The 115,343-nt window shown below is 59.3% G+C and carries 73 protein-coding genes and 1 other RNA gene (1 of these 74 running past the window's edge); 32 read left to right on the plus strand and 42 right to left on the minus strand.

Annotation, left to right across the window (positions count from 1 at the left end):
- Both JNN07_11620 and JNN07_11625 read left to right on the plus strand, forming a co-directional pair.
- On the plus strand, positions 1 to 1,336 hold a 1,336-nt coding region (locus JNN07_11620), incomplete at its 5' end, for a delta-60 repeat domain-containing protein (protein ID MBL9168381.1).
- Positions 1,337 to 1,477: 141 nt separating this feature from the next.
- Positions 1,478 to 7,522 carry a hypothetical protein gene (locus tag JNN07_11625; protein MBL9168382.1) on the plus strand — a complete coding sequence of 2,015 codons (6,045 nt, stop codon included), beginning with the start codon at positions 1,478 to 1,480 and terminating at the stop codon, positions 7,520 to 7,522.
- 156 nt (positions 7,523 to 7,678) lie between these two features.
- Here JNN07_11625 and JNN07_11630 read toward each other — a convergent pair whose 3' ends face one another.
- The 3 genes from JNN07_11630 to JNN07_11640 all read right to left on the minus strand — a co-directional run bounded on the left by JNN07_11630 (position 7,679) and on the right by JNN07_11640 (position 18,081).
- Positions 7,679 to 13,753 (minus strand): hypothetical protein, encoded by a 6,075-nt coding sequence (locus tag JNN07_11630; GenBank protein MBL9168383.1) that lies wholly within the window; start codon positions 13,751 to 13,753, stop codon positions 7,679 to 7,681.
- Between the two features lie 403 nt (positions 13,754 to 14,156).
- Complete coding sequence (locus JNN07_11635) at positions 14,157 to 17,264, minus strand: protein kinase (protein ID MBL9168384.1); 3,108 nt, start codon at positions 17,262 to 17,264, stop codon at positions 14,157 to 14,159.
- 73 nt (positions 17,265 to 17,337) lie between these two features.
- A complete protein-coding gene (locus tag JNN07_11640; protein MBL9168385.1) occupies positions 17,338 to 18,081 on the minus strand; it encodes a sigma-70 family RNA polymerase sigma factor in 744 nt (247 codons plus the stop codon).
- A 509-nt stretch (positions 18,082 to 18,590) separates the two neighbouring features.
- On the opposite strand from JNN07_11640, the gene JNN07_11645 reads away from it, so the two are divergent.
- A complete protein-coding gene (locus JNN07_11645; GenBank protein MBL9168386.1) occupies positions 18,591 to 19,847 on the plus strand; it encodes a PQQ-binding-like beta-propeller repeat protein in 1,257 nt (418 codons plus the stop codon).
- Positions 19,848 to 19,973: 126 nt separating this feature from the next.
- The gene (locus tag JNN07_11650; GenBank protein MBL9168387.1) at positions 19,974 to 20,876 is read left to right on the plus strand and encodes a rhomboid family intramembrane serine protease; all 903 of its coding nucleotides are present in this window, start codon (positions 19,974 to 19,976) and stop codon (positions 20,874 to 20,876) included.
- Between the two features lie 20 nt (positions 20,877 to 20,896).
- Here JNN07_11650 and JNN07_11655 read toward each other — a convergent pair whose 3' ends face one another.
- Both JNN07_11655 and JNN07_11660 read right to left on the minus strand, forming a co-directional pair.
- Complete coding sequence (locus JNN07_11655) at positions 20,897 to 23,311, minus strand: serine hydrolase (GenBank protein MBL9168388.1); 2,415 nt, start codon at positions 23,309 to 23,311, stop codon at positions 20,897 to 20,899.
- Between the two features lie 192 nt (positions 23,312 to 23,503).
- Positions 23,504 to 26,635 (minus strand): Ig-like domain-containing protein, encoded by a 3,132-nt coding sequence (locus tag JNN07_11660; GenBank protein MBL9168389.1) that lies wholly within the window; start codon positions 26,633 to 26,635, stop codon positions 23,504 to 23,506.
- A gap of 244 nt (positions 26,636 to 26,879) precedes the next feature.
- Here JNN07_11660 and JNN07_11665 point away from each other — a divergent pair, with 244 nt between their 5' ends.
- Genes JNN07_11665 through JNN07_11680 form a run of 4 tightly spaced genes read left to right on the plus strand, consistent with a single transcriptional unit; the run spans position 26,880 to position 31,804 of the window.
- Positions 26,880 to 27,896 carry a succinylglutamate desuccinylase/aspartoacylase family protein gene (locus tag JNN07_11665; GenBank protein ID MBL9168390.1) on the plus strand — a complete coding sequence of 339 codons (1,017 nt, stop codon included), beginning with the start codon at positions 26,880 to 26,882 and terminating at the stop codon, positions 27,894 to 27,896.
- Positions 27,897 to 27,900: 4 nt separating this feature from the next.
- Positions 27,901 to 29,142 carry an MFS transporter gene (locus tag JNN07_11670; protein MBL9168391.1) on the plus strand — a complete coding sequence of 414 codons (1,242 nt, stop codon included), beginning with the start codon at positions 27,901 to 27,903 and terminating at the stop codon, positions 29,140 to 29,142.
- 20 nt (positions 29,143 to 29,162) lie between these two features.
- On the plus strand, positions 29,163 to 30,671 hold the full coding sequence (locus JNN07_11675) for a M81 family metallopeptidase (protein MBL9168392.1): 1,509 nt from the start codon (positions 29,163 to 29,165) through the stop codon (positions 30,669 to 30,671).
- Complete coding sequence (locus JNN07_11680; protein ID MBL9168393.1) at positions 30,668 to 31,804, plus strand: mandelate racemase/muconate lactonizing enzyme family protein; 1,137 nt, start codon at positions 30,668 to 30,670, stop codon at positions 31,802 to 31,804. The genes JNN07_11675 and JNN07_11680 overlap by 4 nt, the downstream gene beginning before the upstream one ends.
- A 384-nt stretch (positions 31,805 to 32,188) precedes the next feature.
- Here the strand turns inward: JNN07_11680 and bla are convergent, their stop codons facing one another.
- The 4 genes from bla to JNN07_11700 all read right to left on the minus strand — a co-directional run bounded on the left by bla (position 32,189) and on the right by JNN07_11700 (position 44,213).
- Entirely contained in the window at positions 32,189 to 33,058 is an 870-nt protein-coding gene (gene bla / locus JNN07_11685; GenBank protein ID MBL9168394.1) for a subclass B3 metallo-beta-lactamase, read from the minus strand.
- 172 nt (positions 33,059 to 33,230) lie between these two features.
- The gene (locus JNN07_11690; protein ID MBL9168395.1) at positions 33,231 to 34,676 is read right to left on the minus strand and encodes a DUF1501 domain-containing protein; all 1,446 of its coding nucleotides are present in this window, start codon (positions 34,674 to 34,676) and stop codon (positions 33,231 to 33,233) included.
- Complete coding sequence (locus JNN07_11695; protein MBL9168396.1) at positions 34,666 to 36,909, minus strand: DUF1553 domain-containing protein; 2,244 nt, start codon at positions 36,907 to 36,909, stop codon at positions 34,666 to 34,668. Before JNN07_11695 ends, JNN07_11690 begins: the two co-directional genes overlap by 11 nt.
- 629 nt (positions 36,910 to 37,538) lie before the next feature.
- The gene (locus JNN07_11700) at positions 37,539 to 44,213 is read right to left on the minus strand and encodes a M36 family metallopeptidase (protein ID MBL9168397.1); all 6,675 of its coding nucleotides are present in this window, start codon (positions 44,211 to 44,213) and stop codon (positions 37,539 to 37,541) included.
- Positions 44,214 to 44,497: 284 nt separating this feature from the next.
- On the opposite strand from JNN07_11700, the gene JNN07_11705 reads away from it, so the two are divergent.
- From JNN07_11705 to JNN07_11725, 5 genes are all read left to right on the plus strand, one after another.
- Positions 44,498 to 45,325 carry an arylamine N-acetyltransferase gene (locus JNN07_11705; protein ID MBL9168398.1) on the plus strand — a complete coding sequence of 276 codons (828 nt, stop codon included), beginning with the start codon at positions 44,498 to 44,500 and terminating at the stop codon, positions 45,323 to 45,325.
- Positions 45,326 to 45,589: 264 nt separating this feature from the next.
- Positions 45,590 to 46,414 carry a Ku protein gene (locus JNN07_11710; GenBank protein ID MBL9168399.1) on the plus strand — a complete coding sequence of 275 codons (825 nt, stop codon included), beginning with the start codon at positions 45,590 to 45,592 and terminating at the stop codon, positions 46,412 to 46,414.
- 9 nt (positions 46,415 to 46,423) lie between these two features.
- The gene (ligD, locus tag JNN07_11715) at positions 46,424 to 48,016 is read left to right on the plus strand and encodes a non-homologous end-joining DNA ligase (protein MBL9168400.1); all 1,593 of its coding nucleotides are present in this window, start codon (positions 46,424 to 46,426) and stop codon (positions 48,014 to 48,016) included.
- Positions 48,013 to 48,927 (plus strand): non-homologous end-joining DNA ligase, encoded by a 915-nt coding sequence (gene ligD / locus JNN07_11720; GenBank protein ID MBL9168401.1) that lies wholly within the window; start codon positions 48,013 to 48,015, stop codon positions 48,925 to 48,927. The genes ligD (JNN07_11715) and ligD (JNN07_11720) overlap by 4 nt, the downstream gene beginning before the upstream one ends.
- A 268-nt stretch (positions 48,928 to 49,195) precedes the next feature.
- Positions 49,196 to 50,671: a hypothetical protein gene (locus JNN07_11725; protein ID MBL9168402.1), complete on the plus strand. Its 1,476-nt coding sequence runs from the start codon at positions 49,196 to 49,198 to the stop codon at positions 50,669 to 50,671.
- 102 nt (positions 50,672 to 50,773) lie between these two features.
- On the opposite strand, the gene JNN07_11730 is transcribed toward JNN07_11725, so the two are convergent.
- The 4 genes from JNN07_11730 to JNN07_11745 all read right to left on the minus strand — a co-directional run bounded on the left by JNN07_11730 (position 50,774) and on the right by JNN07_11745 (position 59,873).
- On the minus strand, positions 50,774 to 51,547 hold the full coding sequence (locus JNN07_11730; GenBank protein MBL9168403.1) for a methyltransferase domain-containing protein: 774 nt from the start codon (positions 51,545 to 51,547) through the stop codon (positions 50,774 to 50,776).
- A 2-nt stretch (positions 51,548 to 51,549) separates the two neighbouring features.
- A complete protein-coding gene (locus JNN07_11735) occupies positions 51,550 to 54,126 on the minus strand; it encodes a hypothetical protein (protein MBL9168404.1) in 2,577 nt (858 codons plus the stop codon).
- A gap of 433 nt (positions 54,127 to 54,559) precedes the next feature.
- The gene (locus JNN07_11740) at positions 54,560 to 55,156 is read right to left on the minus strand and encodes a class I SAM-dependent methyltransferase (GenBank protein ID MBL9168405.1); all 597 of its coding nucleotides are present in this window, start codon (positions 55,154 to 55,156) and stop codon (positions 54,560 to 54,562) included.
- Between the two features lie 199 nt (positions 55,157 to 55,355).
- A complete protein-coding gene (locus JNN07_11745) occupies positions 55,356 to 59,873 on the minus strand; it encodes an immunoglobulin domain-containing protein (GenBank protein MBL9168406.1) in 4,518 nt (1,505 codons plus the stop codon).
- A gap of 996 nt (positions 59,874 to 60,869) precedes the next feature.
- Here JNN07_11745 and JNN07_11750 point away from each other — a divergent pair.
- Positions 60,870 to 61,622, plus strand: coding sequence for a hypothetical protein (locus tag JNN07_11750; GenBank protein ID MBL9168407.1), 753 nt, complete (start codon positions 60,870 to 60,872; stop codon positions 61,620 to 61,622).
- 57 nt (positions 61,623 to 61,679) lie between these two features.
- On the opposite strand, the gene JNN07_11755 is transcribed toward JNN07_11750, so the two are convergent.
- Positions 61,680 to 62,378: a class I SAM-dependent methyltransferase gene (locus JNN07_11755; protein MBL9168408.1), complete on the minus strand. Its 699-nt coding sequence runs from the start codon at positions 62,376 to 62,378 to the stop codon at positions 61,680 to 61,682.
- 234 nt (positions 62,379 to 62,612) lie between these two features.
- Here JNN07_11755 and JNN07_11760 point away from each other — a divergent pair, with 234 nt between their 5' ends.
- The gene (locus tag JNN07_11760; protein MBL9168409.1) at positions 62,613 to 63,944 is read left to right on the plus strand and encodes a hypothetical protein; all 1,332 of its coding nucleotides are present in this window, start codon (positions 62,613 to 62,615) and stop codon (positions 63,942 to 63,944) included.
- A gap of 152 nt (positions 63,945 to 64,096) precedes the next feature.
- On the opposite strand, the gene JNN07_11765 is transcribed toward JNN07_11760, so the two are convergent.
- On the minus strand, positions 64,097 to 65,320 hold the full coding sequence (locus JNN07_11765; protein ID MBL9168410.1) for an ATP-binding protein: 1,224 nt from the start codon (positions 65,318 to 65,320) through the stop codon (positions 64,097 to 64,099).
- Between the two features lie 748 nt (positions 65,321 to 66,068).
- Between JNN07_11765 and JNN07_11770 the strand changes: the two genes are divergently transcribed.
- On the plus strand, positions 66,069 to 66,500 hold the full coding sequence (locus tag JNN07_11770; GenBank protein MBL9168411.1) for a gamma-glutamylcyclotransferase: 432 nt from the start codon (positions 66,069 to 66,071) through the stop codon (positions 66,498 to 66,500).
- Here the strand turns inward: JNN07_11770 and mfd are convergent.
- Positions 66,475 to 70,107, minus strand: a complete 3,633-nt coding sequence (gene mfd, locus JNN07_11775; protein MBL9168412.1) for a transcription-repair coupling factor — start codon at positions 70,105 to 70,107, stop codon at positions 66,475 to 66,477. The two genes, JNN07_11770 and mfd, sit on opposite strands and share 26 nt — an antisense overlap.
- A 510-nt stretch (positions 70,108 to 70,617) precedes the next feature.
- On the opposite strand from mfd, the gene JNN07_11780 reads away from it, so the two are divergent.
- From JNN07_11780 to JNN07_11790, 3 genes are all read left to right on the plus strand, one after another.
- Positions 70,618 to 71,073, plus strand: coding sequence for a DUF393 domain-containing protein (locus tag JNN07_11780; GenBank protein ID MBL9168413.1), 456 nt, complete (start codon positions 70,618 to 70,620; stop codon positions 71,071 to 71,073).
- A complete protein-coding gene (locus tag JNN07_11785; protein MBL9168414.1) occupies positions 71,070 to 72,050 on the plus strand; it encodes a glycosyltransferase family 9 protein in 981 nt (326 codons plus the stop codon). Before JNN07_11780 ends, JNN07_11785 begins: the two co-directional genes overlap by 4 nt.
- 72 nt (positions 72,051 to 72,122) lie before the next feature.
- Positions 72,123 to 72,848: a DUF554 family protein gene (locus JNN07_11790; GenBank protein ID MBL9168415.1), complete on the plus strand. Its 726-nt coding sequence runs from the start codon at positions 72,123 to 72,125 to the stop codon at positions 72,846 to 72,848.
- Here the strand turns inward: JNN07_11790 and JNN07_11795 are convergent.
- The 11 genes from JNN07_11795 to JNN07_11845 form a co-directional block, all read right to left on the minus strand.
- Positions 72,810 to 73,820, minus strand: a complete 1,011-nt coding sequence (locus JNN07_11795) for a metal ABC transporter permease (protein MBL9168416.1) — start codon at positions 73,818 to 73,820, stop codon at positions 72,810 to 72,812. The two genes, JNN07_11790 and JNN07_11795, sit on opposite strands and share 39 nt — an antisense overlap.
- Positions 73,820 to 75,298 carry a metal ABC transporter permease gene (locus JNN07_11800; GenBank protein MBL9168417.1) on the minus strand — a complete coding sequence of 493 codons (1,479 nt, stop codon included), beginning with the start codon at positions 75,296 to 75,298 and terminating at the stop codon, positions 73,820 to 73,822. Before JNN07_11800 ends, JNN07_11795 begins: the two co-directional genes overlap by 1 nt.
- Complete coding sequence (locus tag JNN07_11805; GenBank protein ID MBL9168418.1) at positions 75,295 to 76,110, minus strand: metal ABC transporter ATP-binding protein; 816 nt, start codon at positions 76,108 to 76,110, stop codon at positions 75,295 to 75,297. Before JNN07_11805 ends, JNN07_11800 begins: the two co-directional genes overlap by 4 nt.
- 396 nt (positions 76,111 to 76,506) lie before the next feature.
- Positions 76,507 to 77,454, minus strand: a complete 948-nt coding sequence (gene hprK / locus JNN07_11810) for an HPr(Ser) kinase/phosphatase (GenBank protein ID MBL9168419.1) — start codon at positions 77,452 to 77,454, stop codon at positions 76,507 to 76,509.
- Between the two features lie 13 nt (positions 77,455 to 77,467).
- Entirely contained in the window at positions 77,468 to 78,226 is a 759-nt protein-coding gene (gene lptB / locus JNN07_11815) for an LPS export ABC transporter ATP-binding protein (protein ID MBL9168420.1), read from the minus strand.
- 23 nt (positions 78,227 to 78,249) lie between these two features.
- Positions 78,250 to 79,026, minus strand: coding sequence for a hypothetical protein (locus JNN07_11820; protein MBL9168421.1), 777 nt, complete (start codon positions 79,024 to 79,026; stop codon positions 78,250 to 78,252).
- A complete protein-coding gene (locus tag JNN07_11825; protein MBL9168422.1) occupies positions 79,023 to 79,526 on the minus strand; it encodes a hypothetical protein in 504 nt (167 codons plus the stop codon). Before JNN07_11825 ends, JNN07_11820 begins: the two co-directional genes overlap by 4 nt.
- A gap of 51 nt (positions 79,527 to 79,577) precedes the next feature.
- Positions 79,578 to 80,402, minus strand: a complete 825-nt coding sequence (kdsA, locus tag JNN07_11830; protein MBL9168423.1) for a 3-deoxy-8-phosphooctulonate synthase — start codon at positions 80,400 to 80,402, stop codon at positions 79,578 to 79,580.
- Between the two features lie 111 nt (positions 80,403 to 80,513).
- Positions 80,514 to 80,696, minus strand: a non-coding RNA gene (gene ssrS / locus JNN07_11835) — 6S RNA.
- Between the two features lie 111 nt (positions 80,697 to 80,807).
- On the minus strand, positions 80,808 to 81,335 hold the full coding sequence (locus JNN07_11840) for a hypothetical protein (GenBank protein ID MBL9168424.1): 528 nt from the start codon (positions 81,333 to 81,335) through the stop codon (positions 80,808 to 80,810).
- Positions 81,336 to 81,634: 299 nt separating this feature from the next.
- Entirely contained in the window at positions 81,635 to 82,039 is a 405-nt protein-coding gene (locus JNN07_11845; GenBank protein ID MBL9168425.1) for a thioesterase family protein, read from the minus strand.
- 133 nt (positions 82,040 to 82,172) lie between these two features.
- Between JNN07_11845 and JNN07_11850 the strand changes: the two genes are divergently transcribed.
- From JNN07_11850 to JNN07_11890, 9 genes are all read left to right on the plus strand, one after another.
- The gene (locus JNN07_11850) at positions 82,173 to 82,421 is read left to right on the plus strand and encodes a type II toxin-antitoxin system prevent-host-death family antitoxin (protein MBL9168426.1); all 249 of its coding nucleotides are present in this window, start codon (positions 82,173 to 82,175) and stop codon (positions 82,419 to 82,421) included.
- Positions 82,422 to 82,436: 15 nt separating this feature from the next.
- Entirely contained in the window at positions 82,437 to 82,871 is a 435-nt protein-coding gene (locus JNN07_11855) for a type II toxin-antitoxin system VapC family toxin (protein ID MBL9168427.1), read from the plus strand.
- 91 nt (positions 82,872 to 82,962) lie between these two features.
- Positions 82,963 to 84,585 (plus strand): ABC transporter permease subunit, encoded by a 1,623-nt coding sequence (locus tag JNN07_11860; protein MBL9168428.1) that lies wholly within the window; start codon positions 82,963 to 82,965, stop codon positions 84,583 to 84,585.
- A gap of 304 nt (positions 84,586 to 84,889) precedes the next feature.
- Positions 84,890 to 86,179: a PQQ-binding-like beta-propeller repeat protein gene (locus JNN07_11865; GenBank protein MBL9168429.1), complete on the plus strand. Its 1,290-nt coding sequence runs from the start codon at positions 84,890 to 84,892 to the stop codon at positions 86,177 to 86,179.
- A gap of 512 nt (positions 86,180 to 86,691) precedes the next feature.
- A complete protein-coding gene (gene dps, locus JNN07_11870; protein ID MBL9168430.1) occupies positions 86,692 to 87,213 on the plus strand; it encodes a DNA starvation/stationary phase protection protein Dps in 522 nt (173 codons plus the stop codon).
- Positions 87,214 to 87,382: 169 nt separating this feature from the next.
- The gene (locus JNN07_11875; protein ID MBL9168431.1) at positions 87,383 to 87,841 is read left to right on the plus strand and encodes a hypothetical protein; all 459 of its coding nucleotides are present in this window, start codon (positions 87,383 to 87,385) and stop codon (positions 87,839 to 87,841) included.
- A 54-nt stretch (positions 87,842 to 87,895) separates the two neighbouring features.
- Complete coding sequence (locus JNN07_11880; protein ID MBL9168432.1) at positions 87,896 to 90,274, plus strand: phosphoketolase family protein; 2,379 nt, start codon at positions 87,896 to 87,898, stop codon at positions 90,272 to 90,274.
- Positions 90,275 to 90,410: 136 nt separating this feature from the next.
- On the plus strand, positions 90,411 to 93,149 hold the full coding sequence (locus JNN07_11885; GenBank protein ID MBL9168433.1) for a cation-translocating P-type ATPase: 2,739 nt from the start codon (positions 90,411 to 90,413) through the stop codon (positions 93,147 to 93,149).
- A gap of 159 nt (positions 93,150 to 93,308) precedes the next feature.
- Positions 93,309 to 93,467 (plus strand): DUF3309 domain-containing protein, encoded by a 159-nt coding sequence (locus JNN07_11890; GenBank protein ID MBL9168434.1) that lies wholly within the window; start codon positions 93,309 to 93,311, stop codon positions 93,465 to 93,467.
- Here the strand turns inward: JNN07_11890 and JNN07_11895 are convergent.
- From JNN07_11895 to JNN07_11950, 12 genes are all read right to left on the minus strand, one after another.
- A complete protein-coding gene (locus tag JNN07_11895) occupies positions 93,464 to 94,297 on the minus strand; it encodes a hypothetical protein (protein MBL9168435.1) in 834 nt (277 codons plus the stop codon). The genes JNN07_11890 and JNN07_11895 overlap by 4 nt on opposite strands.
- 60 nt (positions 94,298 to 94,357) lie before the next feature.
- The gene (locus tag JNN07_11900) at positions 94,358 to 94,585 is read right to left on the minus strand and encodes an NIL domain-containing protein (protein MBL9168436.1); all 228 of its coding nucleotides are present in this window, start codon (positions 94,583 to 94,585) and stop codon (positions 94,358 to 94,360) included.
- A 175-nt stretch (positions 94,586 to 94,760) separates the two neighbouring features.
- Entirely contained in the window at positions 94,761 to 95,849 is a 1,089-nt protein-coding gene (locus tag JNN07_11905) for a hypothetical protein (protein MBL9168437.1), read from the minus strand.
- Between the two features lie 463 nt (positions 95,850 to 96,312).
- On the minus strand, positions 96,313 to 98,160 hold the full coding sequence (locus JNN07_11910) for a hypothetical protein (GenBank protein MBL9168438.1): 1,848 nt from the start codon (positions 98,158 to 98,160) through the stop codon (positions 96,313 to 96,315).
- A 34-nt stretch (positions 98,161 to 98,194) separates the two neighbouring features.
- Positions 98,195 to 99,298: a sulfate ABC transporter ATP-binding protein gene (locus tag JNN07_11915; GenBank protein MBL9168439.1), complete on the minus strand. Its 1,104-nt coding sequence runs from the start codon at positions 99,296 to 99,298 to the stop codon at positions 98,195 to 98,197.
- Complete coding sequence (gene cysW / locus JNN07_11920; protein ID MBL9168440.1) at positions 99,295 to 100,200, minus strand: sulfate ABC transporter permease subunit CysW; 906 nt, start codon at positions 100,198 to 100,200, stop codon at positions 99,295 to 99,297. The genes JNN07_11915 and cysW overlap by 4 nt, the downstream gene beginning before the upstream one ends.
- Before the next feature lie 14 nt (positions 100,201 to 100,214).
- On the minus strand, positions 100,215 to 101,048 hold the full coding sequence (gene cysT / locus JNN07_11925; GenBank protein ID MBL9168441.1) for a sulfate ABC transporter permease subunit CysT: 834 nt from the start codon (positions 101,046 to 101,048) through the stop codon (positions 100,215 to 100,217).
- A 4-nt stretch (positions 101,049 to 101,052) separates the two neighbouring features.
- Positions 101,053 to 101,883, minus strand: coding sequence for a succinylglutamate desuccinylase/aspartoacylase family protein (locus JNN07_11930; GenBank protein ID MBL9168442.1), 831 nt, complete (start codon positions 101,881 to 101,883; stop codon positions 101,053 to 101,055).
- A 37-nt stretch (positions 101,884 to 101,920) separates the two neighbouring features.
- The gene (locus tag JNN07_11935; protein MBL9168443.1) at positions 101,921 to 102,937 is read right to left on the minus strand and encodes a sulfate ABC transporter substrate-binding protein; all 1,017 of its coding nucleotides are present in this window, start codon (positions 102,935 to 102,937) and stop codon (positions 101,921 to 101,923) included.
- A gap of 16 nt (positions 102,938 to 102,953) precedes the next feature.
- Positions 102,954 to 103,085 carry a YezD family protein gene (locus JNN07_11940; protein MBL9168444.1) on the minus strand — a complete coding sequence of 44 codons (132 nt, stop codon included), beginning with the start codon at positions 103,083 to 103,085 and terminating at the stop codon, positions 102,954 to 102,956.
- Positions 103,086 to 103,712: 627 nt separating this feature from the next.
- A complete protein-coding gene (locus JNN07_11945; protein ID MBL9168445.1) occupies positions 103,713 to 105,164 on the minus strand; it encodes a PQQ-binding-like beta-propeller repeat protein in 1,452 nt (483 codons plus the stop codon).
- A gap of 20 nt (positions 105,165 to 105,184) precedes the next feature.
- Positions 105,185 to 105,766 carry a rhodanese-like domain-containing protein gene (locus JNN07_11950; GenBank protein ID MBL9168446.1) on the minus strand — a complete coding sequence of 194 codons (582 nt, stop codon included), beginning with the start codon at positions 105,764 to 105,766 and terminating at the stop codon, positions 105,185 to 105,187.
- A 130-nt stretch (positions 105,767 to 105,896) separates the two neighbouring features.
- Between JNN07_11950 and JNN07_11955 the strand changes: the two genes are divergently transcribed.
- On the plus strand, positions 105,897 to 106,163 hold the full coding sequence (locus JNN07_11955; GenBank protein MBL9168447.1) for a DUF2132 domain-containing protein: 267 nt from the start codon (positions 105,897 to 105,899) through the stop codon (positions 106,161 to 106,163).
- 42 nt (positions 106,164 to 106,205) lie between these two features.
- On the opposite strand, the gene JNN07_11960 is transcribed toward JNN07_11955, so the two are convergent.
- Positions 106,206 to 110,291 (minus strand): amino acid adenylation domain-containing protein, encoded by a 4,086-nt coding sequence (locus JNN07_11960; protein ID MBL9168448.1) that lies wholly within the window; start codon positions 110,289 to 110,291, stop codon positions 106,206 to 106,208.
- A 541-nt stretch (positions 110,292 to 110,832) separates the two neighbouring features.
- Between JNN07_11960 and JNN07_11965 the strand changes: the two genes are divergently transcribed.
- From JNN07_11965 to lpxD, 3 genes are all read left to right on the plus strand, one after another.
- On the plus strand, positions 110,833 to 112,443 hold the full coding sequence (locus JNN07_11965; protein MBL9168449.1) for an ABC-F family ATP-binding cassette domain-containing protein: 1,611 nt from the start codon (positions 110,833 to 110,835) through the stop codon (positions 112,441 to 112,443).
- A gap of 214 nt (positions 112,444 to 112,657) precedes the next feature.
- A complete protein-coding gene (locus JNN07_11970) occupies positions 112,658 to 113,713 on the plus strand; it encodes a fatty acid desaturase (protein ID MBL9168450.1) in 1,056 nt (351 codons plus the stop codon).
- A gap of 31 nt (positions 113,714 to 113,744) precedes the next feature.
- Positions 113,745 to 114,764, plus strand: coding sequence for a UDP-3-O-(3-hydroxymyristoyl)glucosamine N-acyltransferase (gene lpxD, locus JNN07_11975; GenBank protein MBL9168451.1), 1,020 nt, complete (start codon positions 113,745 to 113,747; stop codon positions 114,762 to 114,764).
- On the opposite strand, the gene infA is transcribed toward lpxD, so the two are convergent.
- Both infA and JNN07_11985 read right to left on the minus strand, forming a co-directional pair.
- A complete protein-coding gene (gene infA, locus JNN07_11980; GenBank protein ID MBL9168452.1) occupies positions 114,745 to 115,017 on the minus strand; it encodes a translation initiation factor IF-1 in 273 nt (90 codons plus the stop codon). The genes lpxD and infA overlap by 20 nt on opposite strands.
- Positions 114,971 to 115,343, minus strand: partial view of a translation initiation factor IF-3 gene (locus JNN07_11985; GenBank protein MBL9168453.1) — the final stretch only. It continues 488 nt past the right edge of the window; only the last 373 of its 861 coding nucleotides appear in the window; the start codon falls outside the window, past its right edge; it ends in the stop codon at positions 114,971 to 114,973. The genes infA and JNN07_11985 overlap by 47 nt, the downstream gene beginning before the upstream one ends.

Consider the following 115,343-nt stretch of genomic DNA (forward strand, 5'->3'; position numbering starts at 1 on the left):
AACCGTAGTCACCATTCGGAATCATCCGGCAGGCTCCCTCGACTCAACCTTCGTGGCAGACCCGATCCTGCGTGGCCAAGTGGGCCGTATCGGTTTCGCTCCCGGTGGAAAAGTCTTCATCGATCATTCCCTGCCCTACAATCAATTGGGAACACCGAGCATCCTCAGACGGCTCAACGAGGATGGTTCGATGGATGGTCTCTTCAAAAGCTCGATCCATCAGAACCTGGTCCACTGGGTCGCTCGCAACGACGGCGGGGTCTACGTGATCACGACCGACTTCTCACGGTTGCAAGTAGCCAGCGTCGCGCCCGATGGAACCCAAGACGGATCCTTCCCTCGCGGCATCGGTTTCGCGAATGCATCGATTCTCGCCGGACCGGACGGTCGGCTCATCGGATGTCGTGACCTATACGACCAGGGTGAGGGGCCGCGGTGGAAACTCGTTCGCCTGAACCACGACGGCTCGGAGGACTCGAGCTTCCCAAGCCCGACGTTCGGTTCACCTCCTAGGCTGATCGGCTTTTCTCCCGATCAAGGACTTCTGGTGCAAGGACTGCTCCTGGGGGGCTCGAGGTTAGGCTTTTGGAGGATCGATGAGCATGGAAACGCCCTCTCGACGGCTTTCCCTGAGGACGCTTCCATCTATGGCAGTCTCCAACTCCTGCCTCAAGGTGGGCTCCTGGGCTTCCTGCACAGCCCCGATACGGATGCAATCCCGTTCCGGTTCCGGCTCCGACGATTTCTCGCGGATGGGACTGAAGATCCGACGTTTCATTCGGACGTTACGACCGAGCAGGGTTTTCCGGGGGCTGCGGGCGTAGTCACGCAACCCGATGGCAAGCTACTCGTCTGGGGCTCACCGCTTCGCTACGGTTCCAACACTGCCGGGGATCCGCTCACCACATCCGTCCTTCGCCTTTGGCCGACGGGTGCCGTCGATGGCATTTTTGAGCTGGAGCCTGATGGCAATGCCTATATAGGCCAGCTGCTACCCGATCCGACCGGGGGAATTCTGGCAACGCCGCTACGAGAAAGCTTCACACAAAGGGGCGACCTGCCCCTCGTCCGATTACTCACCGCCAGCGACACTTCCTTCATCCTAGGTGCCGAGCCGCTCCCGAACGGAACGCTGCGACTGAAGCTCCATCTCGCCCTTGGTGAAGGGGTCGTAGTAGAGCGTTCGGAAGACCTGCAGGCCTGGCAGAGCGCTTCCGCGACCCTGACCCATCCCACGCACGAGTTCCTCGATCCGCTTGCCTCCGGCCAGGGACGTCAGTTCTACCGCATCCGCATCCACAAGACCGGGCCAGCCATTGGTGAGGCACTACACTAGCTCCTTCGAAGATTGGAGGGTCTCTTTAGACCTTCCCAAGACGACCGAATCTCTGATAGGGTTCAAGGTTGAGTATCCGTGAACGATGACTTTAGGGAGGCTCAAGAACGAAGGAACAGAACCTAGTTGAGAAGAGGTCGTATGACAATCGAGGCAAAGTACAAGGCGAAGAAGTGGCAGCATGTCGCATTTTGGTTACTGCTAGCCGTGTGCAGTGGAAGAGTTTGGGCATTCGACCAGCTGAACGTCGAGATCGTCGGCGACCAACTGCGCATTCACCACTCAGGGAACACGAATTTCTATCACGTGCTGCTGCGCGGCGATCAGCCCCAGGCTGTCCACACACCCGTGTCCATCCACGGACCCAAAGTCGGGGAGGAACTCTTTTCAGTGACGATCGAGCCCGGGCAACCAACCCGCTTCTTCCAAGTGCACCGCTACCCAGTGGAGGTGCCGGCTGACCAGGACCAGGACAGCATGAACGATGTCTATGAACTCCGATACCCGGTCACTCTCAATCCCTTGAATCCGGCCGACGCAACGGCCGATGCGGATGGAGATGGCCTCATCAATCGCGAAGAAGCGCGGCGGGGAAGCGACCCGTCGCTGATCAACCCCGGGACGGTGCTCGAAACGGCACCAGCAGCTCAGGAAGCGGGTGTCGCCGTCACCCGCGAAACGATCATTCGACTGACTCAACCCCTCGCGGCGAACGCCACCCTCACCACCGCGAGGCTCAACGCGACCGCAGCCGGGCGATCCATTCTATCCCGGCCGAATCTCTCCCTCGACCGACGCACCATCACCCTCTTTTATCTGGAGAATCTGCCGGCCAATGAATCCGTCACCGTCACCTTGAACGGCAATGGTCTGAAACTGTCCAGCGGACAAGATCTCGATGCCAATGGAGATGGCCAGCCCGGAGGAGTTCTGACTTTGGTGTTCCAAACCTTGGGCATCGCAGCGGATCTCAACACGGGAATCTCAGGCGTGGTGTACGATTCCGAACGCATCAATCAAACGAATCGTCCGCTAGCGGGGGTTACCATCACCGTCGACGGCGCGGAGGAGACCTTGCGCGCCATCACCGATGAACGCGGACGGTTTACCCTGTCGCCCTGTCCGACTGGACGGTTCTTTGTTCACATCGATGGACGCACCGCCGACCTCAGCTCCTGGCCCAACGGGGACTATTACCCGTTCATCGGCAAAGCCTGGACGGCCATTCAAGGTTCGCACGACAATCTCGCGACTCCCACTGGTGAGATCTTCCTTCCGCGCATTCGTCAGGGAAGCCTGAGGTCGGTATCGAGTGTTTCCGAAACCAAGGTTGGCTTCCCCTCCTCGGTGGTAGCGGCCAATCCCACCCTGGCAGGCGTTTCTATTACCATACCGCCCAACTCCCTGTTTGCCGACAACGGGCAACGCGGAGGCAGAGTCGGTATCGCTCCCGTTCCTCCCGATCGCCTGCCCGAACCCTTGCCAGGCGGACTCAAATTTCCCTTGGTCATCACTCTCCAAACCGACGGCCCATCCAACTTCGATCAGCCCGTCGCCGTTCAGTTCCCCAATCTTCCCGATCCCACCACCGGCAAACTACTGGAGCCCGGCGCAAAGTCGGCGCTCTGGAATTTCAATCATGATACCGGAAGATGGGAAATGCAGGGTACCATGACGGTCTCGGCCGATGGCCAGTTCGTCGTGTCCGACCCCGGAGTCGGGTTGCGACAACCCGGGTGGAACGGAGCCGCACCAGGCTCCTCACCCGTTCCCCCGCCCCCCCCTGGGCCGCCCCCGCCGCCCGATCCAACGCCCTGCCCTCCTGAATCCGGTGTCGGGCCGGTGGTTGATGTGGTGCTGGATGTTGCCAAATGCGCGGCCGATCTTCTGCGCCTCGGTGAAGTCGCCCAAGGGGGGATTGACATCCTGAGCGGCATCAGCCAAATGCTGCAATCAGCATTCAGCATGTACAGCGCCGCGAGCCAGGCGCAGACTGACCCCACGCTCCTGCTCCGGCCGATCATCACATCGCTCACCGGACAGAAGGAAGTCGTTTTGGGGATCGTGGAGCTTTTCAACACGGCGAATCCGGCCGCCGAGATTACGGATGCCCTCAGCTGCATCGCGAGTCTGGCCAGCAGCGGCGTTACCGCCCAGTGTGCGTTAACTTGCCGCTCTCAGGACCCGGACTGTGTCGATTTGATGAATCTTTTCAAGTCGATCGAATTTGCTGTGAGCGCCATCGATTCGATCGCGACCGGCACGATCGCCTTCGAACCGGTTTGCCTTGGCCTTGACCTCCTTGCTGGCCTGCTTCCACAGCCGACGGCGCTCTCGCCGCAGGCCAACGGGCCGGGAGGCCCCAGTCTCGCGACGACCCCCCAGCAATGGCTGGACGTCATCGTGCCCCTTCAAGCCGAGCTCCTGAACTTCCAAACAGAAGTGAGCAATCGAGTCGCTTGGGGCAATGTGGTTTTGGAAAGACTACCCCAGATCGTTGAGCAGTCGTCCCGCCTGGCTTGGGAACAAGGGGCGTTCATCGGAGCCTCCGTCCTGGTGGAAGGCTCCGACGGATCGCTGTTCCGCAGCACTGTCCCGTTCGATGGCGTGCTTCCTCTGCCCGTGGCCGCGGCCGGAGTGAACTATGCCGTTTTCGTTTACCATCCTTTCACCCAGCGGAACGCCTATTGCGAGTATGTCGGCGCGGTAGTCGGCACCCCCTTCAGCGTTCCGGCCCCGGTACCCGGAAGCCTGCCCGGTTCCCGGGACCCGGCGGACGCGGATCAAGACGGTCTGCCTAACTTCGCGGAAAGAGTGGTCGGGTCGAATGCGCAGCTCGCCGATACCGATGACGATGGCGTGCAGGATCTCGTCGAACTCCAGCAGGGCACCAACCCGCTCTTGAAGGAAAACGCATCGCTTCGCCCCATCGTATCGATCGATACTCCCGGTGATGCGCGGGATGTCGCCGTCGTAGGCCATCTTGGCTTAATAGCCGATGGACCCGCCGGCCTCGGCGTCTATGATCTCTCCAACGTCACGACTCCCCTGTTCATCAGCCGCCTCGATACCCCGGGAGAAGCCTACGGAGTGGCCGGCGAAGGCAATCGGTGCGCCGTGGCCGACGGGCTGAACGGTGTGGCAGTGATCGATCTGAGCAGCCCCTCCTCGCCTACGATCCTCGCGCAACATTCCTTCTTCCCCTCCGATTCGACAAGCATCGCGGTACACGACGGATTTGCCTATGCCGGGGTCCGCGCCTCCGGAGTTGCGGTGATCGATCTGCCCACTGGCGAACTCGTGCAGGTGACCCCCATCGGTGACGATGTCGACAACCTCACCATCGCTGGAAATCGACTTTACGTCCTGGGCCGTTCGCGTCTGGAGATCCGCGAATTGCTGACGGGAGGACTGCGGAAGCTGGGTGAATTTCCGCTGCCCTTCTCCTGGCGGACCGTACCCGGCCGTACTCCACCCCGAGCGCTCAGCGTCCTGGACAACCTGGTTTACATTGGTCACTTCGGCGGCTTTTCGGTGATCGATGTCGCCAACCCGGAGAGTCCTCGACTCGTCGGTGAACCTCCGTTCACTCAAGCCGCAGTGAGCGATATCAAGCCCGCTGCAGGAAACATCCTGCTCACCATCACTAGCTTTGCCGGCCCCGCTACCTTGGCCCTGACGACCTACGACTGGTCTCAACCCTCGAACACCACGGCATTCATCGCCACCCGTTCGGTAGGGGGGGAGCCGCATGCCTTGGTCGAGCATCAGGGCCATGCCCTGATCGCCAAGGGACCAGAAGGTCTCCAAGTGGCCCAGTTCTTCTTGCCCGAGGTGGACGATGAAGTCCTGGTCAGCTTCGCGCTCACCATCCCGGCCCGGCTCAACTCCGGGGTGAACCACCGTTTGAGACCGGTGTTCGGTGCGCAACGACGCGTGGCCCAGGCGGAGCTCTTGGTCGACGGTGTCGTGGTGGCCTCCAGCAGCAGTTGGCCCTTCGAGCTGTCATGGACGCCGCCCATCACGCCCACCAGCCGCCCAGTTTCGGTCGTAGCGCGGGTGACCGGATTCACTGGAGTAGTCTCATCCAATGGACCAGCTCAAGTGACTCTGGATCCCCCACCAACGGTTCCCGTCGTCCTGAGGCAGTATCCGCCACACGGCTCATCGAACTCCGTCGTCGCACACATCGATTTGCTCTTCGATCAACCCCTGAACTCTCAGGCTCTCTCGGTAACCGGGGCAACGCTCACCTACTGGGGCAACGACGGAGTTCCCGGAACGGGTGACGATCAGCAGTTCAGCCCGAGCGAACTCCGACTGCTCCCGGGAGGGCGACTGCTCCGGGCCTCAGGCTTTGGAGCGCTGCCAGCAGGAAGTTTCGAGCTGAGTCTGGCACCCGCCATCCTGGTGGGGACCAATGGCCAGCCTTCGTCGGCGGAGGTGAGAACGCAGTTCATCCGCGTCCAACCGACGCCCACCCTGGTATGGAACACCGATCAAAGCGGGGATTGGTTCGATGCCGCCAACTGGAGTCCAGCTCGCCTGCCAGAGCCGACCGACATCGTGCTGATCGACCGTCCGACCGCCAATCCCACCATTACCATCAGCGACCTCAATGGCAGCGTCAGCATCGCGGCGCTCGTGTGTCGCGAACGTCTTCAGGTCTCCGGAGGCGATCTGCTGGCGGCCGGGCCGCATCAATCGGAACTCTCGGGTGAGGTCCTCACGTCGGGGGCGGCCACCTTCCGTGCGGGTCGCGGAGCCCTGCTCGCGATCCCCGGCCTGGTCCAAGGCTCGGGGCGCTTCATCGCCGGACTCGGTGGGCGGTTCGCACTCGATCCCTCCCCAGGGGTCATTGAGTTACCCAACTACCTTGCCGCAACCGCAGGCACCGCGGTGTCCTTCGAAGCCAACGCCGACTCCTGGATCAACGCACCGCGTTTGGAGGGATCAGAAAATTGGAGCCTGTTCACCAAGGCGTTCTCGGGTCAGGTTTCATTGGGCTCCTTAGGGCCCGACCTGACCCAGCGAGTATCACTCCAAGCAGAGGCACGCGGATCCATTCTGGTCCCCTCCCTGAGGAGCCTGAACGGAATCTCCGCCCGGGATAGCTCCTTCACGACTCTCACCGGAGGAAGACTCGAGACGCCGAGCCTCGAGACCGTTCGGTTCGTCAACATCTTCGTGAACGATAGCAGCTCGGCTTGGAAGGCAGCCAACTTGAACCAGTTTGGCGATGGGGAGTTGCAGTTCACCGGTGGGACGCACGCCCTACGAATGACCACCCTCAGCAACTCCCTGTTCAGTGCCCAAGGAGGAGCGCGCGTCACCTTTGAAAGGTTGAGTGTGTGCGCCGGGCTGGGATTTCCTGCGCTCAATGCCCGCGAGGCCTCGGTGCTGGAGTTTCCCGTCTTGCGGGAGCTCCATGGTCCGATTTCCGGGATCTTCCCCGCGAGTCTTACGGTGCGGGCCGACTCAGGGGCCGTCGTGCGAATGCCAGCCCTGGATCAATCTCCCACCGGACGGGTGATCTTTGTCGCGGAGGGATCCAATAGCGTGGTTAGCCTAAACGGGATTCGGAGAATGGATGGGGCGGCCTCCGGAACCCCTGGCTCCCTCGAAACCCAGAACGGCGGGCTCATCGAACTTCCGCTCCTTGAGCGGATCGAAAATACCGGCATCGTGTTGCGGGAATCGGGTCGACTCAGCACCGGCAGCACCCCCCTCGACATATTCCGGGCGGAAGTGTCCATCGGGTCGAATGCGATTCTGACCGCCAACGAACTTCGGGTGCAAACCAATGGAATCGTCAGTGGAACCGGACGCTTGGTAGGATCCTTGGTGAACCGAGGAATCATCCGTCCAGCCGGAGCGACGACCGCGGGTGCTCTCACCATCGAGGGCGCCTATACGCAGGCACCGACAGGGAAGCTAGAACTCGACGTAAGAGGCACCGGTCAAACGCAATTTGACGCGCTGATCATTGGCGGCTCGGCAACGCTGGACGGCACGCTGGCCGTCGTACGCAGTGGCGGGCTCAACTTCGCCTCCGGGCAGCGGTATGAGGTGATGAGATTCGCCAGCCGATCAGGCGACTTCAGCGCTAGCACTGGTCTCGACCAAGGCGCGATCAACTTGCAGCGAATCTACTCCAACACTGTCCTAGAGTTGGTCGCGCCTTAAGGGTTGTTAGGGAGGGAGGCACCCCCTCTCCCTCTCAGTTCAACGGCCTGGGGGCAGTTCCCGAAAAGGATCTGCCACACCCAGCCCTTTTCCCAACCCTTTTGTCCGCGGCGCCGACCACCTCTTTCGACTCGGGAGCAAGCAACCCTGAGTCGGTTAGTCAGGGCGTAGCCGGTAGAACAGTTGTGGCATATCGGCGGGAATTGGGCCAATAAATTGGCTATGTTCGGTTCGGTTCGTAAACGTAAGCAGGTCGATCCAGTCTACCAAATTCGTCGAAGTGTCCATTCTGTATACTTGATTTACTACCCCTTGCAACGGGATATGAAAGCCACCTTCAGGCCTCGCGATCGGGTGACCTAATTCCGTCAAAAACCGCCCAGATTGTATAATGTCCCCACGATTTCCAATGACCAGCAACCGACCGTCGAGGAGCGCCACCTGGTGCTGATTCTCGAAGGTGCGCGAGGCCCGACGCGTCCAGTTTAGAAGGTCGGGCGAGGTGGTGATGGTGCCGTTGTTGCCCACCACGATCCACAGGCCGTGTGCCCAGGTCGCGGCCCGGAGGTTTCCGCCCTGAGGGAAGCTGGAGTTGTAACTCCCCCCTTCGGCGGTGGTGATAACCACGCCGTCGTTGGCCGCAAACAGGAACAGCTCGTTGGCGAAGGCGACGCCTCGGAGGTTCTTGCCGCCATCGTAGTTCATCTGCGTCCAGGTGAGGCCATCGAAGGAGCGGAAGACAGAGCCGTTCCGGTTGTCGAAACCGTCGCCGGCGATCAGGAACATGCCGTTGCCGTGGGCCACCGCGTTGAGATCGTGGGGCGGAGTGGTGAAGGTCGAGCCCCAGTTCACACCGTTCGTCGAGCGCACAACCGTCCCCTCCGTGCCGACGGCGATCCACTGCCCCTCGGCATAGGTGATGCCCTTGAGCGAGCTTGTGGTGCCCGTGTCATGAGCGATCCAGTCCACGCGGTTGGACGAGGTCAGGACGATGCCCGGTTCCCCAACGGCGACCCACAGTCCGCCACCCCAGGTGACCCCGTGCAAATCGTTGGTTACTCCGGAAGGCTGCGTCGCATAATGAACGCCGTCCATGCTGGCAAGGATGCTGCCCCCCTTGCCCACGATCACGAGCACACCGTCGGCGCCGTGCATCCCATCGAGATCGCGCGTGATACCAAGGTTCTGTCTCGTCCAGTCCGTGCCATCGGTCGAAGTGATGACGGTGCCGTTCTCGCCGGTGGCGATGAACAGCCCGCCCGAGAAATCGATCGTCTCCAATCGGTCCGGCGTGCCCGACGAAACGGCGGTCCAGACGGCGGTGTCGACGGAGGTGATCAGCTCACCGCGCGCGCCGACAGCCACAAACCGGCCTACCCCATACGTCACACCGAGCAGCCGCCGCGTGGTTATCGGCGGGCGGGCCACCCAGGACACCGAGTCCGGGGAGACGAGGATCGAGCCATCGTCACCCACCGCAACGTACAAACCGTCGGCGTAGGTGACGCCCTCCACCTGCAGCTTGACGCTCCGCGCCAGCACCCAGTTTGTGCCATCGGTTGAAACGATGACGGAACCGGAGCCGCCGGCGATGAAGCGGCCATTGCCGTAGCCGACACACTGCTGAGCGTAAAGGCCATCCATCGGAACACGCTCCCACCGAAGGCCGTCGGTGGAATGCAAAAGCAGCGTGCTCAATCCCGGCGCTGAGCCCACGGCGACGAAACGGCCCTGCGCGTGCGTCACGCCGTTCAAAAAGGTTCCGGCGGCGGTGTATCGGTAGGCCCAGTTGGTCCCGTCCGCCGACGAGAGGATCGTTCCACCCCCGCCAACCGCCACGAACAGCCCGCCGCCGTACGTAACGCCGTTGAGGGAGACATCCGCGCGACCGCTCTGCAGAGCCCAGTTTGAGCCGTCCGGCGATGTCAGGATCGTGCCCCGTTCCCCGACGGCAACGAACTGATTGGTCCCGTGCGCCACGGCCAGCAGCGGATGCGATTGCGGCAGCGGGTTGCGCCGCGTCCAGCGGTCGAGTGGACCCGAGGGGGTGACGGTGAGCGTCGCCACCCTGCTCGTGGCGCTGCCGAAGGAGTTGCTGGCGATGATGCGGTAACCGCCCGCGTCCGCCGCCGTGACGTCAAACAGGTTGAACCCGCCCAGGTCATTGAAACTCGCGTCGTAGGTGAAGGGCACGGCGATGTCCGTGCCATTCTGTTCCAGGAAGTATTCCGGAGGCGGTCCGCCGCGAGCCCGGGCCGTGAGGCGGACAATGGCGCCTTCCACGACCGACTGGTCGGCCGGCTGCGCCGCAAAGACCGGTGCCTGGTAACTCACGTCCAGCCTCACCACGCTGCTCGTCGTCATGCCAGCGACATTGCCGGCGGTGAAGGAATACTCGCCCGCGTGGTTGGGAGCCACCGAGAGCAACGCCATGGGAACATTGGTTTCCCCGGGCAGATCCATGCCATTGAAGCGCCATTGGACCCGGGACGGACTGCCTACGTAGGACGCATGCAGGATCACATCGTCGCCGACCAGGGAGGAGGCACTCCCGATCGAGAAGCCAGGCTGAGCCCAGGTTGGCGGGGCGTAATAGACGGTAATGGCGATCGGCGGGCTAGTGGAGACGGAGGAGGCAGAGGTCACCACGACCGAATAGTCTCCCGCCTCACCGGCTTGAAGCGGTTCGAGGAAATGGCAGGAGTTGGTTGCCTCTGGCAAATCCGTGCCATTGAAGCGCCATTGATAGCTCAACGGTTCCGGCAGCGACGTCTCCAGGCAAAGAGACTGAGAACTTCCGATGGCGAAAGGCGGAAAGCCGCTTGCGAAGTAAGCCAGCACTGGCTCCGGCTCGATCACGCTGACGACAGCCACCGCGCTAGTCACCACCCCCAGTATGTTGCTGGCTACGACGGAATAGCGGCCGCTCTGGTCGGTCTGCACGTTGAAGCGGGACAGACAGGAATCCGTCTGTCCCAGCAAGTTGGTGCCGTTGAACTGCCACTGGACCGACGGACGCGGACCACCGGACACCGACGCACAAAGCATGACATGGCTGCCGACGGTCGTAGGACTGTGACCAGAACCAAGGTAAATATTTGCGGTGGGCGGCGCATGGACCACGGACACCACCGCCACGGCGCTCGTGAGGGTCCCTTCGGAATTGACGGCGATAAGACGGTAACTGCCGCTCTGGTTGGTCTGCACCTCACTAAGACTAAGACAGGGGGAGGTTTGGCTCGCCAAATCCTGGTTGTTGAACTGCCATTGGTAGCTCGGGGGTGGCCCGCCCGTGATCGTGGAACAGAACGTGAGAGTGGTCCCGGCCATCAAGGGCGGCAGCACGCCGACCGGATGGATGGAGCCGCTTGGAGCAAAATAATCCACGACCAAGGAGAGGGGTGCACTGATGAACTCACCCACAAGATTGCTGGCGATCAGGCGGTAACTGCCCTCCTCATCGGAAGACACGCCAGCAAGCTCCAGGCATGGGCCGGCCTGCCCGGGCAAGTTCACGCCATTGAACTGCCACTGGTAGCTGGGCGGTGGCGCACCTGAGATGGTGTTGCAGAAACGGACCGAAGAACCTGCCGGTGTCGGCGACTGGCCGAAGGAGAAATAGATGCCGCCCTTGGGAGCCGCCACATTCACCCCCAGCACCGCGGGAGGCGCACTGGTCACGCTTCCAAGGAAGTTGGTCACCACGACGGTATAAATTCCTGCATGATGGGGTTGTGCTTCGGCCAGGCTATAGGTGGCGCCGGTTGCTCCGCTGAGATTGGTGCCATCCTTGCGCCATTGGTAGTGTAAGGGAACTCCCGCGGCCGCAACGCTCATGCTGACACTTTGCCCCGCATTCACCGTTAAGCCTGTCGGCGCTCTGATGATGGCCGGGGCGACGGGGGTGACTAGAGCCATCGTGAAGTCATTCCCCGCTGCCAGAGCCATCGCTGCGTTTTGAGCTGCTGTGGGCACCCTCGTTTGAGTGGCACCGTCGTACCCCCAGGCCACCACCCCCCCGCCGCTCCTCAAGGCCACGCTATGACTGTTATTGCCCGCTGCAATCGCGATGACGCCGCTTTGCGCCGCGATGGGCACGGTCGTCTGACCGAAATAGTTGTCTCCCCAGGCCACCACGCCCCCGTCGCTCTTTAAAGCAAGGTTGTGATAATACCCCGCCGCAATGGCCGTCACCCCGCTCTGCGCCACCTCAGGCACGGTGGATTGTGCGTAGGAGTTCTCACCCCACGCGACGATGCTTCCGTCTTTCTTCAAGGCCAGGGTGTGAAACGCGCCCGCCGCGATGGCTATCACACCGCTCTTGGCGGAATCGGGCACCGTGGTTTGACCTTGGGAGTTGTACCCCCAGGCCTCGACGCTCCCATCGCTTTTCAACGCCAGCGTATGATAGTATCCCGCGGCAATGGCCGTGACGCCACCCTGCGCAACCTCAGGCACGGTCGTCTGGCCGTACATGTTCCATCCCCACGCCACCACGCTTCCGTCACTCTTGAGAGCCACGGTGTGGCGAGTTCCTGCGGCGACGGCCGTCACTCCACTCTGGGCCGCCGCGGGCACGCTGGTTTCGCCCTCAATGTTGGCTCCCCACGCTACTATGCTTCCGTCCGCCTTCAATGCCACCGCGTGACTGTATCCCGCCGCAATCATCGTCACTCCGTTCTCCGCGGCCACGGGCACGGTCGTCTGGCCATATTGGTTGTCTCCCCACGTTACCACCGCGCCTGAGACCGGCGGATTCACCGTCAGCACCGCCGCAACCGTGCTTGTCACGCTGCCGAGGAAGTTGCTCACCACGACGGTGTAGCGGCCTGCTTGGTTGATCTGCACTAATCCCAGACTGAATGTCGAGCCGGTCGCTCCATCCACCTCAATTCCTTCGTGGTACCATTGATAGTACAAGGGCGCGCCGATGGCGACCACCGTGACGCTCGCACTTCGTCCCGCGTTCACAGTCTGGTTCACTGGTTGCACCAGGATCGCGGGGGCAGCCGCATTGACGGTGAGCACCGCCGGCGGTGAACTGGTCACGCTACCGAGAATATTACTGAGCGCTACGGTGTAGGCACCCGCTTGATTGGGATGCACATCGGTCAGTCGATAGGTGGCACTTGTGGCTCCGGGAAGGTTGGTGCCGTCCTTGCGCCACTGGTAATATATGGGGTATCCAGTGGTCCCCACGCTAAAGCTTGCGGTTAACCCGGCGTCCACGGTCTGACTCATGGGTGGAGCCAGGATGGCAGGTACAGTCGGGGTGACGAGCGCCACGGAGTGACTGGATCCCATCGCGAGGGCCACCACCCCGCTCTGTGCGGGCACAGGCACTGTCGTCAAGCCGTAATCAGTTTGCCCCCAGGCCACCACGCCTCCGTTCTTCAATGCGAGTGTGCTGTACCCGCCCACGGCGATCGCCATCACTCCGCTCTGTGCCGCCTCGGGCACATTGGCCTGACCGTGTTCGTTCTGCCCCCAAGCCACAACACTCCCGTCGGACTTCAAGGCCGCGGTGTGACCACCGCCTGCCGCAATGGCCGTCACCCCGATCTGCGCCGCCTCGGGCACATTCGTTTGGCCGGAGAAGTTGTTTCCCCACACGAGCACGCTGCCATTGCTTTTCAAGGCCACCGTGTGAATATCGCCCGCCGCGATGGCAGTCACACCGGTCTGCGCTGCTAAGGGCACTGTGGTTTGGCCGAATTCATTCTGTCCCCAAGCCACCACGCTTCCGTCATTCTTCAAGGCCACGGTATGCGCCCAGCCAGCCGCAATGGCCACCACCCCGCTCTGTACCGACTCGGGCACCGTCGTCTGGCCATAATCGTTACCACCGCCCCACGCCACCAAGCTCCCGTCGTTCTTCAAGGCCACGGTGTGCTCCCATCCACTCGCAATGGCCACCACCCCGCTCTGCGCCGCCACGGGGACCGTTGTTTCACCGTGGTCGTTGATGCCCCAAGCGACCACGCTCCCGTCGGACCTCAGGGCCACAGTGTGAGAGGCTCCGGCGGCGATTGCCGTCACCCCGCTCTCCCCCGCCACAGGCACAGCAGTCTGGCCATAGTCGTTGTTCCCCCACGCGACCACCGCGCCGGGCGATGCCGCCTGAACGGCGCTGGATCCGATGCCGACGCACAGAAGGAGGAGGAGCGCGCGGCAAGCGGGCGCGTAAGCCTGGCGAACCGTCCCGTCAGAGGATTGAGTTTGAGTGTTCACAAATCGTTGGTTCTCGTTCGAAATCATTGGCGGACAGGGTAGAATTTGTGCGGCTTTCCCGAGAGCTTCACGTCGAAGTCCAGGAAGTCTAACGGCATGGTGGCAACTTTGGCAGCGGGGCAACCGCCCCTGGCCTTGGTGGTGGACGGTGTGGTGCCGCAACAGGGGGAAGTTGGACCAGATGTTGATGATCTTAAATTCATCGGCTAACCACGGACGCCCGTTCCAGTCTTCTAAGCCTCGCGAGACTCAGGGGATCGCACCCTTTGCTACCGATTCAAGCTGCCAGACTTGCGGCAAATGCCTGCGGTTCGGCTACAAGGGACCTAAGCGATGAACCGCCTTCTCAGCCACCACCGGTTGGAGGGGCCAGCCCACCGTGGGTCCACTCCCAGGGCGCTCATTATGGTGCCTTTAGCTTCGCTGCCGCACTCCAGACGTAGGCCTGTCCCATTCGTCCGCCGAGTAATGATTGACCCTCAGGAGAGAACCGGACGAACAGAAACGGGGCCTCTCCTCGAAGACTCCCCACTTCTCGCCCGGTCGCCAAGTTCCACAGCTTGATGTCCTCGCATGCCGATGCGAGGGTGCGCCCATCCTCCGAGAAGGATAGCCAATAGAGCCCTTCACGATGCCCACGCAGAGTTCTGAGGCGTTTGCCTGTGTCGGTGTCAAAGAGCCCAATCTCCTTATACATCCCCACTGCGAGTGCATGTCCGTCGGGCGAGATTGCGAGGGGAAGTCCACTCGCCTCGAAATCGAGAAACTTCATCTCGGCCCCGAGCCGCCAGAGTCGGATGTTTCCGCCGGAGCCAACAGCGAGCATCGCGCCATCCCTGCTGAACATTAAGTTCCAGACGTATCTTGAGGCGCGTGCAAGCCTGGATCGCATTGCTCCTGACTGAGTGTCCCAAAGGATCACATCCCCCGCCGGATCCCCGCTGGCGAGTAGGTCCCCACGGGGAGAAAGCGCCACTGCGGACGCGATCCCATTCGTCGAGGAGAACGAAATCGTATCCCGGAGCGATAGCGAACCCACGTCCCAGAATTTCAAGCCCGTTAGGGGGCCGGGAACCGTTGGTAAAGGCGTTGGTACCGTCGCGGTGATCAGAAGCTTACCGTCCGAGCTAAAACCTACTGGGTTCGGTTCGCACCGCAATGTGGCCTTAGATGTTAGAGATCGGACGTCCCATAGCGTTACACCCGTTTGATCGCCCGCTGCCACGACGCGACCATCCGGGCTAAAGACGGGAGGAGCAAGGCATCGGAGCGTCGGGGAAGGATTCCGAAACCCCTCTATCCTCCAGATGCGCGGCGCAGGAGAGCTGTTCTCGGTGCTGGCAAGCCATCCTCCGTCAGAGGAGAACGATAAACGACGCAGCTCAGAATCGTGTCCTCGGAGGCGCCGTAACTCCTGACGAGATGCGACGTCCCAAAGTGCGATTGTCTGATCGCCGCTCCCTGTCGCAAGGATCGAACCATCGGGCGAGAAGTCAACCGCCCATACCCGGCTGGAGTGTCCTTTGAATTCGCCGAGCCGATGTCCGCTCACCACATCCCAGAGAATAACTGACCCTTCCCAGCTGCAGGTGACGAGCAATCGATCATCCGGGGAGAGAGCCATCGCCGTGATGTTTCCGGTCGCTGGAAGCCGATGCCGAGCCTTCCAACTCTGCGTATCCCAGATTGTCGCGGAACCAAGCCAGCTGCCTGTAACCAGCGTTCCACCGTCTCGAGAGAACAATGAATAGTCGCCCGACTCAGCCAGGGTCGCCACCTTCGCCGCCGTCTCGTAGTTCCAGACGACGGTGTTGACGGCGTCATTCCCCGGGATGTCGAAGGGCGCTTGTCGGAGGGGCGCGGTGGCGATCAGTCGTCGCTTTGATGAGATCGAGATCAGCCTGCCGGCGCGGAGCGCGCCAACAGGTTCCATGCGTGATCGATCGCTCAGGTCCCAGAGGCGGACCATGCCCTGTCCCGAGGATGAGCCGAGAATCGAGCCATCCGCAGCGGCCGCCATCCCACTCTCCCGGCCCAACTCATCCTGCCCCAAATCATGAATGATCACCCCCGTCACGAGGTCCCGAAGTTCACTCGATCCGTCCGCTCGGCGAAGTGCCAGCAAATTCTGGCGGCGCAGCGCGACAGAAAACGCAATGCTTGGCCCATTAGTATCAAGGATCAAGGTCTCGTCGCCTTGGCAGAGTTTGGAATAGTACCACCATTCCCACCCCCTAAGGTCAGTCTGCCCTGCTCGGGGCTCATGACTGTGCAACAGCTCCCGTGCCCCGCTGAGATTCTGCTGGGCCAGAGTCTGCTGGACCAAATTCATGTCAGCGGCATAGAGACCCTGCCTCGCTAGTAGCTCGTTCTGTCTGGCAAGAGTCCGCTCCGCATCAGCGCGCTGCCATTGCCAGAGAATCCCTGCTACCCCCACGACTCCTAAGATTACTGCGCAGCCGATGGCGGTCGACAGGGCAGGTTTCCGCTGGCACCATCTCCATAGCCTCTCGGTGTTCCCCGCGGGTCGCGCATGTGTCGGCTCCCCCCTCTCGAAACGGCGCAGGTCGGCCCCCAGATCCGCAGCGGACGGGTAACGATCCGACGGGCGCTTTGACAGACACTTCAAGCAGACGCTTTCCAAGTCGCGCGGCACCTCAGGGTTCACCAAATGAGGGGGCACCGGCTCCTGCTCCACGACATGCCGCAGTGTCTCGGTGGGCGTGCCCCCTACGAACGGCGCACGGCTCGTTAGAAGATAATACAGCACAGCCCCCAACGAGTAGATGTCCGCCGCCGGCCCGATACTGCCCTGGCCCGTGGCCTGTTCGGGGGGCATGTAACCCGGCGTCCCCAGAATCTGGCCGGTCAAGGTGAGGCTGCTGTCGCCTTCCAATGATCTCGCCAATCCAAAGTCCGTCACGTAGGGCCGGCCATCGACATCCATAAGGACGTTCGAGGGCTTGAGATCTCGATGCAGCACCCCACGCTCATGCGCGTGCTGCACCGCCTCCGCGATGGTCGCGACGAGGCAAGCCGCCTCTCTGGGTGGCAGGGGGTTTTCGCGAACTCTCTGCGCGAGATTGGGGCCTTCCACCAGATCCATCGCGAAATAATGCTGCCCGTCATGATCCCCCACTTCATAGATGGCGACAATGTTCGGATGCTTGAGCTTGGCAGCTGCTCCGGCTTCCACCCGAAATCGCCGCACCTCCTCGGCTCCGGCCAGGGCGCTATCGCGCATGAGCTTCACCGCCACAGTTCGATTGAGGCTGATCTGGCGCGCCCGAAAAACAATCCCCATCCCCCCTCGGGCTATTTCCTCCAGCAGCTCGTAATCGCCCAGGCGTCGGAGATCCCCGCGCCCAGTTGCGGCCGGCTCGGCTCCCGGGGCAGACTGAAACAGGAGTTGCGACAGACAGCGGGGGCATTGTCCATCGACTTCGCCAACTGCGAGCAGTGTGCCACAGCGGATGCAGGTTGAGTTGGACGCAATTGGCTGTGAACTCATGGCTGTTGATGAATGACCATCCAAGTCCTATAAGCCCAGCAGCGCCGGGCAGATTACATCCTTTTAGCAGAATTCAGCTCCGCCAAACTTCCATGAGATGCCGCATCTCCTCCTCCGCCTGCTCGGGCGAACCTACGGTTTGGACGATTTCAGCACGGACAAGCTCCTGCAGACGGGATCGAAGACGATGGATGGTGACCGCCACGGTGCCGTGGGCCATCCCCAACTGCTTGGCGACCACCTCGTAATCGCCCGGATCGGCCCCGTCAAGAAACCGGGCGAGTTTCTGAAACACTGCGTGTTTCCCACGGGCCTGCTGCTCCTCACGCAAAAGTTGAAGTGAGTGCGATATAACCGTCCGGCACCACCGACGATCGAAAGCCAGCTCTGGACTCTCGGCCGTGAGGTCCGGTCCGCACAGACGTTCAGCTTCCTCGCTGTCAAGGCTCAATAGGGGTTGTCTCCCGCCCCGTTTGAGCGCCTTGTCGTGGAGAGCGCGTTTGATGGTAAAGTTGCGGAGTCCAGTCAGAAGGAATGTCCTGAATCGGCCTTTTTCCGGGCCTACATTCCCTAGATCCTCGCGAGCGATCACGCGCGCCAGGAAGCCTTGCGTCAGATCCTGCGCGTCGTGCGGAGCATGTCCCTGCCTTCGGAGAAACGCATAGAGCGGGCTCCAATAAGTCCTGCAAAGCTCTTCCAACGCCCCGTCGCTCGATGCCGCGCCTACCTCGCCTGCCCCGAGCACTATCGTCCACCTCGTGGTAGGAAACGAAGCAGCGCTGGGGAACAGGGCTTCAGATTCTCGAGGAGCCGACATAGCCTAGAAAAACCTAGCGAGAACACCATATCGCATGCAAGTGCCGAATGCCGCTTCATCAAAATCAGCCCTCCCGTGTTTCGCAGGCCATCCAATCTCTTCTCGAGCTTAACGGATTCAAACACCCAGCTTAGGGAATCCGTGCTCCATCGAACTCGAACGCTCCTTATGAGTTGGAGTGAGTTATAAGTTATGAGTTGGAGTTGGAGTTGCCGAGGTGGAATCGTCCGGGGACCAACGACTAGGAACCCTATGGAGCGCGGAGACAAGTCTCCGCTTTTCCTGCACGCGGCGGAGTGGCTGGTGGGCGACGATGGTCAATGAGTGCGCGGGGGGATCAGGCGGCGTGAAGGGACCGCGGTGTCGTGCCACCGCGGTCCATAGGGGGCCAGCCCCCGAGCTCATCACTCATCACTCATCACTCATCACTCATCACTCATCACTCGTCACTCATCACTATATTGTCGCCCTCGACAACTCGGAAACGGAGGCCTTAGGATGGAACAAGAATGAACCCGTCGCGAACACGATCGATCCTGGGCCTCGCCGCCTTGGCCACGCTGACTGCGCTCCCCCTGCATGCCCACGACTGGCCGGAATTCCGCGGGCCGACGGGGCAGGGCCATTCTCCAGCGACGAATGTTCCGACCCGCTGGAGCGGTACTGAGAATGTCGCGTGGAAGAAATCGATCCCAGGCTCCGGATGGTCGTCCCCGGTTCTGGTCAACGGCCAGCTCTACCTGACCGCCGCGAAGTCTGCGGAGGGCACGACGGGTCTGTCCTTGCTGACCCTGTGTCTGAATGCCCAGGACGGTGCACTGATCTGGAGCACTGAGGTATTCCATCCAGAGAGTGGGTCGAGCCTTCATAAAAAGAATGGCTACGCCAGCCCCACTCCATTAGTGCGCGACGGTCGCATCTATGTTCACTTCGGCCATCTGGGAACGGCCTGCCTGGACCTGGATGGGAAGGTCCAGTGGAAACAGGACTCCATCAAGTATCCCTCGGTTCACGGCAACGGGGGCTCGCCGGTGCTGGCGGGCGATCTGTTGATCTTCAGCTGCGATGGACTATCCGACCCGGTGGTCGTGGCGCTCGACCGACGCAGTGGTGACGTCCGCTGGAAAACTCCGCGACAGAACGAAGCGGCGCCCAAGAAATTTGCCTTCAGCACCCCGCTTCTCATCACCAACGCCGGCCGCGCTGAACTCATCAGCCCTGGGGCTGGAGGCACCTATGCCTACGACCCGGCCAGCGGGCGTGACTTGTGGCATGTCAAAACCGGAACCGGCTTCTCGGTGGTCCCCCGCCCCGTTTTTGCCCACGGACTGCTCTTCGTGAACACCGACTACGATTTCCCCAAGTTATTTGCCATCCGGCCCGGTGGCGATGGCGATGTGACCAGCACGCATCTGGCTTGGCAGATCGGGCGAGGTGCCCCCAGCACTCCATCCACCATCGTGGTGGGCGATGAGCTGTATTTCGTATCGGACGCGGGCATCGCCACGTGCGCAGACGCGAAGACCGGCCAGGTCCATTGGAACGAGCGTTTGGGTGGAGGGTTCTCCGCGTCCCCCGTGTTCGCCGACGGTCGGCTTTATTTCCAAAACGAGGAAGGCGTGGGATATGTGGTCAAGGCGGGCAAGACCTACGAACTGCTGGCCAAAAACGAGTTGGGCGAACGCACGCTCGCCAGCTACGCCGTCGATGACGGAGCCCTCTTTATCCGCAGCGCCGAGAACCTGTACCGGGTTGGTAAGAACTGAGTGGCCAGGGTCAAGAAACCACGCGTGCCCGCACCGCAGAAATAGCTCGATGGGGGCGGGGCTGTTGGTTTAAACTGGAGTGATAATCGAGGTGGGCGCGTTGCTACCACATCATCCAAGGATCTGATGTATATTATCTTGCCAGTCGGCGTGGAACACCGAGCGCATCGCTATCCCATAGTCACCTTCACGTTCATGGGGATATGCACGGTGATCTTTCTGGTCTTTTTCGGCCTCGAACTGCCCCAGGGAGAGACGGTCACCGAATGGGAGCTCTCCACTCTATGGCTCACGCCGTCGCTTTCGTATTTCTGGACCTATGTGACCAGCTTGTTCGTTCACGCAGACTTTTTTCACCTTCTCGGGAACATGATGTTCCTCTTCCTGTTTGGATCTTGCGTCGAGGACAAGATCGGACGGGCACGATTCCTCGCCTTCTATCTCATGGGCGGCATCGTTTCCTCCCTCATTCAGATCCTGGCAACCCCATTTGGCTTCCACTCCGAGATTCCCATCGGAGGTGCATCCGGAGCCATTTCCGCGTGTATCGGCGGATTTTTACCCTACTTTTGGAACACTAAAATCGAGTTTAAATATTTCTGGTTCATTGTGGTGCGTTTCGGGTCAGGAGAGTTTTTTGTTCCGGCTTGGTTGGTGATCGCTTTTTGGTTTGGCAAAGACCTTTGGGGAGCCTTGGGTGCGGCCAGCGAAACCCAGGACCGTGGAGGAGTTGCCTTCGCAGCACATGCAGGAGGCACCCTCTTTGGGTTGGCGGTCATCGGAATCGAACGCGCCCTTTCGAAGCGCCGAGAGGCGCGTGAGGCCCAGCTCGAGGTTGCCGATGCTACGGAACGCAGCCTTAAACCTACGTTGATGGTTCTCGCTGACGGCCAGCAATATGGCCCGTTCAATCGCGCTCAAATCCGCGAGATGGTCGACTTGGGTTCACTCCCCGCTGACGCGTTTTTCTGGTGTGACGGCATGCCAGACTGGCAGCCCATTAGCTCTCTGCTCGACCGCCAAACCTGAATCTCCATTCCAAACAAGCGTCACGGCAAATTTAGATTAACTCGAAGGTACCGAAACCTCACTCCGCGCGGAATCGGAACTCGGGCCTCCTGGATGGTATGGCCGATGAGGGTGATCAGATCGGTCCGATCGACGATCGTCGCGCCTGAACTGACCCAGTTCACAAGCCCCGACGACCACTGCGCATCCGCTTCGACTCCCCGATAGCCATTGCGCTTGGTCCAACGCAACACCAGATCGCCACTTCCGTAATAAATGCTCGTCCAGGGCGACGGGTTGGCTTGGGTCGGATCGCTGCCCACATAAGCTTCGAAAGCGTTGCTGCGATCGTCGCCATCAGGATCCGCCGCCGGTGACCAAAAGTCGATCAACCCCGGACGGCTGACGGCGTTCCCAAATGCGCCTTGCGCCCACGCGTCATATTCAGGGTTATACTTTCCAAACAGGTCAATCTCCGGCCAAGCGTCAGCGTCGTCGATGGAGTCCATCAGGTCGAGAATCGTATTGCGAAACTGGCCTGAGGGCCAATCGCTGCTGTGAACCGAGTTACACGCATAAGCAAAGGCCTGGCTGCCATCATCGCTCACCACCAGAATGGCTTGGGTCCCCGCCATCGCCCCGTTGTGCTGCCACCAGGTCCTGCCGTTTCGTGTGGAAGGATACCAGCCGAGCCCGTAGCCCGAAGTGCCGCCGTTGCAGCTGGGCTTGCCGTTGCCCAGTTGCATTTGAGACAGCGCGTAGGAACCAATGATATCGCGATGCCGAGGATTGCCGTCGATGCGACGCCCCATCAGGAGCAGATCGGACGGTTTGGCAATCCAACCCGTGCTTCCGTCCATGCGCGCCGGGTGGATGTTTTCCGGCGAACCCCATTGATCGCCCGCGTAATAGGCCACCTCGCCGATTTTGCGATCCGCGGCGGTGCGCCCGCCGAGAATCATGGAAGTGATCCCGCATCGATCAAACACCTGCGCCTTCGTGTAGACTTCAAACAACTGGCCCGAGATTTTTTCCGGGATTCGGGCGGCCACCTGATAGTTGAAATTATTGTAGCAGTCCGTGGTCCCCGGAGTTGAGGACATGCCCACGTTGTCCAGCTGATAGCTGATGATCTTGGCATGGTCCGTTCCATAGGACGGCTCATCAAAATACCACAGCTTGCCCTGGTCGCTCCAGCCGGAGGTCATCGTGAGCAAATCCCGCAGACTAACATCCTTCTCCGCGGCGCTGTACGCCTTGGTGCCGTAATCGGTTCCGAAGAGTGCGCCGGATCCAAACGCTTTGCTATCCAAACTCCAAGCTGCGGAATCCTCCAAGGCTCGGAGAGCGGAGACGGCACAGACCGCCTTCGAGGTGCTCGCAATCCGCCACCGATGATCGGCATGCGCCAACTCCCCGGAGGACTTGTCCGCCTGGCCAAAGCCCCGGGCATAAACCAGGCGTCCTTCGCGAGCGATTGCCAGCGACAATCCGGGAAGGGATCGCGCGCTCATATAGCTCTCCACCGCGGAGGAGAGGTTGCCGAGACGGGTCGTCGAGAGGCCGCCATTCCGAGCCCACTGCGCATTGTAACGCGTCTCATTGCCTACATTGTACGCTTCAATCGCGACCGGACGGTACCCCTGGTTCTCGGCGTTGATCTGATGGGAGTTGAAAGCGCTCGCGCTCATGCCGTGATAACTCCAGCCCTCACCGAGACTCGTAGTCCGCCACACCCCCGTGAAGCGCTCCGCGCCGCCAGAGTCCAACCCACTCACCCGCCAGAGACGGTAGCCGTTGGCGTTCATGGAATCGTAGTCGGACTGGTACTGGGCCGCAGTGCGCGAGTAGCGCACTTGAATGCTGGCCGCGCCGCTCTGAGCCCACACGCCAGCGTGAAGCGGAACCCCGGCAACCGAAAAGCCAGATACGTCCACCAGCTCAAACCCGGCGGCGATATTCGCAGCGGAAGCCGCCTGATGGGCCGCGAGTGATTCCCCCAACCGCACCCGCTGAGCCGGGCCGGAGGTACGATCCCAGATTCCGTTGTAGTAGGCGGTTGCCCCCACACCAAACCCGTCGAGCCAGACTAATCGGTAGCCCTGACCATGAAGAGTATTATGGGTAGACGTGAACTCGGAAGCCGTTAGGCCGTGGTGCGAGGCCCACCCGGTGGTTTTGGTGCTCTTCTCGAAAACGAAGGAGTAGCGCGCCTGTCCAGAGGCTTCGTTGCCGCTGACGCGAAGCGGGCGCAGCCGATAGGGCGCCGACGTCCACATGTCGAACTCGCTTTGATAACTGGTGGCGGTGGTACCGTGTCGTTCGACCCAAGCCACGGCATGACTCGAGACTGCGGCCGACATCCATAACAGGAATGCAAGACCCAGGCCAGGGACCGAAGCGCGCGTTCTCGCAGGTGACTTCCGAATGAGAAATGGTTCCAGATTGGCATTCATAGGATTCATCTTGCTGGTTGTCCGAAGCAACGACGGTGCAGAGGGAGGTTGATGGCCCCGTGGACGGGCTCAACACGACAACCCTCAATTGGTCAGCATGCTGCAAAAATAGGGCATGAAGCAACCCAGAAAAAGAAGAGGCCGGCTTACGCCGGCCTCTCATACATGACTGAAGGCTATCGGGAACGGGGATCAGTTCCTGAGACGATAGAACGTGGAGACCGCAGGCTTGGGAGTCGAGTAGGGGCTGGCGGTGGCATCCCCAATCGCCGTCCAAGGTCCGTTGATGTTCTCCGCTTTCTCAAGCGTTCCAACGCAAACCCAGTTGATGACCACGTTGGCGCCTTCGATCGCAATGCTAGCAATCTTCAACACAGGCTTAGGACCTTCCTTAGCAGCCAGATAATGATTGCGAACTTGCTCGGCGGTGAGTGCCTTGTCGAAGATCGCGACCTCGTCGATCTGGCCGGTAAAGAAGTTGCCGGTTCCATCGAAGACGCCGCCTCCGCCGATGTTTACATTGAATCCCGAAGTGCCGTAGTTGGCAGTGTTGGCTGCAACCCGATTGATGAGCACGCCATCAAAGTAGGTCTGCAACTCACGTCCGGTGCCAATGCTGGCCACATGGTGCCAGGTGTCCCGCTCGAAGTTATAGGGGGTGTCGAGCGAACCACCGCCAGGCGTCCAGATTTGGATGGTAGTCGGGTTGATGAAGCCATATTCGACCGCATCGTTCTGACCCACGATCCCAACCCGGGTGGTGGTGAAGGCCGTCGGTTTGACCCAGTATTCCAACGAGAATGCGCGCAGCCCGTTCAGCAACGGAGCACCGGTGGAAACGTAGAAGTCGGTGCCGTTGAAGGTCGGCGCACCGTTGTCGGAGCCGAATCCAACAAACTCCGGCGGCCGGGGTCCTTCGCCACCCTCCGTGCCGTTCGGATTGTAAGTGCCGACGACGGTGTCGCCGGTCGAACCCAAATTGATGGCCTCCGTGGACCCAGCTTCCTCATCGAAGGGGAAGTAGGCAATCGGTCCATCCACCAAGATCGAGTCCCGATAGCTGGCGCCTTCGGCCAAGAAGCTGGCCGGGCTGTTATTGGCGATGGTATTGGCGCCGGAAGAGATGTCCTTCACGCCGCTGACGCGTAGCGTGTAGAGCTTGCCAGGAGTGAGGGGAGAGGTGGTCAGAACCACCTTGTCGCCCGTCGAACCCAACTGCGCGCCTTGAACCGTAATTCCATCCAAGGTGTAGTTCGCCAGGACCTCGGCGCTCGCCTGAGTGACGCGCTCCGTGAAGGAAACAAACACCGTGCTCAAACCGCCACCGGCGACCGCACAAGCCAGGCCGGGGGCCGTCGTGTCGGCCACCACCGTGAGAACCGCCGCGGTAGTCGTGGCTTCAAGTCCCAAGGTCTTGACCTGGCAGCGGAACTTGGCGCCATTGTCGTTCAAAGCGACGTTGTTCAGAGTGAGGCTGCTGGCGTTGGCTCCAGGCAGGGGCGCATAGACATCGCTGCCCGCAGCGGCTCGCTCCCACTGATACCGCGTCGGATAGGGGCTGCTCGCTTGAACAGAGAAGCTGCCTGATCCAAATTCATCGACCGTGAGAGCCGCCGGCTGCTGGGTGATCTGGAGGGAGAGGGAGTCAGGATCCGCATAAATGCTGACGTTGTCGCCCGACAACCGCGGAGCGGTGCCGTTTGCTGGATCGTCTTCACCCTCGATCTTGAAGGTCAGGCTGAGGCTGTCCCCCCCGCCGCCTTCCTGGTGAACCGCCTCGAAGTAATACATCGATCCTTGAGTCAGAGAGATCACCGCCGGGGCTCCCGTGGCCCAACCGGTGCCCGCATAGACGTCGGACCTCTGCTCCGTGCCTGGACGACGGTCGATGACCAGCCATTGCCGGGAGTTATTCCAAGTGGGCTCCGCGGCGATAATCACCTTGTTGGCCGGATCGGTATCCGGGCTGAGATAGAGCTCGATGTTGTCATCGCCGCTGACGAAGAACACATAGTTAGCCGTTTCGGGAGCCGTGAACCATCCCGAAAGCCGGTTGCCGTAGTTCTGTCCCGCCTCATTGCTGCCGTTCGCACCATACTCAGCGAGCGGTTCGACAGTAGAAAACGTCGGAGCCAAGCCAGCTTCAATGTCCGCCTTGACCATTGTCAGGGTCGGTGCAGGGGCCGGAGCAAGAGGGTATTGATAAAAGTCGTGCTGAATTCCGCCAAGGAACAGTTTGAAGGCAGAAAATGACGCCTTGGAGTTGGCAGCGACCACATTCCCGCCCGAGGCCGCCGTGTCCTTCACGCCAGTAACGGTTACCGTGTACTTGGTACCAGGGGTCTGGGGGGAGGACGTCAGCATGACGCGGTTCGGGGCGACGAGTGCCGCCGCGGTTACCGAAAGGCCGCCATCGAGGGAGTAGTTACCGATGGCCTCAGCGCTCGCTTGGTCGACAGCCTCCGAGAAGGTGATGAACACCTCGTTGAGCTTAGCGGAACCTTTGGCGCTCACGATCGTCGGAAGCTCCACGTCAGGAGTAACGGTCAGCTTGAACTGAGCTTCACCGGCCGAGCCCAAGGAGGTCGCCACCAACTTGAAAATCGAGTTGTTGTCGCTGAGCAAGATCCGATCCAGTGTCAGACTGAGTCCCGTGGCGCCGGGAATATCCGCACCATTCTGTTGCCATTGGAGACCCAGATCCGTCACCGGACCCCCAGTGGAGAAGGCGATGCTCGCCGGTCCAAAGGTAATGGACTTGTTCTCAGCCACGGTCTGGTCTGCGAGCCCTGTCACATTGAGAGTTACAGCCGGAGGCTGTGCCTCGAAGACTTGCACTTCGGCCAGGTGAATCCAGTTCGGAGTCTCGGTGCGGTCCACCCGCACATACTGAGCCAGCGTGCCGGGGCCGTAATTCACCGCGAAGGAGGGCACCGCGGGAGTCAGGGTGAACGGGTTGGCCTCTTGCCGAAAGCGGGCAATCTCGTTCCGTCCGCTGTCGAGCAAGGCCACTTCCAAGTTGGAGTTGCGGTCGGTGCAGCAATCCGTGCGCAACCAGACCTTGACGCTTCCGATAGGTTGATCACTGCCAAGATCAACTTCCCACCAGGATTCAGCTGTAGCCACCGCCGAATGCCAGACGCTGCCGTTGTTGTAGGTGCCATCGGTGTTGCCATCGATGGGGTCGGCAGCGGCGCTGCCGAAACCGTCACCTGAGGACGAGGCAGTACCGGTAAGAGCCAGATTGTCCCCGGGAGCGGCAGAGGCCGAGGTCGCAGCCGCAGCCAGGAGCGCCAGGAGGGGTTTAAGAATTCTTTGCTTCATAAGACTAAGACTTCACTACAGACACCGAACAAATCCACGTAAGGGTCTGATATTCAACGTTCAGAACCTCTCAGGACAAGACCACAACAAGCCAATCCATGCACTCGATGGAAGGGTCGCTCTGGGCTTACGGGATTACTAAGAAAATGAACGTTCCTGAGGCGAAGTTCAAGCCTGAATTTGCGGATTGACGGTGTGTCCCGAGTGGTGACGAATGGGTGGATCGATCACGAAAGCATCTCACATGGTTACTACCTCCGTTAAGCTGGAAGCTGCCGGCAAACAACAGGGCTTCCTCCAAGTACCTTATTCCCACAACCTGGGCGGGTGGGCCAACGTCATGGTTCCCATCACCGTGGTGGCCCGAGGCAAAGGCCCCACCGTTCTGGTGCTCGCCGGAAACCACGGGGATGAGTATCAGGGACAGATCGCCATCATGAAACTGGCGCGCGAATTAACCCCGGAACGAGTCTCCGGACGGATCATCCTCATCCCGTCGCTCAATTTTCCGGCCGCACGGGCCGGCACCCGACTGTCTCCCGTTGACGGAATGAATATGAACCGAGCCTTCCCCGGCCAATCTGACGGGGCGGTCACCAGCCAACTGGCACATTACTTGACCACCGTGCTCTTCCCGCTCAGCGATGTGGTCATCGATATCCATTCGGGGGGCCGGAGCATGGAGTTCGTCCCCTGCTCCACCATGCACCTCGTCGCCGATCGCGCCCAGCGACGAGCGATGCTGGATGCCATGCTCGCCTGGAACGCCGACTTTGCCTTCCTCTACGCCGATATTGCCGGAACCGGACTGCTCCCCGTCGAAGCCGAGAACCAAGGCAAGTTGGTAGTAACCACGGAGATGGGCGGAGGCGAGTGTGTGCCAGCCGAGGTACATCGCATCACTCAAGGCGGGCTGCGCAATGTGCTAATCCAGGTGGGCGCACTCGACGGCCAAAAGCGTTCCCGCGCCAGCCTGGGCAAGCCGCCCATCATCCTCACTCAGGCCCTGCATCGCGAAGATTACCTTCTGGCTCCCGAATCAGGCATTTTCGAGATCCAGGTGGACCTAGGATCAAAGGTCAAACGCGGCCAACAAGTAGGACTACTCCATCACCTCGAGCGTCCCGACCGCGCCCCCGAGCCTCTGATCGCTCAATCGAGCGGATTCTTGATCACCATCCGCGCCCCCTGCCTCACACAACAAGGCGACTGCGTCGCGGTTATCGCCCAACGCGTGAGCGAGAAGGAAGTAATGGCTTAGCCTCGTGCCTGCCACCCCGCCATCCACCGGAATTCCCAGCCAGGCAAAGATGCTGCTGGCCTTCATGTGGTTCGCGTACTTTCTCAACTACTGTGACCGGCAGGCGGTGTTCTCCATGTTCCCGCGGTTAAAGTCCGACCTGGGCTTCACCGACAGCCAACTGGGACTGGTCGGCTCGACCTTTCTCTGGGTCTATGGTCTAAGCAGCTTCGTCGCGGGCCAGATCGGCGACCGGTTCTCCAAACGACACCTGATCGTTCTGAGCCTCTCGCTGTGGAGCCTGGTCACCGTCGCCACCGGACTGTCGACCTCCCCGAGTATGGTGCTGTCGCTCCGAGCACTGATGGGAGTGTCTGAAGCGCTCTTCATGCCCGTGGCCATCGCCCTCACAGCTAACGCATTTCCGCCGGAGCATCGCTCACGTGCCATTGCCACCCTCACCACGGCTCAAATCTTTGGCAGCGTAGGAGGGGGCTGGTTCGGCGGATGGATGGCACAGCAAGGACACTGGCGCGGTGCCTTCTTCGTTTTGGGAGCGATCGGCCTGGTGTACGCGATCCCTTACTTTGCGTTTATCCGCAGGGTGCCGGAGGAGGTTCATGACCAACCCCGGACGGAGCGCACCACCAACACGCTGGCAATGATCGCAAGAACCCCCACCTACTGGATCCTCTGCGCCGCGTTTTCCACCTTTGTCTTCGGGCTCTGGCTGCTCTATGGATGGTTGCCCAACTTTCTGCACGAGCGATTCTCGCTGGACCTGTCGGCCGCCGCCTTCAACGCGACTGTCTTCTTGCAGGGTGCCACTCTGGCCGGCCTGTTGCTTGGCGGCATCGTGGCGGATCGCCTTTATCACCGCACCAAGGCCGCGCGGCTCTGGTTGCTCGCCGCCAGCCTGCTCGGTTGCGCTCCCTGCCTGCACGCGGTTGGCGTTTGCGACACGCTCCTCACCACTCGATTCGCCGCCGCCGGCTTCGGGCTACTCAGCGGCTTTTTCATGGGGAATATATTCCCGTCAACCTTCGAAGTCGTTCCCGCTCAAGCGCGCGCTTCGGCGGTTGGGCTCATGAATCTGTTCGGTGCGGTCATCTCAGGTTTCGGTACCCTTTTCGGAGGGCTATGGAAACAATCGGTGGGAATCGCTTCCCTGCTCTCCTACACCGCCCTGGCTTACGCTCTCGTCGCCCTCCTGGTTATCGCCGGAATCAAGCGGACGTTTCCACGGGATTTCCAACGAACACACTAAGACCCTCACCCCCCACGCGCATGCCACGCATCCTCATCGTCGAATGCAAACAGGAGGTCTCAACGTTCAACCCCGTCCTGAGCAGCTATGAGGATTTCCAGGTGCGCCGAGGGGTGGAAATCCTGCGTTACCATCGAGGGGTGCGCAGCGAGGTCGGGGGTGCCGTCAGCGTGTTCGATTCCCAAAACGACGTCGTCCTGGTGCCGGCTTACAGCGCTCACTTCATCACCTCCGGCGGCACCTTGTCAGATGCGGCCTTCCGTCGCATCAGCAGCGAATTGCTGGCCAGTGTCCAAGCCGCTCCGGCAGTCGACGGGGTGTATTTCTCACTCCATGGCGCAATGGCGACCCAAACCGAAGGGGATCCCGAAGGATACCTGCTCGCCGAGCTGCGAAACCTGCTGGGCAACCAAGTTCCCATCGTCATCTCTCTCGATCTGCACGGCATCCTCACCGACCGAATGCTCGAGCACTGCGATGCGGCGGTCGCGTTCCATACCTATCCGCATGTCGACTTTTTCGGAACCGGAGAACGAGCCGCCCGGGTGCTGCTGAGAATCCTCGTCGGACAAGCCAAGCCGGTCACCGCGAAGGTTACTATCCCGGCTCTGGTGCGCGGGGATGAATTGATCACCGAGACCGGCGCCATCCGCCCCGCCGTTCAGGCCGCTCAGGAGGCCGAACGGACCCCCTCAGGATTGTCGGCCGGCATCATGTGGGGCAACCCATTCACCGATGTGCCGGCCCTCGCCTCCAACAGTTTCGTGGTGACGAACAATGACCCGGAGATGGCCAGCCGCGAGGCGGTTCGCATTGCCGAGCTCTTCTGGGCGCACCATCACAAAATGCAGGTTCCTCTGACGTCGCTGGCGGACGCCGCCCGCCTGACCGCTGCCAATCGGTCGGGCACCGTGGTGCTCGTGGACGCGGCGGACGCCACGAGTTCCGGTGCTTCAGGAGACAGCAATGCCATCCTGCGCGCCCTGATCGACGTGGGATATTCGGGTCGGGCCTTAATCCCTGTCGTGGACCCGGAAGCCGCTCGAATGGCCTTCGCCGCCGGGGTAGGAAATCGAGTGAGCCTTTCCATCGGCGGAGGACTGGATCGTCAGCGGTTCACTCCGCTCCCCCTCGAGGGGCGGGTCCGCCTGCTTTCGGACGGCAGTTTTCACAGCGAGACGACGCACGAGCTGTGGCAGGCCGGCAAAACGGCAGTGATCGAATCGGGCCCTTTCATGCTGGTGGTCACGAGTCGGGCGGTTAGCCTGTATGATCGCGCCCTCTTTCTGGCCCACGGCCAGGACCCTCGGCGGTTCGGAGCAGTGGTGGTCAAGTCTCCTCACTGTGAGCCGCACATGTTCAAGGCGTGGGCAGCGCTGTACCTCGATGTCGATGCTCCCGGTTCAACCAGTGCGAACTTGCTGAGCCTGGGACACCAACGTTGTGCGCGGCCGATATTCCCGCTGGATCCCCACGTCACCTTCACGCCCGTAGTGCAACTCTTCCAGCGACCTAGATATAAACTATGAAGATCCGAGAAATCCGTTGCGCCGGTTTGCGTGGCGCAACACCTGAAGGAGGTTGGAGCAATGAGCTACGACCCGAGGACTGCGTTCACACCCTCATCACAGTCCACACCGAAGAAGGTGCCGTTGGCTTGGGCAGCGTGTTCACCAACGACGGGCTGGTTCGCTCCGCTCTGGCTGTTCTCGAACCGCTTTATCGCGGCGAGAATGCGTTGGAACCCGAACGCGTGAGCGAGAAGCTGCATCAGAACATGTTCTGGCTGGGTCGCGGCGGCTCTATCACTCACACGATCAGCGGCGTGGATATCGCGCTCTGGGATCTGCTCGGCCAGGCCACCGGACAGCCTGTGGGTCGGCTGCTCGGCGGACGCTATCGGGAACGAGTTCAGCCGTACGCCTCGTTGCTCATGCAAGAACCAGCCGCGCTTCGCGATCATTTGCTGGCCGTGAAGGCGCAGGGATTTCGCGCTTTCAAAATCGGCTGGGGGCCGTTTGGACGCCATAGCTCGGCCCATGATGAGGCCATCGTTAGAGCCGCACGGGAAGCCATTGGACCGGACTGCAAACTCATGGTCGACGCCGGAGGCAGCGACGCTCATTGGAACCAAGGGTATAAATGGGCGCTGAACACGGCGCGGATGCTCGCCAACTACGATGTCTTTTGGTTCGAGGAGGCTCTGACTCCGGACTCCCTCGAAGACCACGCCAAGCTGCGTGAACACTCTCCGGTTCCCATTGCTGGCGGGGAGGTCCTCACGCGACGCCAGGCCTTTCAACCATGGCTGGAAGCTCGGGCTTTGGACATCGTCCAGCCCGACGTGACCAAGGTGGGCGGCATCAGCGAGGAAAGGCGGATCGCCTGGATGGCCCAGGAACATGGTGTTCGGTTCATCCCGCATGGATGGAACACAGCGATTGGGCTGGCGGCCGATCTGCAGTTGGCCTCCGCCTTTGCCGGCACCGATCTCGTGGAGTATCTGACTGGCTCGCCCTTCATCGACGAAATCACCTTGGGCGGTTGGAAGCTGGACGCCGATGGCATGCTAGCCATCCCCAAAGAGCCGGGGCTCGGCCTCACGCTCAACCGGGATGTCGTTGCCAAATATACCCGCGGCGAAAAGCTGTGGCTCAGCTGAAGCTCGGGAGTGATTGCTTCCGGGTGAGGACAGCCGGGATTCCCCTCGGGGGGCGACAAAGCGGTAGAGGACTCTCAAGATTACGCACAAGTTCTGAGCGCTTCAGTCCCTATCCCAACGGGATTGCGCCTCAAAGCCCAGGGTTGCGAGGAACGAGCTACCCTGGGAAAAGCCCATAGAATTCACAACCCCATCGTGGGTTGCGAGCCCTGTTGGGGCTTCAAGTGGTCCCAACCGCAACCCACGAAGTGGTCCGAGGAGGCTTATAGTTCATTCGTCGTGCAGCCCTCTGCCGCTTTGGTCCCCCCCCGACGTAGTCCAGATGCCCCGATTTCACCCTCTTCAAATCACACCCCGTGGATGCACTGAAACGCTAAGAACCACTCACGGTTTCAGCTTCTCCCGAAACGCTTGGTAGCGGTTCTCGACGTAGGCTCTATACCCCTCTGGATCGATAAAAGGGTTTGTTTTGGGATCTTTTCGAAGCTTCTCGAATTTCTCCTCCATCGAATAGTAGCTCCCATGCGCCCCGAGAAACAGGTCGCAGGGCAACGACTTCAGCAGACGAAACGTCTTCGTATAATGGTCTGCGATCTCCGGGTACTCCCGATTGGTAATGAGTTGATACCCAGGGTTCACGTTGGGACTCCCGATAATGACCACCTTCAAGACTTTACCGGCATCCTCGGCCAGCATGGTCCAAGTGGTGCAACCACGGGTATGCCCAGGGGTGTGCCGGGCGGCGAGGGTCACTTCGCCCAGGGTGACGAGATCTCCGTCCTTCAGAACACGATCAACAACGCACGGTTTCCATCCCTCCTGATACAGGTATTGTCCCTTCCCTCCGCTGGCAATGACCTGGTCGTCTCCCTCCATCACCTCCACGCGTGCGCCGGTTTGCTCTTTGATCAATGCATGTCCCGCGACATGGTCTGAATGAGCGTGGCTTGCGAGGAGGACTCGGATGTCGGAAAATTTGAACCCTAGCTTCTCAACATTCGCCCGGATAATCGGAACCGTGCGTTCAAATCCGGAGTTGATGAGGATGCTACCCTTGCTCGTGGTCAAAAGGTAGCTGGCGAGTCCTTTGGATCCGACATAATACAAACGATCGGCGATCCGGTGAGGTGGAAACGGCTCATTCCAATCGCTCTGGGCGCGCAGCCGATCTAACGCTGTCAACGACAGCACCAAGATCAAAAGGTATTTGGCGAGGTTCACGAGCTCAACTTTAACGCCGATCAAGAATGTCACAAGCCTTGAGATACTGCCGTCCTCCCGCACGCCGTAGCTCCCACACTCGGGATTGTAGGGGACGACGTCAGTCCTCGGGGCCAACCATTCCTCGCGACGCCACAACGATCTTCGAATGTTCGCCGAAGCCTTCTCACGGCGGCTCCTACACTCGGGACTGGAAGGAACCCTGCTAGCTGAGCAACCCCGTGATGACTTCGCCGTGCACATCGGTCAGACGTTCATCCCGCCCGCCATGGGGGAAGATCAGCCGGGTATGATCCAAACCCATGAGATGAAGAATCGTCGCATGGATGTCGTGAATATGCGCCCGCCCCTCGATCGCGTTAAGTCCGATTTCATCCGTGGCGCCGTAGGTGATGCCCGGACGGACGCCGCCACCGGCAAACCACATGGAGAAACCCGTCGCGTTGTGATCACGACCCCGGCTGCCTTTCTGACTCACCGGCGTGCGTCCGAACTCTCCGCCCCAAATCACCAGCGTGTCATCCAGCAACCCTCTGCGCTTCAGGTCGGTGAGCAACGCAGCCACAGGTTGGTCCGTGGCGCCGCACATCCGCTCGTGGTTGGCGTTCACGTCGTCGTGGGCATCCCACTGCCAGGCGACGGGTCCGCCGCCCGAGTAGAGCTGCACAAATCGCACGCCCCGCTCCAGCAAACGCCGGGCGATCAGACACCGAGTGCCAAATTCCGCAGTGGCAGGCTTGTCCATTCCATACAGCGACCGGGTCGCAGCGGTCTCAGTCGTCAGATCGACCGCTCCGGGAGCCTCGGCCTGCATTTGGAAGGCAAGCTCGTAACTGGAGATCCGCGCCTCCAGATCCGTGTCGCCCGGAGTCAGATGGCGACGATTCAGCTCCTGAGTGAAATCGATAATCCGCCGCTGCCGGCTGCGCGAGAAGGCGGGGTCGTTGGAAGCCAAGTTCACGATGGGGTTGGCCCCGGGCCGAAACAGAGTTCCCTGATGCTTCGCGGGCAGATATCCCGAACTCCAACACGGCGCGCCGCCCTCCGGCGTTCCCTGAGGCTGCGCCATCACTACAAAAGAGGGGAGGTTCTCGGAGAGGCTGCCTAAACCATAGGTCACCCAACTGCCAAGGCTCGGATGCCCCATAAACATTCGACCCGAATTCATCTGATAGTGCGCGGGCGCGTGAATGACGCTATCCACCGCACAGGACCGAACCAGGGCGATGGTATCGGCATGCTGGTGCATGTGGGGAATGAGATCCGACATGTCCATACCCGATTGGCCACAGCGAGCCCAGCCGCGGGTGCTTCCCAAACAAATCGGGTCCTGCTCCAGAAACTGGCTATGAATCTTGCCAAAGCTGGCCGGCAGGCGTTGCCCGTGGAGACGGTCGAGCGCTGGCTTCGGATCGAAGAGCTCCATCTGGCTAGGCCCCCCAACCATGAACAGAAAGATGCAGCGCTTGGCGCGCGGCGCGAAGTGCGGCAGCGGCATCGACCCCGCACTCGGAACCGAGGCGGCCTCGGCCTTCACGAGATGGGACAGCGCCACGGCTCCCAACCCGTGACCGGCCCGAGTGAGGAACTGGCGACGGGACAGTGCAGCCCCTTGGTCGGGGAGATGCTGATGAATTGAGTCAAGGGACATGGATGAATTCATTGCTGTTCAGCAGGGCGAGGGTGAAATCGGTCCACCGTTCCGTTTCGATGCCTTGACCGCCGGCGACAAAGTCGCAAGCCGCTTTTAACTCCTCCGCCAGAGGTCGCCGGGCGTAACAGCGCAGGTAAGCCTCAGCGATACGAGCCTCAGGATCCGAGTAAGCCCGAAGCAAGGACCGCGCGAACTCGCGAGCGGCCTTTTGGGCAAACTCACTGTTGATCATCACCAATGCCTGCGGAGCATGCGTGCTCACCGTTCGCTCCGGACAGGGAGTCTGCGCATCCGGGGCGTCAAAGGCCTTCAACAGCGGGTAAGGAACGTTCCGTTTTCGATGTAGATAAATCGATCGACGGAAGTGCGCCGATTCGTCTCGATCGACCGGCCATAGGTCGACCACCTCAGCCTCGGTAAAAATCAGCTCACTGACCTCGGGCTCCAGAGGTGCCCGCACCCCGCGCCCGCCCACCTGCAAGTTGAAGCGGCCCGAAACCGCCAGCACGCTGTCGCGCAGTCCTTCCGCATCCATGCGACGCCGTAGCATCCGCCACCAATGAAGATTCTCCGGATCCAGACGATTCGACGGTGAGTCGCCCGGGACAGACGCACGGGTGTAGGCGTCTGACAGCACCATGAGACGGTGTATCGGCTTCAATCGCCACTCTTGGCGAATCAACTCCAACGCCAGCCAATCCAACAACTCCGGATGCGTCGGACGCGCTCCGCGAGCACCGAAATCGGAGGGCGTGGCGACCAGTCCACGGCCAAAGTGTTGCTGCCAGAGCCGGTTCACCACGACTCGGGCTGTGAGGGGATGATTGGGGTCGACCAGCCAGCGCGCCAAGGCCAAACGACGACCGGAGTAGGCTGGCCCGGGACGCTTCTCGACCGGCGGCGGACTCCCTCGAGTCCCCATCGCGGCGACCAAAACCGCTGGTGGGGCGGGGTCGACACGGCGCTTCTTGTCCTTCACGTTGCCCCGGCCCAGAACCCAGGTTTCTGGCAAGGCATTGGTGGGTTCCCTGAAAGTCATCGCATGGGCGGGAGGCGGAGGTCGTTGTAGTTCCAACTCGTGGATCTGTCGTTTCAAAGATTCCCGTACCGAATGATCGCCCGGATGCTCAGAAACCGCTTCCGCCACTTCCTCCCAAGTCACGTTGAGGGCGGAACTGGTGCCCTCAAAGAGGCGTTGCTCCTCGGGAGTTCGATCCTCCTTGCGCTTGGCTCGAACTGCCTTTTCAGCGGCGGTCAACCCAGCCTCCTTGGCCGCCCGCAGTCGATCTCGATACGGCTGCTCCAACTTTGCCTTCGCCGCCGCAATGGGTGCGATCAACGCGTTGATGCGGTTGGTGGCCTCGATCGACAGTTTTAGCTCTTCGGCTGAGTAGATCGGAATCTCCCGCAACTCCGCTCCTGCAAAGTAAGCCTGGAACCCGTAGTAATCGGCCGCCGGCAGCGGGTCGAACTTGTGATCGTGACAGCGCGCACATCCAATGGTAAGCCCCAGAAAGACCGATCCCACCGTGCTGGTCACAGCAGTCAGTTCGCTCTGACGCTTCACTTCGGGATCGATGTTGCCCGCCACCTCTTCCCTTGGCCCAGCCCGGCCAAACCCGGCCGCCACGAGTGCCTCGGGGTCGTCCGGGGAAGCCTCTTCACCCGCGACCTGAAGCGTCAGAAAGCGGTCGTAGGGCATGTCCTCGTTGAATGCCTTGATGACCCAGTCGCGATAGCGCCAGGCGTCCGGCCGATCAGCATCGAGCTCGAATCCATTCGAGTCGGCGTAGTGAGCCAAGTCCAGCCAGTGCTGCGCCCATCGCTCCCCGTAGCGCGCCGATGCCAGTAGCCGATCCACTACCCGGGCTCGGGCCGAGGTTGACCCGTCGGCGAGGAAGGCGGCCCGCTCGGCGGGAGTGGGCGGCAGCCCGGTCAGATCATACGTCACCCGACGCAGCCAGGATTCCGGGTCGACTGCGGGAGCCGGCTGCAGACCTTCGTCTCGGTGATGGACGTTCAGGAAACCATCGATAGGATTACCGCTAGGGGACGGAGGAGGATTTGACGGGCGCGGCGGGATGTAGGCCCAGTGATTCGCGACCGATTTGGCATCCGGTGCGGCCGGCAGCACCCAGCCCGAAAGCAGACAGAGCCAAAAGACAATCGAACAACAGAAGCGAATCCGCGTCGATGGCCTGAAAAACTGCCGCATAACAGCCATCATCATCGCGACACGATCCCTGTCAAGCGGGGGGTGAGCGTTGGGGAAGCCGGGGTGTGATTATTTCCGGGTGAGGATCCCTCTCCGGGAGGCCGAAAAGCTGTAGAGGGCTACAGGAAACCAGAACTATAAACCTCATCGGACCGCTTCGCGAGCAACAGGGCCATATGGAGCGCGGCAGCCCTCTCTCATCTTTGCCTCCAAAAATGGGGACTAGACAAGTTGTAGGGAATCCTCCGTTCTTCGCCTGAGTTCCTGAGGCCGAAGCCGAGAACCCGCAGGGTTCAAAGAGAGTAGCCGGGGCGTGGAGCGCAGCGACACCCCCGGTCTGTCAGCCCCCCGTTCAACAGCACCCTGAAAGGTGTGCCACCGGTTGGCGAACGGACTCACAAACCGATGAGGTTCCTTGAGTCGGGTGACGCAAGTCTCAGAAGCCGGTGGCAGCGCTGCGCGATGCTCCGTACTTTTAACGGTTCCGGGGGTGTGAGCACCCCCGGCTAGATCTCTTTGAACCCTATGGGTTCGGGACCTGCCGACAAAGGGTGAAACGCTGGCGTTGCCCAGCTTGTCTAGTCCGCGTTCTTAACAGCAAAGCTGAGAGAGGGCTGCCGCGCTCCATATTCTGCTTCAGGCAACTAAGGGGATCGCAGCCGGAAGTACCGTTGGGGGTCTCCCGCGGGCAGGACAGCCTGAAACTCTGAGCCAACCAGCTGAGGAGAGCCACCGACCAAAGTCCATTGGATGGAGTCCGAGAGACTGTCAGCACTCTCCAAGACATACCCCACCGCAGCCGCAGGCCAGGTCAACAGGACCATTCCTTCGGCCGTTAGCGCGGCATTGATCACCACCGGTCCGAGGATGAACAGGTGAACCGGCGGCGAGGTGGAACTGAGGCCCAACAGGTCGGTGGCGACGGCCGTGAGCGAATAGGAGCCTACGGGTGGATTGCTCCACACGACCTGATACGGAGCAAGGGTATCCGACCCAAGATTCGCACCGTCGCGATAGAACTGGACTAACGCAATCCCGCCATAGGCATCACTCGCAGCCGCTGATAGCAGAACCGACGGAGGATGCACCAGCGTCGAGCCTTCCACAGGGCTGGTCAGTTCTATCTGCGGAGGGGGATTGCCCACGCCGGTCAGTTCGAGGTCAAAACTCAGATCAGGGCTGCTGGAAGAGGACTGATGAACCTCGGCTGCAATCACGTTCACCCCCGGCTTCAACAAGGGAAAGACCACCGAGGACTGGAGAGGAACCTGGACCCAGTCATTCTCTCCATCACCCGAGATAGTGACCGTCGCCAACGTATTGGTGAGAATAGTGCCCGGGCTGGGGGGAAGGTTGTTGCGGAATATCTCGGTCCCGTTCAGATAGAGCACGACCCCGTCGTCCCGGAGCACGCGCATCGAGAGTGCGCTCAACGCGGCGGGTTGGATGAACTGTTTGCGGAACCAGGTGGTAATGTGCCGCTGCAACTGACGTCCACCATAACCGATCACCGTCGACTCGTCCCCATCCCCATAACCCAGTTGAGCGGGCCCGGTCTTCCAGCCCTTCGTTCGATCGCTCGCGAAACCGATCTGCGTCCATTTGGCACCAGGGTAAACGCCGTTATCAAGATAGCTCCACACCGAGCCACGCGGGATCAAGGCCGCCAGCACGCTGCCCGAGGGCGGGAGGATCAGCACGTTCACCGGATCCGAATCCGCCGTGAGCCCGCCGCTATCCGTCACAGCCGCTTTGAGCACATGATGGCCGGCCGGGGCGTTCGGCCAAGCGAATGAGAAAGGAGAACTCGAATCCGTCGCGAGCGCGTCCCCATCGGCGAAAAACTCCACGCTGGAAACTGGAATCGGATTACCAGTGGCACTGGTATCCGAAGCCGTCGCCGCTAGCGGAAGTTGAATCGGCTGCTGAAAGACGCTGAACGGAACCGGGGAGGTCAACTCCACGAAAGGGGTGTGATTACCATTGTCGTAGATCCCTCGGAGTTCGAGGGCAAATCCTAGATCCGGGGTCACCAAGCGTGTCGGCCCCTGATGGATCTCCACCGCGATGAGATTCTGACCGGGGACGAGCAGTGAAGGGTCAAGCCGGTTGGTGATCCATTGCCGTTCCAGCGAAGCTTCGAGCGAGCTCAGAGCTTCGTCGCTCCAACCGTAGCGAGCCGGAAGGTTGTCCACCCAAACCGCCTTCCCATTCAGGTAGACGGCGGCACCATCGTCTCGAATCAGGCGAGCCTCCAATCCCAGGACCGCCTTGGGATTGGCGACGGTGAAGGTCCGCCGGAAAGCGAAAGTCGTCACCGATCCCCGCGCCGGTTCGATGTCGGTGTTTTCCCCATCGCCTCCAAATCCCAGTTTACCGGGGCCCTGCGCCCAGGCCGAATCATTGAAGCCCGGGTCATTCCAAGCGCTACCGGGATTCACGGTCGTCGCCAAATACTTCCAGACGGCATTGCTGGCAATCAAAGTGGAAAACAACATGTTCCCACCGGTGGAGAAGCTCCAGATAGGACCGCTGTTGGTCACCGAGTTTCGCCGGGAGCGCAGCTGCCAGTAATAGGCAGTTTCCGGCAGAAGAGGTCCGAGCGCCCAAAAAGCGTTGGTGGTGCTGCCGACATACTCACTCGCGTCAGGCGATGGATCCGTGCCGAAGTAGACATCGAAGAAGGTCGGAGCGGCGGGAGGAGCCCAGAGCTGCACATTGTCCAAATGCACATTGAGATAGCCCCCACTGTCTTGCTCCACAAAAGCAATCCGGATCCACTCACCACGCCAAGCGGCCAGACTCACGCTGCGATTCGTAACATCGCTCAGTGCAGGCGTATTGGTGGTCGTACTAAAGACGGTCGCCAGAACCGCATTATTGGTGTTTCGAACTTCAACCCTAAAACCATGCGAGCTGCCAAAAACCCCGCCATGGCTCCGAATCCGATCCGTCCAACGGAGGGTGACCTCCGTAGCCCCCACCGGTACCAGCACCTCCTGCCATAGCGTCTGCTTGCCGGCCCCCGCCTGATCCGAGAGCACACTGTAGGCGCCTGCCAGTGGAGGAAACGGACCGTCGACCGATTGGGGATCGTAGCCGCCACCCGTGATGGCGAACAGGCCGGTGCCGAAGCTCTCGAGCTGCCAACCCGTCAGATCCCCCGTCTCAAACCCCCCATTCCGGATCAAATCCCCTTCGATCCGTCCCCAAGACAGATCGGTGTGCGGCGGCACATTCGTCGCCCCATCCTCCGGTTGCGGCTGATAGGGCTCAGGCGGCCCGTCGTTATCGGCAACGAAGATCACATTGGTCGCGGGCGTAAACCCAGGGGCGAGCGCGCGAAGCCGAACCAAGACCGCTCCGTCGACGGTTAAATCATCCTGGATGAAGAGCGGGAAGAAAACGTTGGTGGCTCCGGCCGGAATGACGCTCGAAAAAATCGGGGTTCGAACCTCCGATTCATCGTCGCTCACCAACAGGACGGAGAGATTGGTGGTCAGGATGCCTTCGATCCGCACCTGCGCCCCGTTCGTCACCGTTCCCTCGCTTTCGTTGCGGAACACAGGAGCCAGCAAGGCCAGGTCAGTGGAGTCATTGTCCAGGACCGCGACGGTGTCCGTGGCTTGGCCCCAGTTCTGCACCCGGGCCGTGATCACGACGTTCCGTGTGCCCTCGATGCGATTGTTGTCCGGAACAACCAATGGCACCAGGACACTGGATTGCCCGGAGGACAGAAACACAAGCGCCGGAACGGGAAGGAGTTCGGGATCCGAGGAACTCAGTTCCACCCCCATCAACGCCCCGGCCGGCGCGCTCAAGCTCAGCTGACCGAATCCCAGGACCTCGCCCTCGGTGCGGCTCGACGGAAGAGAAAGTGACAGCGTGGCAGACTCATTGTCGTGAACCTTCAACGATCGAACGGCTGGAGTGAATCCAGTTCGGCTGGCCGTGACAAAGACCACTTGGCTGCCATCCCGCACACTATCGTTCACCGCGCTCAGATCAAATAAAGCCGATGCCTGTCCGGGAGGAATGACCACGGAGGAAGGAATGTTCAACTCCCCGGGATCATTTACCTTGAGCGTCACGATTCGTTCGGAGGCGGAAGTCCTGCCTGGCAACATCACCGAACCACGTGCCGGAAGGAGCCCTCCCTCCGTGACACTCGTGGGAAGTTTCAACTCCACCATAGGCTCCGAACAGGCGCGCGCGGCACCGAGGTCGGTTTCCACGAACAACGGAGGAAGATCCCCCCCGGGAGAGAGCCCCGTAATGCCGGTAGGCACAGCGGTCGAGAGAAAGGTCACACGAATTCTTCCATCGAACATCAGTTGAATCTGAAAGTTGGCCTTGGGAGAACTTGCGGACTGCGACTGCGCCACGTTCTCCCACGTGGCACACAGGGAATCCGCCGTCTGCAGCCAGGAAATTCTACCCACCGTCTTCGCGTAGCTCTGCCGAAGTCCCGAAACGCGCGGAAGGCAGAAGTGCCCCAGATAGCCTAGATAATCCTCGAAGGGTGAGTCCTGGGCACCAGGGACAATCGAGCCATCGAGACGGATCTCAAAGGCGGACCGCAACGCTCCATAGAAGGGAATCTTGATGTTGTTGGTGAGCGTGGCGATCACCCCAAGGGTGTTGGTGAAGTCCAGAGTCTGGCCCAGGGCGGGATTCACCGGGAAGGAGGTCGGGGAAGGTGTCGATCGACAGACGACATAGTGCGTTCCCCCGTCGACAGGCTCGAACCACAGGCTGCGGCCTGAAAGGTCAAATGCGTCCGAGTCCTCATTGCTGAACCGTTCCGTCGGAGGCTGGTCGATTCCCACCAGCACGGTGAAGAGTCGTCGGATGACAACTCCGCTGGCCCGGTTCGTAATGTAGACCGAATAGGAATAACCTCCGGGAGCCAACGACCCCGCCGCCGTGGCGTTGATGGTCAGATTGAGTTTCTGGGTGCCATTGGCCGGAATGAGGCCGGAGGAACTGCCAAGTTCTAGAGGCGGCTCGGTACGAGCCTGCCAGTTCAAAGCGACGCCCGACCCATTACTCAGCGTAAAGGTCTTCGCGCTCGGGGCAAACGGCCCCCCCTGCGGTCCCGAGACCTCCGTGGCATCCGCAGGATAGACGGTCAGAGCATCCAAGGAATCGAAGCTCTCCACAACGCCCGCGGTGGTTGTGCTGGGGGGACACGTGGCAGCCGTCCCCAGGCCGCGCTTGGCGAATCCGGCCCAGATTTCCGCCTGATTCGAGCCGCCTGTCAGAACTGCGTCGGCGACCAGGATGGCGTTTCGAGCAGCGACAAAGGTGGGATTGTTCGGGCTCAGCCTGAGTCCATCCATCACCAACTGCAAGGCCAGTTGGTTGCCCGCGACTCCCCCATGCTTCGTGATCAAGTTGGCCCTGACTTCCCAAAGCATCGCACACCACACCTCACCCTGACTATGAACCTCCGCCGGGTTGGCGGTAGCAAGGGGCGAAGAAATCGGGATGCCGATGTGAGGATCAGCCTGGTCCGGATCGATGTCTTTGAAGGTGAGTGGATTCTTGGACATGTCCGTGCAGTAGGGATACCGCCGGGTTCCCATGTAGTAGTTCTCCTGAAACTCAGTGCCCCATTTGCGATAAGCGGTGTAGGCCCCATAAGGATAAACCGCATGGACGGGATCAGTCGGAGCGCTGGTGAGGGCCATGGCAAAGAAGTCAGACCACCCTTCACCCATTCCTCGGCTCTGAACGGCTTCGGTATCCAGGCCCGTGCCATCTCCGACCAGGCGGTTGCTGACAGCATGGCCGTATTCGTGGAGGATCGTCTCGCCGTTCAACGCGGACTCGCGATCCGGATCAGGCCCGGTGTAAATGCCCAGGCTCATTTCGGGGCTACCTCCCTCATTCCAAGTCAGCATGGACGCGTTGTCTTCAGTGAATGGGTCGTTGACCCTCACCGTGACGGGATCGCCCCCCTCCCCTCCCCGGCCAAAATTGTTAAGCTGGCAGTTCCGGTGCCCTTCCGTGAATCCCAATTTGTGAAACCGATCGTGGGCCAGGTTGACCCAATAGAACGCGTTCACCGATGTCGCTTTGACGCGGCTGGCCGGGGAAGCAGCCAGATCCAGAGGAAAGTCAAAGGTTCGGCTGGGACTGCCTTCAACCGCTTTGGTGGTCCAGCTGTTAGGGCTGGTCTGTTGGTAGTACCTAACCGATGCATTGTTGCCTGCGAGTTCATTGTCGCCCACCTCAATCCATCCATTGGGGGAGGCCGTCGAGTCCAGGGAAGTCAGGGTGGTCAAGGTCCGCGCAGCGGCAGGCGGCTGGTTGGTGACGGGGGTGGAGAACCCAGGTGAGAAGGGTGTGGGGCTTTCGGTGGTAAAAACTCGAAAGGTTGCCGGCGCTGAGGCATCTTCCGTCACGCCACGTCTCCAAAGGATCTCTCCGGAATCGGCATCAACGAACATTTCATACCCCAAGCGCGATGACGGCGTCACCAACTGGAGCCGCCAACAAAGACGCACGGTGGAGGCATTCATAGGCAGCCAGATCAGGGAGGCACGGACCTCGCTCCACCCCGGCGCCGCCAGACGCTGCGTTCGAGCAACCCCCTGAGGCGGGTTCGCCTCGCTGATCGTATCCGCGACGAGGGTATATCCCAGCTGAGCCGCAGCCAGCACCCATGCTTGTGCGGCACTGATAGGGACCTGGTCGCCGTTTACCAGCCGGCGGCGTTGCTCAGGCGAGGCCGCGCCGTTGAGCGTGGCCAATAATTCGCTCCCAATGGCGGCGAGTTCCCCTTTGCCCGTAACATGAGCAGTCAAGGTGGCGCGGTGAATGGGCAACCCATCGATTTGCTGTTGCCAGGTGGTGGTTCGAAGTCCGTTGTTGGGGGAGGTGACATCGCGCTGAATGCGCGCATCGGTCAGTGCCGTAGGATCGTGGCCGAAGATTGCGGAGTGATGCGCGATGAACGACTTGACCACCCGGTGTTCATCCGCAGCGTCCACCCCCAGCTCGGCCAGGGCAGGCGCGCCGGACATGCCGAGTCCGGTGCCGTTGGGTCCGGTGAGGAAGCCTTGGGAAGTGGCGATCCACCGAGCCCCGCCAGAAATTGGTCCGCGCTCGATATGCACCCGTGGGGCCATGGACCGAAGCGCCGCCTCACCATCAAGCCTGCGACGCAGGGCAGCAGGATTTTCCGGAGCTGGCTGCCGGCGAGTCAGCCGCGCATCGCCGGGCGACTGGGGCACCGCCGACCACACGAACAGCCGAGCACTCCAAAGACTCACGACGACCAGCAGCCAGGGGGGAACGACACCCGTTTTCATACTCATCACCATGTTATCGTCTTTTGGCGCCAGTTGACGATACCGAAATGGAGGGACTTTGGCTTCGACGCCCTCGAAAGGCCAGCCGGGGAAGATGTTGAACCGCGATGGACGCTAAGGGCGCTATGTCGGAAGGAAAAGAAGAGTTCTGATTCCTCTTCCCTCCGGGTCCCCCATCGCGTCCATGGCGTCCATTGCGGTTTGAGAACTTGGGCCCCTTTCTGATTCCTCCTGAAACAGAAAATGGACTCGGCATCGCCTTCCCGGTGGGGTGTACTCGCGGGATGGACGATTTTCACGTTCCTAACCTGGATGCCTACTGCCGTCGGATCGGCTACTCCGGACCGCGAACTGCCACGCTGGAGACTTTGCAGGGCATCACCGCCTGTCACGCTGCCAGCATCCCTTTTGAGAATCTGGATGTGCTGGTCGGTCGTCCGATCGACCTCTCTCCCCGGGCCATCGAGGAAAAAATCGTTCATCGCGGAAGGGGCGGATACTGCTTTGAGACCAATCAGCTCTTGCTGCTGGCTCTGCGGGCGATTGGGTTTTCCGTCCTTCCGCTCAGCGCACGCGTCCGCTGGATGCTATCCCGGGACTTCATTCCCCCGCGCACACACATGTTCCTGAAGCTCGATCTGGACGGGGAACCATGGCTGGCCGACTGTGGAGTGGGTGGAGTTTCACTCACGGGGGCGATCCGCTTTCAAGACGGGCTGGAACAGCAGACCTCCCATGATCGGCGGAGAGTGATCTTTGACACCGACCGAAAGCTGTGGTTCCACCAGGTCCGCTTTGATGAGGCCTGGTGGGACGTCAGTGAGTTTACCGGGGAGGAAATGCCCGCGATCGACCGATCGATCGCCAACTGGTGGACCAGCACCAGCCCCGACTCCAAATTCAAACGGAATCTGATCCTCTCTCGCTCGGGCTTGGACGGAACCCGTCGAACACTGTTAAACCGCGAGATGACGATTCGGCAGCCGGGAATCCCGGCCACGAAGCACTCGATCGAATCGCAACAGGAACTGGTGGACGTCATGACCCAGGAGTTCCTGATTCCGGCGGAGGCCATCCCCAGTGGGCTCTACGCGATGGTGACAAGGTTCTGAAGATTGCCGATTGGGAAAAGAGGTCACACAGCCACGCGCTCGAATGACAGCCGGGGTGGAGGTTGAACCGCGAAGGTCCTGGTATTCCTCCAGGCGAAAAGCGCGGCGAGCTGCTAGGCCCGTGCAAAGTGCCTTGGATTCACGGAGTCGGATGCAATCTGCACTGGGGGGATATCGACAAGAGCCCTAAGACCCTGCTGTTTACCTAGCCTCAACGGCTGGCCTGAGATCCGCTCAGGATCCCAGCAGCAAAACAAACCCATTATGCGCCCCATCTGGAAAGGAACCATTAGTTTTGGCCTGGTGTCTATACCCGTGTCCCTCTATCCCGCCACGCGTCGCGAGGAACTCAAGTTTCGGCTGCTGCGTGGCTCTGACTTAAGCCCGGTCAACTACAAGCGTGTTGCTGAGGCCGACGGGAAGGAAGTCCCGTGGGATCAGATTGTGAAGGGATACCAATACGAGAAAGACAAATATGTGGTTCTGAAGGAGGAAGACTTCGCTCGCGTCGATGTGGAAGCGACGCAAACGGTGGAGATCATTCAGTTTGTGACTCTGGATGAAGTGGACCCGCTTCTCTTCTACAAGCCCTACTTTATGGAAGCAGAGAAGGGCGGCGAAAAGGCCTATGTTCTGCTGCGACAGGCACTTTCCGACGCCGGCAAGATTGGCATCGCCAAAGTAGTCATCAAAACCCGACAGCACCTCGCGGCCCTGAAGCCCCAGGCGCGGGGCATCATGCTCGAACTCATGCGCTTTCCGGCCGAGTTGCTGGATGCCTCGAGTTTCAAGACACCAAAGGACCAGAAAGTCAGCACCGCTGAACAGACCATGGCCAAGAAGCTGGTGGAGAGTATGACTCAGGAATGGGACCCCACGGCTGTTGAGGATGATTATCACGTTCTGCTTGAGAAGGTCATTGAGGAGAAAATTCAGCACCCCACCAAGTCCTCCCGCAAACCCGCATCCCGGCGTTCTAAAGGCAATGTTATCGATCTCATGTCAGTGCTGCAGAAGAGCGTCGAGGATGCCCAGAAACGACCCGACCGCAAAAAGGCCAGGGCGAAGGCGAAGGACAAGGTGGCATGATTTCGGGCTATGTCTTTAACCCAATATCAGAGCAAACGAAACTTCGAGCGGACTCGGGAACCCCGACCTCGCCGGGCTGCACGCGCGAAAGAATCGAGGTTTGTTGTGCAAAAGCACGCAGCCTCGCGGCTTCATTACGATTTTCGACTGGAGATTGACGGCACGCTCAAATCGTGGGCGGTGCCTAAGGGTATCCCGCTGAGAAAATCCGAAAAACGTCTGGCGGTACAGGTGGAGGATCACCCGGTTTCGTACATTGATTTCGAGGGCACCATTCCTCAGGGGGAGTATGGCGGGGGCACGGTGTTGGTATGGGACAAGGGCACGTTCCATATGGGCAACGTCGACCCGATCAAGGCGCATCGCGACGGCAAACTCAGCTTCTCGCTAGCGGGAACCAAGCTGAAAGGCGACTGGCACCTGGTTCGGCTCAAGGACGCAACACAGTGGTTACTGATCAGGGCGGGTGATGATATGAAGCCCGTGTCCAAGAAGGCGGACAACACCTCAGCCAAATCGGGCAAAAGCATGGAAGCCCTCGCCCAGCAAGGCTTAGCTGCGAAACCCGGAAGAGCCCACGCAACCAGCCCAGGAAAGGCTCCCAAACGCGGCGCAGCACGGAAACGAGTGCGGGGCGCGATCGCTTCGTTCATTCCTCCCATGCTGGCCAAGCCGCTAAAAGCGGTTCCTCAGGGTGAGTGGTTCTACGAGCTGAAATTCGATGGCTATCGGGCCCTGATCCTTAAGCAGGGTGATCAGATTCAATTGCTCTCCCGGAACGAGAAGGACTTGGCCATCCGCTTTTCTGAAATCGCGGAAGCGGCGAAATCGATTCGCGCGGAAGAGGCCATTATCGATGGAGAGCTGGTGGCGTTGGACGAGAGAGGTCATTCCTCGTTCCGGCTCCTGCAGTCCTACGCCATCGGAACGCAGAGTCCTCCGCTGGCCTATTATGCTTTTGATCTATTGGAGCTAGAGGGGAAAAGCCTCCGCGATCAACCCATTGAAGTCAGAAAAGCGACACTCAAAGAGCTGATTCCCCCCAGCGGAATGATTCACTATTCACCCTCACTCGGCGGAGATGCCTCACTGCTGCTCAAGGAAATGCGCAAGCATCGCCTTGAGGGCGTCATCGGCAAGCGCGTGGGTTCCCGGTATGAGCCAGGCACGCGTTCAGGAACCTGGATTAAACTCAAGATCACCCAATCACAGGAAGTGGTGATCGGTGGCTACACCGATCCACAGGGCACCCGCCCCCATTTTGGATCGCTTCTGACCGGAGTTCATCGAGCCGGAAAGCTCATCTTCTCCGGCAAAGTTGGAACGGGTTTCGACGACGCAGTGCTGGAGCTCCTCAAGGCCAAAATGGATGCGCTGAGCACCGCCCGATGTCCCTTTGTGAACTTGCCCGAAAAACACCGGGGGCGGTATGGGCAGGGTATCACGCCTTCCGAGATGAAGCGCTGCCATTGGGTCAAGCCCTCGTTGGTATGCCAAGTCACGTTTCACGAGTGGACCCGCGATTCGAAGATGCGACACCCGGCATTCCTTGGGCTGCGCGACGATAAAAACGCCAGGGATGTCGTTCGCGAGATGCCATGAGAAAGACGTCAAAGATTACGGTTAAGGGTCGCGAACTTGACGTTTCCAACGTGGAGAAAGTGTTCTATCCAAAAACAGGGTTCACCAAGGGAGAGGTCATCAACTACTACATCAACATCGCATCCTGGCTCCTGCCTCATTTGAAAAACCGTCCTCTGACGATGAAACGCTACCCGGACGGTGTGGAGGGTAAATACTTTTACGAAAAGCAATGTCCCAGCCACAAACCAGTTTGGGTTAAGACGATAAAGGTGAAAAAGACCGAAGGCAGTATCGACTATTGTGTCATCAACAGCCTATCGGCTCTGGTGTGGACTTCGAATCTCGCAAATCTGGAGCTGCATACGTTTCTTCATGTCGCGCCAGCCGTCGAAAAACCAAGGGCGGTAGCTTTCGACCTCGACCCCGGTGAACCCGCGAACATCCTCGACTGCTGCGTCGTGGCGTTGCGCCTCAAAGCCCTTTTTGATAAACTGAAACGCGAGTGTTTCCCGAAAACCTCTGGTTCTAAAGGACTACAGATTTACCTGCCGCTGAACTCACCCGTCAGTTATACGCAGACGAAAGAATTTGCGCGACAGGTCGCGCAAGCCATGGCCGAGCGTTATCCGAAGTCGGTGGTTGCACGCATGGAAAAGAAGCTGAGAGCAGGGAAGGTCTTCATCGATTGGAGCCAAAACGATGCGCACAAGACGACGGTCAATGTGTATTCGCTGCGCGCCAAAGAATTCCCCTCAGTCTCCACACCTCTCACCTGGAAAGAGGTCACTCTGGCTACGAAATCCCGCAATGCCGATTCGCTCTTCTTCGGCCCCGATGAGGTGCTCCAACGGGTCAAAAAAATGGGGGACTTGTTTGAGCGAGTATTGTCGATGAAACAAAAGCTGCCCAAGATTCAGGATTTGGCTTAAAGGGACACTGAAAAGTGTGAGAGGAAGGAGTTCGGGTTGTCTGAGTTGGTCCGAAGCATACCTATCGATGAACCGCAAAGGACGGCTCCCAGTTGCCAGGTGCCAGTTGCCAGGTGCCAGTTGCCAGGTGCCAACTGCGGTCGGGTGTCGGGTGCCGGGTGTACGGTTTTAAAAATCGGGCCCTTTCCCGCAAATGGCCCGCGGGAGCTTTTTCTCCATAAACGAAACGCGTTTCCTGGCCGATAAGAGGGTTGGCGGTTAATTGATCATGGCCATCCTAGTAAACCAAGAACATCGTCGTCTCGGTGCGCTTCCTGCCGCACTGGCGGCGGCAGTCCTATGTGTATGGCTATCGCTGTTACTAACTCCGATTCGAAAAGCCCAGGGACAGAGCGTCGAACCTCCTGCCCTCCCTCTGTCCGCACCCCAAATCGAAACAGCTGAGACCGATCCAGCCGAGCTAGATCCGCTGGCCCACTTGCTACCTAGTCCGCCTGCATTCTCACACTCGGACGGGCTGGTCAGCCCTCCGGAGGAAGCGGCTGGTCCTGACCTGCCTCCGCAACTCAAGCGCGCCAATCTTGTTCCAGGCATTGTTGATATAACCTCCGGTAACCGTAACGTGATGGCCATAGCGGAGGTCGGACTCAACACGGAGATTCGCGGCGTCACGTTCCATCTGAGTCCACGCGATTCAGATGACCCGCCGATCCTCAGCATCGCCGGAACCCTGATCTCCACCACGCCTACCATCGGACGCTGGGAGGCACTACTCACCATTCCTAAAGGCTGCCTCCCGGGCCGATGGGCTTTGGCCGTCCTAATTCAGCCGCTGCGAGGGAATCCGATGGAGTTCGGTCTTTTAGGACACACTCCCCTTCCACCGAACAGCGCAAGGGAACTCTTGGTCGTGAATCAGGGGGACATCGACTCCAGCCTTCCGGAGGTGGAGATTCTCAAAGTCGATCCTCAACTGGCGTTCGTCGGTTGTGGAGATCTCGCAACACCGGTGAAGATCCGGTTGCGCGTCAAAGCCTCCAGCGGCCTGGACGACACCGAGAGCAGCTTTGTGCAGCTCTCCCGATCAAACCTGGCTTCCGTTGTCGCTGGCGAGGTGTTGAGTGAAGCGAACCGCATCTCCGGGACCGCCGTGGACGGCATCTACGAAGCGATCGTTCCCATCCAACCCAACTCGGAACCGGGCGAATTCATCGCGGGTGCGATGGCCAGGAGTCGCGTGGGGAGATCCGGAAAGATGGTGCGCCCCGGTCCCAAGGTTCACGTGAGATCGCTCAAGCACCTCCCACCTGGCTACATCGATTGGGCCACCCGAAACTTTCCGGGCTCGTTTCCCGATCCGGATTGTCAATTTCATGCGCTGTGGAGGCCTGATGCAGACATTGATGGCGATGGAGTGATGAACTGTGTGGAAGCGTATTTCGGAACTTCCCCTACCAATCAGGCGGACGCACCCAAGATCCTGGTCTCTTACGACAGCAAGCGGCAATTCGTGGTGAGTTGGACGCAACCCCAAAGCACATACGGAATGGCCGTCAAACCGGAATGGTCCTCAGATCTGGATTTGTGGTTTGCATCCGGGGAAAGCTTCGCCGGAAGAAAGGCTCGAACCATCAGCGTTTCCGATGAAGGTCCGGCCCCGAAGGGAGGCGTGTTCAAAGAAGCTCGGTTCGACGTCAACGGCCTCCCCCATGCCTATCTGCGCCTGCGGGTGCTGATGCCGTGATTGCGAGTGACGAGTGACGAGTTATGAGTTACTGAGCAACGGATCATGACAGCCTTCTTCGCGCTGTAGGGTCCGCATCACTCATCACTCATCACTCATCACTCACGTGCACCGGCGGGCGATGACGAAGGCGCTGAACATGTAGTAGCGCAGCGGAGTCGCGTTCAGCACCCAGTCTAGCACCTTCGGCACGTAACGGTCGGTGCACTCCACCGAAACGATCTCGCATCCCAAACGCCTCAGAAAGAATTCCATCTCCACCGCATTGGTCAGAATGATCGCATCGTCATCCGGCTCGAAAGGCTCCTTAACAATGGGCGGCGTCCGATCGAAACGCACCGCATCAGGCGAGGTGCGCATCTGTTCCCGCTTCTGGGCCAAGCGACGCCAATTCTCCCACTTGTGCTTGAGCCCACGCATCCGGGGATGGTAGTCACGAAAACCAATGGCTCGCCGAAAGTTGGGACTGGAAACCACGACCCGACCTCCAATCGCTGTCACTCGCACCATCTCGGCGAGGAAAGCTTCCGCGGCGTCGACGTGCTCCAGGACGTTGAGGGCACCTACCGATCCGAAATGACCGTCCGGAAAAGGCAATCGTTGTCCATCGTAGAGTTGACAGCGGCTGCTGAACTCTCGAGCGCGCGCGACGTTCGGCTCGGAAACGTCGACGCCATAAGCCTCGACCCCTTCGCGCGTGAGAGCGCCTACGACCTGTCCAACCCCGCATCCCACGTCGAGGACCCGAGCGCCCGGCTGAGTGGGGCGTAGCGCATGGGTATACTTGCCATAGAAGGCCGGGTCCCAGCTCGCCAGGAACTGAGCGTAGGCCTCGTTCTGGTGATAGTATGACTCGTGAGCTTGCGAAGAGGACATGGTCAGGACTCTTTTCTACCCGTCACCAATAGCACGCCGCAGAGCACGAACCCGATCCCGATAGCGGCCAGGCTGACATACAAGCCGGTCGTCGAGGGCTGGAACTCGAACTCCACCACGTGTTGCCCGGCCGGGACCTGCACCCCGCGCATTAGGAAGTTGCAGCGCAACAAGGTGGCTGGCTGTCCATCCACCCGAACGTTCCAATCTCCGTCGTACTTGTCGGTTAGCATGACCACGGCCGCAGTGGCCGACTGAGTCTTGAGTTGGATTCGCTTCGGAGCGTAGGAGGTCAGCTCGACACTGCCCGCCGGAGCATTGGTGTCGATCGGCCCACCCAGATTGCCAGAGATCAAGACCTCCTGGGCAGGAACGAAGGTGGGATCTGCCAGCCGGTTCAACAATGCCTCATCGTTGGTGTAGCTCTGCCATCGCGTGAACAAACTGGCCCGCGGCAACGCCCCGGTAAATTCCAAGAGAGCGTACGGACCGGTGTCGTTCGTCCTTACCCCAATCCGCTGCGATCCGGCATCGAAGACGCTGAAGGCCATGATCTGTTTGAATCGACCCTGGTTACCGTCCAGTTGCTGACTAAGCTGATCCGCGAAGGGATTCGCCAGCCCCACGAGGTAGCGTGTGCTGGTGAGTTCCCAGAGCCGAATCGGTTTCGGCTGAAGCTTCTCGCGGTAAACGATGTTCTCCGGGGAAGGACGCGGATCCTGGATCACGTCGATGGATGGAATATTGTAGAAAGGAAACTGCTGCTGCATCCATTCCACATGATAGATCTGCTGAAGCATGGCCAACTCCTGCATTCCGAAGGGCACGACGGTGGTCCGTTGGTGAGTGGGTTGAGCCTTGAGGTAGTCCAGCAGGGCGTTGCTGGCGTACTTTGCCTGGTAGTCGTAGTGCTGGATCCACGGGGTGTTAGCTCGCGCGAGGTCGATCACCAGAATCCCGCCGAGGATGACCGCCATCCAGGAGGACCGACGATCCCGGAAGAAGCCCGCGAGGCCCAGCATCATCCCGCCGAGCGAAAGCACCAGGAACACCAAATAGAGCAAGACCTCCCGCTGGCTGAACCGGGCCACCTCCTTGGCGACGCTGGACTCGGCCTCACCTTGACTGGCCACGGCATTGTTGAGCAGATACTTGACCAGATCACCGGTAGAGGTGGCGTAGAGCATCCAGCCCAGAACGCTCAGGCCGAGAAAGCCAGCGCATCCATACACCCACTTCTTGTCGAAAGCAGTGGCTTTCGCCCACCAGTTAGCTGGATCGATCTTAGCCACGGCCTTGTCGAGATACCCGCGCCAGAGAGCTTGAAGTCCATAGGCAAACAACATCAGCACCGCCAGGTGGAGAATATGCGTCCATTTGATCGGATTGCGGATGTTCGAGAAATAAGGCATCGCGTAGACGATTCGGTAGAACGGCGCATAGCGACCCCAGGCGAAGAGCAGAGCGACCAGAGCCACGGCTGCCCAGAAGGCGATTAGACGTCGTTCGGAGAGTGAGTAGAGGTTTCCTTGACGACGAAGCGCCTGGGCGCAGGCGAAAGCGGCGAAGAGCATGACCGTGACCCCGGCGTATTCGCCGGCGCCCGAGAAGCGAGCAAAGCCGCGTTTGGTAGTTTCCCATTGAGGGTCACGTCCAGCAGTGCCCCAGTAGCGCCCCCCGTCCGGCGTGTCCATTCGATAGCCATGGAGGCCGGGGATGATCAAACGGAACGACTCTGCTTTGGGCAGGCTCCACTGCGTCGCCCAGTCCCACTGCTGTTCCGGAGACATGATCTGCTTCTGCGATTCCACCGCGGTCAGCACTTTGGCACGGAAGACCAACGCATCGATGATGTGGAAGGCCATGATCCCGGAGAACACAACCACCACAGCGACCCGGAACATTCCCTGGACGGCACTTTGGACGGAGGGTTTATCCTTCACCCAAGTAAAGACGAAGGCGAAAGCCCCGATGAAAAGACTGAAAAGCACCCCGATATCTGCACCCTCGGTAATCCCCATACCTACCGCCAAGCCGGCCAAAGCACAGCGAAGCCACACATTGGTTTGGGAGGTTGCACCGAGAGCACCGACAGCAAGGAACGAGGTAGCCAGGGCGAACGGGCGGGACGAGAGTCCCCAGCACGCGTTGGAGAAGACGTTCATGTTGAGGGCTGCGGCCAAGGCGGTGAGGGTCGCCACGGCGGGGTGAAATCCGAGGGCTCGACAGGATAACCAGGCGCTAATCCCCAGGATGAACAGAGCGATCGGGGCATGAAATTTGGAGAACCCGACCGGTCCTAGCGCGAGGAACTGTCCGAAAGTAAAGCTGGGCAACAAGCTACCCCCATGGCTACCGACCCAATTCAGGTCGGACCAGACACCGAAGAAAGCATCGGGGGTTTTGTTGTAATCGGCCTTGAGGGCACCCAATGGTCCATCGTTGAGGAAGAGAGTCCAGCCGGCCTTGAAGCTGGGGGCGAACAACCATCCGAGCACGAGGAGGAGAACGATGACGAGCAGCACGAAGCTGCCCAGAGCGGGCGCAGATTTGTTACCCGAGGATGGTCGTATCGACATAGGCTGGCGGGACTATGCCGAAACCCTCCCAGCAAATCCATTAAGGAATTTCTCGCCTCCCCAACGCGCGTGCAATTGTTTCTAGGCCACCTGAAAGGGAGTCGTCACGGAGGTAGGGCGAAACTCCGTTGAGCCCATCATGGCTCCAGGCCCAGCTGCACAGGAAAGACTATCCCCGAGAGGGCCTCTCAATGTGCACTATCCCTCACCGCTTCTTGCCGCGGTTCTCTCCTTCCAAACCTTAGGCATTCTTGGGCTCAACAAAATCGCCTATAGAGTCAATCGGATCGATCTTCGATCAAGTCCCACCTACTCCTTCGTGCGGAGCATGACCTCAATCTCATCCACCTCAAATGACACCCCGCCACCCGGCAGGGTTGGCAGCTATTGGGTGGGGTTCCCACCGAGGCACAGACCTCGGCGGAAGTAGGCATCACAAATCCTTGTAACAAAGGATGGCAGCAGCGGATTCCGGGTGCCGTCGAGTAAAGGTCAGCTGCTTCACCAGCGAGTAAACAGCCCAAAACGCCCGAGGTCGCCGTTTTAGAACATGGAACTCCCCTCGAAGGGACTTTGGTCCGAGCATCCCCAACACCGAGAAACCCAGCTCTTTCATCTCGGAGGCTGTCCAGCCAGAGAGATGCTCTTGAAGGTCATCTCGTTCTTGATGTCGTTGCGGCAAGAACCCATTCGGGGTCAGGAAGATGATCCGTTTCTTCGCTACGCTCTCCATAGATCGAATGAGCTGAAAGCCATCCTCCTTGGGCAGATGTTCGATGACGTCGAGGGCAATGCACGCATCGAATTGCTTCTCGCGAAATACAGTGGGTAGTTGTCGAATATCTCCGACGACAAACTCTGAGTGAGTGCCCGTACGTCTGGCGTTGGCGATGGCTGGCTCATAGCCATCGATACCCACCGAGTTTTGGAGTCCGAGGTACTGTAGAGGGGAAGCGAGGCCGCATCCCACATCCAATACACGCGGGCAGTCACGGAGGAGAGCCCTTATCTCAAGGACGTTCAGTATCATAAACGGGTCAAAGATTCCCCGTTTGACTAGATTGGCGCAGATCGAGAAAGGGCTGTGCATGTCGGAAACCGCAGCCAAAACCACTACCGACCACCGGGTCGTTTAGGAATCGGCTCAAATTCTTCCGAGACGCTAAGACAAAGAAACTCGGTGAGCGACAAGATTCTCGGGTCGCTCACCGAGCCTGAAATATTTTGACCTATTGGCGGAGGCGGAAGTAGGTCTGCCCGCCAGGAGGGACTGGCAACCTAACCTGGAAGACTTGCCCCTGTTTGACTGGCTCGGGGACGACCGCAGCCCACACCGGAGAATGGATAGCAGGTGACGATTCGAGGACGAAACCGGAGGCAGATGCCGGCCACGTGACTACCAGGGAACTACCCTCGACGGCGATATGGATCTCCGGCGCGCCGGTTCCGATCGTTATCGCGCCTGGGCCATAGGCGGCTGGCATCTCTTTGGCGCCCCCGTTCACAACTTCACGAACAACCGGAACGTCACCGAAGGTCAGTGCACTGGAACCGGCCCTCACCGACCTTACAGTAAAGACGGCCCTGGCGATGTGCTTGATTCCCGCTGAGAACTGGGTTCCACCTGGCAGAGCCAAAGCAACACCGACTCGGCCGATAGAACTCTGTTTGGAATTGATGTTGAACAGAGCCCCACCAGCCTGACCGTCTGGGTCTACGCTTTCAAAGGTGAGGATAGCAGGGTCGAATTTAATACTGAAACCGATAGCAGCTTCCCCGCCCAAGGCGGTAAGGGTAATCGGGACGGAAACAGTTTGTCCGGGTTCCCCGCTGAAATCCTCGAGAGAGATAACCGTCATCGCCACATCTTGAAGCGAAGGCGGTCCGAAGAGCGGTGAACTGAGGATGTTGGAGAATGGCCCCCCTGCTACCGCAACTGCATCAAGACTTGCTGCATATCTGCCTGACTGGACCCAATCTTTGACAGACAACCGACCATCCCCCGCGGTCTCTGCTGGAGCACAATCAACTCTTTGGTATTCTTGAGGTGAAGATGGCTCATCCAGCCCAGCAACGAAGCGACCTATTTGCACCCAATCTCCAAGAGTAAGCCTCCGGTCGCCCTCAGGCCGAGGAGCTACATCTGCTTCGAAACCGTGAAAGAGGACCATTAGAGAACCGGCATGATATTTGGCGCTAAGCGGATTGGCAAATGAGTCAACAACCTCACGAACTACCGGTTGATCAGAGAAGTCGATTATACTAACTACGTTAGAAGTTATTGGGGCAACCCTAAATATAAACCTACCGAGGTTCACCGGACCTTGGCTCAGGCGCTCGGAGGTAGGCAAAGCAACAGCCAAGCCCACTTTACCCGACGCGATCTGCGTGGTGTTCATGTTTAAGGACGCACCACGCAGATCTGGATTGATAATAAAGTCGCGAAATGCCAAGAGCCTCTGGTCGAAACTTAAACTAAACGAGACCGCGTTCTCTCCACCATTCGCTTCAACGACGCAGTCCACTGCAGCCTCGTCACTGGACCTGGCCTGGCTGGAACCAAGCGCCACAATTGTGGGCCCAGGCTTTACCGTGACGACAACATCTCCGGAATTGACCTGACCAAACAAGTTCGTGATCTCTACTGAGTAAACCCCGGCTTGAGAGAACGAAGCGTTGGTGATTGTAAGGCTAGAACCCGATTCCGTGTCGATGACTGCCCCATTGAAACGCCAACGATAGCTTAAGGGTAAAGAACCACTAGCGCGAACCGACAAAGTGAAACCATTACCAACTACAACTTCTGTCTCTATCGGCGCTTCGACGATGGAAGGTGGCATGTCTACAACCTCATAGCCAATTAGCAAGACCGTTGCACTACTATCGCCCCCAACGCCAATGGGCGAGGAGGGGTCCTCGATAAACACTCGCTGCATATCCTGGGAGTGGGTAGCCCCATCAAGGACATAAAGCCGATCAGCACGTTGGAAGGTCCTGGTTTCTACAAGCAAATTGCCCAGCGCGCTATCGAAAACGAAAGGCCGCTGGAGAGGAAGGAGGATATCAAAGGTTTTGGATTCTCCCGGGCTACCCGTCGCACGCGACGTTAAATGCCAAGGACCATCAAACACAGTTAACTCATCTGCCCCAACGTTCTCCGAGAAAACATAACTTAAATTCCCCGGAGACTGGTGAGTTGTAGACATGCGAAACTGAATGTTCGGGATGGTGGTAGAAAAGGCCGCATCCCCAGTACCGAGCTTGCTGTCCACTCTAAAGCGGAGTTGGGTAATTCGAAGGGGCCCTGAAGGAAACAACGTCCCAGCGTATAGCTCTTGCTGTCGGATGGCCACACTTACAGCCGCGGAGGCACCATCGCCTTCTATCGTTTCCAGAGAATTTGGCACAAACGCGAGTCGTGAAGGCTTTTCGACTACGCTTAGCATCGCCGGAGAGCTCGTGACTACCCCATTGCGATTACTTATAGCCAATGTATACAAACCTTCATTCGCTCTTGAGACCTGGGAGATGTTGAGGGTTGAGGACTCGGCGCCGGGAATCAAGGCACCGTTGAAAAACCAAAAATAGTAAAGTGGACTTCCCCCATAGGCAGTGGCTGTGAACTGAGCTTCATCCCCCTCAACAGCGACCGTCCCCACAGGGCCTACCTCGAGGACAGGAGGCACACTCTCATCCAAGGTATAGACTAATTCCAATACATCTCCAGCTGAGTTAGCAACCGAGCCGATGGCCGCATCAGGCTGACCGTCATTGAACACCATCGCCAATAGATTTCCAGCGCCACTAGCCGCGTCCGTATGGAAACGCAGGGGAAGAGTCGAATAGTTCCGATACTCCAGCAGCAAATTGCCGAGTCTAGGGTCATACTTGAATGACCGATGTAGCGGGAGGGTCACATCGAATTCCTTCGGTCCGTTTGCGGGACCCGCAAATGATGTCGATATACTCCACTCTCCACGAAACACTTCCTGAACATCAGGACCGAAATTTTCATCGAATGTTCGACTCATGTTATCCACAGACTTCGAGCTAGTAGCCATGCGAAAAACTATGTTATCCAAAACTCCGGAAAAGGGCCCAACGGCATAAGTAATATCTGGGCGAAACCGGATTGCGTGGATGACTATCGGACGAAGAGGGAACATGGATGCAGAATACATCTCCTGAAGACGGATCTTCACACTAAGTCCAGCCGAGGCACCAGAACCTTCCACGGCGGAATAGGCACCTGGGACTACCAACTCCAAAGAGTCACGCGGAATAACCGAGAGACTTACGTCCGGTGTTTTCAGAACTCCAAATGCATTTGAAACCACCACCGAGTAGACACCCACGTCTCGAGGACTCGCGTTCGTGATGACAAGCTCAGAACCGGTTTCTCCACTAATGGCGATCCCATCTCCAAACCACTGATAATGGAGGGGCATCGACCCCAGGGCATGGACCTGAAAGCGCGCAGTCCCACCCTCAGTGGTAGTGGTCGCAAGTGGTTTACGAAGAACCAACGGAGCCGTGCCAGCTCCCAAACTATAACCTAGCTCCACTGCTGACGCCGCAGCAACCACGACGGAGGCTACGAGCGCGTTCGGATCTTGGTCGGAAAAAGCGGAGCCGACGGGCCGACGGTTTTGAGCAGCGGTTGAGCCGTTACTCAGCGCGTCATGGTGAAAGCGTACTGGCAGCCCACCGTAGTTACGAAAATCAACACACAGATTACCACGAGTAGGGTCATAGAAGAATGGCTTTTGAAACTTGAGGACTATATCGAAATCCTTTGGTCCCTGAGCCGGCCCATTAAACGCCGTACGCAATTCCCAAGACCCATCGTAGACAAGCGTTTCGTCTGATCCTGCGTTGAATGAGAATGTCTTGCTCATCTGTGCAGGCTCGGTCTTCGTTGTTGATAGACGAACAGCCACTCGGGATACAGTTTGCGTAATTGCCATGGCGGAAAGCTTAGAATCGGGACGGAATCGAAGTTCTCGGATGTAGACCGGCGTGGGAACGAACTCGGAAGAGTGGTAAACCTCCTGCATATGAATCGGGTTGCTGAAGGTTGCCCAGGCGCCCGAACCTTCCACTGACTCAAGTCCACGTGGGACAACATGAGCATAAGTTGTAGAAGTTAGGATTTCTAACCGAGCGACCTTACTGGTAACCACACCAAAAGAGTTGGAGATGACTACGGTGATAGCCCCGGAATCGCTAGGCCCTAGATTGTCTAAGACCAGGGTAGACGAACCGGCATCTGACAACAGATTTCCGTTTCGGTACCAATGATACCTGAGAGGCTCAGCACCTACAGCTGACACCTCGAAACGGGCAGTTCCGCTTTCCTCGAGGACCTGATCTACAGGTTGAGCAGCAATGTATGGGGTGCCCCCGTCTTCATAACTCCAGACAATTTCCACGACATCGGCTCCATCGCTGCCAGCGGAGGCAACCAAAGCGTTCGGATCACCGTCGCTAAATATCATCTTAACTGGGCCACCAGGAATACTCGCCGAGTCGGTGTGGAATCTGCTAGCAAGCGTCGAGAAGTTGCGGTATTCGAGCAGTAAGTTTCCGAGTCGTGGATCATATCGGAATGGCCTTTGCAGGGGAAGGCGCACGTCAAACTTTTTGGGGCCTGAAAACGGCCCCTCAAAGGCGGTCGCAACGTTCCAAGAGCCTGAGTAAACGTCCAAAGCATCCATGGACAGATTTTCATCGAACACCGAGCTCATGCTAGCTGCGGACTTTGAGGTGGTGGATAGCTTGAATCGTATATCGTTCAAATTACCCTCAAAGGGACCGACAGCGTAAGTTATGTCTGGCCTAAACCGAAGTTCCCTTATGACAATAACCTGATCAGGAAACAGAGATGAAGAATATAGCTGCTGGAGCCTTATCCTTACTGCGAATCCAGCGGATGCCCCTTGCCCCTCCACCAAGGCTAAGGAGCTTGGCACGACTAACGTTTCGTTTGCTCTCCCTTGGCCAACTATAACCAATGGTGCAAGCAGCAAAGCGCAAACAAGTCGCAGAAAGTTATTCGTTTTCATTAGCTTCAAATAGACCGAGATCTGATAATCCCCTCCTCGTGAGTAAGCACTAGCTCCACCGAACGCTACAACAAGGTCAAAATAGCGTCCCAAAAAGGTGTTAGGAATTGAGCGGCACCCACACCATGTAATGTTCAACAACGGGCTCACCGAGACATTAAAGCACTCTGGGAGCGACCACATCCGTTAATTCTCAAACCTTAGCAGAGATTAGACGCAAAACAATCGCTAAGATTAGGGATAGTGTCCCAAAAAACGCCCCCTGGACTCCTTGTTTTAGGGACAGTCACCTTTAGCCTGCGATAAGCCATTGCCCTACTTTGCGACACTATTTTCCCGATGGGGGTTTCTAGACGATGATGCGAGGACTCCTAACCTCGGACTTTACACTAAGACTGAAAGAAGCCCACCGCCGTCATCCAAGGGTTTCGAGCGCCGAACACCCAGACTAGCGCGGCGAAACTTGGCCAAGTCCGATGACCGTTACTTAGTCCATGCCGGTAAGTCCACCGATCCGTAGCAATTAAAGGAAAGGCAACCGCAGTGTGATGGAACACCACGGGCGCTTTTCCTTAGAAATAGAATGCACTCGGCCTAAGGTTCGCCAAAAGCAGCGACTTACAACCCGAGTTGCAAATGCTTTGACAGTGACCCGCTTATGATTCTTGCATATCAGAAATGCATATCAACACGCTAGCAGACCGTTTGAGGTCAACCTTACCCAAACCCCTGTGGGAGTGTCTAAGAAAAGCATCCAACGCCGTGTTAGGACCTCTGCATTTCAGCCTCGAGACTGGGCATTTGCGCAGCTGCCTGGCTAGCAAAGCCATGACTCGCCAAGGCGAGCCCATCCCCTGGTTCACGTATTCTGCCATCCAGTTCCTGATGATGAAGAACCTATCCAGTAAGACACTCCTTGAGTGGGGAGCCGGGCAATCAACTTTTTTTTGGGGGAAACGATGCAAAAGTGTAACTTCTTTCGAAGCAGATTCTGATTGGTTTCGAAAACTGCAGCCTTTGGTACCCTCCAACGTGGAACTACACTTAGTCAAAAACGACATCTCTGATGTAGACCATTTGCTTGGGACAAGGAAATTTGATCTCGTTGTATGCGACGGACTCGATCGCTACAAGTGTGCTGAAAGGTCACTCCAACTATTGAATGCAAACGGTGCAGTGATAATTGATAATTCCGATGGCAATCAAGGCCCCAAACCAGGCTTCGGGTTTATCGACCTGTATAGAACGGAAGGCTATTCCCGAATAGACTTCTATGGATATCCCCCTGGCAATACGGTTCAGCAATCGACCTCGATCTTCTTTAAAGGCGATTGCTTTCTTTTTGCCGGCGAGGAGGCTCCCTGGGCGCCACTGTCGTACTGGGAATACTCGCCTGAAATTCAAGCCTCCTGGCAGACTCCTAGTGTTTGAAGTTGAGATCGTCCTGACCAGAAAACTAGGACTCGCTCGGTAAGCTGCGCTGGGTGCTCATCTCTTCACCATCAGACATTGGGTGTCCCAGAGTTCGATGAGGGGTTCGGGTTTGTCGACGAAGAACTCACTGTACGCTTGCCGGACGCCCGGGCACTGCAGATACCGGTAGTCGTGCGATACGATCATCCCTCCAGGAGCCATCCGCGGATAGAAAAACCTCAGGCCATCCAACGTGGACTGGTAGATATCTACATCCAGATGCACGAACGAGAATCGCTGAGCGTCCGTCGGCAATAGTTTGGTCGTCTCCGGAAAGAACCCTGGACAGAAGTGCACTCCACTCTGATCTTCCATCAAACGCTGAACATCCCCCAGCCGAGTCTCAGCAAAAGTCCCCGCGTGCACTTTGTCCACCCCCGCCTTCACCTCGGGCATTCCTCCAAACGTATCAAACAGAAAAAGCCGACGCTTGCCCTTCACCTGACTCAGCAGCCGCGACGTCCCCCCGAGATAAACACCCACCTCTGCGACGTCCCCCTCCACACGGGCGGTCTGAGGGCACAGTTGCCACAGGTTGTATGCCTCATTCACGGACTGGATGATCACGCCCTGCTTTTGAAGGCGGTTGAATAGCTCTAGAAAAGCAACATCCTTCTGAATCGTGTGATAACGGCGGCTTCGGATGGAAACCGAATAACTCGGTGCCCGTCGAAGGAGCAACAGCTCTAATTTACATAACCAGCGATCAATCATGGATGCGTTATCAAATAGGATTGCTCACGGCTAGGCCCCAGGCAACGACGAAGTTGCATACTTTCCGTAACATCAACTCTAGAGGCGCAGACTCTTCGTAACATGTTTCACCATGTTTAATTAAAAAGTGAACATCGCAACCGACCAGGCTTGATTTGATGCCCATGAGCTGCGATAAGTTATTCGAACAAGGAGTGTATTTCCATCGAGTATAGACAATACCCACTAAGCACTATGAAGCAATTCTTAGCAGTAACGACGTCGCTGATCATGACCGTTGGAGCCTTCGCAAGTGAGCCGGCTCCTTCGAACATCCGGGTTTGGGGTAACAACTCGCAAGGTCAGACCAATTTGCCATCCGGCCTACCCAAACTAAAGGCTATAGCAGCAGGCACAGGCGGACACGTGCTTGCTTTAACGACTAGTGGAAACGTTATTGCATGGGGCTACAACAACGACCGACAAACCGATATCCCGCCGAACCTCGACAACGTAACCGCCATCGCCGCGGGGGTATATCATTCGGTGGCGCTAAAAAGCGATGGGACGGTGACCGCTTGGGGGTTCGGCCCCTTTGGGCAACTCTCTCCGCCGAGTGGACTCTCTAACGTCGTCGCAATCGCAGCGGGGTATGGGCATACGGTCGCGCTAAAGATGGATGGCACCGTAGCCGTGTGGGGATTAAGTGAGAACGGCGAGTTGGCGGTACCGCAGGGACTTTCCGAAGTGATCGCGATCGCGGCAGATGGCGCACACTCCTTAGCCCTAAAAAAGGATGGAACGGTGGTTGCCTGGGGATGGAATTCTGAGGGCCAATCCGTTGTTCCAACGGGGCTAAGAGATGTGATCGCTATAGCTGCAGGCCAAAGTCATAGTCTCGCACTAAAAAAGGACGGGACGGTTGTGGGTTGGGGAGGCAGCGGGGCTCGTAATGTACCTGGCAACCTCAAGGGTGTTGTCGCCATCTCCGCCGGATGGGATCACAGTGTAGCCGCCACCGCTGACGGAACGGTTGTAGCTTGGGGAAACGGATCCAACCTCAACGCGAAGTTGGATGAAATGATAATAGCCGTCGAAGCCGGCAACTCCTTCAACGTGGTGCTGACGGGTGAAAAACCGGTAATAAGCCGTAGAGCGATAGCTACCGCGCAGGTCGTAAATGGGTTTCTTGTGGGGATCAATGTAGTTGATGGAGGAAGCGGATATTCGGAGGTCCCGTTTATGCGTATCGTGGATAGATTTGGTTCGGAGGCCAAAGCAAGAGCGATAATCCAGGATGGAAAGATCACGAGGTTTGAAATCGAAAACCCCGGTCGTGGGTATTCAGAGTCGACGGTAATCAAAATCGCATCTCCACCTCATGCTCCGAAGCTGGAGATCCAGACGAAGCGAGTGACAGTGACTTTGCATGTTGTCCTGGGCCACCGTTACCAAATCCAGGCGTCAAACGACCTCGCAATCTGGAACTCCGTAGGGGAACCTTTTATTGCGGAGGATGAATCAATCACCAGAGATTACGACACGACGGAAACCGGCCTATACTTTCGGGTGTCGGAGGTTCCTTGACATCGGTTCGCAGCCTGCCCAGGACACATGAGCAATCCCCTCTGTGACCTCTGCGAACTCTGTGCGAGAAAATCGGAGGCCGTGGCGAGGGCGGGAAGCCTTCTCACGGCGGCTCCTACACCCCAAAGGGGCTACGATGACGAGACAGACCTTCAAACCAACTGTGAAAGGAACGTCCGCGCAGGAACCACCACCGGGGTACGAACCTGAAAGCAGTCGGCAGGCTCGTAGGGCAGATCGAGCACCACTTGAAACGCGTGCGGGACCTTCAGTTGCTCCTGATAATAGGCAAGTGAGGGAGAAAGCTTCATCTCAGCATGCTTCACCTCTACCAGAAACCACGGCTTCCCATCGCGGACCACCAGGAAATCCACCTCCCGTTGCTGCTTGTCCCGCAAATAGCGCAACTCGAAATGCCCCAGACCAAGATCATTCCACATGTCCACTGCCTTGAGCAAATGACAGGCGATGAAGGTTTCCGAACGAAAACCGATATCAGAAATTTCAGCCCAATCTCGGAGAAACCACCGAGGTTCCTTGCGTAGGGCCTTGGCCACGTTCCGAAACCACGGCCTCACCAGGAAGCCATAGTGCAACGAGGACAACGTTTCCACCCAACGCCGGACCGTGTCCACACTGGTCCGAATCTCGGTTGCAAGGTTGCTGTAGATCAACTGCCCCCCCGAGCGCCCAGCCAGGAGCAGCGCAAGGGACTCCAATTGCCCAAGTTCCTGCACCCGCGTCAGGTCACGGACATCTTCACGCAACAACTGCTGACGGCGCAGGTCCTGCCAACGTCGCGAAAATCGAGGATCGCGCTTCAAGAAAGGTTCCGGGAACCCACCATGTGTCCAAAGCGCTTGCCAGAAACCGAGCGGGAGTTCCTGCGGAGTACGAATGGGAACGGTTGGGACGTCGGTTCGGATCAACTCGCCGACCGACAGCGGATGCATGTGGAACAGAAAATACCTCCCCATCAGGCTGTCCCCACCCCGACGAAAGGTGTCGAGACGAGAGCTTCCGGTCACCAAGATGTGGGATCTCTCGCCATACGTGTCGAAGAAGCCCTTCAGGAACATCTTCCACTTCCCAAATCGGTGCAGTTCGTCGAACGCAACAATCGGAACTTGCGCATGAAGCCGCTCCATGCCAAGCCGCTCGGCGGTCGCCTGGGGACCGGACAGTATCGCGGCACGATGATCGGGGTTGTCCCAGTTCAGAACCCTCTCCGCTCCTGCCATCGCACGACAGACGGTGGTCTTTCCCACTTGGCGAGGTCCGGCAACCAACGCCATCTGCCGATGGGCAGAAAAGTGGTCGGCCAGGATCTTTTCATAGATGCGTGAGCAAGTCGGCACAGGAGACCATTTGTCCATAAATCGTAAAATAGTCCAGACCATTCTACGATTGACCGTCGAATGGTCCTGGGTGGGGAAGCCTTCTCACGGCGGATTGCACATTGCTCATTTCACATTGCACATTGGGGACGGGAAATGGGCCGACACGGCTCTCTCCGGGGATCTTCGATCGCCCGGCTAATCTCTGTGAACCCATGCGGGTTCCGCGACCCCAGCGAAAAATGAGCGATGAACCATTCGCCATGCGTCATCTCCGATCCCCCTCCCCGATCCTTCCGCCTCCGCGAACTCTGCGGACTCTGTGTGAGAAATCGGGGGCCAGGGCGAGGGGGGGAGGAATAGCCAAGGGGACGGCCGAAGGTATCACACGCAGCCACCAAGGCACGAGGAGATCTGCTCCCCAAAAAGGAGGGACCTTGCAACAGGGACTCCCGCATTAGCCGCAAAGAACGAGAAAAGACGAAAGAAGCGGACGGATACAGGGTGGGGGGGCCTGGACTCAAAACTTCTTTCGTCATCTTTCGCTTCTTGCGGCTAAAGGAGCGGTACGAACCTGAAAGCAGTCGGCAGGCTCGTAGAGCGGCTCGAGCACCACTTGAAAAACGTGTGCGATGTGTGAAGGAGAAAATGGAAGGTGATAGGTGCCGGGTCCCCATCGCATAGCGGTTCGAAAACTGGGGTCCCTTCCCGTACCAGTCGGTGGTCCGCTTTTTCTTCTCTTGCGCTGCGGATTGTGAGACCATCCTCAGCGATCGCGAAACCGCGTATGAACGAAACGGACTCCAGCACGGATCTTCTCTTTGTTTACGGCTCCTTGCTTCCCGAAGCCCCACACAGCCGTCACCACTTGCTCGGACCCGTAACCCCTCTCGGAAGCGGATATTTCCACGGCCGACTCTTCTCCTTGGGAAATTATCCGGGCGCGGTGACATCCCAACTCCCCCCAGACCAAGTTCGTGGCATCGCTTACCGTTTAACTCAGCCGCTGGAGTCGCTCCCTCGTCTGGACCGCTACGAGGGTTTCGTTCCCACCAGCCCCGAAGGATGCGAATTCATCCGAACCACAGTGCGGGTGCGACTCGATGAAGGCGGCGAATTGATCACTTGGACGTATCTCTACAACCTGCCGGTGGACGGCTTGAGGCTCATCGAAGGGGGGGACTACCTCCGCTTCAGCACGTCAGCAGGAGCTTCTTAATCTCCTTAAGCCGGGCGTCCGCGGTCTTCTTGATCAGGCGTGGGAACATCCCCCCCAGCAACACATAGTCGCCACGCCGCTTGAGCATCAGCTTTCCCGACTTGGTTTCGATGCTGGTCAAGTCCTTGTCGGCGGCGAGCATCTTGAGTTCCTGGACCTGAAACAACAACTGAACCGCTTCCGGCCAGGGACCGAATCGATCGCGGAGTTCCTGATTCAGCCGGTTCAGCCCGGACGAATCCACGACTTGGGCTAGCTTGCGATACACCTCAATCCGCTGCTTGGAGTCGGAGATATACTGCATCGGGATGTAGGCGGGGCTGCGTGGCTCGGGTTCCGACGCTTTATCTCGATCCGGGTCGGGAACCGTCTCGTCCGAATAGTAGGTTCCCACTTCGCGCGGCACGGAGATCTCGATCTTCTTCTTCGATCCCGCCCTCGGCTTGGTTTCGGTGGCAGCCGCCTCCCGCTCCTCGGCGGGGTTCATGGCCAGAAAATCGAGTCGGATTTGCACCTCCACGCGCGGCCGCACCTTCTCCCCTTTCAAGGCGGACACGCTCTGTTTCAGCAACTGGCAGTACAGCTCGAAACCCACGGCGGTGATGTGTCCGCTTTGTTGCGGTCCCAGAAGATTCCCCGCCCCGCGAATCTCCAGGTCGCGCATCGCAATCTTAAACCCGCTCCCCAGGGAAGAGTATTGCTTGATCGCGCTGATGCGCTTGCGCGCGTCCGTGAGCAGGCCGGCGTGACGAGGCAACAGCAGATAGGCGTAGGCTTGATGCTTGTAGCGACCAACCCGGCCGCGGAGCTGGTAAAGATCGCTGAGACCGAACCGATCGGCTCGATCAATGATGATGGTATTGGCATTGGGAATGTCGATGCCGCTCTCGATAATCGTGGTCGACAACAGGACATCGGCCTCCCCATTCACAAAGGCGGTCATTACCTTTTCGAGGTCGTCCGGGTCCATCTGACCATGACCGACCAGGATCCGGGCATGCGGGACCAGGGTTTTGAGCCGGGTCCCAACGGCTTCGATGTCGAACACCCGGTTGTGGAGGTAGAAGACCTGACCCTGCCGATTGATCTCCCGCTGGATGGCGTCCCGCACGACTCGCTCGTCGTACTGGCACACGACCGTCTCCACCGGAAGCCGATCCTGGGGCGGAGTTTCGATCGTGCTCATGTCCCGCGCGCCCGTGAGTGCGAGGTACAAGGTGCGCGGGATCGGCGTCGCGCTCAGCGTCAGAACATCGACCAGCCGACGCAGAAGCTTGAAGCGCTCCTTGTGCATCACGCCAAAGCGCTGCTCCTCGTCGATCACCACCAGGCCCAGCTCCTTGAACTGAATGTCCTTTTGAACCAGTCGATGGGTGCCGATCACGATATCAACGCCCCCCACCGCCAACTGTTCGATCACGTGCCGAATCTCCTTCGGGCGACGAAACCGCGAGAGCAGCTCCACGCGAACCGGATAATCGGCCATGCGTTCCCGAAAGGTGTTGTAGTGTTGTTGAGCCAGGACTGTCGTGGGAACCAGCACAGCTACTTGCTTACCGCCCATGACCGCCTTGAACGCCGCGCGAATGGCCACCTCGGTTTTACCGTAGCCAACGTCTCCACAAATCAGTCGGTCCATGGGCTTGGGCAATTCCATGTCCCGTTTGGCATCGCGGATCGCCTTCATCTGATCGATGGTTTCCTCGTAGAGAAACGATCCTTCGAACTCTCGTTGCCACGTGTTGTCCTCCGGGAAGGCATGCCCGGTCTGAGTCTCACGCGCCGCCTGGAGGGAGAGCAACTCCGCGGCGAGATCTCGCACCGCATCTTCCGCCTGGGCCTTGGCTTTGGCCCACCGAGTGCCTCCGATGGTGTTCAGCGGAGGCCTGGCCTTGCCGGTGCCCACATACTTACTCACCAGATGGGCTTCGCTCACGGGCACATAGAGCTTGGGAGCTGGCTGACCGTCATCGGGCGGAGCGTACTCGATCACCAAGCACTCGTCCCCGGTCGATTCGGCGGGGTTGGATTGGCGGTGGCCCCGACCGTCGCCAATTCGCTTCAGGCCTTGATAGCGGCCGATGCCGTATTGCACATGAACCACGTAATCGCCTTCCTCGAACTCCGTGAAGTCGATATCGAGGGCGGATCGGGTAGCGGCGGCGTGGGGAGACTTAAGCCGGCGCGGCCGCTGGACCTTGTAACGGCCAAAAATCTCGGCATCGGTCACGACGACCGTCGATGCTTCGGTCAGGAGAAACCCGCGCGCCAAGCTGCCAAGATGAATCTCGGGCCGAGCCGGCTTCTTCGACGGGGACCCCTCATCAAATCCGTAGTCCTGCCAGATTTCCTCGAAACGTTGCCGCTCGCCGGCATTGTTGCAAAAAACATGAACCTGGTAACCTTGCCGCAGCCAGCGATGCAATTGGTTGAAGAACTCTTTCCTCTGGGCCTCGGCGACAGGTGCCTCGGGGAGCGAGTTGGTGATCGGCCGGAACGCTTCGAGGCTTTGAAACTCGGGCCCGGCCTCGGCACCCGCTCCGACTCCGCTCTCGAGCTCGCTCTCAGCTTGGTCCCTCAGCTCGACCCGGCAAACACTCCGGCGATCCAGCTCGGCCTCCAGCTGATCCCAAGGAAAGAGAAACGGATCATCTCCCGGCAGCTGGTCCCGGTACAGCGCGGCATGTTCAGCCAGGCTTTCGGGTTCGCAGAATAGAAACAAGGCTCCCGCCGGGAGATGCTCACAAAGGCTGCTCAACTCGGGCCGGGGCTTGGAAGCTTCACCCGCCTTGGCTTCCGCGTGCTCACGCCATTCGCGTTTCAGAACCCCCAGCTCGCCGGCGGGAGGCAAGGTGATCGACTCGATCGATTCACGGGAGATCTGGGTAACCGGATCGAATTGACGAAGCGACTCCAAATCGTCGCCAAAGAATTCGAGGCGAACAGGCCAGGGGCTGGTCAGAGGAAAGAGATCCAGGATTCCCCCGCGAAGCGCCAGCTCGCCTTTATGGTTCACCTGCGCCTCGGGTTCGTAGCCCTGAGCTTCAAGCCATTCAATGAAATCGAGCAGATCCAACCGATCCCCTCGTTTGACCGTGCGCGACCGTTGGCTAATAACCTGCGGGGCGAAGGTCCGCTGCTGCAAGGCGACCACATTGGTCACCACGACCGGAGCGGGATCGCCGCTCGATCGGGGGGTGTTGAGGGCAATGAGGGTTTCAAGCCGCTCGCTGATCACGTCGGCGTGGGGCAACTTGGATTCATGGGGAAGAATCTCCCACGCCGGAAAAAACAGCACCGGATGGGCCGTGCCGGGGCCTTGCGCGACAACGGGGGGCGAACCGAGCGGGACCACGGGAGTTTTAGGCTCGGGTGAACGCAGCCAGGTCTGGAGATCTTGGTGGAAACTTTCCTGCGACTTCAACCCATCGGCAACGACCACGATAGGGCGAGCAGGAAAAAGAGAGGCCAGGAGGGCGGCGAGGAACGGTTGCGCTCCGGGCGGAACGCGCTTCAACGACAAAACACTCTCCTTCCCGACCTGTTTCGCCAGAGCAGAAATGGAGGGGATCGCAGCGATGGAGGCAAACAAGCCCCCGTTTGCCAGCCGGGATGTGGGTTTGGCCAAGCGCTGGCAACTTTCGCGACAGCCGCGCGAGGAGTCAATGGGATCCTGGGGGATTTTGGATTGGCGATTGGCCATTGGCGATTGGCGACCCTAACACCTACTCATCACCCAGCTCACGTTCCGGCCCGGGAGGTGGCACGCCCTTCGGGGTGCGGCCGAAAAAGGGGGAACGAGATTCCGGGGATCTTCGATCGCCCGTCTAATCTCTGGGAACCCTGCGGGTTCCGTGGGAAAATGGATACCCGGCATCCGACATCCGACACCTAAAACCCTCCCCGTGTGAGACCATTGGATGCCCGCTGTGCTCGGGACCGGGAAATCGTCCGTGGATGGACGACGCTCCAGGGGTACGGGGGGACGAATAGGATTGCGATGAGGAGGGGTGCGGGAAGCGGTCTCACGTCAACAACTCGTCACTCATCACTCGTCACTCATCACTCTCTCTGAGTTGACAGCGGATCGATCGCACACAACAGTGAGAGGGATCGGATGACCATGTCTCAGCGCCAGACGCATCTAGTTCTCTACGACGACAGTTGCTCGCTCTGCACCTTTCAGATGCGGGTGATCACCTGGTTGGATTGGTTTAGCTGCGTGAGCCTCGTCCCAATCTCACATCCCACTACCGCCACACTCGCTCCGGATCTGACGCCGGCCGCTTTGCAGGAAGCCATCCATTGCATCACCCCCGCGGGACGAGTTTATCGTGGAGCGCGGGCGATCCGTTTCCTCAGCGCTCGCATGCCGCTGGCCTGGCTACTGGCCCTCGTTCTTTGGATCCCTGGAGTGATCTGGGTGGCGGAGATCATCTACCGCTGGATCAGCCGCAACCGCCACCTGCTCAGTCGCTTCTTCGGCTGCCAGGGCGCATGCACGATCATGCCGGTGCGGGACCGCGTTAACGAGCGTGCCTACGACGCTCCACCCCCCACCCCACGAGCTTGAGCGCTCCCTCCAACCAAATTCTGGTGGTGCGAGGCGGAGCAATCGGTGATTTTATTCTCACACTTCCCGTCTTTAGCGCTCTCCGGAATACGTTTCCAGGAACTCGATTGGAAGTTCTGGGATATCCGCGCGTCGCGGAACTAGCGCTCAAAGGCGCGCTAGTAGACGGAGTCCGCGCGCTGGAGGACCGTCCGGTTGCCCGCTTCTTTGCCCGCAATGCGGAACTCGACCCGGAGTGGCAAAGCTACTTTGGATCCTTTGCCATCATCGTTTCCTACCTGTTTGATCCGGATGGTATTTTCGAAGCCAACATCAAACGCTGTTCCAAGGCTCAGTTCCTCAAAGGTCCGCATCGACCTCCCGACTCCGGCCCTCGTCACGCCACTCAGGTCCTCCTCGAGCCCTTGCAACGACTGGCAGTCTTCGACGCAGATCCGGTGCCGCAACTGCAGCTCAGCCCCTTCGGACGAAGAACCCTGGTGCCTGGCTTGCCAACCCCCGCCGAACGAGGCACGCACTCAGAACTTGAGGCCTGGGTTCAAAGTGCGCCCACCCTGGCAATTCACCCCGGCAGTGGCAGCGAGACCAAGAACTGGCCTCTGGCCAGCTGGCAGTCCTTGCTCAAGTCCGTGTCCACTCACACGGCTCTGCAGGTTCTGGTGGTGGGCGGAGAAGCGGAAGGAGATCGGCTCGAGCAGGTGGCCGCTTGGCTGCCCGCCGAGCGGCGTCGGGTAGTCAGAAGCCTCCCTCTAGCCGAGGTCGGAAAGCTGCTGAGCATCTGCGCCCATTTCCTGGGACATGACTCCGGGGTGTCGCACCTTGCCGCCGCCGTGGGATGTCCCTGCTCCATCCTGTGGGGCCCAACGGCCGAGGCAGTCTGGCGTCCGCTCGGCAGCCGCGTGCTCCTGCTCAAATCTCCGGATGGGCTGGCTCAGCTTTCTCCAGGCACGGTCTTCGAAGCCTTGCGGGAAATTTGATCGGAGAATCCACGATTGCTTTCGCGTTGACCGGGCTGGCACCCTGATCCCAGTTGATCCAATCAACTGGGCATGGAGATCGTCGGAACCATTATCAACGGAGTGGGCATACTCGCCGGCGGCATCGCCGGCCTGTCGATGCGCGGCACACTCTCCGCCGGGAGGCAGGAGACCTGCAAAACCGTGCTGGGGTTGGCAACCATCGGAGCAGGCCTTCATCTAACCTGGACTCACCTCAACGGCGGCTTCTGGAGCGTGCTGAAACAATTCACCATCGTCATGATCGCCATGAGTTTGGGCCGCCTGGTGGGCCGCCTGCTTAGGCTGCAGCGCGGTTCGAATCGACTCGGCCAGTTGGCCAGCGAAACGATGGAGAAAGTCTCCCGCACGCGAACGTTTTCATTCGGCGATGGTTTTATCGCCTGCACAATCCTGTTCTGCGTCGCACCCCTGTCCATCCTCGGCGCCGTTGAGGAAGCGCTGACCGCGAGCTGGTGGAGCTACCTGATCAAGGCGGGGGTCGACGCGCTGGCGGCAATGGCCTTTGTCGGGATTTTTGGCCGCGGCGTGCTGCTGGTTATTGTGCCAGTCGTCGCCTGGCAAGGTTCGCTCACACTCGGGCTTCGGGTTCTCCAACCTTGGCTCCTGCAGCAGGGCCTGGTGGACTCCGTTCTAGCCACAACCGGATTGCTGCTCTTCTCAGTCGCCCTGCTCATCTTCCAGGTGCGCAAAGTGGCGGTGGCGGATTATCTCCCCAGCCTAGCTTTGGCTCCCCTGATCTCCTGGTTCTGGAGATAGTGAGTTGAGGGCCGCTCCCTCAGAGCCGGCACGCGTGTTGGCTCGCCGCTGCGCCCAGCGGGTGATCAAGCCGGAAGTTGGGCTGGCCAGCCAGGCCAGCAGAAAGAGACCTCCGCCCGCCACCACCATCGCAGCGGCCACCGAACACTCCAGCCACATGGCCAGATGGAATCCCAGCAGGGTGCTCAGGGCGGCATGGATCACCGTGCCCCACAACACCCGCGGCAGGCTGTGGGTCAGGAGCAGCAGCGTGGCACCTGGCACGATAAGCATCGCGATCACCAGAATGGCGCCCGCGGCTTCGAACGCGCTGACCACCACGATCGACAACCCGATCATCAGCGCATGGTGCACCCGACGCGTGTTGATGCCCAGAGACACCGAGAGCCCGGGATCAAAGGAGCTGACCAGCAGCGCCCGATAAAACAAGCCGATGCCGAGCGCCGTCAGCCCGGCCACCACGCCCATTCGGATGACGGCCGGCGGAGCCAGCGCTAAGCCGGCCAGACTGACCGGCTCCGCAATCCCCACATGGGTCATGTCCCCGTAGAGCACGCAGTCCTGGTCCAGATCCACCTTGTCGGCGAACAACGTGATGAGAATGACCCCCACGGCGAAGAGGGTGGAAAAGGTGATTCCGATGGCGGCGTCCTGTTTGACCCGCGACTTCTCGTGAATGAATTCAATGATCAGGGTGGTAACCATCGCCGCCACCAGGGCTCCAGCAAACATGGCCCAGGTGCTGCGGGTCCCGGCGAGGAGGAAGCCTCCCACCAAGCCCGGAAGCACGCTGTGGCTCATCGCATCGCCCACCAAGGCCATGCGACGCAAGATCAGAAAAACCCCCAGAAGGCCGCAGGCGGTGGCGGCAAAGAAGCCCATCAGCACCACCGCGATGGTGGATGGAAAGGCGGATGTCCAGGGTTCCACCAGGACGCTATACCAGTGAAATTCAGGAATGAGGGTGTTCATTATCCGTAACCGGGTGAACGTCCAGATCGGGTGCGCCCGGCGCTGCCCCGCTGCAGATCCGCCAGGGTGGGAATCCGTCGGCCATGCGGATCCACCGTCGCATACTCCAGCCTTCGCTCCAGCTCGCGGACTGTCTCTTCACCGAGCACATGCTCGATCTTCTCCGCGTCTTCATGGACATGATCCGCCGGGATCTGGGCCGCATGCGTCAGATAAAGCTCCCAGAGCCGATGGTTGCGGACGATCGCACAGGCCATCTGCCACCCCTCGGGGGTCACAAAGATGATGTTGCCCTCCTCATGCAAGGTCGCCAGATGATGCCGCCGCAGGGCTCGTGCTTGAGCACGCGCTTCCTCAACCGTCTCGCGACGACGTTCGGCCAGCTCCCGCAGCGAGACTCCCTCCCCACCCTGAAAGTCCCGCCCCTCCAGCACGTGATAAATCGATTTGAGAGTGTTTTCCCTCTGGATGCGGCTGGCGCGGGACTGATGCCTCCACACCTTGGCCACCAGGCCATGTTTCGGACCAAAGAGGAAGGCCAGGGTAAACACCAACGAGGCTCCCAGCACCATCAGCGGCCCCGTGGGCAGATTGTTTCCGAGAAAGGACAGGAAAGCTCCAAAGCTGCCGGCCCCCATCCCAAAGATGGCGGACAGCAGCAGCATGCGATGCATCCGGTCGGTGAGCAGGTAAGCGGCGGCGGCCGGAGTGATGAGCATGGCCGAGACGAGCACCACTCCGACCGCCTGGAGCGCGATCACAACGGCGAAGGCCAGCAGCAGCATCAGGGTGTAATGAATCGCGCGGGCGGGAAATCCCGACGCCTGGGCAAAGCCGGGGTCGAAGCTGGTGACGAGGAACTCTTTGTAGAATGCCACGATGACACAAACCGTGATCAGCGTGATCCAGAACATCAGCGTGATGTCCCGCGCGCCCAGGGCGGCGGCTTGACCGAACAGAAACTTATCCAGGCCACTCTTGTTGCCGGTAGGCAGACGCTGAATCATGGAGGTGAGGCACATTCCCACCGCGAAAAACACCGCCAACACCAGTCCCAAAGCCGTATCTTCCTTCAGCTTGGTGGTCTGTTGGATCAGGCTCACCACGACCGTGCCGAGCAGGCCGGCGGCCACCGCGCCGATAAAGATGGCCCAGGGGTCCTTGTTCAAATTCCACAGGAACCCCAGCGCGACGCCGGGAAGAACCGCGTGGGAAAGCGCATCCCCCACCAAGCTGAGCTTGCGCACCACGAGAAAACTTCCCAGCAGCCCGCAACAGAGCCCGAGCAGGATCGATCCAAACAAGGCATAGCGCACCGCTGGATCTTGAAAACTGAAGAATCGGACCGCCTGGTCCCAAACGCTGAGCGGGGTAAGATCTCCGATTCGAGCCGCCCAAGCGGCGTCCTGGGTGATCCACAGCAGAGCCACCACCAACCCCCACCGGCCCATCGCCGTCAAACGAAGGCACGCTCTCATTGACTTCGCGCCCGCACGGCGTCGGCAACCTCCGACAGGATGGTCAGCCGTCCGCCGTAGGTTTTCTGCAGCAGCTCGTAGGTAAATACCTGCTCGGTGGGTCCAAACGCGACCAAGCGCATGTTGAGCAGAATGAGCATGTCGAAGTAATTGCGGGCAGTGGGCAGGTCGTGGTGAACCACAAGCAGGGTTTTTCCCGCCGAACGAAGTTCATGAAGGAGCGTGATGATCGCAGCTTCCGTCGCGGCATCCACCCCGGCAAAAGGCTCGTCCATCAGGTAGAGGTCACTTTGCTGAGCCAGGGCCCGCGCCAGGAACACTCGCTGCTGCTGGCCCCCGCTCAGATTGGCGATCTGGCGATTGGCATAGGGAAGCATCTTCACCTTCTCCAGACAGTCGCGCGCGATGTCGTAGTCCTCCGACCGCAACCGCTTCAACAGGCCCAGATGCCCGTAGCGTCCCATCAGCACCACGTCCATGACACTGACCGGAAAGTCCCAGTCCACCGATTCCTTCTGCGGGACGTATCCGACGCGACGCAGATTCTCGTTGGCCGGCTTGCCAAACACTTTCACCCAGCCGCTGCTCAGGGGTAGCAAACCCATGACGGCTTTGATCAGAGTGGATTTGCCTGCTCCATTCGGGCCCACGATGCCAACCAGCTGCCCATGCGGCACTTGAAGGTCAATGCCCCACAACACCGGCTTCTTTTGGTAAGCCAGTGTCAAATCGTGAACCTCCAGCGGTGGCGGCTCGGAAGTAGCTGGCTCGCCGCCCCGATCCGCCAATCCAGACTGTGTGGGTGCACTCATTGGCTGGGAACCGTGTTTTAATTAGCTATCAAAGTTAGATTAGACTGTATTTTTTCCTGGCCGGCAGTCAATGGGGAAAGGGGAAGAGAGGTTGGGGGCTTTGAATTGGGTGAGATCCGGGTGTCTTGCAGGGGGATACCCGACTCCGTCTGGTTTTGAAAAGCTGTAGAGGGCTACAGCACTCCAAAAGGTGTAGCCGCCTCGCGAAGCGTCTTGGAGTGCGTGCACCCCTGTGCCGCTTTCCCCCCCGACGGAGTCGGGATCCCCGACTCCTCCCCCTTCTTGGGTTCGGTTCCGGGTCCCCCTTCGCGTCCACTGCGTCCGTTGCGGTTTAAAAAATCGGCCCCTTTCCGTCCCGGCCGGGAAAAAGGGTTGAACTGCGAAGTGCGGCCGAGCTCAGAGACCGGACGACGGGCTCATTTGGGCGAGCAGGCGTTCGTTCAGCTCCTTGGCCGGATTGTAGCCTGAAGACTTGAGCTTGGTTTGGAAGGCCGCCACCTCGACGAGCCGGGCAATGTCACGTCCAGGCCGCACCGGTATCGTGATATGCGGAATCCCAACGCCTAGGATTTTCACATGCTCATCCTCCATGCCCAGACGATCGACATCCGGGACCTCGTTCCACGTTCGCAGCGACACCACCAAGTCCACCCGTTTCTGGCTTCGGATGCTGCGCACGCCGAACATCGCCGCGACATTGATGATGCCGATCCCGCGAACCTCCATGTGATTGCGCGTCAGCTCAGCGCAACTCCCGATCACTTCCTTTCCATCCAGCAGTGTGACCCGCGTGATATCGTCCGCCACGAGGCTGTAGCCTCGCTCGATCAGGGCCAGCACGCACTCGCTTTTTCCGATCCCACTCTCCCCCTTGATGATCACTCCCATGCCCAAAATGTCCACCATACTGCCCATCTCGCTGCCTCGGGAGGCGAAAAGATTCTCGAGCGCCAGGGTGGCCAGATTAATGAACTTCATGGTGATCATCGGACAGACGAACACCGAGATGTCGGCCTCCTCGGCGAGCTTCAGGAAAATCTTGTCGGGATGGAGATTCCGGCTGTAGACCACGCAGGGGACCTTGGCGGAGAGCAGGATTTGGTATCGCTTGATCCGCTCGTCCATGGGTAAGGACTTGAGGAACGTGGCTTCGGCGGCACCGATCACCTGAATCCGCAGCTTGGCGAAGTACTTGGTAAAGCCGGCCAGCGCGAGACCTGGACGATTTACGGTCGGCTCCTTGATGAGCCGTTTGAGTCCGCCGGCGCCCGCGACCAGTTTCAGGCCCCAGACCCCCGTGTTTTCCGTGTAAAAGCGCTCGACCGTTACGGGTTGCTGTTTCATTCAGAGTGACCTTCTACATGTTAAACTCAGGCCCGAGATAAATCTCGCGAGCCTTGGGATCCTGCAGCATCTCCGGCCCACCTCCTTCATACACCACCTGCCCCTTGTGGATCAGATAGGCCCGATCCACCAGCTTCAAGGTTTCGCGCACATTGTGGTCGGTGATCAAAATGCCCAAGCCCCGGTCGCGCAGCCGACGCACAATCTTCTGCACCTCATAGACCGCAATGGGATCAATGCCACCGAATGGCTCATCCAGCAACAACAGCTTGGGGCTGGTCACCAGCGCGCGGGTGATCTCCAAACGCCGCTTCTCGCCGCCGCTCAGCTGATACGCCATGCTGGATGACAGACGGGTGAGATCGAGTTCCTCCAGCAGATACTTCAAGCGGATCGCCCGCTCCTGACGGTTCATCTGGCACGTCTCCAGGATGGCCAACAAATTCTGCTCGACCGTGAGCTTGCGAAAGACCGACGGCTCCTGGGTGAGGTAACCGACCCCGCGTCGCGCTCGCAGATGCATGGCCTCGCGCGTGACATCCTCGCCCAGGAAGTTTACCGACCCCGCATCAGGGCGAACTCCTCCCACCACCATATTGAAGGTGGTGGTCTTGCCAGCCCCGTTGGGTCCCAGCAGGCCCACAATCTCCCCCGCGTTGACATGGATGGACACACCGTCCACCACCCGTCGCTTGCGATACTCCTTCCTGAGGTCCTTAGTGGAAAGCAATCCACCAGAGCGAGCTCCGCCTCCCGACTCGGAGGCATCCAGGGCGTAGAGGAGTGGCAGGGTATTCACGGCTTGGGAGGGGTGTTGGTGACGGTTGAGCTGGCTGCGGACTTGGGCGCATTCGTGCCTCGGAGCAGATCCGCCACTGCCGCCTGACCTCCCGGACGCGCGATCATGCGGATTTTCCCGGGCGCCTCGAATGTCTCGGTTGCCCGGCTGTAAATGATTCGTTCATCGCCCAGCAGGATACCCGAGGGCATCTCGACGATCGGACTGCCAGTGATAACCACGATGTCGTTCGTCGCGTTGTAAACCGCCCGGGCACCCTTCACGATTTGAAGTCCCTTGGTGTCCTTGATGGTGATGACCACGTTGGTCAGCGCGATGATCTCGCCGATCTTCTCACCGGGGGGAGGAAGAATGGTGGTTAGCCATTCGCAGGAAATGGTGGTGCGCGGGTCATTGGCCGGGTCCTCCACCAGGACATTCTTCCGATAGATCACCCGGCCGGTTTCCCCATTATACTCAAATCCCCCGTCGCTCTGGATCGCGACCGATCCCCGCGGAGTGAACGCCGGCTTGGAGGCCGGCTTAGCGGGATTGGAAGGGGTAGAGGCGGCGGCGGGGCCGGACACGGCTGAGGCCGGAGGTTCCACCGGAGACGCCGGTGCGGCCACTGTCGGGGTCACCGGAGGGGACTTAGGCTGGGCTTCTGGAACCACCTGGGGCGCAACCGGCTTGGGGGCGGGCGGCTTAGGGGCAAGGTTTTCGAAGCCCGCCGCGCCGGCAGGCTGCAGGCAGGCGACATACAGTCCGGCCAAAATTAGGGTCAGGCGCATCATGGTCTGGGAATATCAAGCTGCATCAGGTCGCCGCGAATGACGGATTTCACGCGGTTCGAGATAATGAGCACGCTATTGGTTTGATTCCAGTGAAACCCGACTCCTTCGAGAATGAACCGTCCGTCGCCCAGCTGAAACTTCAAGGGGTCAGCCGAGTAGGCGGTTCGATTGACCCGGTCGGCGTAGCAAGACTCCGCCGTGGCGGTCAGGTTGGTGAGTCCGGATTCCAGATAGGTTTCGATGGTCATCCGACGGATCGGGATCGGAGTGCGCAAATACTCCGCTTCCCGACCGTGCAGCAGGGCTTTCGGCCGCTGCGAACCTCGATAGTAGTCGAAGATCCTAAAGTCCTTCTGAACGACGGATCGTTGACCGGTCTGGATCTGCGCGGCGATCAACACCATGGTGTAACTCAGGGACAAAACCAGCATCACAACCAAAACCCGCCAAGGGGAGGTTTGTTTCAGCAAACGCAGGGCTGACCGGGATCGGAAACGCATCAGCGTGAGTCGATTGTCATGGGTTGGCGTGATCGGGAAAAGCAGCCAGCGCTAGGCGGACCCGACCACTCGATGGAGCTTGGCCAGTACGCCCAGCAGCTTGGCCATGTCCGCCAGCGGCACCATGTTGGGACCATCACTCAGGGCCTTGTTCGGTTGGGGATGAGTCTCAATGAAGAGGCCGTCAGCTCCGGCAGCCACGGCGGCCTTGGCAAGCACCGGCGCGAACTCCCCCTGCCCCGAAGACCGATCACCACCCCCTCCGGGCAGCTGCACCGAATGAGTCGCATCGAACACCACCGGAAACCCGAACGTCTTCAGAATGGCTAGGGAGCGCATGTCGACGACCAGGTTGTTGTACCCGAAGGTGGTGCCTCGTTCCGTCAACAAGAGTCGCTTGCCACCTGCCTCCGCCGCCTTCATGGCCACCCGCCCCATCTCGGCCGGCGAGAGAAACTGGCCTTTCTTGAGGTTCACGATCGCCCCGGTTTTAACGGCCGCGTCGATGAGATCCGTCTGCCGACAGAGGAAGGCCGGAATCTGGAGGATATCGACAACCTTGCCGGCTGCGCTCGCTTCTGCCTCGGTATGCACGTCTGTGAGCACGGGAACTCCAACCTGCTCACGCACGCGCTGTAAAATCTGCAACCCGCGCTCGATACCAGGCCCGCGAAAGGACTTGCCCGAGGTGCGATTGGCCTTGTCGTAACTGGCCTTGAAAACGTAATTGATCCCCAGTCGGGCGCAGGTCCGGCGCAGGGAGTCCGCGATCTTGAGGCATAGAGCCTCGCTTTCGATCACACAGGGACCCGCGATCAAAAAGAGTCGTCGCGGATGGCGGAGAGCCTTCCATGGAGACGTGGCAGCATTCGGCATCGCCGAAGTTCTAGCACGTTCGCCGAATCGAGCAAGCTCGGCGAATCACAGCCCGGGAGGCAGGCCGCCGAAAACAAAAAAGCCCCGGCATGAAAACTCATGCCGGGGCAAAGAAACCCCACCGTAATGCCGTGTGGAACAGCTCCTTTGAACTGCCTGGTGAAACAGGTGGAACCGGGTCGATGGCGTTTGACTTCCAGTTAAGGCCTGTCGGTGGCCACAGACTTTGAGGTTCCGATTTTTTTAATTACGGTCCAAGGACTTTGTTTCGAATCACGAACATGGCAGGGTAAATTGAACGATCGACTTCGCAACAGGGCGTCCTCATCGATCAGTAAACCCTTTGGAAAAGAACAGGCGCTGTGCAGCGCGATGACTGGAATATCGGTCCGATCGGCGAATCTCTCAAGCTGATTTTTGAGGATTCGCTGGTGAGGCCTTGGCCTGCTCAAAGTGCCGGACCTGGGCCGCCTGAAATTGACGAAGAAAGAATTCGGGCGACGCCGTGTCTCGATCATACCCCGCCCCGCGTTCGAGCAAGGTGGTGAACAACAAACCCACCGGCGCATCGGGAAGCTCAATCACGGTGCCGTCGGGCGGAACATGCCAGGCATCCATCCCCGGCTGATTCACCACGCTAATTCCGTACACATCATCCAACTGGCAGCACAGTTCCACCGGAACCGCCGGCGTCACCGGCAGGTGCAGCAGGGCGTAAAAATGGGCCAGCGGGAAGAAGAAGGCGCTGAGTTCGCAATGCTTCCGCTGTCGGGAGCGAAAGGCCCCAATCTCTCGAAATCCCAGGCTGCCGAGCTCGAGCTTGATCCGAGCCACCGGCTCCTCGGACTCCCAGGCATGGGCCGAAGTGGGCTCCCAGATGAGCGGCCGGGTTAACGGTGCATCCGGAGGTGCCCCCTGACGAACTTTGTCCATGATCCAACCCAATCCCATGCGTCACCTTGCTCTAAATTGAGACGGTTTATCCGGCTGTCGCCCGGAACATCGCCTCATTCTATCGGAAGTCCCTTCAAAGAACTTAAGGCGAGCACCCTGAGCGGAGCGACTTCCCATGGACCAGGCCTCGTTACCTCGGCTCCTGCACTTCGGACTGTAGGGGACAACGTAAGGAGTCCTTGGAACCACCTATTACTCTTGAGGCCGGATCGATCTTCGAACGTTCGCCGAAGCCTTCTTACGTCGGCTCCTACAACCGAATAGGGGCTTGAGGAGGTTTATCGTACCGCTGCGGATTTGCGGGCCACACGGCGCGCGAAGCTTTCCACACGGATAACCGCGCGCTTGTGCAGCCCGCGAGCGATGAGCTCATGTTGATCGCGCACCTCGGTGGTGAAGTCGAGAAAGACGCCTTCCGCGCCAATGAGCCGGGTTAGGATGGTCACCGATGCTCCCAGAGGAGTGGGAGCCAAATGTTTGATGTCCACCTCCACCCCGACGGTTCGCTCGTTAGATTCAAGAAAGGGATACAAGGATTCACGAGCGACCCGCTCGATCAATCCGATCATCTTGGGAGTGCTGAAGACAACCGGCATGCCGTCGGATGCAAAATCGATGACATGTTCCGAGCCCACGGTGAGTTTCAGTTCACCCACCAGTCCGAATGGAGGCCGCGTCTTCATAAGGATCCATCAGAGCGATCCGACGCGCGACAGTCAATCCCGGCGGAGGCCATCATGACAGCTGTAGGAGCCGAGGATCACGAGGCTAGCCGTGGTTGACAAACGGTTCAATGTGTCACATTTTATGTGTCACATGAGAACGGCCACAATTCGTCAAATCCGCCACGACTTCACCACCGTGCTCAACTGGGTGGAGGAGGGCGAAGAAGTCGAAATCAGTAAGCGCGGCAAGATCGTCGCTCTCATTACTGCCCCTCCGAAGCGAAAAGCCGTTCGACCGAAGCCGCGCCCCGACTTCGCGGCGCGCCTCAAGCGCATTTACGGTGACAAGGCGCTGTCAGGAAACATTATCGTTGAGGAACGAAACTCTCGGCCTTACTAAACATCCAAAGGATGTATGAGCCCCTATGCCGACACCAGTTTCCTGGCCGCAGTTTATTCGCCCGAGGCCGACTCCTTAAAAGCACTTGGTCTCATGCAGCGTCTCCGGCAACCACTTCCCTTTACCCCGTTCCACCGGCATGAGCTCAGAAATGGGATCCGCCTCCGTGTGTTCCGCAAGGAACTGAGTATCGAGCACCGCCAAGCGGCGTTCCGTTCGATCGATGCGGATCTGGAAGAGAGCATCTTGATCCACACCCCAATTTCGTGGACTGACACATTCCGCCAGGCGGAACGGCTCGCCGCAGCCCATACCGAGACCCTCGGTTTTCGCAGCTTTGACTTGATACATGTGGGACTTGCGCTGGTTCTGGGCTCGACAGAGTTCCTGACTTTTGACATGCGACAAGCCTCGCTCGCCAAAGCCGCAGGTCTCAAAGTCAGGCCGTAGGGATGCTAAGTCTGGGAGCCGTTTGTTTTCGCCTTCGCCTGCCAATCAACGGGGGGCAGGCGATTCTTTCGAACTCAACCCCGGGATCCTGATGACCTTCCTACCCATCGTCGAACGGGAACTGCGCGTCGCTTCGCGGCGAGCGGGAACTCATTGGATGCGGAGCGGGGCGGCCTTCGCCGCCATCGCGATCGGAGCGATCGTCTACGTGACATCAGGGCAACAGGCAGCCGCGGGGATCGGCACCATGATTTTCTGGTCACTCACGACCGTGGCCGGACTGTTCTGCCTCATCGCCGGAGCGCGCAGCACCTCGGACAGCCTCAGCGAGGAGAAACGCGACGGCACGCTGGGACTCCTGTTCCTCACGGATCTTCGGGGCTATGATGTGGTGGCAGGAAAGTTTGTCGCGGGTTCCATGCATTCGCTCTACGCGTTGATGGCCACGCTCCCGACGCTCGCCCTGCCGCTCTTGATGGGGGGCGTCACGGCGGGTGAATTCTGGCGTGTCGCACTCGTGCTGTTGAACACGATGTTTTTTTCCCTATCGGCGGGCATGATCGCCTCAGCCGTGACAACTCACGAGCGCCACTCGGCCGGCTTGTGCACGGGGATCGTCCTGTTCTTCGCGGCGGTGCTCCCCTTGATCGGGGGAATTCTCGGAGCCTACTACAATTGGAGTCAGCCGCCTTACGCGTTGATACTGCCCAGCCCGGGTGCCGCTTACTTTTATGCCTTTGCCGCAAACTATCCCAGCCATGAGGCAGCCTTCGCGGTTTCGTTGCTGATTACTCATGTGTGCGGCTGGCTTTTCCTCATCAGTGCGGGCTTCATTGTGCGAAACTCCTGGCAGGACAAGCCGCCAGCGAGCTCAGGATGGAGGTTCGGCGCGAGATGGGTCCAGTGGTCGTTGGGCAACTCCGTGCAGAGAGCCAGACATCGCACGCGACTACTGGAGGTCAATGCCTTCTATTGGCTGGCAGCGCGTTCGCGCATTAAGCCCGCCTTGGTGTGGGCAACCATCGCTCTGGCAGGATCCGGTTGGATTCTGGGGTGGGTGAAGTATGACGGCTATTGGCTGGAGCCGACCACCTACATCATCACCGCCTTCCTCCTGAACTCGATTCTGAAGGGCTGGCTGGTGAGTGAGACGTGCCTTCAGCTCGCCGAGGATCGGCGCACGGGGGCCTTGGAGCTGCTCCTCTCCACCCCTCTGGAGGTTGCGGACGTGATTGAGGGACAATTCCAGGCGCTGCGCCGCCAATTCTTGGGCCCCGTGGTTTTCGCTATCGTTCTTGCCCTCTGTTTCCTGGGAGCAGGGCTGCGTCATCCCGACATGATGGGCGAAAGGGGGTTGTGGTGGGTAACGTGGATTGCCAGCCTGCTCGTCCTCCTCACCGATCTATGGGCGGTGTTCCACGTCGGCCTCTGGCAAAGCCTGACCACAGCCAATGCGAACCGGGCCAACTCGGCCACCATGATGCGGATCCTGTGGACACCCTGGATCATCTGGGGTGCAGTCCTGTTCCTGATCGCGACCCTTACCGAGAGAGCTCATTACGGGGAGGCGATCTTTCTGTGGCTATTCATTAGCCTCGCGGTGAGTCTGGCGTTCGGATTCGCCGCCCGCCGAAAGCTGCTGTCCGAGTTTAGACAGGCGGCCACGTTACGCTACCTTCCGCGGGCTCCGCTGTGGAACCGACTTTTCGGCTGAACGTGGATCGACCCGTCGACGGAGCAGGACGGCTCACCCCTTCCTTCTCGGTGACCTCTGCGGACCCTGTGTGAGACTATCGGGAAGAACGAGCTGGCACGCCCGGCGGGGTGCCCTAACCGAAAACGCTTTCCCCGGGGATCTACGATCGCCCGGCTAATGTCGGTGACCTCTGCGGGTCCGGGAAGCACGATGGAAAGTAAGCACTGTGGTGTGGTTGTCCTCGAACGATTCTCCAGCCCACGCTACAGCAACAGATTTGTTGTGACATCGATCGGGAGATGGGCGTATCAAGATGCAGTTCATGAACCTATTCCCGCGATCTCATTCAGCCAGCCCGCTGGTCTGCCTGCTGGGTTTCCTTCTTTGCCTCGTCTCAAGCCGATGCGGGGCAGCGGACTGGCCGCAGTGGCGAGGAGTTCAACGTGATGGCCAGGTCGCAGGGGAAGCCCCACCCGCAAGCCTGAGCGCAGACCTCAAACCCCTCTGGCGACTTCCGGTCGGCCCTGGGCTAGCGGCTCCGGTTGTAGCCGGAGATACCCTGGTCTATCTGGATGAGCAGTCGGGACAGGAGACCGTTCACATCGTCTCGGCATCCAACGGAAAGGTACTTCGCCAGACTTCCTTTGCCGAAGGGTTCGGCGATGAATGGGGCCGAGGACCTCGCTCAACACCCGTTCTCGACGGAGACCGGGTGTATGTCCAGTCCTGCATGGGCGAGTTTCGCTGCCTGAACCTGAGCGACCTCTCGACCCGGTGGCGCACGCACTTTGAAAAAGACTTCGGGGTCATCTTCGTGGGCACAAAAGTTCTGGAGGGAGCCGCCATTCGACGGGGGCACAATGGATCGGCGGTCATTGATGGCGACCGCATCCTCGTACCGGTGGGCAGCACCAATGGGGCGACCTTCGTGTGCTTTGACAAGCGCACTGGCACGGTTCTCTGGAAGTCGATGAGCGAGGAGACCGCCTATTCCAGCCCGGTCATCTCGACCTTGGCAGGGATCCGGCAGCTCGTGGCGCTTACGGCAGATTCTCTGGTCGGGATTCAGGTGGAGACCGGCAGGCTGCTGTGGCGGTTTCCCATCAAGACAGCGGCCAAGCGGCATGCGCTCACACCAGTGGTCCTGGGCGACGACCGGGTCGTGGTCGCCTCGCACAGTTACGGGATGGTCTGCGTTCAGGTAGTGAAGTCAACAGAATCCCTGACGGTAAAGCAGCTCTGGCTGAACCGTGAACTCAAAGTCAATCTATCGACTCCAACTCGATCTGGCAGCTCGCTATTTGGATTCGGCGGAACCACTGACTATCTCTGCATTAACCCGGACACGGGCGCGATCCGATGGTCTCAACCTGGTTTCGGCAAGGGTGCCAAAACGGATTTTGTGGCGACCATAGCGGTGGGCGACAAACTCATCACCCTCAACGAAGCCGGCCAACTATCGCTTCTGGCAGCGTCACCAGAGAAGTTTGAAAGCCTCGGACAGGTCCAAGTGTGCGGCAAAACCTGGTCGCATCCCGCCTACGCTCGTGGCCGCATCTATGTGCGCGACGGACGTGAGCTGCAATGCTTCGCACTGACGGACTCTAAGTAGTCAGACTGAGTTGGCCCACCCCGGCTCGGAGTCGGGGTGGTTCTCGCAGGCCGACGGCCTCCCAGTGAACCCAGCCTCGTTACCTCGGCTCCTACAATCGGGACTGTAGGGAACTCCTCGGGGGCGGTAAATTCCCCCTGCGGTCCTGAAGACTGACGTCGTCCCCTACAGTCCCTCTTCAGATCCGTGTGGTCCGCGTGGTCCGTGGGCAATATGTCCCCTGTCCAAGATGTGGCATCGCTGCGCGATGCTCTTGGTTTTCAGGGGATCCATTCCGGGGATCTTCGATCGCCCGGCTCATCTCTAGGACTCCCACGGGGGTCGAGAGACCAATGGCAAAAAGCTTCATAAGACTCGTGAGCTCGACGGAGTCTATCCGCCCCCCAAGCCTCGCCCGGGATTAATTACAACCAAGAGAGGGGGGGTGATCACCCCATAGCCAGGGATGCGCAGCGTCACGTAGCGTTGTTGATGTGGCGAGATTTACCTCAGCCACAGAACGAAAACCATCCATGAAAAACCGCCTCACGACCTCCACGGAAATGCCCAAGATGTACGCCACCGAGAACGACATCTCGCTCCCGCGACGCTCGGAATTGAACCTTCTTCTGAACCTCCGGCTGGCTTCCGCGGTGGATCTCCAAATGCAGATGAAGCAAGCCCATTGGAATGTGAAGGGGCCCAGCTTCATCGGTCTGCACGAACTCTTTGATCAAATCGATGAAGCAATTGAGTCGTACGTGGACCTGATCGCGGAGAGAATCGTGCAACTCGGGGGAGTCGCCGAAGGAACTGTACGCGTGGCCGCCGCCCGATCCCGCCTTCCCGAATATCCCCTTACCATCGCGGATGGCATGGCCCATGTGGAGGCCGTCGCCCGAGCCTTGTCCACGTTTGGGCAGGAGGCTCGAACCACGATCAACGAGGCCGATGAACTTGAGGATGCCGATACTGCGGATCTGTTTACCGAGGTGTCCCGAGGCATCGACAAGTGGCTCTGGTTCGTGGAAGCCCACTCCCAAGCTCCCAAATGATTTCCGATCAACAACGCACAACCCAGTTATCAACTCCGCCTGGGCAGAGCCCCCACATCCCCGCACTTAAAGTCCGAGCGCAGGGGCGTCAGCGAATGAGCGAGAACTGCGCCGAGGGTGGGGTTATACCCCATAGCAAGAGTCGAGGGTGACGCTTATACACTAGGGGATGAAGAATACAAATCTCACGGCTTTCACCCCCTCAAGCACCCTCCCCAAGATCCCGGCCCTGGCTGCCGGGATCTTGTCGCTGGTCCTCCTGACTGTGACCGGTTGCCAGACGAAAAGCGTCAGCTCCCAAGGGGGTGTGGTGACACTGGACGAACAGTTCAGCATCGCGGTCCCGGCCAACAAAACACTCAAGCAAGGAACTGAGACTCCCATGACCATCGTGCTGAACCGCGGCGCCGACTTCAAACGCGACGTTCAGCTCGACATTAAGACGGACGGTCTGGTGGTGCTGCCTAAATCTGTTCTGGTCAAAGGCAGCGACAAGGCCGAGGCCCAGGTCCAGCTGGTGGTGTCGCGCGAAGTAGCGCTCGGCGAGTATCACATCACGATCACCGGCACGCCAGAGGTCGGAAAGCCGGCTACTACCGCACTGACCGTCGAAGTCGTCGGCCAATAGTTTGGGCAGTTAAATCCTCCGGCGCAGGGCGGGCTTTTCAACGATGTCCGAGACATGAACACTAGCTATACCCTGAGGCCGGAGCTTCTGGAGCGAATGGATGCTTATTGGCGGGCCGCGAACTATTTGTCCGTCGGGCAGATCTATCTCTACGACAACCCTCTGCTCCGAAGGCCCTTGGTGTTGGCGGACGTGAAGCGCATGCTGCTCGGCCACTGGGGTACGACACCGGGACAGAACTTCATCTACGTCCATCTGAACCGTGTCATCAAGGACCACGACCTCAACATGATCTACGTGTCGGGACCGGGCCACGGAGGCCCGGCGGTGGTCAGCAACACTTACCTGGAAGGCAGTTACAGTGAGATCTATCCCCACGTCACGCAGGACGAGTCGGGACTCCAAAAGCTCTTCCTGCAGTTCTCCTTCCCCGGCGGAATCCCGAGTCACGCCTCTCCGGAATGTCCGGGATCCATTCATGAGGGTGGCGAACTGGGGTATTCACTGAGCCACTCATTCGGCGCGGTCTTCGACAACCCCAGCCTGATTGTGGCCTGTGTCGTTGGCGATGGTGAAGCCGAGACCGGCCCGCTGGCGACGGCGTGGCATTCCAACAAATTTCTCAATCCGGTGACGGACGGAGTCGTCCTGCCCATCCTCCATTTGAATGGGTATAAGATTGCCAACCCCAGCCTGCTAGCCCGGATACCCAGGCAAGAGCTGGTCCAGTTGTTGCGCGGCTATGGATGGATGCCTCACTTTGTTCAGGGGCACGACCCCAGGGCCATGCATCAGGATATGGCCACGACACTCGAGACCGTGATCGAGGAGATTAAGCGCATTCAGCATGCGGCAAGGGTCGAGGGAGAGCGGGCCCGCGCGTGCTGGCCCATGATCGTGCTGGACTCCCCCAAGGGCTGGACCGGGCCGAAAGTAGTGGATGGACGGCCGATCGAAGGAACCTTCCGAGCCCATCAGGTTCCGCTGTCCAATCCCGCCGGGCATCCGGAGCACCTTCAACTGCTGGAGTCTTGGCTGAGGAGCTATCGTCCGGAGGAACTTTTCGATGGCTCCGGCCGACTCCGTCCCGAACTGGCCGAGCTGGCCCCGTTGGGAGAACGGCGCATGGGCGCCAACCCTCACGCCAACGGCGGGATACTACTTCGCGACCTCCGGCTTCCGGACTTCCGCGACTACGCAGCGCCGGTGCCCGAGCCGGGCGTCCCTGGCTGCGGAGACGTTCATGTGCTGGGGCCTTTCCTCAGGGATGTCGCCAAGTGTAACCGTGAAGCGCGCAATTTCCGCGTGTTCGGGCCCGATGAAACTCTATCCAACGGTTTGGAAGCTCTGTTCGAAGAAACGAACCGCCAATGGGAAAGTCCGACCCTGCCGACGGACGAATTCCTGGCACGCGAGGGCCGAGTTCTGGACTCGATGCTGAGCGAACATCAATGCGAGGGGTGGCTGGAGGGCTACTTGCTGACGGGGCGCCATGGCCTTTTCAACTGCTACGAGGCATTCATCCACATCATTGACTCCATGTTCAACCAGCACGCGAAGTGGCTCAAGGTGACCTCCCAGCTGCCCTGGCGTCGAAAGATCGCGTCGTTGAACTACCTCCTGGCCTCGCATGTGTGGAGACAGGATCACAACGGATTTACCCACCAAGACCCAGGGTTCATCGATCATGTCGTGAACAAGAAGGCCGAAGTCGTCAGAGTCTATCTTCCTCCGGATGCAAATTGTCTCCTATCGGTCATGGATCACTGCCTTCGCAGCCGGCATTACGTGAATGTCGTCGTGGCAGGCAAGCACCCGTCCCCCCAATGGCTGTCCATGGAGGCGGCCGTGGAGCATTGCACCGCGGGCATCGGGATCTGGAAGTGGGCCAGCAATGATGACGGCGGCGAACCCGATGTGGTGATGGCCTGTTGCGGCGATGTCCCGACCCTAGAGACGCTGGCGGCTGTTTCCATCCTTCGCGAGCATTTACCGGAACTCAAGATCCGCGTCGTCAACGTCGTTGACCTGATGCGACTTCAGCCGGAGCGTGAGCATCCCCACGGAATGCCGGATCAGGAGTTCGACGAACTCTTCACGAAGAACAAGCCCGTGATCTTCGCCTTCCACGCCTATCCCTGGTTAATCCATCGACTCACCTATCGTCGCACCAACCATCACAACATCCATGTGCGCGGCTACAAAGAGGAGGGCACCATCACCACTCCCTTCGACATGACGGTGCTCAACGAACTCGACCGCTATCACCTGGTGATGGACACGATGGATCGACTCCCCGAGACCGCGGATCGTGGCCGTCTCCTGAAAGGGCGGCTGGTCCGCAAGCTCGCCGAGCACCGGCAGTACATTGCCAAACAGGGTCAGGACCTGCCTGAGATTCGGGATTGGAAATGGGGCAAGAGTTCCTTGTGAGCGCCCTAGCTTGGGAAACCCAGGGTAGGCCAGGTGGACAACCCAGTCCGAAGCTCATGGATCCATGGCACGACCTCGACATAGGCGGACCATCGATAGCGAACGCCGAGCCTGAAATCTCTCGCCAGGCTTCCCGGTGAAAACCACCGCCCCTCGCCCCAAACCCCGGCCCCACGTTAAAGGGACGACCTCGCCTCGCGACTCATGGCGGGTTCAAACCGGGGAGGCCATTCTTCGAACCCTTGGCAGCACCCCCGCGGGCCTTTCCAGTGCCGAGGCGGCGACGCGCCTGCTTAACAACGGTCCCAATCAGCTCATCGAGCGTAAGCACATCAGCCGCTGGAGGATCTTCGCGAGCCAGTTCAACAGCCTGCTGGTCTGGATCCTCATCGTGGCAGGGATCGTTTCAGGTTTCATGGGGCAGAAGATAGATGCACTCGCCATCCTGGCCATCGTGATTCTCAATGCGGCCATCGGCTACTACCAAGAGTATCGTGCCGAGCAATCGATAGCCGCGCTCCGTCAGTTAACCGCTCCGCGAGCGAACGTGCAACGAGACGGTCAGCCGCAACTGATCGCGGCCACCGCGATCGTCATCGGGGATATCCTGGCACTCGAGGCCGGTGATTGGGTACCGGCCGACGCCCGGCTGCTGGAGACCTCTTCTCTCAAATGCGTCGAGTCCACCCTCACGGGCGAGGCGGAAGCAGTCACCAAGCATTCCGACGTGCTGAAGAGCGACCTAGTGCCATTGGGGGACAGCTCCAATATGGTCTTCATGGGAACGAGCGTCGCTGGTGGCAGAGGCAAGGCTGTCGTGGTCGCCACGGCGATGAACACCGAGCTTGGTCGCATTGCCGGGTTGCTGACGGAGACGGGGGGCGAGGAGAAAACCCCACTTCAGCAGAGACTCAACTCCCTCGCGAAGGTGTTAGTCTGGTCGACGCTGGGGATCATCGGCCTGCTGTTCGGACTGGGCCTGATGCGGGGCACCAAGCCGCTGGATCTCTTGCTTAACGCGATCAGCCTGGCGGTGGCTGCGGTTCCCGAAGGGTTGCCGGCCGTGGTGACGGTGGCACTGGCGCTCGGGGTGTCGCGGATGGCACGCTCTCACGCGCTGGTCCGACGATTAACTGCGGTGGAGACGCTGGGCTGCACCACCGTCATCTGCACCGACAAGACCGGGACCCTGACGCTCGGCCAGATGACCGTCCGGGCGCTCTATGTGTCAGGCCGTCACTACGAGGTTAAAGGCGAAGGATACAGCCCCCAAGGCCAGGTGCTGTTTCAGGGAAAACCGACGGCAACCGCCGACCACGTCCCATTGCTCCAGCTAGGCGAGGGACTCGTGGCAGGCAACTATTCACAGTTACAGCAAAAGGATGGAGTCTGGAGCCTGATGGGTGATCCGACCGAGGGAGCTTTGCTGAGCGCAGGCATCAAGGCTGGCGCCAACCGGGAGCAAATTGAGAGAGAATGGCCGAAGCTCGGCGAGCTTCCCTTTGATTCCGATCGCAAACGAAGTTCGATCACCCGCCGGATGCCGGATGGCACTTGCCGACTTTTTGCCAATGGCGCTCCCGGCCCGCTGGTCGGCCTCTGCACCCAGGTCTACACCTCAACCGGTGTCCGCTCCATGACGGACGAGGATCGCGCCCACATCCTGGCCCAGACTTCGCGCATGGCCAAACAAGCCCTGCGTGTACTCGCCTCCGCCTATCGCGACTTGGCTGTTACTCCCGCGCCAGCAATGAATCCGGAGGAGGCAGAACACGATCTCGTCTTCGTCGGGCTGTCTGGTATGTACGACCCTCCTCGCCCTGAAGCCAGTGTTGCGGTGGCCAAGTGTCAGGCGGCAGGCATCCGGGTCGTGATGATTACAGGTGACCATCCCGAGACGGCGTCCGCCATCGCCCGCGAGATCGGCATCGCGTCGCCGGCAGGACACACCCTCACTGGTGCCGAGCTGGAAAAACTCACGGAGGCTCAACTGAGAAAGCAGGCAGCCGACATTGCCGTGTACGCACGGGTCACGGCCGAGCACAAGCTGCGGATCGTGCGGGCATGGCAAGCCAGGGAGGCGGTGGTCGCGATGACGGGCGACGGAGTGAACGATGCGCCGGCCATCAAGGGAGCCGACATTGGCATCGCCATGGGAAAATCCGGAACCGAGGTCACCCGCCAGGCGGCGGACATGATCCTCACCGACGACAACTTCTCCACCATTGTGGCCGCCATCGAACAAGGGAGAGGCATCTATGATAATATTCGCAAGACCCTCCAGTACCTCTTGGCTGGCAACACTGCGGAGCTGCTGCTGATGACCTTGTGCCTGGTGCTTGGAATGCCCATCCCCCTGCTGCCCATCCACCTCCTGTGGATCAATCTAGTGACCGATGGATTGCCCGCGCTCTGCCTGGCCACGGATCCAATCGAAGCCGATCTTATGAAGCGCCAGCCGCGCCGGAGAAACGAACGCATTGCCAATCCAAAGTTCGTGCGCACCATGCTTCTCACGGGACTTTTAACAGCGGGAGTTACCTTCGCCGTCTTTCTCTATGGGCTTCGCACAGGGACCACGGAGACCGCGCGTTCGTCCGCCTTCACCGTTCTGGTCTTCGCAGAACTATTGCGAGCCTTTGGGGCACGGAGCGAAACTGAGCCCATCTGGAGGATTCCATTCTTCAGCAATATCAACCTCATTGCGGTGGTTGTCATTTCCCTGGGCCTGCAAGTGCTCAGCCAGCACAGCGCGGTCGTGGGAAAGATTCTCAACACCGGCTACATGCCACTGATGGACGCGTTCGGGTTGCTCGTGATCGGAGCTATTCCGCTGGGTGTCCTGGAGTTGTTAAAACTCAGATCCAAGCGGTAGGGTAACACCCCATGGTGGCGCGTCCTCCTTTGAAGCTAGGGTGTGGAAGGTCGGGGTGAACAACGGCACCGGATCACCAACCGGCGCTCGCTTCCGACCCGTCGGCGCTCCGTGGAGCAGACCCTGAGCCGAGTGATCGAAACTCCTACTAAAAATAATATGTCTATCGGAACCATCCTCCTCATTGTGCTCGTCCTCATGCTCATCGGCGCGCTGCCTTCCTGGGGGCATAGTAAAAACTGGGGCTACGGCCCGAGCGGAGGCCTCGGTCTCGTGGTGATCATCCTCCTCGTGCTAGTTTTGACCGGAAGGCTTTAAGACCCGGTTGAACTCTCGCCCGTCGGCAACGCGGGCGTCGGAACTAGCACGCCTCGCTCCAGACGTTCGAGAAGCGACTCGAGCTGGCCCACGAGATCCACCAAGGCGGGCCATCGGCCGGATAGGATATCATTGGCGTGGGCCAACGCGTTGCGAACCATCCCCACTTCCTTAAAGAAGGTCTCCAGAGCGCGCTTCGAAGCGAAGCCGCTCATCGCAAACAACTCGGGGTCTTTCATCAGAATCGTCGCTTTGTCCCCCAGCTGAAGGCAGTCGGACAAATCGCTTGCTTCGTTGCGACGCTGACGCTCGGAAAAGAGGCGGTTCGCCCCTTCTCGACGATCACTGGTTAACAACGAATCCCAACTATCCCCGGGGAAACGTTCCCGGACCACGCGAAGCATCTGCATCTCCAGCAGGGAGACCAATCCGAACAGCCACAAACGCACCGGGGCTTTCTGCAGATCTCCACGAGTCACGATGCCGCCCACGTGACCGAGGACCGTGACAAAAAAGTAGCGGCGATCACGCAGGGCTGCGAAGGCGGAGTGCAGAGCATCGGTATCCGGGAGCACGTCCGCGGCACCAAAAGGACGTTGGTGTTCTCCCACCAGACGTCCCACTAAATCGGGACGAAGCACCAGACCCGTGACGACGCCGTGTTCCCGAACTCCCACCACATCGAACTCCCGCTGTTCCATAAAGGTCCGAACCTCCCCAGCGAGCTGAGTATGATCAAAGGAGACCAACGGCTCGGCGATATCCCGCAGCGTGATGGTGCGGGTGAACAACCGTCGCAAATCGCCGAGGGAGGATTTAAGCTGCTTCATAGTTCCAGCTGCTGCCCGCCGTTGGCTGAGAACGTTCCCCGAACGCGCACGAGATTCGGCTCAGATCGGGTCCACCTGAACTCCACGACGCTTCAGCCACTTGACCGTGGCTGCGATGACGTCCCCGTCGCCGGAGAGCTCGATCGCCATGATGCCGAGCAGCGGAGTGACAGTGGCGCTACGGATATCGAAGACGACGTCAAACTTCTTGCTCATTTCCCAGATGAGCGGACGTCGAACCCCTTTGGAGTCGAAGGTGAGCCAGTAGCGTTTGGATTCTTTAGCCATAGAATGGGGTTAGCATGCCGTATGGCACCCATGAAGTCGAGAGCAGCGATTCTCGGTTTATCGAAAGGCGGCAAGGGTGTGGGACATATGGAGTGCGGCAGCCCTCTGCCGCTTTCGATCCCTCGACGGAGTCGGAATCTCCTTACCTGGAGGCAATCACTCTCATGAGGTGCGATTACTTCCGCCAAACCCGAACGCGATGATTCTCGCTGTCCCCGATGTAGATCGCACCATCCTTGTCCACGAAAATGCCATGAGGTCGCGCCAGGCGACATCCGCGTGGGTTATCTCCGTCGGGACCGTCACCCTTCAACCCGTTTCCAACGAGCACCTCCAAGGTGGCGCTTTCGCGGGAAAGGTAGCGGATGGAATGCGACTCGGTGTCGGCCAGGTACACATTGCCAATCGCATCCAGTGCGACCCCTTTTGGACCGGCCAAGCTCGCCTCCCGCGCTGGTCCGCCATTTCCCGTAAAGCCAGAAACACCCATGCCCGCCATGCGTTTCAACGTATTGGCCTTCGGATCCAGCACCAGCAGGGTATTCCCTTCGCGCAGAGCCAGCCAGCCTCGGCCGTCTGGACCGAAGATCAACGCTCTTGGGCCATGCAACGCGGATCCCGTGACCGGCGAACCATCCTGCGCCGTGCGCTTGTCTCCGTTCCCCGACCAGGTTGAGATGTGGCCGCTCGTGAGGTCGATTCTGCGAATTCGGTGATTGAGAACATCACACACAAACAGATCACCCGCACCATCAAAGGCCAGACTGTGAGGCTGATTGAACTGCGCTTGGAGGGCCGACCCACCATCCCCCGCAAACCCCGGAGTTCCCAGGCCAGCCACTGTGGAAATCACACCGGTCTTCGCATCCACGCGGCGGACCAAATGGTTCAATCGCTCGATGAAATGTAAATGACCGGACTTGTCCCAAGCCAACTCATAGGGTTCGTTCAAAAATGCATTGGTTGCGGGGCCGCCATCCCCTCGATAGCCGCGGTTCCCGCTCCCGGCATAGGTGGAGATGGTGCCGTCCGGGGCAACCCGCCGGATCCGGTGGTTGTCGACATCGCAGATGTAGAGGTATCCGTCGGGTCCGCGAGCGATGCCGAACGGATTGTTCAGCTGCGCGGCTCCCGCTGGTCCACCATCGCCCGAGAAACCCTTCACGCCGCTCCCCGCAAACGTAAGAACAGTCGCAGCCCCGGCCCCCATCGACGCAAAGGCAAGGACCAGCATGACTCTGATCTGAAGGTAAAAAATGTTCATGGACTTAGGCGAATGGGCTGAGAGTGGACGAATGGTCCCCTCGCGCCGGTGTTCGGATGGGTATGAAGGCTGAGCTTCCCGGAAAATGCCAGACCGGAAATCAGTCACCAGCGAAAACGGCTGGGACTCGGAGTGGGTGGGATTCAGGTTGCGCTCCACGTGACCCGGTGGTGGCCGGACTTGAGCGAGGATCGCCCTCGCGCGCTGAAAACTCGGGCTCACCGGGTTTCTTCTTCTTGCTCGAAGAACTGCCGGTGGTCCGGTGAGCTCCTGAAAGGGCTTTGTTTCTAGGTTGACTGCCTCCCGGGGAAGGGTCGGCAAAAGAGAAGCTCCGCAGGCCTAGGGCGGTTTGCAGGAGCGCGGGCGAACAACCCTTCCAGCGCAACGCCGGCGAGACCGACTCGTCATAGTCGAGCAGCCGAGCAAAGGCGTGAATGGGTTTCGAAAAGGGCATGGGCGCTGATCAGAATGAGAGCTGCATGCGGGTGAAAATGACGTTTTCGTCCTGCGCACTCACCGTCGCCGGTGGCGTGAAGGTGGAGGAGTCCAAGGGGCTGAAGTTTCCACCGCCCTCAAACGTCGTGTGTGAATAGCTCGTCAGGAGGCGCAGGTTGCGGTTCAGCCACCAATTGATCCCTACCGCCCAGGAAGTGGCTCCGCTGGCGGAATTGGCGGCGTTGGCAAAGTTGGGGAAGGTGTCATCATCGATCTCCAGCTGCCCGAAGCGTCCCACCAACTGCCAGGCACCCCATCCGCCAGATCCCGGCCGGAACGGTCGATTCGGGGTGATGCCGTGAAAGGATGCCGGTTCACCGGTCAGCACCCATTGAACCGCCAGCTGCCAGGCCTGGTGATCAAGCCCCGCGAGGCGGCGAATGGGACTGTTGTTGAGGGCGGAGAGCACGGATTGGTGGGAAACCGCGTACTCCCCCAAGAGCCCAAAGGAACCCCAGGTGTAGGAGAGGTGGGGAGACAGCCTCCATTGATCCCCATCCGCTACCACGGTCGCACCGTTCAATGGGTTATAGGCAAAGAATTGTTGAGCCCCGGGAGTTAGGTACCCCGGTCGAGCGCCTCCCGTGGTCGCCGGCAATCCCGACGCATTGGAACTCACCTGGCTATAACTGCCCCCCACTCCAAACCCGAAGCCCTGAAGAGCGGTGGTCTGGGACGCCTTGAATGGCCGCACAAAAAATCGGCCGCCTATTTCTTTGTCATCTCCGAAATCTGAAGTGGCCGCGCTGCGACCATCACCGCCCAGATTGAACACACCGGCCGAGTAGCTCAGGAGTCCATCCAGGGCCTCTCCCCCCAACTGCACACCAAGGCTGCGCGACGGAACCAACCCCGTCACAAATGATCGTTCGTTGAAGGGCAATGTCGCGTCTGCCAGCAAATTCTCGTAGCCCACCGGCCCCCTGAACTTGCCGGCCTTGAGCTGCAGCTCAGGACGGAAACGGTAGGTGAGGTTCGCATCCACAATTTGAACCGCGGAGCCGCCGAAGTCGGGAACGAATTGGAAATCAATGTCACGGAATACGGTTCCCTCCACGATTGGGCGAACCCGGCGCAACAGGAATGTGTCATTGCCCTCGGACAGCGGGTTGTCGTGCAAGAAGGATCGGGTGTCGAGCTGGACCAGACCGCGTAGTTTCAGCACATAATTGGTGTCGGCCGAGCTGAGACCGAAACCGGAAGGCCCAGCCGTCAGGCGGGGGGCTTCCTTGGCCCGCGCCGCAGCGGCCTCGGCAGCCAGCTCGTTGTTGCGCTCGGCGATGCGTATCTTTTGGTCGAGTTCACGGGTGGTCGGCGCATCCTCCGCGGGCAGGGTGATCTCCGGCAGCACCCGTCCGGCTTGAAGGGACGCGATCTTGGTCTCCAGCTCCGAAACTTTCCTGAGCCACTCGGTCTCCTTCGTGGCCAAACTCTTGATCTCGTTCTCGCGCGCCTTGATTTGAGATTCCGATGCGGCTTGAACCGCCTGGACAGCCGCACTTCGTTCTCCATCGCGCTTCTCCAACTCCTCGATCCTCGAAAGGAGCTTTTGTACGACTTCGGATTGAGCTCGCTGAGCCGTGGCGATCTGATTGGTCAGCGCCGACAAGCGAGCCTCCTCCGCCTTCAACCGATCGGTTTCGGCCGATGCGGCCACAGCCCCAGGAACCCCGGCGGAGGCACCCTCAGCCACGCGAACATCCGAGCGAGGTGCGGTTGACTCGTTGGAGCAGCCACTAAACCAAAGGCTTGAGGCGCACAGCACCAGGCCGCTGAGCGGGACACTCTTGATCCTCTCGTTGTAGATGCGAGCCATAGTCGGGTGGTGTTGAGTTTGATTCGGTAACGATTCAAATGTGGAAATCCTCCGTTGGGATGGATTGGTTGTCCGAAAACACGCGCACGCGCTGCAGATGGACGTAAACACGAACTCCCGCCTGGAGATTAAGGCCTCGCCATTCGTCGCGGGGCACCTGGACTTCGAACGCGCTGCCATCATCGGTGCGCTTGAGATCCAACTTCACCACCGGACCCGCGGCATTCACGTGAAGGATTTGCGCCTCCACGCTGGCGCTGGCGCCTGGGGTCGTGGTGATCTTGACATCGTGAGGCCGGAAGTAGACGGAAGCAGGCGCATCCGATGCGGCGGCCGGCTCGGTCTTGCGCACGTGAATCTCCGTGTCGCCCACCTTGATGCTACCGTGGGCGATTCGCGATCGAAAAAGATTCACATTGCCCAGGAAGTCGAAGACAAAGGCATTTGCCGGCTCGTCGTACACCTCCTCGGGTGTGCCAATCTGCTCGATGCGCCCCTCGTTCATCACCACGACGCGATCCGCGACCTCCAACGCCTCCTCCTGATCATGCGTCACAAAGATGCTCGTGATGTGAATCTCATCGTGCAGGCGTCGGAGCCAACGTCGAAGCTCCTTGCGGACCTTGGCGTCCAACGCTCCGAACGGCTCATCCAGCAACAAGACTTTGGGCTCCACGGCCAGCGCCCGCGCCAGCGCGACACGCTGCCGTTGGCCTCCGGAGAGCTGGGACGGATACCGGCCAGCGAGGGGCTCCAACTGGATTAGCTGCAAAAGCCGAGTCACCCGTTGGCGGATCTCCGCCTCCGGCGGACGGGTCTCCCGCGGGCGAACACGCAGTCCGAAGGCAATGTTCTCAAACACCGTGAGGTGCCGGAACAGCGCATAGTGCTGAAAGGCGAAGCCCGCTTTTCGCTCACTCGCACGCCGATTCGTCACTTCCTCCCCGTGGAAAAACACCTGGGCCGAGCCCGGATCCGCGAAGTCCAGCCCCGCGATAATGCGCAGCAGCGTCGTCTTACCGGAGCCCGAAGGCCCCAGGAGCGCGATCAACTCACCGGAGCGCACTTCCAGGCTCACCGAGTTCAAAGCCGTGAAAGAACCGAATCGTTTGGTGATATTGCGAACTTCGATGCTCATGACAGGGATGCGGAAGTGGCGGCGGGAGGTTCCGTATGCTCGCTGTGAGATTCTTGCCATTCGACCCAGGTCTTCAGGACCAAGGTGACCAGGGCAAGCATCGTCAGTAGCGAGGCCACTGCAAACGCAGCAACAAAATTGTATTCGTTGTAAAGGATTTCAACGTGAAGGGGCATCGTATTGGTTTCGCCCCGGATATGACCCGAGACAACCGACACAGCCCCGAATTCGCCCATGGCGCGGGCATTGCATAAAATGACCCCATAGACCAGACCCCATTTGATATTGGGTAAGGTTACGCGCCAGAAGGTCTGCCATCCGCTCGCCCCCAGAACTATGGCTGCCTCTTCCTCACTCTTGCCCTGGGCCTGCATCAGGGGAATCAACTCACGCGCAACAAAGGGGAACGTGACAAAGATGGTGGCCAACACGATCCCGGGGACGGCGAAGATGATCTTGATATCGTGGTTCTGTAGCGTCGGTCCCAGTAGTCCCTGCGCGCCAAACAGCAGAACATAGATCAGACCCGAGATCACCGGGGAGACGGAAAAAGGCAGGTCGATCAAGGTGATCAGCAGATTCTTGCCCGGGAAGTCGAACTTGGCGATGGCCCACGCCGCACACACCCCGAACACCAGGTTGAGTGGGACTGCAATCGCGGCGGCCAACAACGTGAGTCGGATCGACGCCAGCGTCACGGAATCGGTAAACGCAGAAAAGTATGGGCCGAAGCCTTTGCTCAGGGCATGAGCGAACACCGAGGCCAACGGAACCACCAACAGCAAACCCAGAAACAACAGGGCCGCCGCGATCAGCATAACCCGCACCCAGGCGGGTTCCGCGGTCGCACGCCGAGTGGCGGGGTGTCGCGGACCGTGACTGAGTGAGGAGGTGGTGTGCATGGGTTAGCGAAGGCTCAGACGGCTTGGTGATATCGGCTTCCCCACCACTGGAGCACGTTGATGGACAGGAGAAGGACGAAGGAGGTCACCAACATCACTACGGCAATCGCAGTGGCACCCGCGTAGTCATACTGCTCCAGCTTGGTAATGATCAGCAGCGGAGTGATCTCCGTCTTCATGGGCATATTCCCCGAGATGAACACCACCGAGCCGTACTCCCCGAGGGCGCGGGCGAAAGACAAGGCAAAGCCCGTTAGCAGTGGAGGATAGAGCATGGGGAGGATCACTCGATGGAACGTCTGCCATCGCGTCGCCCCCAGGCTGGCGGCCGCCTCCTCCAACTCAGGCTCCATGTCCTCGAGCACGGGTTGCACAGTGCGCACCACGAAGGGCAGCCCAATGAACGTCAACGCCAGCCAGACGCCCAGGGGAGTGAACGCCACCTTGATCCCCAGAGGTTCGAGTCGCGACCCAATCCAACCGTTCGTGGAATAAACTGCGGTCAAGGCGATGCCGGCGACCGCTGTGGGCAGTGCAAAGGGCAGGTCCACGAGAGCGTCGACCACTCGGCGTCCCGGAAAGTCATAGCGCACGAGCACCCACGAAACCAGCAGTCCGAAGACCAGATTCACCAGAGCCGCGAGGAAGGAGGCGCCAAAGGTCAGCTTGTAGGAGGCCAAGACACGCGATGAGGTGACCGTGTCCCAAAACTGCCCCCAGGACATGCTCGAGGTTTTGAGGAAAGTGCCGGCGAGCGGGATAAGCACGATCAGGGTCAGGTAGACCATCGTGTAGCCCAGCGAAAGCCCGAATCCCGGAAGCACACTCTTTTGTCGCCAGCGGCTCATGAGATCAGAGGTTGGCCGCGTAGGACACCAGGTTGCGATACTCCGTGAGGATGGTCGTCAAAGCCACCACCGTGGCTTGGACTTGCGCATAGTGGGGGGCTTTTTGGGGAGTTTCGAAAACGATTTCGAAGGGCCGGGGTCGCACCACCGGAGGTGCGCTTAGAATGCCTCGATAGCCTTGTCGGATAATGCCGTTCTTGGCCGTAAATCCATCGATAATCGAGTCGTTATTGCGCGGAAGAATTTCGTTGGCCGCAGCGAGCGCCGGATCCAGGAGATTCTTGGTCAACGTGGCGCCGCTCACGAATCCGTAGGCGCCATGGCTGGTGTCGTCCGAATGCAGCGACACGATGCCGTCAAGAACGTGGGTGCATAGTTCGGATTGCAACAACTGGACCTCCGGCTCCGTCGAGTGATTCCAGAACTCGCGATTGAGATCACGGCCGCGACGCGAGCAGCGGGTGTTGTCTTCATAGCCGGTGGGATTGCACATCGGATAGATGAACAGGCAGTACCCGCGGGCGATTTCCGGCGACTGCTCGAGCAGCCGCAGGAACTGGATGATTCCGTGGGCACCCTCCGGCTCGTCCCCATGGATGGTGGCGAAGATGCCGATGCGGATCGGCTCCGCCCCGCCTTTAGGGCCGATGAACAGGTAGCGAGGCAGCCCATAGGTCTCCCCATTCACCTCGAACTGCGCGCCATGGTTACTAATCAGATTGACAGACTTGCTGGCGATGGCTTCCAGCGGGTCGAGCAGGCGGGCGATCGAACGGCGGGTGCGGGTACTCTCACTTGCTACGGTCTGAGGCTTGGAGATCAGCGTGGTGCTCATACTTTATTTTCGATCGTCAATTCGTTTAAAAGTGATTTCAGGGCTTGTAGATCTGGTCGAACACGCCGCCGTCGTCGAAGTGGGTCTTTTGAGCCTTCTTCCACCCACCGAAGACCTCATCAATCGTGAAGAGACCCACTTTGGAGAACTGACCGGAGTATTTGGTCAGAGCCTTCTCGGAGCGCGGGCGGTAGAAGTGTTTACCTGCGATCTCCTGGCCTTCATCGGAAAACAGGTATTCAAGATAGGCCGTCGCCAGGACCTCATTGCCGTTTTTCTTGGCCACTTTATCAACGAGTGCCACGGTGGGCTCCGCCAAGATGCTGACCGACGGGGTCACGATCTCATACTTGTCAGCCCCGAATTCCTTGAGTGCCAGATAGGCCTCATTTTCCCAGCCCACCAGGACATCACCAATGCCCCGCTGAATGAACGTAGTGGTGGCGCCACGGGCACCGGAGTCAAGCACCGGAACGTTCCGGTAGAACTTGGCGACGAAGTCCTTCGCGGCAGCCTCGTCCCCGCCTGATTTCTTGAGGGCGTAGCCCCAGGCCGCAAGATAGGCCCATCGTGCTGCGCCTGATGTCTTAGGATTCGCCGGAATGATTGCAACCCCAGGCTTCACGACATCGTCCCAATCCTTGATCCCTTTCGGATTTCCCTTTCTAACGAGAAATACGATCGTCGACGTGTAGGGCGCACTGTTGTGAGGAAGCCGCTTTTGCCAATCCTCGGGGAGTAGCTTAGCCTTCTCGGAAATCGCATCCACATCGTACGCCAATGCTAGCGTCACGACGTCCGCGCTTAAGCCGTCGATCACAGCCCTCGCTTGCTTGCTCGAGCCGCCGTGGGACTGCTGGACCTCCAATTTATCACCTGTTTTCGCCTCCCAGTGCTTGGCGAAGGCGGCGTTGAAATCCACGTACAGCTCACGGGTCGGATCGTAGGAGACATTGAGCAGCTTCAGGTTCTTGGCCGTTGCATCCCCCGCCGCAGTGAGAGCCACCAGGAGAACGCAGAGACTTCTGAGTTTTAAGAAAGGAGAGAGTTTCATGTGTCGAGAGGGTCGATTATCCACGCGATCCGGGTTTGGCGACGGGCGACGAGGCCTGATCGAGTCGAACCTTCTCGTTCTTCTCGACCTGAACCACCCGCGATTCATGCACCGTGATCAACACAGTCCCAAACCTCAGGGAGGCCACACCTGTTCACGTCGCTCATCGCAGTTAACAGAGTGGAGTATGGTTCATTTGTCTATTAAGTCAATAGAGTTTATTAGACTTTTACACTTCTAACCAAGATGCAGTTTAGTATCCAGACGCAAACCCATAATATAAAAGACTTTGAGATAAACTCGAAGAACCAAAGAATCTGAATGGATACCTACAGATCTGGTGGGCAAAACCGATAAAGGTTCGGCTCTGGGTAGATTTAAGGGGAGGTGGAAAGGAAGGACAGCGAGCATAAAGGCACCCGATCGGACGAACGGTCCGATCGGGTGTTGTTAGATGCGTCGTTATCCCGAAAGAGTAAAGATGCTGAGCTGCTTGTGGGCTCCACTCAGGAGGAGACACCAGTCGAGAGAGCTACCGCCGTCAAAGTAACGAGGACAATGAGCACGAGCATCAGAAAAACAGAAAGCACGGAGGACGCCCGACCAGAAGGCTGGCTCTCTCGAGGGTTTTGAGAGACCGAGGAGCCCTTTCCTAGTCACACTCGATTGAACCGAGGCGCTAAGAGCCAATGACGCGCGAACAACGGAGCCGGAACTCCGCCACCAACTCCCAGCGCAAAGTGGGCATTAAGGAAACGATTGAACACACCAGAACTCATTGTAATTGTGAGCCGGATCCCTCGGCGAGTGAGTAAAGAAACTCCCGACCGCGCAGGAGTAGCTCTTTCCCGACGGCTGCCGGTGAGGCGTCAAATCCGTCGTTGAGCTTATTCTTGGCCAGAACCTCCAGGCCTGGCCCATTCTTGATAACCCAGGTCCCCCCATCGCGGCTCACGAGGTACACGCGATCCGCCGCCCCCACCGGCGAGGCATAGACTCCGAACAAGCCCTCGAGGCGTTCAGCATTCAAATGCTCCTGGCCATCCTTGGCATTGAGAATGGTGAGCTGTGCGTTGTTGTGGGCATAAAAGTAAAGCCAATCGCCGTATAGCAAGGGCGAAGGCACGTAGGGCGTGCTCTTGTTATGACTCCAGGCAATCGCATCCGTCCCGGTAAGATCGCCTGTTCTCCCTAGGGTGATCGCCTGAAGAGCTGCCCCTCGCCAACCGCTCATCACGTAGACTCGGTTGTGGCCCGTGACGGGTGCCGGAACCACGTTCTTGGTCTGGCCGCCCGCCTCCCAGATCGCAGCCCCCGTGCTTAGATCATAGGCCCGCACCCGAACGCCCCCATTGACCACCACCTGCTTGCGTCCCTCGTGCTCCAAGATCAAAGGAGTGCTCCAGTTGGTGGCCTCGTCGCGCTTCTGTCGCCACAGCTCCTTTCCACTTCGCTTATCCAGAGCCACGATGAAGTCTCCTTCGCCATCGTGGTCCCAAACAACGACCACCGTATTCCCGGCCAGTGCAGGCGAACTCCCTTCGCCAAACGTATTTCGAGTAGTCATTTGTCCCAGATCCTTTTCCCAAAGGAGATTCCCCTTGAGATCGTATGCAAAAAGCCCCCGTGATCCAAAGGAGGCAATCATCACCTCGCCGTCGGTCACGGGTGAGGCGGAAGCGAATCCATGATCCTTGTGATGCCCCTCATGAGGAACCAAGGTCCGCGGAGAATGCTGCCAGAGGATTTTCCCAGTCGCCCGATCGTAGGAGATTACCGAAAAGCGCTGCTCCTCGGTGACCTGCTCTACCATCGCACCACCCCCACCCTCGCCAGCTCGGCGAGTCCGGTTGGGGCTGGTGTTGGGCCTGGTATCTGGCTGAGGTGTCGCCCCGGGTCGACTTTCTGCCACAGCTTTTGTTGAGGCTGCAGTGGTAGTCGTCGAAGAAGTGGGTTGACGATTTGGTTCTCCCTTCCGGCCCGTGGGAATGGCGGTAAGGATGAAGATCTGGTTTTCCCAGACCACAGGCGACGCGGTGCCGCGTCCGGGCACGGCGATCTTCCACTTCACGTTGCTGGTCTCGCTCCACGTGGTGGGAGGGTCGGCATGGGGAGCGACCCCAGTTGCCAACGGACCGCGCCAGGTCGGCCAGTGGCGAGTCGAATCAGCCACGGCGTTCAATACGGAACCCACAGCCACACTAGTTAGACAGAAGAGCAGCTTCATAGATCAGATTTTCGAAAATTCTATTTCTCGCTAGGCCTACCCGCATCCACCCAGGCGCCGAATCCACCCCTGAGCACCACGGCATGAGGAAAATCGTGGGACTCAAAATAGTCTAGCGCCCGGATCGTGCGATAACCGCCGCTATTGCTCACCACCACGTACCGCTTAGATTTGTCGAACTTAGACAAGACACTCTTATAGGTGGCTTCGTCAGTCAAATCGTGATTCTCGGATTTCGGCAAATGACCCTCAGCAAATTCCGAGGGGGAACGATTATCAACGATGGTGGAGTCCGGATGTTCGGCCAGATACCTCTCAATCTGATCCACAGAGAGTTCCTGGTAGCGGGTATCGTTGACGATCTTATGTCCTGCTTCATTATACCCAGGCTTTAGAACGATCCGGGTGCCCGCCACCAGCTTGCCATCCGCATTCCTGGCGGCGTGCCAGACGTTCGTCGTGATCTTGCCGCCTCGAGCAGGGCTTTCAATCGCTCCCTCGATAGCTGATCCCCGAAAAATGCCGACATACTTGGTGGGAGTCACCGTGCGGTTGGCATTGCGGTTACGGCCGGTAGTGTTGGCATCTGAGGACCCCGCCACCGAAGCGGCAGCCTCAGCCCCCGCCGCACGGTGGTCTAAACGGTGGGAAGGCCAAGACCTTGCCGTACGAGGCGTCCGCTGTTAAACACTTATGAAAGCACCGGCTTAAACCGCGACTGCGAAATCTGAAATGCCTAATCCTCCCCTCCACCCACGCGATCCGCTCCATGGAATCACCTTGGAGCACATCATCAACCACCTCGTTCAGCAACATGGGTGGGGGGAGATGGCACAGCGGATCCCAATCCGGTGCTTTCAGTTCAACCCATCCGTGAAATCAAGCCTCACGTTCCTTCGCAAAACACCGTGGGCGCGAAGAAAGGTCGAAGACTGGTTCATCGGAGAACGTGCATTCTCAGGATCATCGGACACCCCGCCGGAAACGGAGATGAGTTGATTGAACGGATGCCAGCAGAGGGGCCTGCAGTGAACAGTGACGCTACGAGGAACCATTCTCAAATTCCCTGAGACAGGAACGCAGCTTGCCGGCCAACACTCGATCGTTAGGCGGTTCGACTATGGTATTGTGGTCACCCGGGCTCTCGTAGACGTCAACCCCCTCGACCGGCAGCGGTTTCCATACCTTACGCAATAATTCCTTAATCGATGGGGGGGACTCGGCCGCGATGAAGAGGGCGACCTTGCCCGGATAAGGACAAACAGCGTATCGATCACAGGCTTGGTGATTCAGCCGTTCTACCAACACGGACGGGTCCGCGACGGCTGTTCCGGATGCGGAATCTCCCTTCCCGCGAAGAGGAGACCAGATAGGCTGAACCCATCGGCACAAGGTCTGCCAGCGTTCGCGCAAGATCCAAGGCAGGCCCCGTAGCCCTTCTCGAGCGTGCAGGGTCCAATGCGCCTTGAGCTTGGATACCACAGTTCCACAAAAGTTCTCCAGCCTGGCCCGCCACCCGAGATGCTGATCATATCCCGTTGGGAAGGTATCCAGGATGCCCACTAGCCCCACGCTACGTCCCATCGCCTTGAGCTGCTGGGCCATTTCGTAGGCGACCAGGCCACCAAACGAAAGGCCGATGAGGTGATAAGGCCCCTCCGGATGAACAGCCTGCAACCTCTGGAGATAGAGCCGAGCCATGTCCTCAATGGTTTGGATCGCCGGTTGAACCCCGTCGAGGCCTTGTGCCTGCAGACCATACACTGGACGATCAACCCCCAATTCGCGCGCCAAGCTGTGAAATCCGACCACGTTCCCCTTGATGCCATGAACCAGAAATACCGGCTGCCCGCTTACTCCTGTTTGCAACGGAACCAAACAGTCCCACGTCGGTTTCCACTCCTGGTCTTCCAGCCTCCGGGCAATGGCACGAATAGTCGGGGCTTCGAATAGCAGGGACAGGGGGAGACGTTTCCCCAAGGCGGATTCAAGCGACGCAAACACCTGTGAAGCGAGAAGTGAATTTCCACCCAGGTCAAAAAAGTGATCATCGATCCCGATCCGGGCCTTGTTGAGCACAGATTGCCACACCCTAACTAACTCGCACTCGAGAGGGGTGGTGGCCGCCGCATGAACGCTCCCCGCGGGAAGCTCCTCGCCCCGAGATGTCGACAGGCCCCGACGATCCACTTTGCCCGCAGGCGTGAGAGGCAAAGCCGGCAGGACGAAGAACCGGGATGGGATCATGTAGTCGGACACATGGTCGGCCAGCCACTGTCGAAGTCCGCTGACTGTCAAAGAGACCGCGGAGCGCGCCACCAGATAAGCGACGAGTTCCTTTCCCTGGTCGCCCCGATCCTCTCCCACCACAACGCAGGAGTGCACGTTCGGATGTCGCTGAAGCGAAGCCTCCACCTCACCGGGTTCGATCCGATACCCGCGCACTTTCAGTTGCGCGTCCGCGCGACCTAGGAACTCAAGGCTTCCGTGGATCGTCCACCGCACCAGATCTCCCGTTCGATACATTCTGGCTTCGGGCCGATCGTCATGCGGGTTCGAAACAAAGCGCTCGGCCGTCAGGTGAGGATTGCCGCGATACCCGCGAGCCAGGCAGTCACCCGCGATGAAGAGTTCTCCGGCCACCCCGATCCCGACGGGCTGTCGATGCGAGTCTAGGACGTAAACCCGCGTATTGGCGATGGGCTTGCCAATCGGAAGCGAGTCCAAGTCCCCAGCGTTCTCACACTTATGAATGGTCGAGGTGACCGTCGCTTCAGTCGGCCCATAGGAATTATAAAAACTCACCTTCGGATCGGTGTGCTCACGCCACGCCTTCCATTTCGTAAGGGATGCCTGCTCGCCACCCACCACCACCCGAGTAACCCGAGCCGGGAACGAGCACGCGCCCAAATCGTCAACCAGCTGGTGCCAGTAGGCGGTGGGTATATTGATGATCGAAATGCGTTCCAACTCGAGGAACTCAAAAAACCGCTGGGTGGAGGAAATCGCGCCCTCGCTTCTGAAAACAACCGCAGATCCCTGGAGCCAGCTTGGAAAGATCTCCTCCACGGCGATGTCAAAAGACAGCGCTGCGAACTGCAGCACTCGATCCGAAGTGCTCAGCTGATACGCACCGGCAACTGCGTGACTGTGGTTGACCATGGACCGTTGAGTAATCTCCACGCCATTCGGTTTGCCAGTGGACCCCGATGTATAGATGACATAGGCGAGGGAATCGGCATCGGCCTGACTGTCGGGGGCCTGGTCCGCAGGACAGTTGGCAAGCGTCGCTTGGAACGAAGCAGCATCCAAGCAGACGACCGACGCCGGGTCGGCAGGAAGCCCCGCCAGATGGCGGGCGTGGGTAAGAATGAGCAAAGGCTTCGCATCCTCTATCATCAACCGAAGTCTCTGCTTGGGATACGCGGGGTCCAGGGGCATGAATGCCCCGCCGGCTTTAAGGATGCCGAGCAAGGAGATAGCCAGGTCGAAGGAACGGTCCAAGCACACACCGACCAGCGTTTCAGGCATCACGCCTGACTTTTGGAGGAAATGCGCAAGCCTGTTGGCGGAGCGATTCAGTTCTGCGTAGCACATCTCCTTCCCAGCGGCCGATACGGCGATCGCGGAGGGCATGGCGGAAACGGTTCGCTCGAAACAAGCGGCATAGGTCGATTGACTGGGATACTGACCACTCGTTTGGTTCCACTCCGCCAGGACCTGCTGTCTTTCCCCTTCGGTCAGCATCTGATGCCGGCTGACGGCCAAGTCTGGAGACTGGGTCAGCGAGCCGAGCAGAACCTCGAACCGCTGAAGCAATCGAACGATGGAACCCTGATCGAAGAGATCCATACGATAGTCGGCAGAGAGCACCACTTCCTCGGCAGAGACGTCAGCCCAAATCGAGAGATCAAGCCCAGCGTTTTCCCGGGGCCACTCCAGTTCCCGAAGTTCCAGCTCCCCCACCGCGGAAACCCGGGTATCGGACGGACGGACGCTCAGCATGTATTGAACCAGTGGGGCGTGTCCTCTGGGCGGCTCAACGACCATGGCTTCGACCAGTAGTCCAAAGGTCAGCGAGGGGTGCTCCATCGACTCCATCAAGGTCTGAGCAGTTCGACGGAGATGCTCGAAAAAGGAAGGATCATCGGAAAAATCTCCTCGCAGCGGGATGGTGTTGGAAAAACCACTGAGCCCAGGCTCCCCGGCAGTGTCAGACATGAGCATGCGCACTCCCAGAAGCAGGTCGGAGCATCCTGTATGACGACTCAAAAGCACCTGGAACGAAGCGATGAGCACGGCTTCAAAGTTCGTGTCACTTTGCTGACCAATTCGCTCCAGGGCCTCTCTGAGCGGGGACGAAATCCGATGGGTGACGCAGCCGACCGGTCCACAGCGTGTTAGCGAACGAGGCCGGTCCAACGGCAACTCCAGCAACGTGGGTGCCCCCTCGAGTTTGGCCTTCCAATAGGTGAGGTCACGCTCGTCCCATGCCGTGGGACGGGCAAGAACAACACCCGTGGATCCTGGCCATGGAGCACCTCCCTCCGTACTGAACGCGGACCTGAAGCCAGCGCCATCGGAGAGAGTTCCGTAAAGCGAAAAAAGCTGCCGCGCGAGACCGTCGATCGAGCTCTGATCCAGGACAATTCTATGCCCGCATAGGAGCAACAAATGCGATCGCTCCCCGAGAATAACCAACCGACCTCGAACCAAGGGGTCATGGGCAAGATCAAGGATACGCTCGGTCTCTTCGGAGAAATACCGACGATACTCCGCTTCCTGGGAGAGTCGATCGAGCGGAGACAGATCCGTGACTGTCAGTTCTGGCAGCCAGTTGCTGCGTCCGATTTGCCTGACCCCCTCAGCCGTTTCAACGATCTGCACCCTCAGCACATCGTGATGCTTGAAAACCTCAAGAAACGCTCCCCTGAGCAGTTCGATTCGCAAGAGGCCGTCCAGACGGACCAAGCGCACGACAGATTGACCCACACCCGGCTGGGTCAGCTGACACAAAGCTCGAATCCCCGCTTGATGGGGAAGGAGTAGCCCGTGGGAAGGATGCCGTTCATAGGCCCACTGACTTTGGTGGTGGCCGGGGGGTGGCTCTGGAAGCTGTCCGTGCATGGGGTTTTTAGGCGGCCCCTAAAGGGCGGTTGGAATGAGGCCTTGAGGGTCGGAAGACCAAGAACCTTTTAACCCCTGCGCAGTTCTCCAGCGCAGGACATACGGCGTTTCCAAAGTCCTCCGACCACGGAAAACCGCAAGAAACCTAGGTTTAGGCTCGCGCCGCCGCCCCTTTTTCAGTGTTAGCCATGAAGTCTGCACACTATTCCATCGGTACGGACCACCCCGTTGCTTAAGGGGTTAGTCAGTCCGAAAAATGACATTCGAAGTAGAAGTATGGAGGTCTGCCCACCGAGAAGTGGAATGTAGCTTCCGAATCCCCAGCGCCGCGTATTCCAAGGTCCCCGGGCGCCCGGTCTGAGTCCAGGAACAGAGCCCATCACGAGTGTCCAAAAAATGAGCGATTGACGCCCACAGGTTGATCTCTATTCTGCCATGCTCGTCGCCGCAGACAAAACCCAGTGCCTCGGCCCCGAAGGACTGGTGTAACAGTTCCCTCGGATCAGCGGCGGTTGACGTTCCGTCGGCGGCGTCTTTTTTCATGCTCACCATTCGAGAACTAAAGATGACATTAGGCGGACGCGTGCTCTTCGAGAACGCGTCGTTCGACGTAAATTACGGCGACCGGGTCGCGCTTGTTGGCCCCAACGGCGCAGGCAAGACCACCCTGTTCTCTATCATCCTCGGTCAAAAGACCCCTGATTCTGGCACCATTCAGCGGGACGAATGGACCATGGTCGGTTATCTTCCCCAGGAAGGCGAAGCCCATGGCGATGAGACGATCCTGGAGGTCGCGACGGGGCGCGTGGAAGAACTACCCCGTCTGGAGAAACGGCTTCACGAACTGGAAGCCGCTGGGGATGTCGCCAGTCCCGAATACCTCGAAGCCCACGCCAAGCACGGAGCCCTCAGTGACCCTCAAGTCGAAACGAAGGCGAAAAAGATGCTGCGTGGACTGGGTTACCGGGAGACGGATTTTGAGCGAAAGGCGAAGGAGATGAGCGGAGGCTGGATCATGCGCGCCCGCCTCGCCCGGTTGCTGGTGATGGAGCCTGACCTCCTGCTTCTGGATGAGCCCACGAATCATCTCGATCTACTCTCACTACTCTGGCTGCAGAACTACCTCAAGAACTACTCCGGTGCGTTGCTCCTGATTTCTCACGATCGCCAATTCATGGATGAGGTCGTCAGCCAGGTGCATGAAATCTCGGAGCGGAAACTCATTGGCTACACCGGAAACTACACCGACTACCTGCGTCAGCGTGAGGAACGGTATGAACAGCAAGTAGCCGCCTACAAGAATCAGCAGAAGGAGATCCAGGCGCTACAAGAGTTCGCCGACCGGTTTCGAGCGATTCCATCCAAGGCCTCCCAGGCGATGAGCAAGCTCAAGCAGATCGAACGGATGGAGCTGATCGAGAAGCCGACGGCCCCGCGAAAGCCGTTCCGATTTCAGATCCCTCCGCCACCGAGAGGCGGACAACGGGCTATCACTTTGGAAGGTATCCATATGGCCTATGGAACGACACAGGTTTACCGCGGTTTGGACCTGACCATCGAACGCGGGGAACGAACGGTGCTGGTAGGTCCCAATGGCGCCGGCAAGTCCACACTGTTGAAAATCCTGGCGGGAGTGGTGTCGTTCCAACAGGGGGAACGGAACCTGGGACACAACGCCAAAATAGGCTATTTCAGCCAGCATCGGGCGGACACCTTGGACCCCGACAAGAGCGTTCTCGACGAGGTGTTGGCCAGCGCACCTGAGATGCGCGAGGACGAGGTACGAGCGGTGCTCGGATCGTTCATGTTCCGTAAGGATGACATCCACAAGAAAACATCGGTATTGAGTGGGGGCGAGAAGAGCCGGCTCAACCTCGTTAAGTTCCTGGTGGATCCGCCCAACTTGCTTTTGATGGACGAGCCGACCACGCATCTGGACATTCACACGGTGGAATCCCTGACCTTGGCCCTTGAACGCTATGAAGGAACCCTGGTGTTCATCTCGCATGATGTTCACTTCATCCGGCATCTCGCTGCCAAGGTTCTCCATGTCAACGCGGGTCAAGTTACGCCCTACGTCGGAGGCTATGACTATTTTCTGGAGAAAACCGGAGCTGCCGACGATGCGAGGGCGGCTCTGACCGCCGGCTAATTCTTCGTGGGAACTCAACCCCGAGGCGGATATGAAGGCGTGGTATGGCACCGATGGGACGGGTTATACCGATTTTCCGTTCCACCCGAGATCTTGAGCGCGATTCCGTACCCTAAACCACCGCCAGGGGCAATCCAGAGGTAGCTTTTTTGGTGGGGCTTTTGTCAACCGGGGGGGTTGCAATTCCCTAAAGAACACTTCAGGGTGAAGGGACGTGATTTCATCGCCTAGTTCGGCAGTGCCTCTTCCAGAGGAAAACGCACCCAGCGACAGCCCCGACATGGACTGCCTGGGGCAGGACCATGCACTTACTGGAAAGGCTTTGATTCTGGCAACCAAGCGCTTCGCGTCGGATCAACCGCTCCGAAGCTGGTGGTACTTGCTCTCCACCTCGGCGTTGCTGTTCGGGGCATTGGCCACAACGATCTGGGCTGATCCGTTGTGGATCCGGCTGGTGGCCAGCGTTCTTTCTGGGCTACTGGCGCTTCGGCTTTTTGTCATCTATCACGACCAACAGCATCATGCGATTCTGCCGCATAGCCGCTTGGCCGAGTTTATGATGCGGATATTTGGTGTGTGGGCGCTGAGTCCGAGCAGTATCTGGCGCTCCTCCCACAACCATCATCACACCCACAATTCCAAACTCCGCGGTTCACATATTGGGTCCTTTCCCATCATGACGGCCGAGGCGCTTCGCAAAGCACCCCGCATGGAGCGCATGAAATACCTGCTCATGCGCCATCCCTTCACTTTGGCCTTCGGGTATGTGTTCGTGTTCCTGTATGGCATGTGTCTCAACCCTTTCTTTTCAAGCCCTCAAAAACACTGGGACTGTCTGCTCGCCTTCATCGTGCATGGCATCATCGCCGTAGCGCTCGTGTGGTGGGGAGGATGGGCCACTCTCCTGCTGGCGCAGACGATCCCTTGCCTCATTCTCTACGCCATCGGTTCCTATCTTTTTTACGTCCAGCACAACTTTCCTACCGTCGTCTTTCGCGACCATGCGGGCTGGACTTACGAGCTTGCCGCGCTCGAATCCTCGAGCTTCCTCAAGCTAAGTCCCATCATGCATTGGTTCACCGCGAACATCGGTTACCACCACATCCACCATCTGAATGCCCGGATCCCCTTTTACCGCCTGCCGGAGGCGATGCGGGAGATTCCCGAGCTCCAGACTCCCCGAACAACCTCGCTAAGCCCACTGGAGATCATCCGCTGCCTTCGGCTGAAAGTCTGGGACGTCGATCAGCAGCGCATGACAGGTTGCTAAAACGCTCAACCCTCACCCTTCTTGCCACCCTATGAGCCTTACCGCAGACCAAGTCGCGCAAGCTGTTCAGGGCAAGGTTATCGGTGATGGCGCCACTGTTCTGACCGGCGTGGCCCCTGCGGCCAAAGCCCGTCGAGGTGATCTGACCTTCGCCGAGAATGCCGCCTTTTTTCAGGCAGCAACCCAGAGCGAAGCAGCGGCTATTCTGGTGTCGGACGACTATCCGGCCGCGAATCAGGTGCTGATCCGGGTTAAATGCACCCGGATCGCGATGGCGCGCCTTCTGCCCCTGTTCGTCCCGGAGGAGCAATTCGAGCCTGGGATCCACGCTCAAGCCACCGTGCATGCAACGGCCCAGGTGGACCCCTCGGCGCACGTCGGCCCGTGGTGTGTGGTGGGTCCGGAGGCCAAAATCGGAGCGCGAACGGTGCTCATGGGGGGCAACCATCTAGGACGTGGCGCGACTGTCGGGCAAGCGGTCCGCCTCTACCCCAATGTAGTGGTCTATGCCGGATGCGAAATCGGAGATCGAGTGACCATCCACGCCAGCACCGTGATCGGGTCCGATGGCTATGGCTATGTCTTCGACGAAGGGCGCCACCGAAAAGTTCCTCAAGTTGGCAATGTGGTGATCCATGCGGATGTGGAGATCGGGTCCAACGCCTCCATCGATCGAGCCGCCTTGGGATCGACCATCATCGGCCAGGGCACGAAAATCGATAATTTGGTCCACGTCGCCCACAACGTGGAGATGGGCCGACACTGCCTCGTGATGGGGCAGGTCGGCTTTGCGGGAAGCACGCGTCTCGGCGATTACTGCGTCGTGGCTTCCCAGTCGGGAATTGCGGGTCATCTGACCCTCGGCCATCAAGCAACAGTCGGCGCCAAATCCGGCGTGATGCGGGACGTTCCGGATAAAGGGACGGTCCTAGGAATTCCCGCTCAGCCCGATAAGCAAACCAAGCGTCAGTGGATCAGCCTGCAACAGTTGCCCGAACTCGTGCGTCGAGTGCGCGAGCTGGAAAAAAAGATTACTTCAACCGCCACGTGATCCTGGCCTTGTCCAGGTCGTAGGGGGACATCTCCATCCGGACGCGGTCTCCCACCGTCAATCGGACCCACCGCTTCCGCATCTTGCCGCATACCGTGGCCAGAACGAGATGCTTGTTGTCCAGTTCAACGCGAAACATGGTACCTGGCAGGACAACAGTCACACGCCCTTCCACTTCAATATGTTCTTCCTTCATGAGATAGCGATCAAGAATTGGTCTGCATTTCGGACGCGTCGGCTTGATTATCCGCATCCGGGAGGATGGGAGGTGCCGCCGGAGTCGGTTCCGACTTCGCCGCCGCCGCCTTGGGTGCGGAGGAGGCGGTGGGGGCCCCAACCTCTTTGGGCTGCTTGGCGCGTTGATCGCGCGGCAGCGGACTGATGGTGGCATGCAAATCGCGGTCACCAGCCATCTTGGGCACAGAATCGGAACGTCCGTAGGCAGCCGTCTCTCGAATAAACCGGTTCACCACCTCATAGCCGAACTCTTTGTGAGCGCGTTGACGTCCCCGAAAGCGCAGCTTGATGCGCACTGTCTGCTCATTGCAGAGAAATTCGATGGCGTGATTCAGCTTCACG

Source organism: Verrucomicrobiales bacterium (assembly GCA_016793885.1).
GTDB lineage: Bacteria > Verrucomicrobiota > Verrucomicrobiia > Limisphaerales > UBA11320 > UBA11320.

What these genes read in the sequence shown, in the direction of transcription:
- JNN07_11800 (MBL9168417.1), bottom strand. Translation starts at nt 75,298, where the DNA reads ATGAGAGCGTGCCTTCGTTTGACGGCGATGGGCCGGTGGGGGTTGGTG.
- JNN07_11645 (MBL9168386.1), top strand. Translation starts at nt 18,591, where the DNA reads ATGAACCCGTCGCGAACACGATCGATCCTGGGCCTCGCCGCCTTGGCC.
- JNN07_11760 (MBL9168409.1), top strand. Translation starts at nt 62,613, where the DNA reads ATGAAGCAATTCTTAGCAGTAACGACGTCGCTGATCATGACCGTTGGA.
- JNN07_11895 (MBL9168435.1), bottom strand. Translation starts at nt 94,297, where the DNA reads ATGAAGCAGCTTAAATCCTCCCTCGGCGATTTGCGACGGTTGTTCACC.
- JNN07_11635 (MBL9168384.1), bottom strand. Translation starts at nt 17,264, where the DNA reads ATGAGTTCACAGCCAATTGCGTCCAACTCAACCTGCATCCGCTGTGGC.
- JNN07_11850 (MBL9168426.1), top strand. Translation starts at nt 82,173, where the DNA reads ATGAGAACGGCCACAATTCGTCAAATCCGCCACGACTTCACCACCGTG.
- JNN07_11845 (MBL9168425.1), bottom strand. Translation starts at nt 82,039, where the DNA reads ATGAAGACGCGGCCTCCATTCGGACTGGTGGGTGAACTGAAACTCACC.
- JNN07_11965 (MBL9168449.1), top strand. Translation starts at nt 110,833, where the DNA reads ATGCTCACCATTCGAGAACTAAAGATGACATTAGGCGGACGCGTGCTC.
- JNN07_11625 (MBL9168382.1), top strand. Translation starts at nt 1,478, where the DNA reads ATGACAATCGAGGCAAAGTACAAGGCGAAGAAGTGGCAGCATGTCGCA.
- JNN07_11840 (MBL9168424.1), bottom strand. Translation starts at nt 81,335, where the DNA reads ATGGACAAAGTTCGTCAGGGGGCACCTCCGGATGCACCGTTAACCCGG.
- JNN07_11795 (MBL9168416.1), bottom strand. Translation starts at nt 73,820, where the DNA reads ATGAACACCCTCATTCCTGAATTTCACTGGTATAGCGTCCTGGTGGAA.
- JNN07_11955 (MBL9168447.1), top strand. Translation starts at nt 105,897, where the DNA reads ATGCCTAATCCTCCCCTCCACCCACGCGATCCGCTCCATGGAATCACC.
- JNN07_11665 (MBL9168390.1), top strand. Translation starts at nt 26,880, where the DNA reads ATGGTTACTACCTCCGTTAAGCTGGAAGCTGCCGGCAAACAACAGGGC.
- JNN07_11865 (MBL9168429.1), top strand. Translation starts at nt 84,890, where the DNA reads ATGAACCTATTCCCGCGATCTCATTCAGCCAGCCCGCTGGTCTGCCTG.
- JNN07_11660 (MBL9168389.1), bottom strand. Translation starts at nt 26,635, where the DNA reads ATGAAGCAAAGAATTCTTAAACCCCTCCTGGCGCTCCTGGCTGCGGCT.
- JNN07_11945 (MBL9168445.1), bottom strand. Translation starts at nt 105,164, where the DNA reads ATGAAGCTGCTCTTCTGTCTAACTAGTGTGGCTGTGGGTTCCGTATTG.
- JNN07_11790 (MBL9168415.1), top strand. Translation starts at nt 72,123, where the DNA reads ATGGAGATCGTCGGAACCATTATCAACGGAGTGGGCATACTCGCCGGC.
- lpxD (MBL9168451.1), top strand. Translation starts at nt 113,745, where the DNA reads ATGAGCCTTACCGCAGACCAAGTCGCGCAAGCTGTTCAGGGCAAGGTT.
- JNN07_11930 (MBL9168442.1), bottom strand. Translation starts at nt 101,883, where the DNA reads ATGAGCACCACGCTGATCTCCAAGCCTCAGACCGTAGCAAGTGAGAGT.
- JNN07_11780 (MBL9168413.1), top strand. Translation starts at nt 70,618, where the DNA reads ATGACCATGTCTCAGCGCCAGACGCATCTAGTTCTCTACGACGACAGT.
- JNN07_11700 (MBL9168397.1), bottom strand. Translation starts at nt 44,213, where the DNA reads ATGAAAACGGGTGTCGTTCCCCCCTGGCTGCTGGTCGTCGTGAGTCTT.
- JNN07_11765 (MBL9168410.1), bottom strand. Translation starts at nt 65,320, where the DNA reads ATGGACAAATGGTCTCCTGTGCCGACTTGCTCACGCATCTATGAAAAG.
- JNN07_11770 (MBL9168411.1), top strand. Translation starts at nt 66,069, where the DNA reads ATGAACGAAACGGACTCCAGCACGGATCTTCTCTTTGTTTACGGCTCC.
- JNN07_11680 (MBL9168393.1), top strand. Translation starts at nt 30,668, where the DNA reads ATGAAGATCCGAGAAATCCGTTGCGCCGGTTTGCGTGGCGCAACACCT.
- JNN07_11910 (MBL9168438.1), bottom strand. Translation starts at nt 98,160, where the DNA reads ATGGCTCGCATCTACAACGAGAGGATCAAGAGTGTCCCGCTCAGCGGC.
- ligD (MBL9168401.1), top strand. Translation starts at nt 48,013, where the DNA reads ATGAGAAAGACGTCAAAGATTACGGTTAAGGGTCGCGAACTTGACGTT.
- JNN07_11820 (MBL9168421.1), bottom strand. Translation starts at nt 79,026, where the DNA reads ATGATGCGCCTGACCCTAATTTTGGCCGGACTGTATGTCGCCTGCCTG.
- JNN07_11740 (MBL9168405.1), bottom strand. Translation starts at nt 55,156, where the DNA reads ATGATACTGAACGTCCTTGAGATAAGGGCTCTCCTCCGTGACTGCCCG.
- JNN07_11960 (MBL9168448.1), bottom strand. Translation starts at nt 110,291, where the DNA reads ATGCACGGACAGCTTCCAGAGCCACCCCCCGGCCACCACCAAAGTCAG.
- cysW (MBL9168440.1), bottom strand. Translation starts at nt 100,200, where the DNA reads ATGCACACCACCTCCTCACTCAGTCACGGTCCGCGACACCCCGCCACT.
- JNN07_11880 (MBL9168432.1), top strand. Translation starts at nt 87,896, where the DNA reads ATGAACACTAGCTATACCCTGAGGCCGGAGCTTCTGGAGCGAATGGAT.
- JNN07_11935 (MBL9168443.1), bottom strand. Translation starts at nt 102,937, where the DNA reads ATGAAACTCTCTCCTTTCTTAAAACTCAGAAGTCTCTGCGTTCTCCTG.
- hprK (MBL9168419.1), bottom strand. Translation starts at nt 77,454, where the DNA reads ATGAAACAGCAACCCGTAACGGTCGAGCGCTTTTACACGGAAAACACG.
- JNN07_11915 (MBL9168439.1), bottom strand. Translation starts at nt 99,298, where the DNA reads ATGAGCATCGAAGTTCGCAATATCACCAAACGATTCGGTTCTTTCACG.
- ligD (MBL9168400.1), top strand. Translation starts at nt 46,424, where the DNA reads ATGTCTTTAACCCAATATCAGAGCAAACGAAACTTCGAGCGGACTCGG.
- JNN07_11725 (MBL9168402.1), top strand. Translation starts at nt 49,196, where the DNA reads ATGGCCATCCTAGTAAACCAAGAACATCGTCGTCTCGGTGCGCTTCCT.
- JNN07_11825 (MBL9168422.1), bottom strand. Translation starts at nt 79,526, where the DNA reads ATGCGTTTCCGATCCCGGTCAGCCCTGCGTTTGCTGAAACAAACCTCC.
- JNN07_11750 (MBL9168407.1), top strand. Translation starts at nt 60,870, where the DNA reads ATGCATATCAACACGCTAGCAGACCGTTTGAGGTCAACCTTACCCAAA.
- JNN07_11655 (MBL9168388.1), bottom strand. Translation starts at nt 23,311, where the DNA reads ATGAATGCCAATCTGGAACCATTTCTCATTCGGAAGTCACCTGCGAGA.
- JNN07_11755 (MBL9168408.1), bottom strand. Translation starts at nt 62,378, where the DNA reads ATGATTGATCGCTGGTTATGTAAATTAGAGCTGTTGCTCCTTCGACGG.
- JNN07_11735 (MBL9168404.1), bottom strand. Translation starts at nt 54,126, where the DNA reads ATGTCGATACGACCATCCTCGGGTAACAAATCTGCGCCCGCTCTGGGC.
- JNN07_11710 (MBL9168399.1), top strand. Translation starts at nt 45,590, where the DNA reads ATGCGCCCCATCTGGAAAGGAACCATTAGTTTTGGCCTGGTGTCTATA.
- JNN07_11905 (MBL9168437.1), bottom strand. Translation starts at nt 95,849, where the DNA reads ATGAACATTTTTTACCTTCAGATCAGAGTCATGCTGGTCCTTGCCTTT.
- JNN07_11860 (MBL9168428.1), top strand. Translation starts at nt 82,963, where the DNA reads ATGACCTTCCTACCCATCGTCGAACGGGAACTGCGCGTCGCTTCGCGG.
- JNN07_11675 (MBL9168392.1), top strand. Translation starts at nt 29,163, where the DNA reads ATGCCACGCATCCTCATCGTCGAATGCAAACAGGAGGTCTCAACGTTC.
- JNN07_11705 (MBL9168398.1), top strand. Translation starts at nt 44,498, where the DNA reads ATGGACGATTTTCACGTTCCTAACCTGGATGCCTACTGCCGTCGGATC.
- JNN07_11900 (MBL9168436.1), bottom strand. Translation starts at nt 94,585, where the DNA reads ATGGCTAAAGAATCCAAACGCTACTGGCTCACCTTCGACTCCAAAGGG.
- kdsA (MBL9168423.1), bottom strand. Translation starts at nt 80,402, where the DNA reads ATGCCGAATGCTGCCACGTCTCCATGGAAGGCTCTCCGCCATCCGCGA.
- infA (MBL9168452.1), bottom strand. Translation starts at nt 115,017, where the DNA reads ATGCGGATAATCAAGCCGACGCGTCCGAAATGCAGACCAATTCTTGAT.
- JNN07_11640 (MBL9168385.1), bottom strand. Translation starts at nt 18,081, where the DNA reads ATGTCGGCTCCTCGAGAATCTGAAGCCCTGTTCCCCAGCGCTGCTTCG.
- JNN07_11695 (MBL9168396.1), bottom strand. Translation starts at nt 36,909, where the DNA reads ATGATGATGGCTGTTATGCGGCAGTTTTTCAGGCCATCGACGCGGATT.
- JNN07_11690 (MBL9168395.1), bottom strand. Translation starts at nt 34,676, where the DNA reads ATGTCCCTTGACTCAATTCATCAGCATCTCCCCGACCAAGGGGCTGCA.
- JNN07_11890 (MBL9168434.1), top strand. Translation starts at nt 93,309, where the DNA reads ATGTCTATCGGAACCATCCTCCTCATTGTGCTCGTCCTCATGCTCATC.
- JNN07_11730 (MBL9168403.1), bottom strand. Translation starts at nt 51,547, where the DNA reads ATGTCCTCTTCGCAAGCTCACGAGTCATACTATCACCAGAACGAGGCC.
- JNN07_11745 (MBL9168406.1), bottom strand. Translation starts at nt 59,873, where the DNA reads ATGAGCTCGGTGTTCGATGAAAATCTGTCCATGGATGCTTTGGACGTT.
- JNN07_11805 (MBL9168418.1), bottom strand. Translation starts at nt 76,110, where the DNA reads ATGAGTGCACCCACACAGTCTGGATTGGCGGATCGGGGCGGCGAGCCA.
- JNN07_11855 (MBL9168427.1), top strand. Translation starts at nt 82,437, where the DNA reads ATGAGCCCCTATGCCGACACCAGTTTCCTGGCCGCAGTTTATTCGCCC.
- JNN07_11650 (MBL9168387.1), top strand. Translation starts at nt 19,974, where the DNA reads ATGTATATTATCTTGCCAGTCGGCGTGGAACACCGAGCGCATCGCTAT.
- dps (MBL9168430.1), top strand. Translation starts at nt 86,692, where the DNA reads ATGAAAAACCGCCTCACGACCTCCACGGAAATGCCCAAGATGTACGCC.
- cysT (MBL9168441.1), bottom strand. Translation starts at nt 101,048, where the DNA reads ATGAGCCGCTGGCGACAAAAGAGTGTGCTTCCGGGATTCGGGCTTTCG.
- JNN07_11875 (MBL9168431.1), top strand. Translation starts at nt 87,383, where the DNA reads ATGAAGAATACAAATCTCACGGCTTTCACCCCCTCAAGCACCCTCCCC.